Here is a 113,822-nt window from a genome sequence, read left to right on the forward strand (position 1 = left end):
GAAGAAGTTGATCGCCGCGGAGAACCCCGCGAAGCCACTGAGTGACAGTAAGTTAACCACCATGCTGTCCGACCAGGGTATTATGGTGGCACGTCGTACTGTTGCGAAGTATCGAGAGTCTTTATCCATTCCGCCGTCTAACCAGCGTAAACAACTGGTTTGACACAACCGATAAGGAAGACACTATGCAGCTCAACATCACAGGACACAACGTCGAGATTACTGAGGCCTTACGCGAGTTTCTGAACACCAAATTTGCGAAGCTCGAACAGTATTTCGAAAGGATCAATCAGGTCTATATTGTGTTGAAAGTGGAGAAAGTGACTCATATCTCGGATGCAACCCTGCACGTTAACGGGGGTGAACTCCATGCCAGTGCGGAAGGGCAAGACATGTACGCGGCTATCGACGGCTTGATTGATAAGCTTGCGCGACAGCTCAATAAACATAAAGATAAACTGAAACAACACTAATTGTCCGGGCAGTTAACGGGTGCAGGACGGCCTGTTGTGCGACACAACAGGCCATTTGTACAGTTAGCGCTTAGGTGAAATTATGATGAACAACGATTCGGCTCTTCAACTGAGCAATGTCCTTAACCAGGAATGTACCCGCAGTGGTGTTCACTGCCAGAGCAAAAAACGTGCGCTGGAGATCATCAGTGAACTGGCCGCAAAACAGCTGGGCCTGCCGCCACAGGTGGTGTTCGAAGCTATCCTGACCCGTGAAAAAATGGGCAGTACCGGCATCGGCAACGGCATCGCGATCCCGCATGGCAAACTCGAAGAAGACACCTTGCGTGCCGTCGGCGTGTTTGTGCAGCTTGAAACACCCATCGCCTTTGATGCCATTGATAACCAGCCCGTCGATCTCCTCTTCGCGCTGCTGGTGCCAGCAGACCAGACAAAGACCCATCTGCATACGTTGTCGCTGGTCGCTAAACGCCTGGCCGATAAAACCATTTGCCGTCGACTGCGTTCAGCGCAAAGTGATGAAGAGCTCTTCCAGATTATCACTGAAGCAGAAGGCAATCAGGATGATGCGTAACCGGGAGATGGCCTTCACATCTGTTGTCCTGAGGAGAAACGGAACATGGTGCTGATGATCGTCAGCGGTCGCTCGGGGTCGGGGAAATCCGTCGCCCTGCGCGCGCTGGAAGATATGGGGTTTTACTGCGTAGATAACCTGCCGGTGGTGCTGTTGCCCGATCTGGCGCGGACGCTAGCGGACAGACAAATTTCTGCCGCCGTCAGCATCGATGTCCGTAACATGCCAGAATCACCTGAGGTCTTTGAACAGGCCATGAGCAATCTGCCAGAGTGCTTCTCGCCTCAGCTGTTGTTCCTCGATGCCGATCGTAACACCCTGATCCGTCGCTACAGCGATACCCGTCGTTTGCACCCGCTTTCCAGTAAAAACCTTTCGCTGGAAAGTGCCATCGACGAAGAGAGCGATCTGCTGGAACCGCTGCGCTCCCGGGCCGACCTGATTGTTGACACCTCCGAAATGTCCGTGCACGAACTGGCGGAAATGCTGCGAACCCGTCTGCTGGGTAAACGCGAGCGTGAATTGACGATGGTGTTTGAATCCTTCGGCTTTAAGCACGGTATTCCTATCGATGCGGATTATGTTTTCGACGTGCGCTTCCTGCCGAACCCGCACTGGGATCCCAAACTGCGTCCAATGACCGGTCTGGATAAGCCCGTGGCGGCCTTCCTCGACAGACACACAGAAGTTCACAATTTTATCTACCAGACGCGAAGCTACCTTGAGCTATGGTTACCTATGCTGGAGACAAACAATCGTAGCTATCTGACGGTAGCGATTGGCTGTACCGGCGGTAAACATCGTTCGGTTTATATCGCCGAACAGCTGGCCGACTACTTCCGCTCACGCGGAAAGAACGTTCAGTCCCGTCATCGCACGCTGGAAAAACGTAAAACATGACCGTAAAACAAACCGTTGAGATCACCAACAAGCTGGGCATGCATGCACGCCCGGCAATGAAATTGTTTGAACTGATGCAAGGTTTTGATGCGGAGGTTCTGCTGCGTAACGATGAAGGCACAGAGGCAGAGGCCAACAGCGTGATCGCACTGCTGATGCTGGACTCAGCGAAAGGTCGCCAGATTGAAGTCGAGGCCACCGGCCCCCAGGAAGAGGAAGCGCTGGCGGCGGTGATTGCGCTGTTCAACGCAGGGTTCGACGAAGATTAAGGTCTGCCAGTCAGGCGGGTGGCGCTGCGCTTACCCGCCCTACATAAGATTATTTCGCTGCATAAACCCTTCCCCACCTAGCTGACGCATCTGGCGCATGATCCACGCCTGACGGCTTCGCACGTACCCTGACGGCGCACTGGCTTTAAAACGGATGGGATTCGGTAAAACAGCGGCCAATAGCGCCGCTTCTGACATACTCAGACGACTGGCTGGCTTATTGAAATAACGCTGCGCGGCAGCTTCCACGCCGAATATGCCGTCGCCAAACTCAGCGACGTTGAGATAGACGGTCAGAATGCGCTTTTTGCTCCAGACCGTTTCCATCCCCAGGGTTAACCCCGCTTCCAGCCCTTTTCGCACCCAGCTTCGACCATCCCATAAAAACAGGTTTTTGGCCGTCTGCTGCGACAGCGTCGACGCACCGCGCACGCGATTTTCGTGACGCTCGTTGTGGGCGAGCGCCTTCTCGATGGCCGCCATGTCAAAACCCCAGTGCTCCGGGAATTTCTGATCTTCTGCCGCAATCACGGCCAGCCCCATGAACGGTGAGATCTCATCCATGCTTACCCAGTCCGAATGGGCGACATAGCCGAAATCACCGGTCAACCACGCGCTGAGCTGGCGCTCAACCATCACGGCGGAAAAGGGTACCGGCAGAACGCTGAATAAGGCGATCCCGCCGCCCCAGAAGACGGCCAGTACAAGCACAACGCGTAACAGGGTACGTTTTATCCACGTACCCGCAGCAAATTTACGGCTCATTGCGAGAGAACCAGCACTCTGTCCACCAGCTTATCAATGCCCGTGGCTGCTTCAGCGATGGATTGCGCCAGCATATAGGCGGGCGTGGTGACGATCTTGTTGTCTTCATCGACCACAATATCATCCACCGGACAAGGAACATGCTCGCCGCCCATATCTTCGACGATCTCTGCGGTATCAATATCGGTCCCGATGGTCAGGCGCAGCGGGAAGTCAAAGATCCGGGGCAGCATGGCCGGGGCAATACAGATGAAACCCAGCGGCTTGCCTGCTGCATGCAGCGCCTGGGCGAGCCGTTTTAAATCGGGGTCGACATGGCACTCTGCCCCTTCTGAAGCAAAGGTGCTGAGATTCTTGGCTGCGCCAAAGCCACCCGGCACGATCAACGCATCCAGCGTTGAGACATCAGCCTGCGCCAGGGGTTGGACAGCGCCCCGGGCGATACGCGCGGCTTCAATCAGGACGTTACGCGTTTCCGCCATCGGCTCGCCGGTAAGATGGTTGAGCACATCCGCCTGGCTTTTATCCGGCGCGAAGCAGATCGCTTCAGCACCCTGACGAGATAATGCCAGCAGCGTTAATACGGCTTCATGTATCTCTGAACCGTCGTAAACACCACAACCGCTCAGCACGACACCAATCTTTTTCATTATGACGTTCCTTCTTTGCAACCTGCTGAAGCACATTAAAAATTCTGATTAAACCGCTATGCTTCACACATTTCACTGATTCATGTAACAAACCATTTAAGATTTGCTATCTTATCTGCGTGCGGCCTCAATATTCAGGCGGCGTCCAAGCGAAAACAACACGAAAAATCAGGCGCAGCCACGATTTCCCTGGTGTTGGCGCAGTATTCGCGCACCCCGGTTAAGCCGGGGTCATTTTTTTCTGGCATCCACCCAGGCTTTCAGTACCGCCACATCGTTTTGCCACTCTTGTTTCATCTCTTCAACCCATTCACCAACATTATCTTCCCACGCAGGTAAATCAGGCGATTGAATCTGTTGCCCCAGCTGCTGAAGATGGCGTAGCCCCACCGAGCCGGCCGCACCTTTGATTTTGTGCCCCTCTTCAACGATACCTTTCCGATCGCGCGCCGTCAGGTTGGACTCAAGCACGCTTAAGTAGCCCGGCATCATTTTTTCGAAAACTGCCAGACCATCGGTAATCAGTTTTGGCCCCACCAGATCGATATACTGCTCCAGCATCGCGGTATCGAGTAGGGTATGTGCTTTCGCGCTATCAACAGACGTCATGGTGCTCTCCTCTTCATCACGGGTATCCCAGAACTTCTTGATCATGGCGGTCAGGGCAGGCACCGCCAGCGGCTTGCTGAGCACATCATCCATACCGGCATCGAGGTACTCTTTTTTGTCTTTCAGTACGTTCGCCGTCAGCGCCACCAGCGGCGGCAGCTCATCGGCAGCATATTTGCGCGTAAGCTCACGGGAGATATCCAGCCCGGTCATGTCCGGAAGCTGAATATCCAGCAGGACCAGGTCATACTCGCCAGGCGTAAACATCTCCAGCGCCGCTTTACCGGTCATCGCCACATCGACGCTGTTACCGAGTTTTTCCAGTACGGAACGCGCCACAATCACGTTCAGTTCGATGTCCTCCACCAACAGAACATGCAGAGCGGGCAGCGGCATATCGTCGTTCTCAAAGGTATCTTCCACCTCTTCAGCCACCGCGGGCGCATGCACCGTCAGGGTAAAGGTTGAACCTTTGCCCGGATGGCTGGCAACCGTGATATCACCGCCCATGCTTTTCGCCAGACGTTTCGACACCGCCAGACCAATACCGGTCCCGGTCGCCGGTTTACCGCCGTTACTGTCTTTTACCTGGTAGTACATGGCAAAGATCTTATCCTGCTCTTCCTGCGGAATGCCGATACCCGAGTCCTCAATCTCGAAGTGCAGCATATCCCCTTCGTCATAGCGAATACGCACCGCAACCCGCCCCTTCTGGGTAAACTTCACGGCATTGCTGATAAGGTTCCACAGGATCTGGCGCAGGCGCGTGCCGTCCGTGACCACTTTATGCGGCAGCGGCAGGGTTGGCTCCATCACAAAGCTCAGCCCTTTTTGCTGGGCCTGCAGGCCGGAGAGGTTCTCCAGGTCTGCCAGGAAACCGGTGAAATCCACCGGCTGGTTATCAAGCTGCACCTTACGGCGCTCCATTTTATCCATGTCGATAATATCGTTAAAGATATTGCCCAGCGTGACAGCGGAGACATGGATCGTTTTGAGGTATTTTTCCTGCTCGCCGGTCAGGTCGGTGTCGAGAAGAATACGGCTCAGCCCAACGATGCCGTTCAGCGGCGTACGCAGTTCGTGGCTGATGGTGGAAATGAAGGTGGTCTTGTCGCGGCTGGCGCGTTCCAGCGCATCCTGATAGCGCTTACGCTCGGTGATATCGCGGCCAAATCCCATCAGGCCGTGGCGTTTCCCCACGCGGTCGTAATACGGCACTTTGCGGATCTCAAAGCAGGCTTTACGACCGTCGGGATAATCCAGCCACTGTTCATAGGTGAGCGACACGTTGTGGCGGAAGACTTTTTCATCCGTCTCCATCACTTTGGCAGCCGCTTCTTCGGAATAGACATCCTGCGGTTTGAGGTTAACCAGCTGTTTTTCACTTTTGCCGGTCAGCAGCTCCATTGCGCGGTTACAGCCGGAGAATTCTTTATCTTCGTTACGATAGAAAACCAGATCCGGCGAGGCGTCCAGGAAGGAGCGCAGGAAAGAGGATTGCTGTTCGAGCTGGATCTGCGTCACTTCGCGCTCTTTCATCTCGATTTTCAGTTGCTCCAGCGTAGCCTGACGTTCAGCTTCAGCCTTCTCGCGGTCCGAAATCTCCTGATTCAACTGCGCAATATTATCCTTGAGCTGGACGTTAAGCTTGAGATCGCGCTCGCGCATCTCTTCCAGCTTATCCACCAGTTTTGATAAACGCTGACGGGACTCCTCCAGTTGCTCCACTACCACCGACAGGAAATAGACCGCCCACGGCGTGATCAACAGGCCGAAGAAAATAGAGCGAATCACGTCGATGCTTTCAACCTGACCATGCAGAACCATAGTCACGGCCATTTGCACGACAATCGCCAGAACGACCAGCGCCAGTGCCAGCAGTAAGGAGAAACGCACCAGCCCGAGCTTCATCATCAGGTCGACGTAATACTGGGCCAGCATTCGAATTTGCTTCATAGGGGATCCCTTCACGACGTTATCGCTCAATAATACTCAAATTCGCGGCGAGGCGTTGAAGGTTGTGAGAAAAAGTGCGGGGTGAAACAGGAGATTAGCCTCGCTTCCGGCAAACCGGAAGCGAGGAGAGAACAATCAGGAACGTTTTAGCAGCAGCCAGAGGCTGATCAGGAAGAAGCTGGCGCTTGGCAGCAGCGCGCCGATAATCGGCGGGATACCGTAAACCAGCGTCAACGGACCGAAGATCTGGTCCAGGACGTAGAACACAAAGCCGAAGCTGATACCGGTCACGACGCGCACGCCCATCGGCACGCTACGCAATGGACCGAAGATAAACGACAGCGCCATCAGCATCATTACCGCGACAGACATCGGCTGGAAAATTTTACTCCACATATTGAGCTGATAACGCCCGGCGTCTTGTCCACTCGACTTCAGATACTTCACGTAGTTATGCAGGCCGCTGATAGAGAGCGCATCAGGGTCCAGCGCAACCACGCCCAGCTTGTCCGGCGTCAGGTTGGTCTTCCAGGTACCGGAAACCGTCTGCGTCCCGGTGATCTGCTTCGGATCGTTCAGGTCAGATTCATCCACCTGAGAGAGACGCCACTGTTTGTGTTCAGCATCAAATTTTGCAGAGGAGGCGTGACGCACAGACTTCAAACGACGTTCATCGTTAAAGGTGTAAATACTCACACCGCCCAGTTCGTCATCACCTTTCACGCGCTCGATATAGACGAAGCTATTACCGTCTTTCGCCCACAGACCTTGCTGCGTTGAGAGCAGTGAGCCGCCGTACATGGCCTGAGCGCGGTAGTTACGCGCCATCTGTTCACCCTGCGGCGCCACCCACTCGCCAATCGCCATGGTCAACAGCACCAGTGGGATCGCGGTTTTCATGACGGACAGCGCAACCTGCATACGGGTAAAGCCGGAAGCCTGCATCACCACCAGTTCGCTACGCTGCGCCAGCATCCCCAGCCCCAGCAGCGCGCCCAGCAAGGCCGCCATCGGGAAGAAGATTTGCACGTCTTTTGGCACGCTGAGCAAGGTATACATCCCCGCGCCCAGCGCGTCATAGCTCCCCTGCCCGGCTTTTTTCAGCTGGTCGACAAACTTGATAATGCCGGAGAGCGACACCAGCATGAACAGGGTCATCATGATGGTGGTAAAAATCGTTTTACCGATATAGCGGTCAAGAACGCCAAATGCCTGCATTAGATGGCTCCTTTACGCGTAAACCGGGCACGGATTCGACGCATTGGCACCGTATCCCACAAGTTGAGGCCCACCGCCAGCAGCAGATACAGACCATTCACTACCCAGGTCCAGACAACCGGGTCAATTTTCCCTTTGCCACCGTTGGACTTAATTGACGTCTGGAGCAGGAAGAACACCAGATACAACAGCATGGCCGGAAGCATCGACAGCACGCGTCCCTGACGCGGGTTCACCACGCTCAGCGGAACAACCATCAATGCCATCATAAACACGGTGAATACCAGCGTGATGCGCCAGTGCAGTTCAGCACGCGCACGATCGGTATCGGTGTTGATCAGGGTACGCATATCCATCTGTTCGGTGTCAGTCGGATCGAGCGCGACGGCCTGATGACCAATAATCGCCTGGTAGTTCTGGAAATCGGTGATACGGAAATCGCGCAGCATCGCTGTGCCTTCAAAGCGCGTCCCTTTGTTCAGGGTCACAACCTGGGAACCATCTTTACGCTGTGCCAGTTGACCAGAATCGGCGACCACCACGGAAGGACGGGCGTTACCTTTAGTACGCAACTGAGCAAGAAACACATCGTTAAAGCGGCTGCCGTCAACGCTTTCGATAAAGAGAACAGAATTACCGTCGGTGGCCTGCTGGAACTGACCCTGTGCCAGCGCGGCCAGCCCCGGGTTAGCTTTTGCTTCCGCCAGCACTTCGTCCTGGTGACGAGATGACGCGGGGCCTGCCCACATGACGTTCACGGCAGCAACGATCCCAGTGAACAACGCCAGCACCATAGCCGCTTTCACCAACACGGCTTTGCTTAAGCCGCAGGCATGCATCACCGTGATTTCACTTTCGGTATACAGCTTACCGAGCGTCATCAGTAAACCGAGGAAAAGGCTTAACGGCAGAATGAGCTGCGCCATTTCAGGCACGCCTAATCCGAGCAGAGAAAGCACCAGATTTGTTGGGATTTCACCGTCAACCGCCGCGCCGAGGATCTTGACCAGCTTCTGACAGAAAAAGATCAGAAGAAGGATAAAGAGGATCGCCAGTTGGCTCTTCAGCGTCTCCCGCACCAGATATCTTATGATTATCACTTTAAATACGCCCGTTAAAACTCGTCTTTTGCAGGAATTTAGCTTGTTTCATGGCTTAAACGTCATTTATTCTCTTGAGTCGTCGAAATCATCGCTAAGATTAAAAAACCCGGCGGATTCGCGCTTCAGAACATTTAATGACGTGCCGAAACCGTAGTAACGTAAGATTAACACGAAGTCACCACAACCGCGGACATGAGTTACGAAAGGTTTCAATTCTATCCGTAGCTGCCGCCGTTGTCTTTAAGATTCAGGAGCGTAGTGCATGGAGTTCAGTGTAAAAAGCGGTAGCCCGGAGAAACAGCGGAGTGCCTGCATCGTTGTGGGCGTGTTTGAACCGCGCCGACTCTCCCCGATCGCCGAACAACTCGATAAAATCAGTGACGGCTACATCAGCGCCCTGCTGCGCCGTGGCGAACTGGAAGGTAAACCTGGGCAGACGCTGTTACTGCACCATGTTCCGAACGTCCTGTCCGAACGCATTCTGCTGATTGGCTGCGGCAAAGAGCGTGAGCTGGATGAGCGTCAGTATAAGCAGGTGATTCAGAAAACGATTAATACCCTGAATGATACCGGCTCAATGGAAGCCGTCTGCTTCCTGACTGAACTGCACGTCAAAGGCCGTAACACCTACTGGAAAGTGCGCCAGGCCGTCGAAACCGCAAAAGAGAGCCTGTACAGCTTCGACCAGCTCAAGACCAATAAAAGCGAGCCGCGCCGCCCGCTGCGTAAAATGGTCTTCAACGTGCCTACCCGCCGTGAGCTGACCAGCGGCGAGCGCGCTATTCAGCACGGTCTGGCGATTGCCGCCGGTATTAAAGCCGCTAAAGATCTCGGCAACATGCCGCCAAACATCTGTAACGCCGCGTACCTGGCCTCTCAGGCGCGTCAGCTGGCGGATTCCTACAGCAAGAATGTCATCACTCGCGTCATCGGCGAACAGCAGATGAAAGAGCTGGGAATGCACTCTTATCTGGCAGTCGGCAACGGCTCGCAGAACGAATCCCTGATGTCGGTGATTGAGTACAAGGGCAACCCGTCTGAAGACGCGCGTCCGATCGTACTGGTCGGTAAAGGCCTGACTTTCGACTCCGGCGGTATCTCCATCAAACCTGCCGAAGGCATGGACGAGATGAAGTACGACATGTGCGGTGCGGCGGCGGTTTACGGCGTCATGCGCATGGTCGCTGAGCTTCAGTTGCCGATTAACGTCATCGGCGTGCTGGCGGGCTGTGAAAACATGCCTGGCGGTCGCGCTTACCGTCCTGGAGACGTGCTGACCACCATGTCCGGCCAGACTGTTGAAGTGCTGAATACCGACGCCGAAGGCCGTCTGGTACTGTGCGATGTGCTGACCTACGTTGAGCGCTTCGAACCTGAAGCGGTAATCGACGTGGCAACGCTGACCGGCGCCTGCGTGATTGCGCTGGGCCACCACATCACCGGCCTGATGTCGAACCACAACCCGCTGGCACACGAGCTTATCGGCGCGTCCGAACAGGCCGGTGACCGCGCGTGGCGTCTGCCGCTGGGCGATGAGTTCCAGGAGCAGCTGGAGTCCAACTTTGCGGATATGGCGAACATCGGCGGTCGTCCTGGCGGTGCGATCACCGCGGGCTGCTTCCTGGCGCGCTTCACCCGCAAGTACAACTGGGCGCACCTGGATATCGCGGGCACCGCATGGCGCTCCGGTAAAGCCAAGGGCGCAACCGGTCGTCCGGTCGCGCTGCTGTCGCAGTTCCTGCTTAATCGTGCGGGTTTTAACGGCGACGAGTGATGAAAAACGCCGGGTGGCGGCTTCGCCTTACCCGGCCTACAACGTCACTCAACCGTAGGCCGGGTAAGCGTAGCCCCACCCGGCTTTGCATTTAAATCCACGACAAGAAGCCCCATATATGAAGAATGCAACGTTCTACCTTCTGGACAACGACACGCATCAGGATGGCCTCAGCGCCGTCGAACAGCTGGTGTGTGACATTGCCGCAGAACGTTGGCGCGCAGGTAAACGCGTGTTGATTGCCTGTGAAGATGAGCAGCAGGCGATTCGCCTTGATGAAGCGCTGTGGGCCCGCCCGCCGGAGAGTTTTGTGCCGCATAACCTGTCGGGCGAAGGTCCGCGCGGTGGAGCGCCGGTTGAAATTGCCTGGCCGCAGAAGCGCAACAGCAGCGCGCGCGATATTCTCATTAGCCTGCGGGTAGACTTTGCAGATTTTGCCACCGCTTTCACAGAAGTGGTAGACTTTGTCCCTTACGAAGAATCTTTGAAACAACTGGCGCGCGAACGCTATAAAGCGTACCGCCTGGCTGGTTTTAACCTGAATACGGCAACCTGGAAATAATGGAAAAGACATATAACCCACGCGATATCGAACAGCCGCTTTACGAGCACTGGGAACAGCAGGGCTATTTCAAGCCTAACGGCGACGAAAGCAAAGAGTCCTTCTGCATCATGATCCCGCCGCCGAACGTCACCGGCAGTTTGCATATGGGACATGCTTTCCAGCAGACCATCATGGACACCATGATCCGCTACCAGCGCATGCAGGGTAAAAACACCCTGTGGCAGGCGGGGACTGACCACGCGGGTATCGCAACCCAGATGGTGGTTGAGCGTAAAATTGCCGCTGAAGAAGGTAAAACCCGCCACGACTACGGTCGCGACGCGTTCATCGACAAAATCTGGCAGTGGAAGGCAGAATCCGGCGGTACCATTACCCGCCAGATGCGTCGTCTCGGCAACTCCGTGGACTGGGAGCGCGAGCGCTTCACCATGGACGAAGGCCTGTCCAACGCCGTGAAAGAAGTCTTCGTGCGCCTGTATAAAGAAGACCTGATTTACCGCGGCAAGCGCCTGGTAAACTGGGATCCGAAACTGCGCACCGCAATTTCTGACCTGGAAGTGGAAAACCGCGAGTCTAAAGGCTCCATGTGGCACATCCGCTATCCGCTGGCTGACGGCGCGAAAACCGCCGACGGCAAAGATTACCTGGTGGTCGCAACGACTCGTCCGGAAACTCTGCTGGGCGATACCGGCGTAGCCGTTAACCCGGAAGATCCACGTTATAAAGATCTGATCGGCAAATTCGTGGTGCTGCCGCTGGTAAACCGCCGTATTCCGATTGTGGGCGACGAACACGCCGACATGGAAAAAGGCACCGGCTGCGTAAAAATCACCCCGGCACACGACTTCAACGACTACGAAGTCGGCCGTCGTCACGCCCTGCCGATGATCAACATTCTGACCTTCGACGGCGATATCCGCGAAAGCGCAGAAGTGTACGACACCAAAGGCGAAGAGTCTGACGTTTACTCCAGCGACATCCCGGCTGAGTTCCAGAGGCTGGAACGTTTTGCCGCGCGTAAAGCGATTGTGGCTGCCGTCGACGCGCTCGGCCTGCTGGAAGAGATAAAACCTCACGATCTGACCGTGCCTTACGGCGACCGTGGTGGCGTGGTTATCGAGCCAATGCTGACCGACCAGTGGTACGTGCGTGCCGACGTGCTGGCGAAACCGGCTGTGGAAGCGGTTGAGAACGGCAGCATCCAGTTCGTGCCGAAGCAGTATGAAAACATGTACTTCTCCTGGATGCGCGATATTCAGGACTGGTGTATCTCCCGTCAGCTGTGGTGGGGTCACCGCATCCCGGCATGGTACGACAACGAAGGCAATGTCTACGTTGGCCGCACCGAAGACGAAGTGCGTCAGGAAAACAACCTGAGCGCGGATGTTGCCCTGCGTCAGGACGAAGACGTGCTGGACACCTGGTTCTCCTCCGCGCTGTGGACCTTCTCCACGCTCGGCTGGCCGGAAAACACCGACGCGCTGCGTCAGTTCCACCCAACCAGCGTGATGGTGTCCGGTTTCGACATCATCTTCTTCTGGATTGCCCGCATGATCATGATGACCATGCACTTCATCAAAGACGAAGACGGCAAGCCGCAGGTTCCGTTCCACACCGTCTACATGACCGGTCTGATCCGCGACGACGAAGGGCAGAAAATGTCCAAGTCCAAGGGCAACGTTATTGACCCGCTGGACATGGTTGACGGTATCTCTCTGGAAGACCTGCTGGAAAAACGTACCGGCAACATGATGCAGCCGCAGCTGGCTGAGAAAATCCGCAAGCGCACCGAGAAGCAGTTCCCAAACGGGATCGAGTCTCACGGTACCGACGCCCTGCGCTTCACCCTGGCGGCGCTGGCCTCTACCGGCCGTGACATCAATTGGGACATGAAGCGTCTGGAAGGTTACCGTAACTTCTGTAACAAGCTTTGGAACGCCAGCCGCTTCGTGCTGATGAACACCGAAGATCAGGATTGCGGCTTCAACGGCGGCGAAATGACCCTGTCGCTGGCGGACCGCTGGATCCTGGCGGAATTCAACCAGACGGTGAAAGCGTTCCGCGACGCGCTGGATAGCTACCGCTTCGATATCGCCGCGGGCATCCTGTACGAATTCACCTGGAACCAGTTCTGTGACTGGTATCTGGAGCTGGCGAAGCCGGTGATGAACGGCGGTTCTGAGGCGGAGCTGCGCGGCACGCGCAACACGCTGATTACCGTTCTGGAAGGTCTGCTGCGCCTGGCGCATCCGGTCATTCCATTCATCACCGAAACCATCTGGCAGCGCGTGAAGGTGATTGCAGGCATCAACGCTGACACCATCATGCTGCAGCCGTTCCCGGAATTCGATGCGGCGAAGGTTGATGAAGCGGCGTCTGCGGACACCGAGTGGCTGAAACAGGCGATCGTTGCGGTACGTAACATCCGTGCTGAAATGAACATTGCCCCGGGCAAACCACTGGAGCTGCTGCTGCGTGGCTGCAGCGAGGCTGCTGTGCGTCGCGTCAGCGAGAACAACACCTTCCTCAAGACCATGGCGCGTCTGGAAAGCATCACCGTGCTGCCTGCTGATGAAAAAGGTCCGGTTTCCGTGACCAAAATCATCGACGGTGCCGAGCTGCTGATCCCGATGGCGGGCCTGATCGACAAAGACGCCGAACTGGCGCGTCTGGCGAAAGAAGTGGCGAAAGTCGACGTGGAAATTGGCAAAATCGAAAGCAAACTGGCGAACGAAGGCTTTGTGGCCCGCGCGCCGGAAGCGGTCATCGCCAAAGAGCGTGAACGTCTGGTTGCTTTCGCCGATGCGAAGACCAAACTGATTGAGCAGCAGGCGGTTATTGCCGCTCTGTAATGCTTTTACCCCTTACGCTTCAGGGCGTAAGGGGTAACCTTCCTGAAAACTCCTCGCTTGCACTCCCCTTTCTGCGGTGCTATTAACAGCAGTTGTGTGTCAATTTTTGTCATGAGTAATGCTATGAGCGTGATTACCCCCGTCGCGACGACAATGCGTCGGATCACTGAGCAGGACAACCCGGCCATTGCCGCTGTTATCCGCACGGTTTCCGCCGAATATGGGCTGACAGCCGATAAAGGCTACACCGTGGCCGATCCTAATCTCGATGAGCTTTTCCATCTGTACAACCAGCCGGGCCATGCCTACTGGGTTATCGAGCAGAATGGCAAGGTCGTGGGCGGCGGCGGCGTGGCACCACTAAGCTGCAGCGAGCCGGATATTTGTGAGCTGCAGAAAATGTATTTTCTGCCGTCGGTTCGCGGGCAGGGTCTGGCGAAAAAGCTGGCGCTGGTCGCCCTGGAGCACGCGCGCACCCAGGGTTTCAAACGCTGTTACCTCGAAACCACAGCCTTCCTCAAAGAGGCCATCGGCCTGTATGAGCATCTCGGCTTTGAGCATATTGATGCGCCGCTGGGCTGTACCGGCCACGTTGATTGCGAAGTCAGAATGCTGAAAAGTCTGTAACTTCCGTTCCTGCCCTCTTCTGTTAAGCGGCTGTAAACCGGATGCTCTACACTCACAGTTCACACCATAACAGGGGAAACACGATGTCGAAGATAAAAAGCTACGCCGCACCGCAGGCGGGTGCAGAACTTGAGCTGTACGAGTACGATGCGGGCGAACTAAAAGCAGAAGACGTCGAAGTACAGGTTGATTACTGCGGGATCTGCCACTCGGATCTCTCGATGATCGACAACGAATGGGGCTTCTCCAGCTACCCGCTGGTTGCCGGGCACGAAGTCATTGGCCGTGTCGTGGCGCTTGGTAGCGCCGCGCAGGACAAAGGGCTGAAGGTAGGCCAGCGCGTGGGCATTGGCTGGACGGCACGCAGCTGTGGTCACTGCGACGCCTGTATCAGCGGCAACCAGATTAACTGCCTCGAAGGCGCCGTTCCCACCATCCTGAATAAAGGCGGTTTTGCCGATAAGCTGCGCGCCGACTGGCAATGGGTCATCCCGCTGCCGGACAGCATTGATATCGAATCCGCCGGTCCGCTGCTGTGTGGCGGTATCACCGTCTTCAAACCGCTGCTGATGCACCATATCACCGCCACCAGTCGTGTGGGCGTGATCGGTATTGGCGGCCTGGGCCATATCGCCATCAAGCTGCTGCACGCGATGGGCTGCGAAGTGACGGCATTCAGTTCTAACCCGGCGAAAGAGAAAGAAGTGCTGGCGATGGGTGCGGATAAAGTGGTGAACAGCCGCGATCCGGAAGCACTGAACGCACTGGCGGGTCAGTTTGATCTGATCATCAACACCGTGAATGTCGATCTCGACTGGCAGCCGTACTTTGAAGCGCTGGCCTACGGCGGTAACTTCCACACCGTGGGTGCGGTAATGAAGCCGCTGCCGGTGCCGGCGTTTACCCTGATCGGCGGGGATCGCAGCGTGTCAGGCTCCGCGACCGGTACGCCGTTTGAGTTGCGCAAGCTGATGAAGTTTGCCGGACGCACCAAAGTGGCCCCGACCACCGAACTGTATCCGATGTCGAAAATCAACGAAGCGATCCAGCACGTGCGTGACGGCAAAGCCCGCTACCGCGTAGTGTTGAAAGCGGATTTTTGATGTGACATTGCCGGGAAATGTGAGGCCTGATGCCCTCACCCCAACCCTCTCCCACGGGGAGAGGGCGCAAACACTAAAAACGGTAACGGCTGTTACCGTTTTGCTTCTACCATGGCTTTAAACACCTCTGCCACCGCGACCGCTCCCGGATCCATCACCCCGTCCAGATTCTCTTTATTCACATACGACGAGCGCCCCGCTCCGGCTTTCTCCATTTTCGCCGTTGCCTCTGCCCCCTGCTGTGCCGCCTGCGCCGCTGACTGAAGATCTTTTTTCTGCAAGGCCTCCAGCGCCGGTTGTAGCGCGTCGATCAGCGTGCGATCGCCAAGATCTGCGCCGCCATACTGCTTCATCTGCGCCAGTCCGCTGAGCAATGCCTCCGGTAGAGGCTGTCCATCGTGAAGCTTTTGTCCGGCCGCCGTGAAGAAGATCGACATCAGCACCCCGCTCGATCCGCCCATCACCGTCGCCAGCCGCTCGCCCACCAGCAGCAGCAGCGTCGACACGTCGTTCAGCGGAAGTTTGTGCTCCTCCATACGTTGCGCAATATCCCGCGCACCTTGCGCAAAGGTGGAGCCCGTATCCCCGTCGCCCACTTTCGCATCCAGCGCGTTCAGGCGATTTTCAAGTTCGATCAGCGTCCCGGTTACCGAGGAGACATACTCACTCACCCGCGGGTTTTCCGACGGGGTGTATTCCACGCGATCGTGAAGGGCGCTATGCGCAACGGTACGTAAAGGTGCGAACGGCACGGGCTTCTGCCAGCCCAGCGTCTCGACCTCGGCGTGAATCGCCTTTTCGAAGAAATCGTTGAGCTTCAGCAGCGTCAGAGAAAAGCCTTTCATGTCCAGCGCGCTCACCAGCGGCGCCGGACCAATCAGGTACGCAATGTTCTCTTTCAGCGCCGAATGCGCCAGCTCTTTGGTCAGTAACGCCATTTCGAGCGCCGAGACGCCGCCGAGGTTGTTAATCAGCACGGCAAAGCGCCCTTCGCCCGCCTGCGTTTTGAGCGGCGTCACCAGCGTGTCGATAATCGCTTTGCTGTTTTGCGTATCCACCACGGACGCCCCCGGCTCACCGTGAATGCCCAGACCCAGCTCGACGTGGCCTTGCTTTATCCGCCCCTCTTCCTCGTCGCTGCCGGGCAGGTTACAGGTTTGCATCGCAACGCCCAGGCTCCAGAGGTTGTCGCAGGCCTGTTGCGCAATATCCCGCACCTCACTCAACGATTTCCCGTGCTCCGCCGCATAGCCCGCAATCTTATGCACCAGCGCCGTACCGGCAATACCGCGCGGCTGCTTGTTGTCCGGCAGCGCGATATCGTCCGCCACAATCACCATCTCCACCTTCAGGCCGTAGCGTTTGGCCTTTTCTGCCGCCAGACCAAAATTCAGGCGGTCACCGGTGTAATTTTTGACGATCAGCAGGCAGCCGCGATCGCCCGTGACCGCCACAATGGCATTCAACACCGCATCCACACTCGGCGAGGCAAACAGGTCGCCACATACCGCCGCCGTGAGCATCCCTTTTCCGACAAACCCAGCGTGCGCCGGTTCGTGGCCGGAACCCCCACCGGAGATCACCGCTACGCGGCTTTTATCCCAGTCGCCGCGCGCAACAATTCGAATGGCAGGATCAACATCAAGCTTGACGAGGTTTCCGTGCGGAGCAGAAATCAGAATGCCTTCAATAGCATCGTTAACCAGTTGTTTGCGATCATTAAAAAAGAATCTGGACATACATTCCCAAAATGTTGTGAACCGTATGCAAAAGCATAGTCCGCGCTGGATAATGCGCCGCAAAGTCAGGAATTTACTCAACCAAATTGCGACCAGTTTGCCTATACTCCACCCAGGACAAAGAGAGGAAGCGCATCATGAGTACACCATTGTTAATTGCCCGGACGCCGGAAAAAGAGCTGTATTTACTGCCCGCGATGGCGAACCGCCATGGTCTGATCACCGGAGCGACCGGGACGGGGAAAACCGTCACCCTGCAAAAGCTGGCGGAGTCGCTTTCGGAGATTGGCGTACCGGTCTTTATGGCTGACGTGAAAGGCGATTTAACCGGTGTGGCTCAGGAAGGGACGGCCTCTGAAAAACTGCTCGAACGGCTGAAGAATATTGGCATCACGGACTGGACGCCGCATAGCAATCCGGTGGTGGTGTGGGATATCTTTGGTGAGAAAGGCCACCCGGTGCGCGCCACCGTCTCCGATCTCGGTCCTCTTCTCCTGGCGAGGCTCCTTAACCTCAACGACATACAGTCCGGCGTGCTGAACATTATCTTCCGTATTGCCGACGATCAGGGACTGCTTCTGCTTGATTTCAAAGATCTGCGCGCCATTACCCAGTACATCGGCGATAACGCCAAATCCTTCCAGAACCAGTACGGCAACATCAGCAGCGCCTCGGTAGGGGCCATTCAGCGTGGGTTGCTGACCCTGGAGCAACAGGGTGCAGAGCACTTCTTCGGCGAGCCGATGCTGGATATCAAAGACTGGATGCGCACCGACAGCAGCGGCAAAGGCATCATCAACATTCTGAGTTCAGAAAAGCTCTACCAGACGCCAAAGCTCTACGCCGCCAGCCTGCTGTGGATGCTCTCCGAACTGTACGAACAGTTACCCGAAGCGGGCGATCTGGAAAAACCGAAGCTGGTCTTCTTCTTTGACGAAGCGCACCTGCTGTTTAACGACGCGCCGCAGGTATTGCTGGATAAAATTGAACAGGTCATTCGCCTGATCCGCTCCAAAGGCGTTGGCGTCTGGTTTGTGTCGCAAAACCCGTCGGATATCCCGGATAACGTGCTCGGTCAGCTTGGTAACCGCGTGCAGCACGCCCTGCGCGCCTTTACGCCAAAAGATCAGAAAGCAGTAAAAGCCGCCGCGCAAACCATGCGCGCCAATCCGGCCTTTGATACCGAAGCGGCGATTCAGGCGTTAGGCACCGGTGAAGCGCTGATCTCGTTCCTGGATGCGAAGGGCAGCCCATCCGTGGTGGAACGCGCTATGGTGATCGCGCCCCGCTCGCGCATGGGGCCGGTTACCGACGATGAACGCAACGGCCTGATTAACCACTCTCCGGTTTACGGAAAGTACGAAGACGAAGTGGACCGGGAGTCCGCGTTCGAGATGCTGCAAAAAGGGGTTCAGGCGACAACGGAATCGCAGGATGCGCCTGCCGCAAAAGGGCAGTCTGTCGCCGTGGATGACGGTATTCTCGGGGGGCTCAAAGACATCCTCTTCGGCAGCACCGGGCCGCGCGGCGGCAAGCGCGACGGCGTGGTACAAACCATGGCGAAAAGTGCCGCACGACAGGTCACTAATCAGATAGTGCGCGGTATGCTGGGAAGCCTGTTAGGCGGCCGTCGCCGGTAGACGGGGAACCCACGGGCGGCCAAGCGCCGACCCCTGTACACCGTTCTCTTGTAGATAGCGGTCGATTTCCACCATCCCCGTCCAGCGGTTCTCACACCATAGCGGTGCCAGAAGCGTTGGACGGCGGGCGCTGGCGGAGATGCGGTGGTAGACAATTTCTGGCGGTGTGTGGCGAATCATCTCCCCTGCCGTCACCGTATAGTCGTCGAGCTCAATACCGCTTAACCGCCCTGCTTCCCAGGCTTTCGCCATAATGCTTCCCGTAACGATATGCAGCGGATGCAGCTTAATGCCGTCCACGCCGGTCTCAACCACCTTTTCCAGCGTTTCAAGACCATGCTGTTGACCTTCGCCGGGTAACCCAACAATCAGATGCGAACAGACTTTCAGCCCACGCTCACGGGCCAGCCGCGTGGTGCGCTGGTAGCAGGCGAAATCATGACCGCGATTGATGCGGTGCAGGGTTTTGTCGTGCGCGGTTTGCAAGCCCAGCTCCAGCCAGATCTCGTAGCCTTGTTCTTGGTACTCGCTGAGCAGGTCCAGCACCGCGTCCGGTACGCAGTCCGGGCGCGTCCCCACGCATAGCCCTACGATGCTAGCCTGGCTGACCGCCTGCTGATACATCGAGCGCAGCACCTGCACCTCCCCCCACGTGCTGGTGTAGGCCTGGAAATAGGCCAGATACTGCTTCGCGCGGTTCACCAGGCTCGCCTGGTGCGCGAGCTGTTCCGCGATAGAGTGATGCTGCTGAGCTTCGTCAGCAAAGGACGCAACGTTACAGAAGGTGCAGCCGCCGCGCCCGATGGTGCCATCGCGATTCGGGCAGCTAAACCCGCCGTGCAGCGTCAGCTTATGAACCTTTTGTCCGTATCGCTGCAAAAGATCCCCACCAAACATATTGACTAATTTCTGTAACTGCATAATCTGATAGACCGTCCCGGAGAAAGGGGACAAGCCTGCCATTTTTAGCCTCTGTCGGCGATGACCTGGATCAATCGCCCTGGACGGCCTTTATCCATATGAATAAATACTCAAGATTACTGCAGTTTCATTCACACCACTCGTAATTACTTTTCCTTATGTTCTGATTGTTTTTTTCATTTATAGCGCCACCACTGAAAAACAGTGGGTTTATGCGGGTTTGCAGTCAATGCCAGATTATTATTCTGCTATAAAACGGCTATTCAGCACGCTACATTGATAATACCGCTTTCATATAGTGAGTCAGATCACACTCCGCTGCGTCCTGCCAGGGCTTACAATCAATGTAAAAATAGTTAAATATCCTTTAATTACAACCAGATAATCCCTCTTTAGCACATTTTTGTATAAATAAGATTGCCATTTGACCTGTGTACCAATTCCCGATAAGTTGGAAATCCGCTGGAAGCTTTCTGGATGAGCGGCCTGCTCATCATATTTATGCAGTAATTGAGATTCCCTCTGAAGCAAGTCCTCAAACTTGTTTACCTGCGCGAAAGGATGAAAAAGAGGGCGAATGCGAGGTCCGCGTACGAAACGCAAACCCCGTCGCCATGCTCTTTCTGTGCCTGTGCGCCACGGTAAAGTTCAGTGGGAAGCCCGACGAGCCTGGGGAGGTTCACTGATATGTTGTACGATAAATCCCTTGAGAAGGATAACTGTGGTTTCGGCCTGATCGCCCACATAGAAGGCGAACCTAGCCACAAGGTAGTGCGTACTGCTATTCACGCACTGGCCCGAATGCAGCACCGTGGCGCCATCCTTGCCGATGGTAAAACCGGCGACGGTTGCGGCCTGCTGCTGCAAAAACCGGATCGTTTCTTCCGCATCGTAGCGGAAGAGCGCGGCTGGCGTTTAGCCAAAAACTACGCTGTCGGCATGCTGTTCCTGAACCAGGATCCTGAAAAGGCTGCCGCCTCACGCCGCATCGTCGAAGAAGAACTTCAGCGTGAAACCCTGTCTATTGTCGGCTGGCGCAATGTGCCAACCAACGAAGGGGTGCTCGGTGAAATCGCCCTCTCCTCGCTGCCTCGTATTGAACAGATTTTCGTTAACGCGCCTGCGGGCTGGCGTCCACGTGATATGGAACGCCGTCTGTTTATCGCCCGCCGCCGCATTGAAAAACGTCTCCAGGACGATAAAGAGTTCTACGTCTGTAGCCTCTCTAACCTGGTGAACATCTATAAAGGTCTGTGTATGCCGGCTGACCTGCCGCGCTTCTACCTGGACCTGGCGGATCTGCGTCTGGAATCGGCCATTTGCCTGTTCCACCAGCGCTTCTCCACCAACACCGTTCCACGCTGGCCGCTGGCTCAGCCGTTCCGCTACCTGGCGCATAACGGCGAAATCAACACCATCACCGGTAACCGCCAGTGGGCCCGCGCCCGTACCTATAAGTTCCAGACGCCACTGATCCCTGACCTGCACGATGCCGCGCCGTTCGTGAACGAAACCGGCTCTGACTCCAGCTCCATGGATAACATGCTGGAACTGCTGCTGGCAGGCGGGATGGACATCGTGCGCGCCATGCGTCTGCTCGTGCCACCGGCGTGGCAGAACAACCCGGATATGGACCCTGAGCTGCGCGCGTTCTTCGACTTTAACTCCATGCACATGGAGCCGTGGGACGGCCCGGCGGGCATCGTGATGTCCGACGGCCGTTTTGCCGCCTGTAACCTGGACCGTAACGGTCTGCGTCCGGCGCGCTACGTCATCACCAAAGATAAGCTCATCACCTGCGCGTCTGAGGTCGGGATCTGGGATTACCAGCCTGACGAAGTGGTCGAGAAGGGCCGCGTCGGTCCGGGCGAGCTGATGGTTATCGACACCCGCGGTGGGCGTATCCTGCACTCCGCCGAAACCGACAACGATCTGAAAAGCCGCCATCCGTACAAAGAGTGGATGGAGAAAAACGTCCGTCGTCTGGTGCCGTTCGAAGATCTGCCGGACGAAGAAGTGGGCAGCCGCGAGCTGGACGACGATACCCTCGCAAGCTTCCAGAAGCAGTTTAACTACAGCGCGGAAGAGCTTGACTCCGTCATCCGCGTACTGGGTGAAAACGGTCAGGAAGCGGTCGGCTCCATGGGTGACGATACCCCGTTTGCCGTGCTCTCCAGCCAGCCGCGCATTATTTACGACTACTTCCGTCAGCAGTTCGCGCAGGTCACCAACCCGCCGATCGATCCGCTGCGTGAAGCGCACGTGATGTCACTGGCAACCAGCATCGGCCGCGAGATGAACGTCTTCTGCGAAGCCGAAGGCCAGGCGCACCGTCTGACCTTTAAATCGCCGATCCTGCTGTACTCCGATTTCAAACAGCTCACCACGCTGAAAGAGGATCACTACCGCGCTGACACGCTCGATATTACGTTCGACGTGACCGAGGCGACCCTCGAAGAGACGGTGAATGCGCTGTGTGATAAAGCTGAACAGATGGTGCGTAACGGTACCGTTCTGCTGGTGCTGTCTGACCGCAATATCGCGAAAAACCGTCTGCCGGTCCCTGCGCCAATGGCGGTAGGTGCTATCCAGACGCGTCTGGTCGATAAGAGCCTGCGCTGCGACGCCAACATCATTGTTGAAACCGCCAGCGCCCGCGACCCGCACCACTTTGCCGTGCTGTTAGGCTTTGGCGCGACGGCGATCTACCCGTATCTGGCCTACGAAACGCTGGCTCGTCTGGTCGATACCCGCGCGATCGACAAAGATTACCGCGCGGTAATGCTGAACTACCGCAACGGCATCAATAAAGGCCTGTACAAGATCATGTCCAAAATGGGCATCTCGACTATCGCCTCTTACCGCTGTTCGAAGCTGTTTGAAGCGGTCGGCCTGCATGACGATGTCGCAAATCTCTGCTTCCAGGGCGTGATCAGCCGTATCGGCGGCGCCGGTTTTGCTGACTTCCAGCAGGATCTGGTGAACTTGTCAAAACGCGCCTGGCTGGCACGTAAGCCGCTGGATCAGGGCGGTCTGCTGAAATACGTTCACGGCGGCGAATACCACGCCTATAACCCGGACGTGGTGCGCACGCTGCAACAGGCGGTTCAGAGCGGTGAATACAGCGATTATCAGCAGTACGCTGAGCTGGTAAACAACCGTCCGGCGGCAACGCTGCGCGACCTCATTGCCCTGAACCCGGGTGACGAAGCCGTCAGCATCGACGACGTAGAGCCTGCAACCGAGCTGTTCAAACGCTTCGATACCGCGGCGATGTCCATCGGCGCGCTGAGCCCGGAAGCCCACGAAGCGCTGGCGGAAGCCATGAACAGCATCGGCGGCAACTCTAACTCCGGCGAAGGCGGTGAAGACCCAGCGCGTTACGGCACTAACAAGGTCTCCCGTATCAAGCAGGTGGCATCCGGTCGCTTTGGCGTGACGCCTGCGTACCTGGTCAATGCCGACGTGATTCAGATTAAAGTCGCTCAGGGTGCTAAACCGGGCGAAGGCGGTCAGTTGCCGGGTGATAAAGTTACCCCATACATCGCCAAACTGCGCTATTCCGTACCGGGCGTGACGCTGATCTCCCCGCCGCCACACCACGATATCTACTCTATCGAGGATTTAGCGCAGCTGATTTTCGACCTGAAACAGGTCAACCCGAAAGCGATGATCTCCGTGAAGCTGGTTTCCGAACCGGGCGTCGGCACCATCGCCACCGGTGTGGCGAAAGCCTATGCGGATCTCATCACCATCGCCGGTTACGACGGCGGCACCGGTGCAAGCCCGCTCTCCTCCGTGAAATACGCGGGTTGCCCGTGGGAGCTTGGCCTGGTGGAAACCCAGCAGGCGCTGGTGGCGAACGGCCTGCGTCACAAGATCCGTCTGCAGGTGGACGGTGGTCTGAAAACTGGCCTCGACATTATCAAGGCGGCAATCCTCGGTGCGGAAAGCTTCGGCTTCGGTACCGGCCCGATGGTTGCGCTGGGCTGTAAATACCTGCGTATTTGCCACCTGAACAACTGCGCAACCGGTGTTGCTACCCAGGACGAGAAGCTGCGTAAGAACCACTATCACGGCCTGCCGTTCAAAGTGACCAACTACTTTGACTTCATCGCCCGTGAAACCCGCGAGCTGATGGCGCAGCTGGGCGTGAAGCGCCTGGTCGACCTGATTGGCCGTACCGACCTGCTGAAAGAACTGGAAGGCTTCACCGCGAAGCAGCAGAAGCTGGAGCTGTCTAAGCTGCTGGAAACCGCGCAGCCGCATCCTGGCAAAGCGGTTTACTGCACCGAGAACAACCCGCCGTTCGATAACGGCGTGCTGAACGCGCAGCTGCTGCAGCAGGCGAAACCGTACGTGGACGACAAGCAGAGCAAAACGTTCTGGTTTGATATCCGCAACACCGACCGCTCCGTGGGTGCCTCCCTCTCCGGTTATATCGCGCAAACGCACGGTGACCAGGGGCTGGCGGCGGATCCGATTACTGCGCACTTCAGCGGTACCGCGGGCCAGAGCTTCGGCGTGTGGAACGCAGGCGGCGTTGAGCTGTACCTGACTGGTGATGCCAACGACTACGTCGGTAAAGGCATGGCGGGCGGTCTGCTGGCGGTGCGTCCTCCGGTCGGCTCAGCCTTCCGCAGCCATGAAGCGAGCATCATCGGTAACACCTGCCTGTACGGCGCGACCGGCGGTCGTCTGTTCGCAGCAGGTCGTGCGGGCGAGCGTTTTGCGGTGCGTAACTCTGGTGCTATCACCGTGGTGGAAGGCATTGGCGATAACGGTTGTGAATATATGACGGGCGGTATTGTTTGCGTAATGGGTAAAACCGGCGTGAACTTTGGCGCGGGCATGACGGGCGGTTTTGCGTACGTCCTGGACGAAGACGGTGAGTTCCGCAAACGCGTGAACCCGGAGCTGGTGGAAGTGCTGGACGTTGAAACGCTGGCCATCCACGAAGAACACCTGCGCGGCTTGATTACCGAGCATGTGCAGCATACCGGTTCTTCGCGCGGTGAAGAGATCCTGGCGAACTGGCCTGCGTTCTCAGCGAAATTCGCGCTGGTTAAGCCGAAGTCCAGCGATGTTAAAGCCCTGTTGGGTCACCGTAGTCGTAGCGCAGCAGAGCTGCGCGTGCAGGCGCAGTAAGGAATTCAGATGAGCCAGAACGTATACCAGTTTATCGACCTGCAGCGTGTTGATCCGCCAAAGAAACCGCTGAAGATCCGCAAAATTGAATTTGTAGAAATCTACGAGCCGTTTTCAGAAGGCCAGGCCAAAGCACAGGCAGACCGCTGCCTGTCCTGCGGTAACCCTTACTGCGAATGGAAATGTCCGGTACACAACTACATCCCGAACTGGCTGAAGCTGGCCAACGAAGGGCGTATTTTTGAAGCCGCCGAGCTGTCTCACCAGACCAACACCCTGCCGGAAGTGTGCGGCCGCGTGTGCCCTCAGGATCGCCTGTGTGAAGGCTCCTGTACGCTGAACGACGAGTTCGGCGCGGTGACCATCGGTAACATTGAGCGCTATATCAACGATAAAGCGTTCGAGATGGGCTGGCGCCCGGACATGACCGGCGTGCGTCAAACTGACAAGCGCGTGGCCATCATCGGCGCGGGCCCGGCGGGCCTGGCCTGTGCGGACGTGCTGACCCGCAACGGCGTGAAGGCGGTGGTCTTTGACCGTCATCCGGAAATCGGCGGTCTGCTGACCTTCGGCATCCCGGCCTTCAAGCTGGAAAAAGAGGTCATGACCCGTCGCCGTGAAATCTTCACCGGCATGGGCATTGAGTTCAAACTGAATGTGGAAGTGGGCCGCGACGTGCAGCTCGACGACCTGCTGAAGGATTACGACGCCGTGTTCCTCGGCGTGGGCACCTACCAGTCCATGCGCGGCGGTCTGGAGAACGAAGATGCACCAGGCGTTTATGATGCCCTGCCGTTCCTGATTGCCAACACCAAGCAGATCATGGGCTACGGCGAAACCGCCGATGAGCCGTTCGTCAGCATGGAAGGCAAACGCGTGGTGGTGCTGGGCGGCGGTGATACCGCGATGGACTGCGTGCGTACGTCTATTCGTCAGAACGCGGCGCATGTGATCTGCGCCTATCGTCGTGACGAAGAGAACATGCCGGGCTCTAAACGCGAAGTGAAAAACGCGCGTGAAGAGGGCGTAGAGTTCCAGTTCAACATCCAGCCTCTGGGCATTGAAGTGAATGCCAACGGTAAAGTGAGCGGCGTGAAGATGGCGCGCACCGAGATGGGTGCACCAGATGCCAAGGGTCGTCGTCGCGCTGAGATCGTGGCAGGCTCCGAACATGTGATCCCGGCCGATGCGGTCGTCATGGCGTTTGGTTTCCGTCCTCACAGCATGGAATGGCTTGCGAAGCACAGCGTTGAGCTGGATTCACAGGGCCGCGTGATTGCACCTGAAGGCAGCGACAACGCATTCCAGACCAGCAACCCGAAAATCTTCGCCGGTGGCGATATTGTTCGCGGTTCTGACCTGGTTGTCACGGCGATTGCCGAAGGGCGTAAAGCCGCTGACGGTATACTGAACTACCTGGAAGTGTAAAAGATCGAGCCGGATGGAAAACCATCCGGCTTTTTTATGCGGTTAACAGGCTGGCGCGAACCTTCACCACGGCCTTTTTAATCTCTCCCGCCGAGTCGGTGATGCACCCTGGCTTATGCGGCTCCCCCGGCATAAACACCACGAACATCCCCGGTCTTAACGCTACCGACTGCTCCCCTTCGATGCGGCTGCAAAGCTGATAATCCTCGGCGCTATGCATTTCCTCGCACCCGCGCGCGGACTCCGTAACGCCAAACAGAATCCGCTCTTCACCGGCTAACAGGAGCTGGATATCAATATACTCCGCGTGCAGCTCTGCCTTTTTCAGCTCCGGGGCTTGTGTAGCAAACTGCATAACATTCATAAAGATAGTATCACCCTGCAGTTCGTAGTGACCCGGCGCTTTCTCCTTTGGCCGGGCGGTAACCGCCAGCGTGAGAGCATTCACCAGTGCGGCGGGCAGGCCCGACGATGCCAGTGACTGCAGCTCTCCCATCATCATAACGCATCTCCTGTAGCTAACAGCGCCGCGCCCAATAGCCCGGCGTCGTGACGATAATGCGCCGCCCGAAGGGGCACCTGATACACTTCTGGCTCCTGCGATAAATAGGCTTTCACCAGAGGGAGATACCCTTCCGCCAGCCCCACGCTGCCGCCGACCACGATAACCTGACAGTCGGTAACGGCTTTAACGTCGGCGATCAGTCGCGCCAGCGCGTGTGCCGAATTTTCCACCAGCCTGCGAGCCTGCGGTGTATCCCGGCTGAATATCGCCTTTGCATCTAGCCCTGCCAGTTCGCCCTGCGCCTGAGCAGCAATGCCCCGGCCTGAGGCAATGGCTTCAACGCATCCTCTTCGTCCACAGCCACAAAGCGGCCCGGCGGGATCGGCCAGCGTATGCCCAAGATGCCCGGCCAGCCCCCCGCTGCCCGTCTGAAGTTTTCCGTTGAGTACAACGCCGCCGCCCACGCCGGTTGAAACCGTCAGGAACACCATATCGTCCCTCCCGGGCAGCGCGCAAAACTCTGCCCATGCGGCGGACTGTGCGTCGTTAACCGCCGTGACCGGTAATTGCGTGGCAGCTTCCAGAAAGGCGACCAGCGGAAAGTGCTCCAGGCCACCCAGGTTGGCCGGATTGATGGAGGTGAGCACGCCGTTATGAATAATCCCTGTCGATGCCACCGCCACGCGCCCGGCATGCCTAACCAGAGGTAAAACCAGGGCACGTAGCGCCTCCTCAAGCGCGCCCGGCGTCTGGCTGCCGGGGGTCGGGCACGCCCTGCGCATCGACAGAACGTCCCCTTCAACCAGGGCGGCAGCGAGCTTCGTGCCGCCAATATCAATTGCCAGCGTCATCATTTCATCACCTGCTCGCGTTTGACCGCGCCCGCAGGAAAGGCTCCGCTCAGCGGTTTACCATCGATGGCGTCGTGAGTGCGCAGCGCTTCCGGCCTGATCCAGCGCTGAACGCGGGACGGCATATCGAGGCCGATCAACAGGATCACGACAAATGTCAGGCCAAAGGAGAGCGATCCCAGCGCGGTTCCCAGCTCCATCCGCTGGGACAGCAGAGCGCCGATCACCGGTGCAAGCGCCCCGCCCAGCGCGCCGACGTTATAGGTAAATCCAAGCCCGGCCGCCCGCTGGTCGGTATCGAAATAGCCGCCGATGAGCTTAGGTAAGATCCCGGAAATGCCCTGACCCAGCATCTGTTGGAAAAAGAGCAATAGCCCGAGCACCCAGATATTCGCGCCGCCGATCGCAAACACCGGAATAATAAGCAGCTGCGAGGCCAGCAGGCTGCAGACGTAAGCTTTACGCGTGCCCAGCCAGTCGCCAAGAAAACCGCCTACGCAGCAGCCCACCGCCGCGCCAAATCCGCTGAAGAACAGCACGCGGGCCACCGTAGCCGGATCGTAGGCCAGCTCCGTTTTCAAATAGGTTGGCAGCAGCGCCTGAATCGGCCACGAATAGAGAAAGGCAAACAACACCACAACCATCAGCGTTACGCCAGTGGGCCAGCGTTTACCGCTGCTTTGCACCATAAAGCTGATAAAAACGACGGCGCACAGCAGCCCCAGAATGACCACCATCCCAACGTTGTTTAGCTCTCCGGCAAAGCAGAGCCACAGCGCCGCACCGGCAAACAGCGTCATGGCAATATTGATTACGCGGTACTTACCGCGATAAAGAATATCGACCATCGTGCGCACCGGCGCTTTGCCAGCGTGCTTCGCCTTCCAGTCCTCGGCTTCCGGGATGTTTTTGCGCAGCCACAGGGCAAAGACGATAGGCAAGATGCCGATTAAGAACAACGCGCGCCAGCCCCAGACGGGGACCACGAGGCTGTAGACCTGGGCCGCAATCACCGCGCCAACGGAGAAGCCGGAAATCAAAAAGCCGCTCGCCTTGTTGCGCAGCTGCTTTGGCCAGCTTTCGATCACGTAGGTTGCGCTGGAGCCGTATTCGCCCGCCATCCCCATGCCGATCACCATTCTGGCGATAAACATGGTGACGTAGCCCGGCGCAAACCCGCAGGCAAGGGTGCCGCAGGAGAAAAGAACAATGCTGGTAATCATCGCCAGCTTGCGGCCATAGCGATCGCCCATCGCCCCCAGCAGCAGGCCACCGAACCAGCGTGAGATAAAGGCCGCCGAAATCAGGCTCGCGGCTTCCACCGTCGTCAGGCCGAACTCGCTTTTCACTTCCGTCAGAACTAAGGCAATCAGTACAAAATCGAAGCCATCAAGCAAATATCCCAGCCAGGCAGCGGAGAAGGCGCGCCACTGCGGGCGGCTAAGATGGCGGTACCACGGGATGCTTTGGGTAGATATACTCATTTCACTCTCCCGACGATTTCTCTGTCGTTTTGCCGGACAGCGGCTGTGCCTTGCCCGGCCTACGTAATGCGTTAGCGTTTTTCCGCCATTAGCTGCTCTGCCAGGGCTTTTAGCGCGGGCACGAATTTTTCGTCCACGGGTGAAAACGGCTTGCGGCACAGCGGTACCGAGACCACGTCCATATAGTGCAGCACCGTTTTCAGACCACGGAAGACGCCAGCGCCAATCAGCAGGTCGATAACCTTGTTGCACTCGCCTTGCAGACGCTGCGCGGTGGCGTTATCCCCTTCCCGAACCGCTTTAGCGATCGCCTGATAGCGCCAGCCCATAATGTTGTACGTACTGCCGATCCCTCCGTCAGCGCCTGCCAGCAGGCCGGAAGCGAAGATCTCATCGTAGCCGTTGTAGAGCACCAGATCCGGATGCGCGCGGCGGATCTGCTCCATCTGGAAGAGATCGCCAGAGGTTTGCTTCAGCGCGCCAACACCCGGCAGCGTCACCAGCGTGTTGATTTGGTCAAGGGTCAGTTTGACGCCGCTCAGCGCCGGGATGTTATAGACCACCATTGGCAAACCATCCGCGGAATCAATAATTGCACGGTAGTGGTCGCAGTGTTCTTCAAAGCTGAAGGGATAGTAGAACGGTGTGACGGCGGACACGGCATCAAACCCAAAGCGGGCGGCAGCCGTTGCCAGCTGCTGGCTTTCTGCGGTGCTGACACAGCCAACATGGGCAATGAGGGTGATTTTCCCCTTCGCCTCATCCGCCACGATCTCCATTACCTGCTCGCGTTCTGAAAGGCTTTGCACAAAAGCCTCTCCCGTTGAGCCACCCACATAAAGCCCGTCGATGCCCTGCTCAATATTGAACTGCACCAGACGGCGCAGGCTCTCTTTATCCAGCATTTGCTGCTGAGTAAACGGGGTCAGGAGTGCGGCCATTACGCCGCGTAATTGCGTTGCCATAGTTACCTCAATCGATCGTGTGTTTGTTATAACGACATACCTTTATACCTGTTATACCAGATCAATTAAGCAGCAGTGGAATACAGAACGCTTATATTGCGATCTGCTTCACTAAAGGATCGTTATTTTTTGGCTTTTGTATGTTGGCCGAAAGCGTGCCAGGTGGCAGAAACGCTGTTGAGGTGGGTCTGGAGCGCGCGATCGGCCTCATCCGGATCGCGGCGACGGATCGCATCGACGATCGCAATATGCTGGCGATAGCTGACTTTATTATGCTTATACAGCTCGGCATCCGGCACTTTTGGACGCGCGGCGATCAGCCAGTCGAGCAGCGCAACGTGGATCGCGTTAAAGATCGGATTGCCGGGGATCTCCGCCAGCACGCGGTGGAAATCGACGTCGGATCGAATAAACAGGGCATTATCATCCAGAGACTGGCTGTTGATCTCAAGCGCTTTTGTCAGCTGAGCGATTTGATCGTCAGTGGCAAACTCAGCGGCAAATCGAACGAGGCTGGATTCAAAGAACAGGCGTAGCTGCTCAAAATGGGCAATGCCGCCGGGCTGTGTCAGGAAATCTTTCGCCATGCCAGAAAGTTCGCTGATGATGGTATCGGCTGAAGGCATGGAGACGCGGGCACGTTCACCGTTGTTGATCTGCACCAGCCCTTTGCGCTTTAGCGCCGCCAGCGCCTCACGCACCGAAGGGCGGCCCACGTTGAAGAACTCCATCAGCTCGCGTTCGGAGGGCAGTTGTTCTCCCTGGGCGAACTCCTTGCGGCGGATCATCTGCTCCAGCTCTTCTTCCACCATATCAGACAGCTTTTTGCGCGCCAGCGGACGACGATGCAGGCTGCGGCCAATAGTTTCATCAGAGTTTTCAGCTTTAAGATCGGTCGGTTTCATTGCAGTCCGGTGCCATAGAAGGAAAACGGCTCATCATAACACAGGAAATTAGAGGGGGCGAAAAGGGGCAGAAAGCAAAACAGGCCCGGAGGGCCTGTTGGATTATTTCACAACGCGCAGCGCCGGACGGCCACCGCGCGGAGGCGGATTGTCATCAGGATCGTTGTCGTCGTGATGATCGGGTTTATCGCCATCAATAATTGACATCACCGTGTCGCTTTCGCGCTCATCGGTAGCGTCATCATCGTTCAGGCTGGCAACATCTTCGTCATACGCCGCTTCCGGCTCAAACATGGTACCCGCACCGTTTTCACGCGCGTAGATAGCCAGTACGGCAGCCAGCGGCACAGAAACCTGACGCGGCACGCCGCCGAAACGCGCGTTAAAGCGCACTTCGTCGTTTGCCAGTTCCAGGTTACCCACCGCGCGCGGCGCAATGTTCAACACGATCTGTCCGTCACGTGCATATTCCATAGGAACCTGCACGTCCGGCAACGTCACATCCACAACCAGGTGCGGCGTGAGCTGGTTATCCAGCAGCCATTCATAGAAGGCGCGCAGCAGATACGGACGGCGTGGGGAAAGTTGTGACATTTCCACAGTCATTAGCCTCGGCCGAGACGCATTTCACGTTCCGGCTCAGTCAGAGAAGCCAGGAAAGAGTCGCGTTCAAATACGCGCGTCATGTAGCCTTTCAGCTCTTTCGCACCAGGACCGCTGAACTCAACACCCAGCGTAGGCAGACGCCACAGCAGCGGTGCAAGGTAGCAATCGACCAGGCTGAACTCATCGCTCAGGAAGAAAGGCTTCTGACCAAAGACTGGCGCGATTGCCAGCAGCTCTTCACGCAGTTGTTTACGTGCAGCATCCGCTTCAGACGACGTACCGTTAACGATAACGTTCATCAGCGTATACCAGTCTTTTTCGATACGCTGCATGTACAGGCGGCTTTCACCACGCGCAACAGGGTAAACAGGCATCAGTGGCGGATGCGGGAAACGCTCATCCAGGTATTCCATAATGATACGGGATTCCCACAGGGTCAGCTCGCGATCCACCAGCGTTGGTACGCTCTGGCTCGGGTTGAGATCGATCAGATCCTGAGGAGGGTTATCCTTTTCCACATGCTCGATCTCAAAACTGACACCCTTCTCGGCCAGCACGATACGAACCTGATGGCTATAAATGTCAGTAGGACCAGAAAACAGCGTCATTACCGAACGTTTGTTGGCAGCGACAGCCATGAAAACCTCCAGGTATATTCAGAATTTTACTGCTACCGGCCCACCAGGGCCAGCCAGATGATGTATTGCCCATCCCAGAGAAAACACATTGTTCAAGAATCGAACAAAAATCGAGTATTCACCGATATTTGGGCAGAAAATTGGATGATAGTTTACCAGATTTTGATGGCTTTGTGGTGAGGGGATTCTGGAAATGTGGAAAAAGAGGAGATATATCAACTCATGTTGTGGATAACCTACGCATTATCCATAAAAAAACCCGCCGAAGCGGGTTTTTCGCCAATCGTTCTGCGTAAGCAGAATGGATTAACGTTTGGAGAACTGTGGACGACGACGTGCTTTACGCAGACCCACTTTCTTACGTTCAACCTGACGCGCGTCACGAGTAACGAAGCCAGCTTTACGCAGTTCAGAACGCAGGGATTCGTCGTACTCCATCAGAGCGCGGGTGATACCGTGACGGATCGCACCTGCCTGACCGGAGATACCACCACCTTTAACGGTGATGTACAGATCCAGTTTTTCTACCATATCAACCAGTTCCAGCGGCTGGCGAACTACCATGCGGGCAGTTTCACGACCGAAGTACTGTTCCAGAGAACGTTGGTTGATTACGATTTTACCGCTGCCCGGTTTGATGAACACGCGAGCTGCGGAACTTTTGCGGCGACCAGTGCCGTAGTATTGATTTTCAGCCATTGCCTATAATCCCGATTAGATGTCAAGAACTTGCGGTTGCTGTGCCGCGTGGTTGTGCTCGTTGCCTGCGTAAACTTTCAGTTTACGGAACATAGCACGACCCAGCGGGCCTTTTGGCAGCATGCCTTTAACCGCGATTTCAATCACACGCTCAGGACGGCGAGCAATCATCTCTTCAAAGGTCGCTTCTTTGATACCACCGATGTGGCCAGTGTGGTGATAGTACACTTTGTCAGTACGCTTGTTGCCGGTTACAGCAACTTTATCAGCGTTCAGAACGATGATGTAATCACCGGTATCAACGTGCGGAGTGTATTCCGCTTTATGCTTACCGCGCAGGCGACGAGCCAGTTCAGTAGCCAGACGGCCCAGAGTTTTACCGGTCGCGTCAACAACATACCAGTCGCGCTGTACGGTTTCTGGTTTAGCTGTAAAAGTTTTCATTAAAAGCTTACCCAAATAATAAGTTACACGTTGGTGAACACCCAAACGTTTAGTCAGTTGAGGCTCACACGACAAAGTCCGGCAAACCTACCCCTTCGAATAGCACATGCCGACACATAGAAAGTTTCGGGAAAAAAACCTTCTCGTAACGTGGGGTCGCAAGATTATAGAGAAGTTGAGGTCAAAGATCGACCCTTAAATGCGATTCAAATTGGGTTTTTCGAGGGTGTGGCAAATGCCGGGTGGCGGCTTCGCCTTACCCGGCCTACAAGGTTCCCTTCTCAGGGAGAGGGTGGCATTTTTTACGGCATATGCTCCAGCTTGAGGTATTCCTCGCTCTGCATCTCCTGCAGGCGCGACAGGCAGCGCTGGAACTCAAACTTCAGCCGCTCGCCCTGGTAAATCTCATATAAAGGTACCTCGGCGCTGACCACCAGCTTAACGTGGCGCTCGTAAAACTCGTCCACCAGCGCAATGAAGCGTCGCGCTTCGCTTTCCATCAGGCGCGTCATCACCGGCACATCCAGCATCATCACGGTGTGGAACAGGCGCGAAAGCGCGATGTAATCATGCTGGCTGCGGGCATCGACGCAGAGTGTCGCAAAGGAGACGGCCAGGGTTTGATTTTCTACGCCCTGAGTTTGTAAGGGACGGTGGTTAATCTCGAGTTCCGGGGCGCGCTCACGTTTTGCCCCCGCCAGCGCCAGCCACAGTTTATCCATCTGGTTTGTGGTTTCTGTGTTCAACGGCGAAAGCCACAAATGGGCCTGAGTCAGCGTGCGCAGGCGGTAATCCACGCCCGCGTCGACGTTCATGATGTCGCAATGCTGTTTTATCGCATCGATAGCGGGCAGGAAGCGCGCGCGCTGCAAACCATTGCGGTACAGCTCGTCCGGCGGAATGTTCGAGGTCGCCACGAGCGTAATCCCACGCGCAAACAGCGCTTTCATCAACCCGCCCAGCAGCATCGCATCCGTAATATCGGAAACAAAAAATTCGTCAAAGCAGAGTACGTCCGTTTCCGCCTTAAAGCGGTCGGCCACGATCTCCAGCGGATCGCTTTTGCCCTGCAATGCCGTCAGCTCTTCGTGAACCCGCAGCATGAAGCGGTGAAAATGCAGGCGCTGTTTACGCGTGCCCGGCAGGCTCTGGTAGAACATGTCCATCAGCCAGGTTTTACCGCGCCCGACGCCCCCCCACATATATAAGCCACGTACCGACGCGTTAACCTGAAGTTCTTTTTTCCCCAACAACCGACCGAATGCCGCCTTCAGCCCACCGCTTTGCACCGCCTCTGCGGGTTTCGCTGTGAGTTCCTGATAAATCGTATCCAGGCGATTAACCGCTTCACGCTGGACGTCATCCGGCTGATGTGAGCCCTCGTTCAGGGCCAGTTGGTAACGCGATGAGGGGGACAGGCTTTGCATAATCTTATTGTTAATCCTTCGGTTATGACTCATCAGCAGGCGCGACTGATGAAAAAAAGGCCGTTCTACACTACGCGATGATACGTCAGGATTCCACTTCTGAAGAAATAGCGGTTATAGTGGCAATATCAGGCACAGGCAGGAGCCGAGCCAACACCCTACGGAACAACAAGACAACGGGAGAAGTTCATGACCTGGGAATATGCGCTAATCGGTTTAGTCGTCGGCATCGTCATCGGTGCTGTGGCCATGCGTTTCGGTAATCGCAAATTGCGTCAGCAGCAGTCACTGCAGTACGAACTGGAAAAGAACAAAGCCGAACTGGAAGAGTATCGTGAAGAGCTGGTCAGCCACTTTGCCCGTAGCGCCGAGCTGCTGGACAACATGGCGACCGACTATCGCCAGCTGTATCAACACATGGCGAAAAGCTCCAGCAGCCTGCTGCCGGAAATGACCGCAGAAACGAACCCGTTCCGCAACCGTCTGGCAGACTCTGAAGCAGGTAACGATCAGGCTCCGGTTCAGATGCCACGTGACTATTCGGACGGCGCGTCCGGCCTGCTGCGCGGTGGCGCAAAACGCGATTAATCGCAAAACATGAATAAATTTTACGGGCGCATCTCTTGCGCCCGTCCTTTCTTCCCGTCCCCAGCTATTATTTAGTCAAACACCTCATTGTTCAGCGGTTGAAAATTCAATAACATCAAGATGTTTTTGGGCCGTTCTTCTTTCATTCCAGGATACGAGAGTCAGCATCAATGAAGAAAAAAAACCAGCTGTTGAGCGCTTTAGCGTTAAGTGTCGGGTTATCTCTCTCGGCGTCCTTCCCTGCCCACGCGGCACTGCCTTCGCAGGTGCCGGGACAGGCAGCCATTCCTAGCCTCGCGCCGATGCTGGAAAAAGTGCTGCCCGCCGTGGTCAGCGTCCAGGTCGAAGGCACCGCGCGGCAAAGCCAGCGCGTGCCGGAAGAACTGAAGAAATACTTCGGTGATGAATCTCCCGACCAGCAGGCGCAGCCATTTGAAGGACTGGGCTCTGGGGTGATCATTGATGCGGCCAAGGGCTATATCCTGACCAACAACCACGTGATCAGTCAGGCGGATAAGATCAGCGTCCAGCTCAATGATGGCCGCGAATTTGACGCCAAACTGATCGGCGGCGATGACCAGAGCGATATTGCGCTGCTGCAGATCCTCAAACCCAGCAACCTGACGCAGATTACCATTGCGGACTCCGACACGCTGCGCGTGGGCGATTTTGCCGTCGCCGTCGGTAACCCCTTCGGCCTGGGCCAGACTGCCACCTCCGGGATCGTCTCCGCACTTGGGCGCAGCGGCCTGAACCTGGAAGGGCTGGAAAACTTTATTCAAACCGACGCGTCTATTAACCGCGGTAACTCGGGTGGTGCCCTGCTCAACCTGAACGGTGAGCTTATTGGTATCAACACGGCGATCCTCGCACCCGGCGGCGGCAGTATCGGGATTGGCTTTGCCATTCCGAGCAATATGGCCAAAACCCTGTCTCAACAGCTCATTCAGTTTGGTGAAGTCAAACGTGGACTGCTGGGCATCAAAGGGATGGAGATGAGCGCGGATATCGCCAAAGCCTTTAACGTCAACGTCCAGCGCGGCGCGTTTGTCAGCGAAGTGCTGCCAAATTCCGGGTCGGCGAAAGCAGGCGTGAAATCCGGCGACGTCATCGTCAGCCTGAACGATAAACCGCTGAACAGCTTCGCAGAACTGCGTTCTCGCATTGCCACCACCGAGCCTGGCGCCAAAGTGAAACTCGGTTTGATTCGCGACGGCAAACCGCTGGACGTTGAAGTCACGCTGGATAAGAGCACCTCCTCTTCCGCCAGCGCGGAGCTGATCGCCCCGGCCCTGCAAGGCGCGACGTTAAGCGACGGTCAGCTTAAAGACGGCACGAAAGGCATTACTATTGATACCGTCGAGAAGAGCAGCCCTGCCGCACAGGCGGGATTGCATCAGGATGATGTCATCATCGGCGTGAACCGCACTCGCGTGCAATCTATTGCAGAAATGCGCAAGGTGCTGGAAAGTAAGCCAACGGTCATTGCCCTGCAGGTTATGCGTGGCAAAGAGACTATCTATATTTTATTGCGCTAAGCATTTGCGACCCCGGACATCACCGCTGCATGTGATGTCCGGATAACTCATGTTATGCTGCAAACCGTTCATTTTTTAACGACACGCGCATCATGCTTTTAAAGCTCTTTCGTTCCATTGCTATCGGTTTGATCGTTGCTGGCCTGCTGTTGGTGGCTATGCCGTCTTTGCGTCAGTTCAACAAACTGACGGCCCCCCAGTTTGACAGTACGGATGAAACGCCTGCCACTTACAATCAGGCTGTTCGCCGTGCCGCACCCGCCGTGGTCAACGTTTATAACCGAGGACTGAATACCTCGGCCCATAACCAGCTGGAGATCCGCACGCTCGGCTCCGGCGTAATTATGGATGAACGTGGCTACATCATTACCAACAAGCACGTGATTAACGATGCCGACCAGATTATCGTCGCCTTGCAGGATGGTCGCGTATTTGAAGCGTTACTCGTGGGCTCGGACAGCCTGACCGACCTGGCGGTTCTTAAGATCAACGCCACGGGCGGCCTGCCCACCATTCCGATCAACCGTAAACGCACGCCACATATTGGCGACGTCGTGTTGGCGATAGGTAACCCGTACAACCTGGGCCAGACCATTACCCAGGGGATTATCAGCGCCACCGGTCGAATCGGCCTGAACCCGTCAGGGCGGCAGAATTTCCTTCAGACCGATGCCTCTATCAACCACGGTAACTCCGGCGGCGCGCTGGTGAACTCACTGGGTGAGCTCATGGGCATCAACACCCTCTCGTTCGATAAGAGTAACGATGGCGAGACGCCGGAAGGGATTGGTTTTGCAATTCCATTCCAGCTGGCAACCAAGATCATGGACAAGCTCATTCGCGACGGGCGCGTGATCCGTGGCTACATTGGTATTGGTGGACGTGAAATTGCGCCGATGCATACCCAGGGCGGTGGAATCGACCAGATTCAGGGGATTGTGGTGAATGAAGTGTCGCCAGGTGGCCCGGCCGCGAATGCGGGTATTCAGGTTAATGATGTCATTGTGTCGGTTAATGGCACGCCAGCCGTTTCTGCTCTCGAAACGATGGATCAGGTGGCGGAAATCCGACCGGGCTCAATCATCCCTGTTGAAGTCATGCGGAATGATAAGAAGCTGACGATTCAGGTGACGATTCAGGAATACCCGGCGACAAACTGATGTGTATAAAAAAACCGAAGCACAGGCTTCGGTTTTTTTTGCCGGGTAGCGCTTACGCTTACCCGTACTACAAAGGGAGAGAACGTTTTACTTGTTAACGAACTCTTCGCCCAGAGTGATATCTTTCTTCAGCGTATCCAGCATGCCTTCCATCGCGTTTTGTTCAAACGCGCTCAGCGTACCAATGGATTTACGCTCTTCAATACCGTTTTTGCCCAGCAGCAGCGGCTGAGAGAAGAAGCGAGCGTGTTCGCCGTCGCCTTCAACGTAAGCGCATTCAACTACATTTTTCTCGCCCTGCAGAGCACGAACCAGAGACAGACCGAAACGCGCCGCCGCCTGACCCATAGACAGGGTTGCGGATCCGCCACCCGCCTTCGCTTCCACCACTTCGGTGCCCGCGTTCTGGATGCGTTTAGTCAGGTCAGCCACTTCCTGCTCGGTGAAGCTCACGCCTGGGATCTGCGACAGCAGAGGCAGGATCGTCACGCCAGAGTGACCACCGATAACCGGCACTTCTACTTCCGTTGGCTGCTTGCCTTTCAGCTCAGCGACGAAGGTGTTGGAACGGATGATATCCAGCGTGGTCACGCCGAACAGTTTGTTCTTGTCGTAAACACCCGCTTTCTTCAGCACTTCTGCTGCGATAGCAACGGTGGTGTTCACCGGGTTAGTGATGATACCGATACAGGCTTTCGGGCAGATTTCAGCGATCTGCTGAACCAGGTTTTTCACGATGCCCGCGTTGACGTTAAACAGGTCAGAACGATCCATACCAGGTTTACGTGCCACACCCGCAGAGATCAGTACGACGTCAGCACCCTGCAGCGCAGGACGCGCATCTTCACCGGAGAAGCCTTTGATTTTCACAGCGGTCGGGATGTGGCTCAGGTCAACCGCCACACCTGGGGTTACCGGAGCAATATCGTACAGGGAGAGTTCTGAGCCTGAAGGCAGTTGGGTTTTCAGTAGTAGGGCAAGCGCCTGGCCGATACCACCAGCAGCGCCGAGGACTGCAACTTTCATCCTAAACTCCTTATTATGGTTAACTTTAAGTATCTGTAACTCCGTTGCGGCGACCATAATTCAGCGAGTAAATAATTACAATTTTCGTAGCTAAAGAATTTGAGGTCGCGCGTCTTTCACCTTCGCCTGAATGCTATCGGGCAGCGGGCAGCAACGAAATAAGAGGTGGTTACAATACACCTTGCCACGCCACCAAAACAACATCATTTTGATAACATTTAATTTACTTTTAAGCTTATTTGCGCGGCGTGACCCAGGCATGTTTTCCGATAACGAAATCTGATAAAATCGCTCCCTTTCATAACATTATTTCAGCCTGGCACCAGGTAGATAGTTTGCATAAAAATTCATCCACATGCATAATAATGTTGTTTCTATCGTCATATTCCGGGTGACTTATGCGAAGCTCGTCTAAGCAAGAAGAATTAGTGAAGGCGTTTAAAGCGCTACTCAAAGAAGAGAAATTCAGTTCTCAGGGAGAAATTGTTCAGGCGTTGCAGGAACAAGGCTTCGAAAACATCAATCAGTCGAAAGTCTCCCGTATGTTAACCAAGTTTGGCGCAGTGCGTACCCGCAATGCCAAAATGGAAATGGTCTATTGCCTGCCTGCTGAACTTGGCGTGCCGACTACCTCCAGCCCGCTGAAGAACCTGGTCCTCGACATCGACTATAACGATGCCGTGGTGGTTATCCACACCAGTCCGGGCGCGGCGCAGCTGATTGCTCGCCTGCTGGACTCATTAGGTAAAGCGGAAGGTATCCTCGGCACCATCGCCGGTGATGACACCATCTTTACCACTCCGGCAAACGGTTTTTCGGTTAAAGATCTCTACGAAGCGATTCTGGTCCTGTTCGAACAGGAACTGTAATCCTCCTCCCCGCGGCCTGCTGCGGGGATTGTTCTGCCCCCGTTACGTTATCCCCTCTTTTCTACTGCCTCTTACTTTGACAAATAGTGCTTTTTACCAACCATTAACATTCATCCGGTGAATACTCAGGCGCAAAACCGCACAAAATATCAAAGTACTATACCCCTATGATTTTATTGGCTTTAACATCATGAGCTGATGATAAAGTAACCATTTTTATGCATTTTGGTTATATAAATCTTATCCGTTAACACGTAATAACATATGAAACAATTAGTCTGGTATTAATTTATCACGTTATTAGTGTATACTTGATTTTGTGATGAGGGTCACAAAGCAAGACCCCACTAAAAAATTCGACGAGGTAAAGAATCATGAAAATCAAAACTACTGTAGCGGCTCTGAGTATCCTGTCTGTCCTGTCATTCGGCGCTTTTGCGGCTGATTCCATCAACGCAGATCAGGCGCAATCCCGTGAGGCAATCGGCACGGTGTCTATTGGCGCGGTCGGTACGTCTCCGATGGATATGCATGAGATGCTGAACAAGAAAGCGGAAGAAAAAGGTGCATCCTCTTATCGCATCATTGAGGCGCGTAGCGGTGACACCTGGCACGCAACTGCTGAACTGTATAAATAAACCCTCGTCGTATCTGCGCATACGACTTGCCCCTGGCCTCACGGTCAGGGGCTTTTTTTTAATGTCGCGCATTAAAACGCAACTGCCCTTCCAGCTCTTCTTCAGCTTCATCAAACAGCAGGATCAGCGCGCCAAAGCGTCTGCGCAGCTTGTCGGGCAAATGAATGAACTCGATCTCCAGCGGTAAGGGCAACTGACTGCCGGTAACCACATCCCACAGCGTATCCAGATTGGTGACGCTTTCCCGCTCCAGGTTGAATACCCGGGTAAATTCTCGATAAAAGTCGTCCTGACTGTCGATTTCGTCAAAATCAAAGGTATACGTTTTCATTGCCAGCCACCCGGTACAGGCGGGCGGAATATGCCGCCCTGTCTATTATAATCCCCCGATATGCAGGGTTTTGACTTCCAGAAACTCTTCCAGCCCCAGCACGGATCCTTCGCGCCCCAGCCCGGACTCTTTTACGCCGCCAAACGGTCCCAGTTCGGTGGAGACGGCACACTCGTTAATCCCAATCATCCCGCTTTCAATCGCCTGTGAGACGCGGAACACGCGCGACAGGTTCTGAGTATAGAAATAGGCCGCCAGCCCGTAAGGCGTGTTATTGGCGCGCATAATCACTTCGTCTTCTGACGTAAACCGGAAGCAGGCTGCCACTGGGCCAAACGTCTCCTCTTCCGCCAGCTTCATTCCTTCATGACAATCACCGAGTACCGTGGGCACCCAGAAGTTGCCGCCGAGGGAATGCGCTTTGCCGCCTGCCAGCACCGTGGCGCCTTTTGCAACGGCATCTTCCACATGTTCGCGTACTTTATCGACGGCGGAACCGTCAATCAGCGGGCCAACAACGACGCCCTCTTCCAGACCGTTGCCGACTTTCAAAGCGTTTACCGCATCGGCGAGCTGGTTCACAAACTTGTCATAGACCGTTTCCTGAATATAAAAACGGTTTACGCTGACGCAGACCTGCCCGGCATTGCGAAACTTATTCGCAATCGCGCCCTTAACGGCTGCATCAATATCTGCATCCTCAAAAACGATATAGGGCGCATTGCCCCCCAACTCCATTGACACTTTCTTCATCGTCTCGGCAGCGTTGCGCACCAGGGTTTTCCCCACAGAGGTTGACCCGGTGAACGAGATTTTGCGCACATCATGGCTGGCCATGATCGCGTCGCTGATTTCATGCGTATTGCCCGCCACCGCATTGAGTACGCCGTCTGGCACACCGGCCTGCTTCGCCAGTGTGAGCAGTGCAAAAGCGCTCAGCGGAGTATTATTGGCGGGTTTAATCACGCCGGTACAACCTGCGGCCAACGCCGGACCGAGCTTGCGGGTGAGCATCGCCATTGGGAAGTTCCACGGCGTAATGGCGGCAACCACGCCGATAGGTTCGCGGGTCGCCAGAATGCGGGAGCCGGGTTTAACCGGAGGGATAATTTCACCGTTCGCGCGCTTGGCCTGCTCAGCAAACCACTGGATAAAGCTGGCGGCATACTCCACTTCGCCCTCGGCTTCTTTCAGGGGCTTGCCCTGTTCGGTGGTCATTAGCCGTCCAAGCCAGCTTTTGTTTTCGATAATCAGCTCATACCAGCGGTAGAGGATCGTCGAACGCTCCTTCGCGGTTTTGGCGCGCCACGCGGGGAAGGCTTTGGTCGCGGCGGCAATCGCTTCTTCGGTTTCCGCTTTACCGGCTTTCGCCACTTTGGCGATCACCTCACCTGTCGCCGGGTTCAGCACGTCAAACGTGGTGTCGAGTGTTTTCCAGATGCCGTTAACAAGATATCCGTTTTGAAAAAGAATGTTGTCCTGGAGAGCCTGGGTAGTCATGTGTCCTCCCTTCCTGAATGTAAGAGCCTGCAGAACTAAGTATAGCCACAAAAAAACCGACGCTTTTGGCGTCGGTTTTTAAGCTCACTTAATTGTCAGTCAGGACATTCTGGTAGCGATGCAGCATGAAGACCAATCGCCCAACCGGCTCGGTTACCTGAGGCGGCGCGTTCCAGACCTTAAGCTTCTCCTGGTAGATGTCTAACTCTTCAAGCAGCTGTTTAAAATAGCGACGTCGTTTGTCATCGCTGGACGCCGCGATCACATGGTCGGCCGTGTGGCGCAACTGGCGGTGAAAGGCAGACAGATCGTCGTTAACCGGCACAGGCGCATTCCGCAGGCGCTGGTGCGCGATGATCATGGTTAACGCCAGACGGAACCTGGCAACGTCCCCCGGAAATTTATTGAGCAGCAGGAACAGCTGCTGATAAAGCGCCGGAAGGTGGTTCTCTTTACGGCGTGCGGCGTTGGTTGTCATGGATGATACGGCAGCCGAAACAAACTGATTCAACAGCACACGACCGGTCCGCGCCTGAGAGTTATCCCGCACCAGCAGAATCACCATCATCGCCAGGAAACAGCCCACCAGCTGACCTAACGCGCTGTCGAGGAACTGGCTGAAATGGAAGGTCATCGGGTTATCCAGCACAATAATGTTAATGGTACTGGCTAGCGCACCCAGCGATCCCAGGCGGCGCTTCTGCACTTCTATCCCAATAAAGAATGCCATTACCGCCAGGCTAATACAGAGCAGAAGCATGCTTTGCTGCGTCGACGGGATAATCACCAGGAAGTAGAGCGCACCGATGGGCAGTGCGGCAATGGTGCCGTAGAGAAAATCGATAGCGACCATGCGCGGGTTGGGCAGACGCATCGCCAGCGCGGTAACGACGGCAATCATGACCATCGCACCGCTACCGGACGTCCAGCCGGTCCACAGCCAGAACAGCGTGCCGAGCATGCAGGCCAGCGTGGTACGCCAGAAGTTGACCATAGCGTGATGGCGCTCGGCGGATTCCGGCTTGATCACCACTTCGCCCTGCAGCACCTCTTCTTCCGCCGCGCTGATTTTGGTATTACCCGTCACACCGCGCTTAAGCAGCAGGTAGCGCGTCGCAGCCCCAACCCAGGTATAAATCGTCACCGGCGTATCGCGCTCCCCCGTCCAGGCGATAACGCGACGCATGCGTTTGAGCTGTCGGTGCACGTCCTGCACCGTTTCGACCGGCTCGTCAAAGAGCTCACGGAACGTGTCCGTTACCACCTCCGGGCGGGTATTCTGAATCAGATAGGTTTCGCACGCCTGGGTGATCAGCGTTAAGGAAACGGTATTGATCGCTTTCAGGCGACGGTTGGCGCGTTCCCAGCGCGAAGATTCCATATTGAGGTTGCTGCGCATCCCCTCCAGCGCCTGCGTGCGGCGCACCAGGCCGCTCCACGCTTTATCGACCTCTTCGCTGTCACCGTGCTTGATGCACAACTGCATTAACTGGTACTGGGCAACAATCAGCGCGTCGAGCTCACGGTCCACTTCCTGCTTGATGGAACGCGGGGAGAAAAGCAGGTCCGCAACGATCGCGCAGACGATACCAATGACAATCTCGCTGCAGCGTTCAACCGCAAACTGCGGCGCAAGCAGCGGTTCGGACTGGATGGTGATGACAATGATCAGCGCGGTATAGCCCGCCAGCCCCCATGCGTAGGAGTTTTCAACTTTGACCAGCGACGAGACCCAGGTGCAGAACCCTGCCCAGATACAGCACACCATGATCATCAGCAGAGGGGTGCGGATCATCAAAATAATGATGGTGAGCGCGGCGAAACAGCCGATAAACGTCCCGACGATACGCAGCATACCGCGGTAGCGGATGGCGCCAGAGTAGGGTTCACCGCCCGCGGCAAAGGCGGGGCCAGCCGCAACGATAGCTGCCGTCAGCACCGCCCAACGGGGCGTTTCCAGCTGGAAGTGAAAGCCGACAAACAGCGCCAGCACGATGGCACATGCCAGCTTCACGGCGAAGCGAATGTGCTGGCTGGCGATGGAAAAGAGTCCCATAACGATTAACCAAACTCGCGCAGGCGGTGGGCGATTTTACGGAAAATAGAGTCCTGGCTGGCATCGCGGTCTTTTTCCCCGGTGATGACCACCGTTGCCGTGGTGCCCGCAGGCCACAGGTTCCCCTGCTGCTCATCAAGATGGATACGTACCGGCACGCGCTGCGCCAGACGGACCCATTCTAGGTTAGAATCCACCGTCGCCATCCCTTTGGTATCGTTAGAGCTACTAGAGTTGGTGACCCCTGCCGCGACGCTGTCGACGGTACCTTTAAACACACGGTTGCTGCCGAGCGGCGTGATCTCCGCGCGATACCCTGGACGTACCCCTTCCAGCTTGGTCTCTTCCATATAGGCGAGCACGTAGAAAGAGTGCTGTTTAACCAGCGCTACGGCGGTGGAGCCACGGGTAATGAATTCCCCGGCATAGACGTTCAGGTTGGTGACCCAGCCATCGGACGGCGCGCGGATCACGGTGCGTTCGAGATCGAGCTTCGCCAGATCGCGCGTTGCTTGCGCTTTCGCCAGCTGGTGCAGCACGGTTTGCAGCACGTTGTTGGACTGGTCAATCTCTTCGCGGGACATTGCCTGAACGCCCAGCTGGTTACGGCGGCCTGCCTCGCGGCGTTTCTCCGCGGCCAGCGCCTGGTAATAGGCCACGTCCGCTTCCGCTTCTTCTAACGCTTTTTGATAGCGGGGCTGGTCAATGGTGAACAGAACCTGATCTTTTTTCACCAGTTGGTTATCGTGGACGTTAACCGCGGTGATAAGACCGGCCACGTCGGGGGCAATCGCCACCACATCGGCGCTGAAACGCGCATCACGCGTCCACGGTGATTCCGTGTAATAAACCCAGGCGCGGAAAATGGCGATAAACGCCAGAACGACCAGCGCCATGGTGATGGCAGTGCGGGAGACTTTTCTTATTAGCGTTTTCACATCAACCTCAGACAAACATGCGCGATATCAGATAGAACAGGCAGCAATACAGCGCGGTATTGAACAATGCAGGGTGCCAGACGAAATCGTAGATCCCGGTAGGGACCAGCACCTTGCGCACCAGCCAGAAGATCGCCAGTGATAAAAGAAGCTCGAAAAATATCGGTGGGAACGACAGACCGAACACCACGATTACAGGAAACAGACTCATGTTGACCTTGATAAGAGAGAGTGCAGGCTTCAGATTTTTTTTAGCGCACGCCATCGCAGGAGAGCAAGAAACGCCGGGCGAGAATGGCGCAGCCGTTATGTAATTAATAATATATTAACGTAACTGTTATGCTGTTATCTATAATATGTGATCTAAATCACTTTTAAGCCAGAGTGAACAATGGAACGTTTAAAACGCATGTCCGTCTTCGCCAAAGTGGTGGAGCTCGGCTCATTTACCGCCGCTGCGCGTCAATTGCAGATGAGTGTCTCTTCCATCAGCCAGACGGTGTCAAAACTGGAAGATGAGCTGCAGGTGAAGCTGCTCAACCGCAGTACCCGCAGCATTGGCCTGACAGAAGCCGGTAAAATTTATTACCAGGGCTGCCGCCGAATGATGCACGAAGTGCAGGATGTGCACGAACAGCTCTACGCCTTCAATAACACCCCCATCGGCACGCTGCGCATTGGGTGTTCTTCAACTATGGCACAAAATGTTCTCGCTGCCATGACGGCGGAAATGCTGAAAGAGTATCCGGGTTTAACGGTGAATCTGGTGACGGGCATCCCTGCGCCGGACCTGATCGCCGACGGATTAGATGTGGTGATCCGCGTCGGGGCGTTACAAGATTCAAGTCTCTTTTCACGTCGGCTGGGGAGCATGCCGATGGTGGTCTGCGCTTCAAAAAGCTATCTGGCACAGTACGGCGTTCCGGAGAAGCCTGCCGATCTCAGCAACCACTCGTGGCTGGAATACAGCGTGCGCCCGGACAACGAATTCGAACTGATTGCCCCGGAGGGGCTCTCCACCAAACTGCTGCCGGAAGGCCGCTTCGTCACCAACGATCCGATGACGATCTCCCGCTGGCTGGTCGCCGGGGCCGGGATCGCTTACGTGCCGCTGATGTGGGTGATCAATGAGATCAACAGCGGCGTACTGGAGATCCTCTTCCCGCGTTACCAGTCCGATCCACGTCCGGTCTACGCTCTGTATACCGAGAAGGACAAACTGCCTCTCAAAGTACAGGTGTGTATTAACTACCTGACCGAGTATTTTGTCGAAGTGGCGGAGCTGTTTCAGGGGATGCGCGGCAGAAGAAAGGAGTAATAAAGTAATCGCTATAATCATATCTGGCATGAATATTCCCCGGATGGTACCCACATTCCTCCAGGAATATTTCCGCCCTCCTCTCAGGAATGGCTAATTGACACTCCCGCCACCCGACATTTACCTTATAAGCAGTCTGAGCATCAGACTGTTATATATTTGTTACCAACATGAATAATAAAATGTATTTCGCAGGATGACGTTAAACAAGGAAAAGAGATGAATATATTCGAACAAACACCGCCTTCGCGCAGGCGCTATGGACTCGCCGCGTTCATTGGTTTGATTGCAGGGATTGTCTCCGCGTTTGTCAAATGGGGAGCCGAGGTGCCGCTTCCGCCACGCAGTCCGACAGATTTATTTACCGGCGCATGCGGGCCAGAGCAATTATTACGGGCAGCAAGTCAGATTGACTGTTCCCGCAATTTTTTAAACCCACCTTATGTTTTTTTACGCGATTGGCTGGGCGTCGTCGATCCTAACGCGGCGGTTTATACATTTGCAGGACATATATTTAACTGGGTCGGCGTAACACATATTATTTTCTCAATCGTGTTCGCCGTAGGTTATTGCGTAGTTGCTGAAGTCTTCCCGAAAATTAAACTCTGGCAGGGTTTACTGGCGGGTGCGTTAGCTCAGCTTTTTGTTCATATGATCTCCTTCCCGCTGATGGGGCTGACGCCACCGCTGTTTGAGCTGCCGTGGTATGAACACGTGTCAGAGATCGTGGGCCATTTGGTCTGGTTCTGGTCGATCGAAATCATTCGCCGTGATTTGCGTAATCGCATCACTCACGAGCCGGATCCGGAGATACCGCTGGGTAACTTACGTTAAAAAAAAGGCGCTACATCAGTAGCGCCTTTTTTTATGCATGGTCAGGTCAGGCTGTGCCGCCTACCGTCAGGTTGTCCACTTTCAGCGTTGGCTGGCCCACGCCAACCGGCAGGCTCTGGCCCTCTTTACCGCAGACGCCCACGCCGTTATCCAGCTTCAGATCGTTGCCGACCATGGAGATCTGCTGCATGGCTTCAATACCGGAGCCAATCAGCGTCGCGCCTTTCACCGCTTTGGTCACTTTGCCTTTCTCGATCAGATACGCTTCTGACGTGGAGAAAACAAACTTACCGGAGGTGATGTCCACCTGGCCGCCGCCAAAGTTTGGCGCGAAGATCCCGTAATCGACGGATTCGATAATCTCCTGCGGCGTGGACTGGCCCGGCAGCATATAGGTGTTGGTCATGCGCGGCATCGGCAGGTGCGCGTAAGATTCACGACGGCCGTTGCCCGTCGGCGCAACGCCCATCAGGCGCGCGTTGAGTTTGTCCTGCATGTAGCCTTTCAGCACGCCGTTTTCAATCAGCACGTTGTACTGGCCTGGCGTACCTTCGTCGTCGATAGAAATCGAGCCGCGACGATCGAGCATGGTGCCATCATCCACGACGGTACACAGTTCAGAAGAGACGAGCTGCCCAATCTGACCGCTGAATACGGACGTTCCGCGACGGTTAAAGTCGCCTTCCAGACCGTGGCCCACCGCCTCGTGCAACAGCACGCCCGGCCAGCCAGCGCCCAGAACAACCGGGAATGATCCCGCGGGTGCCGCGACAGCATTAAGATTCACCAGAGCCATGCGCACGGCTTCTTTTGCCCACGCGTCAGCGCGTGCTTCACCGTCAACATCGCCCAGGAACCAGTCATAGCCGAAACGACCGCCGCCACCGCTTGAGCCGCGCTCACGCTTGCCGTCATCATCGACCTGCACGCTGATCGACAAACGCACCAGCGGACGCACATCAGCGGCCAGGGTTCCGTCAGTCGCTGCTACCAGAATAAGTTCATAGACGCCGCTCAGGCTGGCAGACACTTCCTGCACGCGTTTATCCGCAGCGCGCGCCACTTTGTCCACGCGACGCAGGATATCCAGCTTCTCTTCGCGGCTCATGCTCTGCAGCGGATCGATGCTGGTGTACAGCGCAGCGTGCTGCACTTCGCCCAGGGTTTTCACGCGGCCATCACCCGTATCACGCACGATAGTACGGGCGGCCTGCGCGCTCTGCTCCAGAGCAGCCAGGCTAATCTGATCGGCATAGGCAAAACCGGTTTTTTCGCCGCTGACGGCACGCACGCCGACGCCCTGATCGATGTTATAAGAACCATCTTTAATGATGCTGTCTTCTAAAACCCAGGATTCGTGATAGCTCGACTGGAAATAGAGATCGCCGTAGTCGAGACGGCGTTCGGTCAGTTGACCAAGAATGGAGAACAGGTCCTGATGGCTCAGGCCGTTCGCTGCGAGCAAATGTTCACTTACCAGGTTCAGACTCATCGTATTGCTACTCGTTCGTTGCCGCCCGTGGCGGTAAAAAGATCGTATTTATTGAGAGTGAGGCAATTACCTGCCCACGTCAAATCATTGCTGTGCATCTTTGCGCGGCTGGCGCAGCACCTCGTTAATCTGCGGTTTATCGATCGGACCGGTGATGCGGTAGCGCAGAATCGAGACCTTGCTCCACAGTGGCCCCAGCACTTTACTGGCGGCAAACACCGCCGCACCGACAATCGGGTTCACCACAAAGGCCGCCGCAACGCCCACGCTTGCGGAAATTTCCGGCGCCACCACGGCTTCCATATCCAGCTCGCGACGCACGAGGTTCACCGAGCCTTTCATGGCGATATCCGCTTCCAGGCCATCGACCAGCGTGTCGTCAGTGTGCAGAACGCCGTCCTTGATCCACGCCGTACTGCGAATGGAGTCATAGTAGAAACCTTCGCTAAAGGTGTCGCTAAAATCGAAGCGCAGCTTGCGCAGCAGGGCATCAAAACTCAGCAAGCGCAGGATCTGCCCGGCGCGCCCGGTACTCACATCGGCAATTTCACCTTTGCCGAACTGGGTTTTCAGTATCCCGTTGAGCGAAGCCTCATCCGGCTTCCACGGCGCCGCGCGCCAGTGCAGATCGTAATTGACGTCAAATGACGAGCCGCGAAGCGGTGTGCTGATGCCAAAGAAGTTAGCCGCTGCGTCCAGCTTGTTGCCCTTGATGTCGCCTTTCAGCGAGGTGCGCTGCTCGCCTGGGTTATTGACCCATTCGCCCGCAGCCGTCAGGCGGCCAAAGCCGGTATCGACCAGCCCACCGGTCAGGCTCAACGTATTGCCTTTGATGGCAACATCTCCGTCAATGCGTCCGTACTTTTGCCCCCACAGCCAGCATTCCGCGCAGCGTAGCTGCAGATCGGGCCAGCCGCTGAAATCAATGCGGGAAGCGTTACTGAACGGCGACGGGCCTGCGGCCTGGTCTTGACTGCTCGCGACTGTCGGGTTGTAGTAGAGGTAGCGGATCGCGGCCAGCCACGGCGCGTTATCGCGCATATTTAACGTGGCGTTAATTTCCCTGCCCTGAGCCTCTACCTTTGTCCCGTTGCTCGTCGGCTGAGAGACAATGCTCAGGTTGTTCCACCGCTGTCCGCCCAGCGTCAGCGCAGGCGTGCGCAGGGTAATGGTCTGCGGGAACTGAGCGGTCTCGTCTACGTTCTGCCCCACGCCTTTCTGGAACAGCGCCAGCCATTCAGCACCGTCCATCGCCGGAAGGTTAAGTTCAATGCCTGCCTGTTCAGGCAGCGGCGGCGTGGTGCGGCTGTCAGTCGTCCAGATGGCCCTGTCGAGCGTAAGCTTGCGGTTAAGCAGCCAGCGGCTGTTGAAGTGGTTTGTCTCGCCTGCGCTGCCGGTCAGCGCGAAGCTATTGAGGTTGCCATCAACGTTGAGCTTCACTGGCAGCGCCTGCCCGGCGTGTTTATCCAGCGGCGCGGGAAGCTGGCTGCTGATGTTTTTCAGGTCGCCAGTGATATCGACCTTATAGCGGGCGCCGGCGTGATAAGGCAGATCGATAGCGACCTTACCGTTCCAGGAAACGGCGCCCTCCACCGATTGCGCGATTGGCTTCGGCAAAACATCCATTCTGGCAGGCTGCCAGTTAGCATCCAGATTAACCGCCACCTGATAGGCCTTTTCCCCTTCGGTGGTTGAGAAATCAATATTGACGGGCTGATTGAACCAGTTCGCTTTAAGTGGCTCACTCTTCAGGTTGCCGTTCACGAAGCTGAACTGCCCCGTGAGGTTTTTCAGCGTGCTGTCGAGCGGTTTGATGTACAGGCTATTGTTGTTCAGACGAACATCGCCTTTCGCGGTGGTCATCTCACCGTCCAGCGGGATATCCAGATGTAAGCGAGCACTTACATCGCCATCCAACTGTAGCTCCTGAAGGGTGGCTCCCAGGGAATCATCCAACGGCGTATCCTCAAAATACGGCCCAACCGCCTTGCCCGGGCCATTGATATCCGCATCAATAAGCAGCTTCTCTTTGGAATAGTCCGGGATATTTGCCGTCAGATTGCTGGCCGTCACACCACCCAGCGCAACGCTGTCTGACTTCATCCACAATCCGTCATTGAGGAAGTTGAGTTCAATATCCAGATTTTTCAGCGCAGGCCAACCCGGCTGGAAGGCGAAAGTGGCGTTGTGCAGCGGCACCAGCACCTGGAACTGGCCTTCATTATGCTTGTAAGGGAACAGATGCGGATTACCGCCATAGGCCAGCGTGGCGTTATCCGCCTGCCCGCCCTGGATCGCGCCGCTCAGGTAATCCACCAGCGCTTTGCCCATCAGGTTCTCCGGGAAGTAGCGCCAGGCCTGCGAGCCGTCGCTAGTGCTGATCCCTGCAAGAATACCCAGCCACGGCTCATCGCCTTCGGGCTTCAGATAGCGGAAATCCCCGCGTGCATGTACGGCTTTTGCTTTGACATCAATATCGCGGCCATCAAGCTGAAAACCTTTGTCATTCTTAAGCCAGCTCAGCGTAGCGTTGCCATGCTCGATTTCCAGCGGGGCGCGGAAGACGGTTTCATACGGCATTTTGGCGTCGTGCATATCGACCGTCAGCCTGCCGTTTTCCACGCTACCTTCCAGTTTGCCGCTGAAGTGTTCTGCGCCTGGCAGCAGTTTCCACTGCTTCCAGGCAAGGTCTTTCCATGTGGCCTGGAAGCGCGTTTTCTCCGTCGCCTGAAGCGGGATGTCCAGCCCCAGGGCGTCGATCGTCCCGCTCGGCTGCGTGGCCAGCCAGATCTCACCAAGGTCAGGCGAGAGTTTTGCGGCCATCGAGCGCAGCCCTTCGATGGCGGTCAGATCCAGATTGCTGGCTCGAATACGTAGCTCGTCACTGCGTTTGCTGCTTGCTCCGCCGACATCCTGTTCCGGCATCCAGGCCAGCGTCAGCGCACCGCGTGGCCACGGCTTGTTGTCCATGGTGATGCGCGTATCGGGAATAGCAAACTGCCAGCCTTCTTTCTCCTGAGTCACGTGCGCAGTGAGATTATCCACGGAAAGCTGATGCTGCTGGTTCTCCGCTTTCCAGCTCGCGCCCCCCTGCTTCAGCCAGATGTCGCCGCTGGCGAATTCCCCGTTTGTCAGCGTCATCCAGCCTTCAAGGCTGAAACGAGCGGTTTCCAGCTGCATGTTTTGCTGCAGCCAGTCACCCAGCCAGGGTTTCACATCGACGTCATCGGCCTGCAGCCAAACCTTACCGTTGTTCAGTAACCCATTGTCGTCACGCAGATCCATACGCACCTGCATCACGCCATGCTGCCCATTCAGGCTGGAGAGATTCACCTGTCCCTCGGCACGATGACGGTCTTTACCGTTCAGCCAGGTCAGCTGTGGGATCGCCAGCTCGGCACGCTGCCCCGAAAGGGTAATAAAGCTCACCTCGCTGTCGCGGAGATCAAAGTGATCGAACTGACGCAGGAAGAGATCGCTGATGCGGTTGGTTTCCAATCCCTGATCGCCATCACCACTGCGCAGCGGCGTATTGGTCAGGAACTGGAGTTGCCAGAAGGTGAGATCGCGAAACTGCCAGCGCAGATGCAGCAGGCTTTGCCAGACATCCAGCGCCAGCGTTACGCGTTTAATTTTCAGATGGCCGCCGTCTTTCAGGCTGGCATTGATATCCCGCGCATCGAGCGTTGGACCGAAGTTCTGCCAGCTCGCACTGATCTGGCTTACGTCCACCGGCACGCCGGTGGCGGATTCGATTTTCGCCAGCACCTGCGGGCGCCAGCTATCCAGATGCGGCAGAACGAGGCGTAGCCCGCTCACGAGCAACGCGACAATCACGACCAGCGTTGCCCCTGTAAGCAGTAAAATCCCCGGCAATCGCCTCACGCATCTCTCCTTGTCAGCTTTGGTCTCGCAGCGAACTGCGGTTTACATCATCACGACGTCAAACTGCTCCTGGTTATAGAGCGGTTCGATTTGTACTTTTACCTGCTTGCCGACAAAGATTTCCACTTCCGCCAGCGCGTGCGACTCTTCGCCTTTCAGGGCTTCCGCCACCGCAGGGGAAGCATAGACCAGAAAACGGTCTGAGTCGTAGGCATGATGGACACGCACGATTTCCCGCATGATTTCATAACAGACGGTCTCAACCGTCTTTACCGTACCGCGTCCGTGGCAGGTTGGACACTCGTTACACAGCACATGTTCCACGCTTTCGCGGGTCCGTTTCCGGGTCATTTCCACCAGACCCAGCTGAGAGAAGCCGTTGATGCTGGTTTTCACGCGATCTTTACTTAGCGCCTGCTCAAGCGAGTGCAGCACGCGACGGCGATGGTCTTCATTACTCATATCGATAAAGTCGATGATGATAATGCCGCCCAGATTGCGCAGACGAAGCTGGCGAGCAATGGCCTGCGTGGCTTCGATATTGGTGTTGAAGATGGTGTCATCCAGATTGCGATGGCCGACAAACGCCCCGGTGTTGATATCCACGGTCGTCATCGCTTCGGTCTGATCGATGATCAGATAGCCACCGGATTTCAGCTCGACCTTACGCTCCAGCGCGCGCTGGATTTCGTTTTCGACATCATAGAGATCGAAAATCGGCTGGCGGCCAGAGTAATGCTCCAGCAGGCCTGGCATTTCCGGGATGTACTCGGCGGTAAATTCCAACAGCGCTTCATAGGTCAGGCGGGAATCCACGCGAATGCGGTCAAGCTGCGCGTCGGCGAAATCACGCAGTACACGCTGCGCGAGCGCCAGCTCACCGTACAGCTGATAGCGGGTCTGGTTGCGTTTTTTACGCTCCATCACTTTGGTCCAGACGCGCTTGAGGTAGGCCGCATCGGATGCCAGGTCTTCTTCGCTGATCCCTTCCGCGGCGGTACGGATGATAAACCCGCCCTGTTCGTCGCAGTAGGCGCTGACGACTTTTTTCAGACGTTCACGTTCGGTTTCGCTCTCAATACGTTGGGAAACCCCCACGTGCGAAGCACCCGGCATAAAGACCAGGTAACGGGAAGGTAACGTGATGTCGGTGGTCAGGCGGGCACCTTTAGTACCCAGCGGATCTTTCACCACCTGCACCATCAGATCCTGGCCTTGACGCACCAGCTCGGAGATGTCGCGGACGGCAAACTGTTTTTGCTCTTCACCTGCCACACACTCGGTGTGCGGCATGATATCGGAAGCATGAAGAAATGCCGCCTTATCGAGCCCAATATCTACAAAAGCCGCCTGCATACCCGGTAGTACACGACTGACACGACCTTTGTAGATATTGCCTACGATTCCGCGTCGCGCTTCACGCTCAATATGAATTTCCTGAAGAATGCCACCATCAATGTAGGCCACACGGGTTTCCGAGGGCGTTACGTTTACCAACAATTCAGCCGTCATAATTATCCCTTCCCTCACGCAGTGAGTTAAAATTGCTCAGCAACTCATACGTTTCCACCAGCGGTAAGCCGACTACGGCGTGATAGCTGCCATTAATCTTCCTGACAAAACAGCCACCCAACCCTTGAATACCGTATGCACCTGCTTTATCCATCGGTTCACCGCTGGCAATGTAAGCGGCGATCTCGTCGTCGGTAAGCACTCTGAACGTCACGTCCGTCACGACCAGGCAATCCAGAACGATTTGACTGTCCGCCAGCGCAACGGCCGTCATCACCTGATGCGTTTGCCCGGACATTTTACGTAGCATTCGCGCTGCATGGTCAGCGTCATGCGGTTTCTCCAGCACTTCACCGTTAAGGATAACGATGGTATCCGCCCCCAGAACCGGAAGGTCACGTGGCGTTTGCACCACGCCAGCCTGCGCTTTTTCACGTGCCAGACGGGAAACATACTGCTGAGCACTTTCACCCTCAGCACGTTTCTCTTCAATACCCGTAACGATACGTTCAAAGGAGACGCCCAACTGAGTGAGCAACTCCTGACGACGCGGAGAACCAGAGGCAAGATAGATAGACGTCATAGAAACCTTTTACTGCACGGCAAACTGCTGGCGAATTTTACGCATCAGCAGGAACAGCCATGGCCAGAGCACACCGTTTACTACACTACTCCAGAACACTTCCGGTCGGAAAGAGACGTTGATCACTAAAAACTCTGCCCAGAAAACAACGATATCCGCAGCAAGTGACAACAACATCACCACCAGCGCCTGTTGCCAGAGCGCGAGGTTACGAAAGAGCTGGAATTTGAGTGCGACGAGGTACGCAATTATGCTCATGGATAACGCGCGTACGCCAAGCGTAGAGCCGCTAATGAGATCCAGTATGGCACCCATCACAAAACCTGTGCCCACATTTACGCGGTGCGGCAGGGCGAGGATCCAGTAGAGCAAAATGAGCAATACCCAGTTTGGCCGGAAAACGAGGATGTCGTCCGGCCAGGGCATGATTTGCAGCAACAATGCGATAAGAAATGAGAGCCAGATAACCCAGCGTCCCTGGCTACGATAACTTGCCACTACTGCCCTCCACCCGACACTTGAGGTGGCGGTGGCGGCTGCGTTAATCCCGTAGCAGGAGCCGGTACAGGCGCAGGCGGCCCCATCGCGTCTGGCGCAGGAAGAACCTGAGGCATCATCTGCATCAGACGCTCATTTGCCACGCGATGCACATCTTCAGGCGTCATCGGATTGGCGCCGTTACGATCGGCCCCCCACAGCAGCAGCAGGTAGCGCAGACGCTGTAAACCGGCGGTCGGACGCGCCTGGATGACGGTATACGCACGTTGCGTATCCAGCTTCACGGAAGAGACAACCGCAACGGGATAGCCTTCAGGGAAGCGTCCGCCCAGACCTGACGTCACCAGTACGTCACCCACACGGATGTCCGTGTTGGCAGGCAGATGTTCGAGTTGCAGATCGTCCGTACAGCCGTTACCGGCCGCAATCACGCGAATGTCGTTACGCAGAACCTGAATCGGCAGCGCATGGGTGGCATCACAAATCAGCAGCACGCGGCTGGTCAGTTTGGCAACCGCCACGACCTGACCCACAACGCCTTTATCACTGATAACAGGCTGGCCTTCGTATACACCGTTGACGCTGCCTTTGTCGATCACCACCTGATCGCTGTAAGGATCGTTGACGGTAGAGATCACTTGCGTGACCATTTTCTGCTCATCCTGACGCAGCGGCGAGCCAAGCAGCTCGCGCAGACGCGCGTTTTCCTGCTTGTACTGTCCCAGCATCAGCAGTTCGCTGTTTTTCAGCAGCAGTTCCTGACGTAATGCCCGGTTTTCGAGTTCGAGTTGGTCGCGTGAAGACAGCGTTTGAGAAACGGAGTCGAGCAGTTCACGGGGACCATTTGATACAAAGTAGAAAGGACTGACGGCGGTATCCATGTACGTTCTGATCTGGCTGAACGTACCGAGGCGGCTATCGGCAATAATGACCCCAAGCGCAACCAGAACCGCCAGGATAAGGCGAAACTGTAGCGATGGGCCACGGCTAAAAATTGGCTTCATAGGCTATGCGTATTCTCGCGTCAGAGAGAAAGGGTAGCAATGCGCTACCCTTTCACAATGACTACTCTTCGCTGAACAAGTCGCCGCCGTGCATGTCGATCATTTCCAGCGCCTTGCCACCACCACGGGCTACGCAAGTCAGTGGATCTTCTGCAACTACGACAGGAATTCCTGTCTCTTCCATTAACAGGCGGTCGAGGTTACGCAGCAGCGCACCACCACCGGTCAGAACCATACCGCGCTCGGAGATATCGGACGCCAGTTCTGGCGGGCACTGTTCCAGCGCAACCATTACCGCGCTCACAATACCGGTCAGCGGCTCTTGCAACGCTTCCAGGATTTCGTTGGAGTTCAGGGTAAAGCCGCGTGGAACGCCTTCAGCCAGGTTACGACCGCGAACTTCGATTTCGCGAACTTCATCGCCTGGGTAAGCAGAACCGATTTCGTGCTTAATACGCTCTGCGGTGGCTTCACCAATCAGAGAGCCGTAGTTACGGCGCACGTAATTAATGATGGCTTCGTCGAAACGGTCACCACCGATACGCACGGAAGAGGAATACACCACGCCGTTCAGGGAGATAACGGCCACTTCAGTGGTACCACCACCGATATCCACCACCATAGAACCGGTCGCTTCGGAAACAGGCAGACCCGCACCGATTGCCGCAGCCATTGGTTCTTCAATCAGGAACACTTCACGTGCACCGGCACCCTGTGCGGATTCACGGATTGCGCGACGTTCAACCTGAGTCGCGCCAACGGGCACACACACCAGCACACGCGGGCTTGGACGCATGAAGCTATTGCTGTGAACCTGCTTAATGAAGTGCTGAAGCATTTTTTCAGTCACGAAGAAGTCAGCGATAACGCCGTCTTTCATTGGGCGGATTGCGGCAATGTTGCCAGGGGTACGACCCAGCATCTGCTTCGCGTCATGACCCACTGCGGCCACGCTTTTTGGCGAGCCAGCACGATCCTGACGAATGGCCACAACAGAAGGCTCATTCAATACGATGCCTTGTCCTTTTACATAAATAAGGGTATTCGCGGTACCCAGGTCAATGGACAGGTCATTGGAAAACATGCCACGAAATTTTTTCAACATACTAAGGGATAATCCTGAAAGCTGGGGCGGAAAACAAAATCCGCTTACTTTACCAACCACACGCAGCAGCGACAAGGCGCAAAAATCATCTGCAGCGGTGAAAATTTGTGCAGTACGTTTCCTTTGTTACAAATGCATCCCCGGATTCCCTCAGGGCTGAGTAAACAGCAGCGTCCCTCATGTTCATTTGTAACCCGTTAAAGGTCGTTCACTGGCGTTTTGCTCGTCATACTCAAAGCTACAGGCGCGATATTCTACGTGAAAACAAATTAAACGGCAGGTCAAACAGAGTATCTTTGCAAATATTTTTTCACATTGGTGTCAAGCGGCTGAGAGGCGGCAAAAAAATCCCCCTGACCTCCTGTTACACCGCGCTCTGTCAACATCTGCCATTCACTTCGCGAACGCACGCCTGCGGCAAATACTTGCGTTTGCGTTCCTTTGCATGCTTCCACCAGACTCTGTACCAGCAGCTGGTTTTCCGTGCGCTTTTCGATATTCCTTACCAGACCTGGATGTAACTTTAATAACTCAACATCCAGCTCCTTGATCCAACGGGTACTGACCAGCGTTAAACCGGCCTGCGTGACCGCTACTCGCGCACCCAACGCATTGATCAAACGCACCACCGGACGCAACCGGCTGATGTGTTGACCTACATCCGCCTCAGCAAGTTCAAAAATAATGCGTTTGCGTTGCGATTTTTCGCATTGCATTAAAGTATCGCGCAGCCAGCGTTGAAAACGAGGGCGTATTAACGACTCTACGGTAACCTGTAATGCCAGGTTTTCTTCCGGCCAAAACGATAAAAACGGAATCACCCGGGTTATCTGCTGGCGGTCATACTCTTCGGATAATCCAAATTGCAGCACCATCGGCAGGTATTCAGCAGAAATAACCTCTTCCGAGCCGTCAAAAATACGGCACATCAACTCGCGGTGGTGCACATTTCCATTTTTCAGGACCGCCGGTTTTTGATAGATCCGTGGCCCGCCACGACTGAGCATTTGCTCAATCAAAGTACGCCAGCGCACGTTTCCGCGTCCTTTTTCCGGCAGCGAATCGTCGTAAACCGCCCATCCGTTTGCGCCCTGCAATACGGCGTTGCGGGTAGCGGCTTCCGCATGCTCCATCACCTGCTCAGTCGATTGCCCACCGCGCCAGGCACAGATCCCCATATGAACCATATCGTCTCTGTCGAGCATTTTGCTTTGCGGCAGCGAATCGACGGCTTTCAGCAGCTGGCTGGCGATACTTTCCGCCTCTTTCAACGTGCGGTGCGGCAATAACACGGCAAAGTCGCTCCGGTGATAACGTGCCAGCAGCGCCCCGGGGTAGCGCATGATAAAAGTAGACAGGAGATTGATCAGCGTAAAGAGGTTCTCTTCCGCCACACGCTGTCCCCAGGTGTCGCGCAGCAGATCGAAATCAGGCAAGCGGACCATCATGACTACGCCGTGGGTACCCACCTTTTCGGAGTCATCCAACAACGTCGCCAGCTGATTATCAAAAAAGAGACGGTTATTCAGACCGGTTTTATTATCCTGTGCCGCGTAAGAGCGGATTAGCGTGTCCATGCGGCTACGCTGGTCGCTGGCGAACTGGATTTCTGAGAGCAACACATCCAATGCGCTACTGGTGCGCGTCGGCCATTCATAGACCGAACCCCGCACCTGCGGGCCACGCTCGCCGTTCAGGATCCTTACTGAGCGTGTTTCAAGCAATTCTTGTCCGGCAAGCTGACGGCGCAACCAACGAACCGCCAGAAAAATAAGCAGCACGATAAAAGCAACAGCAATGGTGAGAGGCGCAGTGGTCATCAACGAGTGAAAATAGTTGGCCATCGGATCCTGATAGACCATGCGAATGGTCATACCCGGATGTTTAAGCGAATCGACCGTGACGACCCGATACTGACTGACCGTACCGGCTGGACGGTAGCTCCCCCGCCGGGTGTGACTGAACACTGTCTGCTTTCCCTGGACGATATCGACCCGAACAATATCAACAGGCACCATCAGCTCATCCAGCTCTGGCGACAGTGCCGGGAATGAAGTTGTAATCAAACGCGTATCAATAACCGATGCAACCGACTCTACCCGATTAACCAGCTTGTCCTGGATGGCATTATAAAAACTTAAGGAGCAGCCAATCAGGGTGACAAAAATCGTTAACCCCGTTAGCAGGGTGATAAAAGCCGAGAACTTCGTCGTTAATCGCATCCTTGAGATTACTCCGTGGGTTGATGGGGTAGCGAGTAAGCGCTAACTTGCATTTGAGATGCGGCATACTACCAAATCGGGTGTATCTGGCAATTTATTGCGTTAAATCGGCATAGCGTTGCACTGAGCGAGTATAGTCTTCGGACGTTATTTTCCAATCATCTTAATCGTAATGGGGACCCTGTATGCAGGCTTTGATCTTAGAACAGCAGGACGGCAAAACGCTTGCCTCGGTGCAAGCCATTGAAGAGAGTCGACTGCCCGAAGGCGAAGTAACCGTCGATATCGACTGGTCCAGTTTAAATTACAAAGATGCCCTGGCAATTACCGGTAAGGGTAAAATCATCCGAAATTTCCCGATGGTGCCAGGGATCGATTTTGCGGGACGCGTGCATACCAGCGAAGATCCTCGCTTCCATGCGGGTCAGCAAGTACTGCTCACGGGCTGGGGCGTGGGGGAAAATCACTGGGGCGGGCTGGCCTCACAAGCCCGCGTGAAAGGTGACTGGCTGGTACCGCTGCCAAAAGGTATGGATGGTCGCAAAGCGATGATCATCGGTACCGCAGGGTTTACCGCCATGCTGTGCGTGATGGCGCTGGAAGATGCCGGTATTCGTCCAGAGTCCGGTGAGATTGTCGTGACCGGTGCCAGCGGTGGCGTGGGTAGCACGGCGGTGACGCTGCTGCACAAGTTGGGTTATCAGGTTGCTGCCGTGTCTGGCCGCGAAAGCACCCATGACTATCTGCGTCAACTCGGTGCCAACCAAATTCTGGGCCGTGAAGAGTTTGCCGAAACTCGCCCGCTGGAAAAACAGATCTGGGCGGGAGCAGTGGATACCGTCGGTGACAAAGTCCTGGCGAAAGTGCTGGCGCAGATGAACTACGGCGGCTGCGTGGCGGCCTGTGGCCTGGCGGGCGGTTTTGCCCTGCCAACCACCGTGATGCCATTCATTCTGCGTAACGTTCGCCTGCAGGGTGTAGATTCCGTGATGACGCCGTCTGCGCGTCGTGCAGAAGCCTGGGAACGTCTGGCGCGCGACCTCCCTGAATCATTCTATACCCAGAGCGCCACTGAGATTACGCTCAGCCAGGCACCTGAATATGCCAGTAAAATCATGGATAACCAGTTCCACGGTCGTGCACTGGTAAAAATTGCCTAATCTTCAATTTTTCGTGACATATTCGCGCTAACGCTTCTCCTCCGTCATGCTTAGAAAAACGCATGACGGAGGATGCCATGAAAAACCGAAAACTGACGGAAGCCGACGTAACGTCAGAATCTGTCTTTATGTTACAGCGCCGCCAGATCCTGAAAATGCTTGGCATCAGCGCCACTGCGCTGACCCTTACTCCTGCGGCTCATGCCGATCTGCTCGACTGGTTTAAAGGCAACGATCGTCCGAAAGCCCCTTCCGGTGCCCCGCTCACCTTTACGAAACCGGCCGAATGGCAAAACAAACTGACGCTCACACCGGAAGATAAAGTTACCGGCTATAACAACTTCTACGAATTTGGTCTGGATAAGGCCGATCCTGCCGCCAATGCAGGCAGCATGAAAACCGATCCGTGGACCCTGAAAATCGACGGTGAGGTAGCAAAGCCCCTCACGCTGGATCATCACGACCTCACCACACGTTTCCCGCTCGAAGAACGTATCTATCGCATGCGCTGCGTGGAGGCCTGGTCGATGGTGGTGCCCTGGGTCGGCTTCCCGCTGCACAAGCTGCTGGCGCTGGTTGAACCCACCAGCAATGCAAAATACGTCTCCTTCCAGACGCGCTACGCCCCGGACGAGATGCCGGGCCAGAAGGATCGGTTCATCGGCGGCGGGCTTGAGTATCCTTATGTGGAGGGGTTACGCCTCGACGAAGCCATGCATCCGCTCACCCTGCTGACCGTTGGGGTTTACGGCAAAGCGCTTCCACCGCAAAACGGTGCGCCTGTTCGCCTGACCGTACCGTGGAAATACGGTTTTAAGGGGATTAAATCTATCGTCAGCATTAAGCTTACCCGCGAACGTCCGCCGACCACCTGGAACCTGGCGGCCCCCGGCGAGTACGGTTTTTTTGCTAACGTGAACCCCCATGTTGACCATCCGCGCTGGTCGCAGGCCACCGAGCGGTTTATCGGCTCTGGCGGCGCATTGGATGTGAAGCGTCAGCCTACGCTGCTGTTTAACGGCTACGCGGATGAAGTGGCGTCACTCTATCGCGGGCTGAATTTACGGGAGAACTTCTGAGTGCGTTTAACCGTTAAGCATATCACCTGGCTCAAAGTGTTATTGCACCTGGCCGGGCTGCTTCCTTTTATCTGGCTGTTCTGGGCGGTCAGTCACGGCGCATTCAGCGCCGATCCAGCGAAAGATATTCAACATTTTACCGGTAGGATGGCTCTGAAATTTTTACTGGCAACCTTGCTGATATCGCCGCTGGCACGCTACGCTAAACAGCCACTTTTGATACGCACCCGTCGGCTGCTGGGGTTATGGTGTTTTGCCTGGGCGACGCTGCACCTCACCAGCTACGCGCTTCTGGAGTTGGGCATTAATAATCTGGCACTGTTAGGCCGCGAGCTGGTTACGCGCCCGTATTTGACGCTGGGTATCGTCAGCTGGCTGGTGTTGCTGGCATTAGCGCTGACCTCCACGCAATATGCCCAGCGAAAACTGGGCAGGCGCTGGCAGCTCTTGCATAACTTCGTCTATCTTGTCGCGATCCTCGCGCCCATCCACTACCTGTGGTCAGTGAAGATTTTATCACCGCAGCCGGTCATCTATGCCCTGCTGGCACTGGCGCTTTTAGCGTGGCGTTACAAGAAGTTCCGCCAGTGGTTGCGATAGTTCGCGAAACTGTGCGTTTTCCCGCAGATTACTTATCGACCGTGAATCTTTTTCCGATAGCGGTTGATAATCTTCCCTGATAAGACCAGTATTTAGCTGCCAAATGCTACGAAATCGTTATAATGTGCGACTTTGGTTTTCCTGATGGAGTTTTCAGACTCTGATTAGGTGACAATCGCGCATCGAAGGTATATTTTGTTTTTTACCGGAAATTCGCAGGAGATAGCGGCACAATGGCGGATAAATTCCAGATCTTAGTTTTGAACGGACCGAACCTGAACATGCTCGGCACCCGTGAGCCAGAGAAGTACGGCACGCTAACATTGAGTGAAATTGTTAACCGTCTGATGACGGAAGCAGCTTCGCTGAATGTCGATTTGGACCATTTTCAGTCAAATGCGGAGTACGCAATCATCGACCGTATTCATCAGGCTAAAGACAATGTGGACTATATCCTGATCAATCCGGCCGCGTTTACGCACACCAGTGTAGCTATTCGCGACGCACTGCTCGCGGTGAGTATCCCGTTTATCGAGATCCACCTGAGTAACGTGCACGCCCGAGAGCCGTTCCGCCACCATTCCTATCTGTCAGATATCGCTGCTGGCGTGATCTGTGGTCTGGGTGCAGACGGTTATTCATACGCTTTACAGACAGCGGTAAAACGCTTGTCACAATCAAACTAAACAAGAGTACGGAACCCACTCATGGATATTCGTAAGATTAAAAAACTGATCGAGCTGGTTGAAGAATCAGGCATCTCCGAACTGGAAATTTCTGAAGGCGAAGAGTCTGTACGCATCAGCCGTGCAGCCCCAGCCGCTAGCTTCCCGGTAATGCAGCAAGCTTATGCTGCGCCAGTGCAGCAGCCTGCGCTTTCCGCAGCCGTTGCGCCAGCCGCAGAAGCCGCACCTGCAGCAGCTGCAGAAATCAGTGGTCACATCGTACGTTCCCCAATGGTTGGTACTTTCTACCGCACCCCGAGCCCGGACGCGAAGGCGTTCATCGAAGTGGGTCAGAAAGTCAACGTAGGCGATACCCTGTGCATCGTTGAAGCGATGAAAATGATGAACCAGATCGAAGCTGACAAGTCAGGTACTGTGAAAGCGATTCTGGTCGAAAGTGGTCAGCCGGTAGAATTTGACGAGCCGCTGGTCGTCATCGAGTAACGAGGCGAACATGCTGGATAAAATTGTTATCGCCAACCGTGGCGAGATTGCACTGCGTATTCTTCGTGCCTGTAAAGAACTGGGCATCAAGACCGTGGCCGTGCACTCAAGCGCGGATCGCGATTTAAAACACGTATTGCTGGCGGATGAGACGGTCTGTATTGGCCCGGCTCCGTCCGTAAAAAGCTATCTGAACATCCCGGCTATCATCAGCGCCGCTGAAATCACCGGCGCGGTGGCAATTCATCCGGGTTACGGCTTCCTCTCTGAGAACGCCAACTTTGCTGAGCAGGTTGAACGCTCTGGCTTTATCTTCATCGGCCCGAAAGCCGACACCATTCGCCTGATGGGCGACAAAGTGTCTGCAATCACCGCCATGAAAAAAGCCGGTGTTCCAACCGTACCCGGCTCTGACGGCCCTCTGACCGACGACATGGATGCTAACCGTGCTCATGCTAAACGCATTGGCTACCCGGTTATCATCAAGGCGTCCGGCGGCGGCGGCGGTCGCGGTATGCGCGTTGTGCGCAGCGATGCTGAACTGGCTCAGTCCATCTCCATGACCAAAGCTGAAGCGAAAGCCGCTTTCAGCAATGACATGGTGTACATGGAAAAATACCTGGAAAACCCACGTCACATCGAAATTCAGGTGCTGGCTGACGGTCAGGGTAACGCCATCTATCTGGCAGAACGTGACTGCTCCATGCAGCGTCGTCACCAGAAAGTGGTCGAAGAAGCGCCAGCACCGGGCATTACCCCGGAACTGCGTCGCTACATCGGCGAGCGTTGCTCCAAAGCGTGTGTCGATATCGGCTATCGCGGTGCAGGTACCTTTGAGTTCCTGTTCGAAAACGGCGAGTTCTATTTCATCGAAATGAACACCCGTATTCAGGTTGAACACCCGGTTACCGAAATGATCACCGGCGTTGACCTGATCAAAGAACAGCTGCGTATCGCTGCAGGCCAGCCGCTGTCCATCAAACAGGAAGAAGTTGTGGTGAAAGGCCATGCGGTGGAATGCCGTATCAACGCCGAAGACCCGAATACCTTCCTGCCAAGCCCGGGTAAAATCACGCGCTTCCACGCGCCGGGTGGCTTTGGTGTGCGTTGGGAGTCTCATATCTACGCCGGCTACACCGTACCGCCGTACTATGACTCAATGATCGGTAAGCTTATCTGCTACGGCGAAAACCGTGACGTGGCGATTGCCCGCATGAAGAACGCCCTGCAGGAGCTGATCATCGACGGTATCAAAACCAACGTCGATCTGCAGATGCGCATCATGAGCGACGAGCACTTCCAGAATGGTGGGACTAACATCCACTATCTGGAGAAAAAACTCGGTCTGCACGAGAAGTAAGACTGCAGCAACGCGAAAAGGCCGGATTATCCGGCCTTTTTTATTTCTGGGGCCTGGAAAGCCTCATCATGTACAATCCCCGCTTTCTTCATCCACAAGGGACAAAAAATGGACAAACGTTTTGTTCAGGCCCATAAAGAAGCGCGCTGGGCGCTGTGGCTGACCCTTCTCTATCTTGCCGCATGGTTAGTAACTGCTTACTTACCAGACTCCGCTATTGGCATCACCGGCCTGCCGCACTGGTTCGAAATGGCCTGCCTGCTGGTGCCTGTGGTGTTTATCCTGCTGTGCTGGGCAATGGTCAAATTCATCTACCGCGATATTCCGCTGGAGGACGATGATGCAGCTTGAAGTCATTCTGCCGCTTATCGCGTACTTGTTAGTGGTGTTTGGTTTATCCGTTTACGCCATGCGGAAACGCACGACAGGTAGCTTCCTGAACGAGTATTTCCTCGGTAGCCGCTCGATGGGCGGCGTGGTGCTGGCCATGACGCTGACCGCGACCTACATCAGCGCCAGTTCATTTATCGGTGGACCCGGTGCCGCCTATAAGTACGGGTTAGGCTGGGTGCTGCTGGCAATGATCCAGCTGCCTGCCGTCTGGCTTTCGCTCGGCATACTGGGCAAAAAATTTGCCATTCTGGCGCGCCGTTACAATGCCGTGACGCTCAACGATATGCTGTTTGCACGTTACCAGAGCCGTTTACTGGTGTGGCTGGCCAGCTTAAGCCTGCTGGTGGCCTTTATTGGCGCGATGACGGTACAGTTTATCGGTGGGGCGCGCCTGCTGGAAACGGCTGCCGGGATCCCCTACGAGACAGGCCTGATCATCTTCGGGGTCAGCATTGCGCTGTATACCGCGTTTGGTGGATTCCGCGCCAGCGTGCTGAACGACACGATGCAGGGCATGGTTATGCTTATCGGCACTATCGTCCTGCTGGTCGGCATCGTCCACGCCGCGGGCGGCCTGAGCCATGCGGTTGAAACGCTCGAGGCGATAGATCCAAAACTGGTTTCGCCGCAGGGCGCCGATGACATCCTTTCTCCAGCATTTATGACCTCGTTCTGGGTATTAGTGTGCTTTGGGGTTATCGGTCTGCCGCATACGGCTGTGCGCTGTATCTCTTATAAAGACAGCAAAGCCGTGCACCGGGGTATCATTATCGGCACTATCGTTGTCGCGATCCTGATGTTTGGTATGCACCTGGCGGGCGCATTAGGGCGCGCGGTGATCCCCGATCTCACCGTGCCGGATCTGGTGATCCCAACGCTAATGGTCAAAGTGCTTCCGCCGTTCGCTGCCGGGATTTTCCTTGCCGCACCGATGGCCGCCATCATGTCGACAATCAACGCTCAACTGCTGCAAAGTTCCGCTACGATCATTAAAGATCTTTATCTGAACCTGCGCCCGGAACAGGTCGAAAATGAGCGACGCCTGAAGCGCATGTCGGCCGTTATTACGCTGGTGTTAGGCGCATTGCTGCTGCTAGCCGCATGGCGCCCACCGGAGATGATCATCTGGCTGAACCTGCTCGCGTTTGGCGGCCTTGAAGCCGTCTTCCTGTGGCCGCTGGTATTGGGACTCTACTGGGAGCGCGCGAATGCTGCAGGCGCGCTGAGCGCCATGATTGTCGGCGGGGTGCTTTACGCCGTGCTCGCAACATTTAAAATTCAGTATCTGGGCTTCCATCCGATTGTGCCTTCGTTACTGCTAAGTTTACTGGCGTTTGTGGTGGGGAACCGTTTCGGTCAGCCCGTTCCACAACCCGCTATGATTTCTACTGATAAATAAAGAGTTTTGCCATGCCGTGGATCCAACTAAAACTGAACACAACCGGCGCGAATGCCGAAGAGCTGAGCGATGCGCTGATGGAGGCCGGTTCGGTCTCAATCACCTTCCAGGACACGCATGACACGCCGGTCTTTGAGCCGCTGCCGGGCGAAACCCGCCTGTGGGGTGATACCGACGTCATCGGCCTGTTCGATGCGGAAACCGATATGAAAGAGGTGGTTGCCCTTCTGGAAAACCATCCGCTGCTGGGCGCAGGCTTTGTGCATAAAATCGAACAGCTGGAAGACAAAGACTGGGAACGCGAGTGGATGGATAACTTCCACCCGATGCAGTTCGGCAAGCGTCTATGGATTTGCCCAAGCTGGCGCGACGTACCGGACGCGAATGCGGTCAACGTGATGCTCGATCCGGGTCTGGCGTTTGGGACCGGCACCCATCCAACAACCTCACTCTGTTTGCAGTGGCTGGACGGACTGGATCTGGAAGGCAAGACAGTGATCGACTTCGGCTGCGGTTCCGGGATCCTTGCGATTGCTGCCCTGAAACTGGGCGCGGCAAAAGCCATCGGGATCGATATCGATCCGCAGGCGATTCAGGCCAGCCGCGATAATGCCGAGCGTAACGGCGTTTCCGACCGTCTGGAGCTGTATCTGCCTGATGCTCAACCTGAGGCCATGAAAGCCGACGTGGTAGTGGCAAACATCCTGGCTGGCCCATTACGTGAACTGGCACCGTTAATCAGCGTGCTGCCCGTTGAGGGCGGTCTGCTGGGGCTTTCTGGTATTCTGGCAAGCCAGGCTGACAGCGTCTGTGAAGCCTATGCCGATCTCTTCGCGCTCGACCCGGTGGTTGAGAAAGAAGAGTGGTGCCGCATTACCGGTCGTAAAAAATAAGCCTTTGGCGTGGTCCTCTGACCACGCCTTTTTCCCTCTGATATTTCTCCCGCCTTTCACCTGTCTCCGCTAAAATAACCACACAAATCATGTGTTTTAATTTTGATTTGAATAATAAAATCCACAGGAAGAATGTAATGAAACACGTTTATGGCAAGGCAGCACTGCTGGCGCTGAGCATGGTCTCGGCTTCCGCTATCGCATCACACTGGAGCTATCAAGGAGAAGGCGCACCGGAGCACTGGGGCGAACTGGACGAGGCGTACAAGACCTGTAAAAGCGGGATGAACCAGTCTCCCATTAACATCGATTCCACCGCGAAAGCACATCTCTCCCCGCTGGAAACACACTATATTGACGGCCCCGTTACGCTGACAAACAACGGACATACTATTCAGGCCGTTGAAAAGGCGGACACCCGCGACAGCATTACCCTCGATAACCAAACCTGGACCTTACAGCAGTTCCACTTCCACGCGCCGAGTGAAAACACGGTGCACGGTAAGGCGTTCGCAATGGAAATGCATCTGGTGCATAAGAACGAGAAGGGTGAGCTGGTGGTGGTTGCCGTGATGTTTAATCAAGGTGCCGCTAACGCTGAGCTGGATAAACTCTGGGGCGTGATGCCGGGCCAGGTTGACCAGAACGTCAGCATCAAGCCAAACCTCGACATGAACCAGCTGCTGCCAAAAGATAAGACGTACTGGCGCTTTAGCGGGTCACTCACCACCCCACCGTGCTCCGAGGGCGTCACCTGGATTGTGCTCAAGCATCCGCTGACCGTCTCAACAGAACAGTTGGACAAATTCACCCACACGATGCATCACGATAATAACCGTCCGGTACAGTCACTTCATGGCCGCGTCGTCGTTGAATAATGTGCATTTTTCGCGCTGAGATGATGTTCTAAAATGCGACGCAGATCGCAAAGAAGCGGGATAATCTGCTGTTAAAAACAGCAGATTATCCCGCTGAAGTGATTCATTTATTCAGAAATGATGAGAAGTTACGGGAAATTGTAAGCGCCCATAAAATAACCATTAATGCATAACACAATGATTTAAATAGTGAATAATTTTCCCCGAATAGTCTTAGCGGCGATTCCTTGATCTACAGCAGTGGATTGTTCAAAGTTTGGCCTTTCATCTCGTGCAAAAAATGCGTAATATACGCCGCCTTGCAGTCACAGTATGGTCATTTCTTAACTCATGCGCATCGGACACCACCAGCTCAGAAATCGCCTGATCGCAGCGCCAATGGCAGGTATTACCGACCGGCCGTTCAGGACGTTGTGCTACGAGATGGGAGCAGGATTAACCGTTTCCGAGATGATGTCGTCTAACCCACAAGTGTGGGAAAGCGATAAGTCCCGTTTGCGGATGGTGCATGTGGATGAGCCAGGTATTCGCACCGTGCAAATTGCCGGAAGCGTGCCTGAAGAGATGGCAGACGCCGCGCGTATCAACGTGGAAAGTGGTGCCCAAATTATTGATATCAATATGGGTTGCCCGGCCAAGAAAGTGAATCGCAAGCTTGCAGGTTCAGCCCTTCTGCAATACCCCGACCAGGTGAAGTCAATCCTGACGGCGGTTGTCAGCGCAGTGGACGTTCCTGTTACGTTAAAGATTCGCACGGGTTGGTCGCCGGAACACCGTAACTGTGTAGAGATTGCCCAACTGGCCGAAGACTGTGGCATTCAGGCCCTGACCATTCATGGACGCACACGCGCCTGTTTGTTCAACGGTGAAGCTGAATACGACAGCATTCGGGCAGTTAAGCAGAAAGTTTCCATTCCGATTATCGCGAATGGTGACATTACTGACCCGCTTAAAGCCAGAGCTGTGCTCGACTATACGGGAGCTGATGCTCTGATGATAGGACGTGCCGCTCAGGGAAGACCCTGGATCTTTCGGGAAATCCAGCATTATCTGGACACTGGAGAGCTGCTTGCTCCGCTGCCTCTGGCAGAGGTTAAGCGCTTGCTTTGTTCGCATGTTCGGGAATTGCATGACCACTACGGTCAGGCAAAAGGGTACCGAATTGCGCGTAAACACGTCTCCTGGTATCTCCAGGAGCACGCTCCAAATGACCAGTTTCGGCGCACATTCAACGCCATAGAGGATGCCAGCGTACAGCTGGAGGCGTTGGAGGCATACTTCGAAAATCTTGCGTAATGAAATAAAGAGCTGACAGAACTATGTTCGAACAACGCGTAAATTCTGACGTACTGACCGTATCTACCGTTAACTCCCAGGACCAGGTAACTCAAAAGCCCCTGCGTGACTCGGTTAAACAGGCACTGAAGAACTATTTTGCTCAACTGAACGGTCAGGATGTTAATGACCTGTATGAGCTGGTACTGGCTGAAGTTGAACAGCCACTGTTGGACATGGTGATGCAATACACCCGCGGTAACCAGACCCGCGCTGCGCTGATGATGGGTATCAACCGTGGTACTCTGCGTAAGAAATTGAAAAAATACGGCATGAACTGATACTAATCAGTTAAATGCTTGTTTAAAAAGGCGCTCTTCGGCATGGGGAAGCGCCTTTTTTATTGCCCATAATGGCAACCGTCAACGCTTTGTAAACCTTCACCTCTCCCGCTTTTAAAGCGCGACTTTTCGTGTATATTTCCAGCACCTTACTGGTTCTTTCCTGCGGAATGGCACAATGATTCGTAAATACTGGTGGCTGGTTGTTTTTGCTGTCTCTGTTTTCATTTTCGATGCGCTGCTGATGCAGTGGATTGAACTGATGAGCACCGAAACCGATAAGTGCCGCAATATGAATTCCGTGAATCCTCTAAAACTGGTCAATTGCTCTGAGCTCGACTAGCCTGCGAACATCGCCAAAAACACGATAATCACACAGTAAAAACGGGGATTTAAATCCCTTTGAGTCATTACCTTACGGTGATAATGTCTCGCCCTTCCCAACCGCTCTTGCGTAACCTCACACTCGAGTAGAACCGTCCATGCTGGTCAGCCAATACAATCATATCCTGGTAGTCCTCTCCTTTGTTGTTGCCATCCTTGCTGCGTATACCGCGCTGAACATGGCTGCACGCGTTGCCGGGAGCCAGGGCGTCGCTGCCCGCGTCTGGCTGGCTGGCGGCGGTATTGCAATGGGTATTGGCGTGTGGGCCATGCATTTTATCGGCATGCTGGCGATGGACCTCTCCATGAGTATGAGCTACAACGCCACCCTGACGGTGTTATCCATGCTTATCGCCGTGGGCTCTTCGCTTTTTGCGCTATGGCTCGTGAGCTGCGAGCAATTACGCTTGCGCCGACTGTTGCCCGGCGCGCTGGTGATGGGAAGCGGTATTGTTGCCATGCATTACACCGGCATGGCGGCGCTGGAAGTGATGCCCGGGATTATCTGGGACAAGGTCTGGGTGGCCATTTCGGTCGCGATTGCGCTTGCCGCTTCACTCGCAGCATTATGGCTGACCTTCCGCCTGCGTCACGAAGCCGCGCAGGTCGTGCTGATGCGCATGGGGGCCGCCATCACGATGGGAATTGCGATTGCCGGGATGCACTATGCAGGCATGAAAGCGGCGCAGTTTCCGATGTCCACAATGGTTCACCATGAAGGTATCAACGGGAGCTGGCTGGCGGTGCTGGTCAGCGTCGTCGCACTCTCTATTCTCGGGATCACCCTGCTGGTGTCGATGCTGGATGCCCGCCTTCAGGCACGTACTGCCCTTCTGGCCTCGTCGCTTGCAGAAGCGAACCGGGAACTCGCGCAACTGGCGCTGCACGATACCCTGACGCGTTTGCCCAACCGCATCCTGCTGGAAGACAGACTCGATCAGGCTATCAGTAAAGCAGACCGCGAGGGTACGCACTTTGCGCTGATGTTCATGGATCTCGACGGGTTTAAAACCATCAATGACGCCTACGGGCATGATGTCGGCGATAAGCTCCTGGTTGCCGTGACGGAGCGGTTGTTGCTGCCACTGAAGGGCCAGTTCACTCTCGCCCGTATCGGTGGCGATGAATTTGTTCTGCTGGCGGAGAGTGAAGGCCCGGATGATGCGGCCTCGCTGGCCAATTCGCTGGTTCGCGCTATAGATAACCCATTTAACCTGGAACCTTATGAACTGGTGGTGACCCTCAGCATTGGGATCGCGCTTTACCCGCATGACGGCAAAACCGATCGCGAGCTGATGTTCAATGCCGATGCGGCGATGTACCACACAAAACATATGGGCCGGAACGGGTATCATTTTTTCCAGCCCTCCATGAATACGCTGGCGCAGACCCATCTGCAGTTGATGAACGATCTGTGGCTGGCCATCGATCGCGATGAACTTCGTTTGCTCTATCAGCCTAAATTCCATGCACCTGCAGGCCCCCTCCTCGGTTTTGAAGCACTACTACGCTGGCAGCATCCGAAGCAGGGATTATTGACGCCCGAACTCTTCCTGCCGCTGGCAGAAAAAACGGGTCTGATTATTCCCATCGGTAACTGGGTTATCAATGAAGCCTGTCGCCAGTTGCGTGAATGGCACCTACAGGGGCACCGTAACTGGTCGATGGCAGTGAACCTGTCGACGCTGCAGTTTGAACAACCTTCACTGGTAAAAACGGTGCTCGACTGCCTGACCCGTCACGACGTCCCTCCGGAAATGCTGATCCTTGAAGTGACCGAAACCACAGCGATGAGCAACCCTGACGAAAGCGTGCGGGTACTGACAGAACTGACCAATGCCGGGGTGAAAGCCTCCATTGATGACTTCGGAACCGGGTATTCAAGCCTGCTATACCTTAAGCGCCTCCCCGCCAGTGAACTGAAAATTGATCGTGCTTTTGTGCAGGAATTGAGTGGGGAAAGTGAAGATGCCACCATTGTCTCAGCCATCGTGGCGCTGGCAAAAACGCTCAATCTAAAAGTGGTGGCGGAGGGTGTGGAAACCGAAGCACAGCAAACGTTTCTGACCGAGCTGGGCTGTCACACACTCCAGGGTTACCTGTTAGGTAAGCCGGTCAGTGCTCAGACCATTGAGGCACTTTGTGAACATGGGGAGATGCTGCCCGGCGCGGAAGTATAAACGTCATCCTGCGGCGACACGCGTATCACAGGGAGTGTCCCCAGGATGTTGTCGACCAGAGCGGGTGCCTGCTGATAAAGATTAAAACTGTCGCTATTCATTAACCAGTTTTTAATTATCCCGCTAAAAAAGCCATGGAGAACGATCAGCGTCAAATCAACATTAACCTGCGGTGAAATCACTTTCCGTGAAATGCAATTCTCCAGCGTCGCCCGCAGATAATCATTGTTAAAACCAATACGTTTACGAATTTCATATTCTGAAATCATATCATTTTTAAATTCACATTTATGATACAGGATTTGTAAAAGCGCACACTGCCGTGGTTCACGCGCGATATATTGCAACGCTGTGATAAATTGCTCACGGAGCATTAACAATGGGTCATCATTTTCGGTGAGCGATAGCCTGTCACGAATAATTTCACGCAGGGGGATCTGCTGCTCCCAAATGGCATTAAATATTTCGGCTTTACTGGAAAAATGCCAGTAGACTGCGCCGCGCGTAACCTTTGCGGCATCAGCGATGTCCGTAAGCGTCGTGTTGGCTACGCCACGGGTAGCAAACTCACCGATTGCCGCCTCGATCAGCAATTGCCGGGTTTTCTGGGCATCTTCTTTCTTTTTACGCGCCATAGACAGTTACTCGTTATTCACACGTTGAAGACTTAATTTTGGAGTCAGGTAACAAAGTATTCCCTAAAATCGGTTTTAATTTTGCACAAAAAAAGTCAATCCTCTTAATTTATAATTAAGATGAATGAATGAAAGCAATTAAATTCACCCTAGATATGAATGAGACCATTAAATCCCATTTACTTGATTATTCATGCGTAAGTATATCGTCTAATGGACCCGGTCTGATTCTGATTTTTGTCTTCCCCCCCTCTTCATTCGCACTTATAAATTAAAAAACATTAAATACCCTCATTATTATATGCAGCTACATTTTTGTATTTGTACCCTGCCCCTGTCACCGATTTACGGCAAATATCGGTTAATGGGTAGTTAAAGGAACAGTAATGACGAATCATTTCAGACTCTTACCCTTAGCCGGTTTTATTGTCTGCGCCGCACTGCTCACCGGATGCGATGGGCAGGAAAACCAGCAACAACATCCACAAGCCCCTCAGGTGAGTGTACACATTGTCAAAAGCGCTCCACTGGCAGTCACAACGGAACTTCCTGGCAGGACAGATGCGTATCGCGTTGCGGAGGTTCGTCCTCAGGTTAGCGGCATCATTCTGCGCCGTAACTTCACAGAAGGCAGTGATGTGAAGGCAGGCGACTCCCTTTATCAAATCGATCCTGCAACGTATCAGGCGGCCTATGACAGTGCGAAAGGCGAACTGGCGAAAGCGCAGGCGGCAGCGAATATTGCGCATCTGACGGTGAAACGCTATGTCCCGCTGGTCGGCACCCAGTATGTCAGCAAGCAGGAATACGATCAGGCAGTGGCGACGGCGCAACAGGCCGATGCCAGCGTCGTTGCCGCGAAGGCCGGTGTTGAAAGCGCCCGCATCAATCTTGCCTATACCAAAGTGACATCACCCATCAACGGACGTATCGGCAAATCCAGCGTCACTGAAGGGGCTCTCGTCACTAACGGGCAGGCTACCGCCCTGGCAACGGTACAGCAGCTTGATCCCATCTACGTCGATGTGACTCAGTCCAGCAATGATTTTATGCGCCTGAAACAGACCAGCCTGGAAAAAGGGGACGCCACCAGCACCGTTGAGCTATTGATGGAAAACGGTCAGCCATACCCGCAGAAGGGTACGCTGCAGTTCTCCGATGTGACGGTCGACGAAAGCACCGGTTCGATTACCCTGCGCGCGATCTTCCCAAATCCTCAGCATCAACTCTTACCCGGTATGTTTGTCCGCGCGCGCATTGATGAAGGCACACAGCCGAATGCCATTCTGGTTCCGCAGCAGGGCGTGACCCGCACACCGCGCGGTGACGCAACGGTGATGGTGGTTAACGATAAAAACCAGGTTGAATCGCGGACCGTCGTTGCACCTCAGGCGATTGGCGACCGCTGGCTGGTGACGGAAGGGCTGAAAAATGGCGACCGCGTGATTGTCAGCGGCCTGCAAAAAGTCCGTCCTGGCGTCACCGTCGTGGCGACACCTGACACCGCTGCAACGCCTGCCAGTTAAGGACAACGACATGGCTAATTTCTTTATTCAAAGGCCGGTTTTCGCCTGGGTACTCGCTATTATTTTGATGATTGCGGGCGGGCTGGCTATTCTGAAACTGCCCGTTGCGCAGTATCCGACCATCGCCCCTCCTGCTGTTGCCATCACAGCAACCTACCCTGGCGCTGACGCCCAGACGGTGCAGGATACCGTGACGCAGGTTATCGAGCAGAACATGAACGGCATCGATAATCTGATGTATATGTCGTCCACCAGCGATTCTGCGGGTAACGTCACCATCACTCTGACCTTCGAGTCGGGTACAGATCCGGACATCGCGCAGGTTCAGGTTCAAAACAAACTTCAGCTCGCCATGCCGCTGCTGCCACAAGAAGTACAGCAGCAAGGGATTGGCGTTGAAAAATCCAGCAGTAGCTTCCTGCTGGTTGCGGGCTTTGTATCGGACAATAAAAACCTGACACAGGATGATATCTCTGACTACGTCGCGTCGAATGTGAAAGATGCGATTAGTCGCACAACGGGTGTTGGTGATGTGCAGCTGTTCGGTGCGCAATATGCGATGCGTATCTGGCTTGACAGCAATGCGATGAATAAATACCAGCTGACGCCTTTGGATATTATCAATCAGCTGAAAACGCAGAATGACCAGATTGCGGCCGGTCAGCTAGGTGGAACGCCATCTGTTCCGGGCCAGCAATTGAACGCCTCTATCATCGCGCAAACCCGCCTAAAATCGCCGGAAGAGTTTGGCCGCGTGACGCTGAAGGTAAACCAAGACGGCTCCATGGTGCACCTGAAGGATGTGGCTCGCATTGAGCTGGGCGGCGAAAACTACAACATGGTCACCAAGATCAACGGGCAGGCGGCTACGGGTCTCGGGATCAAGCTGGCAACCGGGGCAAACGCGCTGGATACGGCGGCAGCAATTAAGAGTAAGCTGGCGCAGCTGCAGCAATTCTTCCCGCAAGGATTGAAGGTTGTCTATCCCTATGACACCACGCCGTTCGTGAAAATCTCCATCCACGAAGTGGTGAAAACCCTGTTCGAGGCGATCATTCTCGTCTTCCTGGTCATGTACCTGTTCCTGCAAAACCTGCGTGCGACGCTCATCCCGACTATCGCGGTGCCGGTCGTTCTGCTGGGTACCTTCGCGGTTCTGGCGGCGTTTGGTTTCTCCATCAATACCCTGACGATGTTTGGGATGGTGCTGGCGATAGGCCTGTTGGTCGATGATGCTATCGTGGTCGTTGAGAACGTTGAACGTGTCATGGTCGAGGACAAGCTGCCACCGAAAGAGGCCACGCAGAAGTCGATGGAGCAGATCCAGGGCGCACTGGTGGGGATCGCCATGGTGCTCTCGGCGGTCTTTATTCCGATGGCCTTTTTTGGCGGCTCGACGGGGGCAATCTATCGCCAGTTCTCGCTGACTATCGTTTCCGCTATGGCCTTGTCCGTACTGGTTGCGCTAATCCTGACGCCCGCCCTTTGTGCAACGTTGCTTAAGCCCGTATCCGGCGACCATCATGAGAAAAAAGGTGGTTTCTTCGGCTGGTTTAATGCGCTCTTTGATAAAAGCGTGGAGCACTACAGCAACAGCGTGAGTGGTATTTTGCTTAAGACAGGGCGCTATCTGGTGGTGTACGTCATTATTGTCGGTGGGATGGCGGTGCTTTTCCTGCGCTTACCTACCTCCTTCCTGCCCGAAGAGGATCAGGGGGTATTTATGACGATGGTTCAACTCCCGGCAGGTGCAACCCAGACGCGTACGCAGCAGGTCCTCGACCAGGTTCAGGATTACTACCTGACCAAAGAGAAAGCGAATGTTGAGTCCGTCTTTACCGTTAATGGTTTTAGCTTTAGCGGCCAGGGGCAAAACTCCGGTATCGCCTTCGTCAGCCTGAAACCCTGGGAAGAACGCCCGGGTGAGAAGAATAGCGTTGAAGCCATTGTAGGTCGCGCGACGAAAGCGTTCAGCCAGATCAAAGATGGCCTCGTGTTTCCCTTTAACCTGCCCGCAATTATCGAGTTAGGGACTGCAACAGGGTTCGATTTCGAACTGATCGATCAGGCCAACCTGGGACATACGCAGTTAACTCAGGCGCGTAACAAACTGCTCGGCATGGTAAAGGAGCACCCCGACCTGCTGGTTCGAGTGCGTCCTAACGGTCTGGAAGATACCCCTCAGTTCAAACTGGATGTCGATCAGGAGAAAGCACAGGCACTGGGTATCAGCCTCTCTGATGTCAACCAGACGATCTCGACGGCATTAGGGGGCACTTACGTAAATGACTTTATCGATCATGGCCGCGTGAAAAAAGTGTACGTTCAGGCCGATGCCCGCTTCCGCATGTTGCCGGGAGACATCAACAACCTTTACGTGCGTAGCGCAAATGGTGAAATGGTACCGTTCTCGGCCTTTAGCAACGCCCACTGGGTGTATGGTTCTCCTCGCCTTGAACGCTACAACGGCATGCCATCAATGGAGATCCTCGGTGAATCCGCACCAGGCAAAAGTACCGGTGAAGCAATGGTCATGATGGAAAGCCTCGCCTCAAAACTGCCTTCTGGAATCGGCTACGACTGGACAGGTATGTCATATCAGGAACGACTTTCAGGCAACCAGGCACCAGCGTTGTATGCTATCTCACTGATAGTGGTGTTCTTATGCCTGGCTGCGCTGTATGAGAGTTGGTCTATTCCATTCTCCGTCATGCTGGTTGTGCCATTGGGGGTGATAGGCGCGCTTCTCGCAGCATCATTGCGAGGACTGAACAATGACGTCTATTTCCAGGTCGGCCTTCTGACAACAATTGGATTATCGGCCAAAAATGCCATCCTGATTGTAGAGTTTGCCAAAGATCTGATGGAGAAGGAGGGCAAAGGGATAATTGAAGCGACGCTGGAAGCGTCCCGGATGCGCCTTCGTCCTATCCTGATGACTTCGCTGGCCTTTATTCTGGGCGTCATGCCGTTGGTAATAAGCACCGGTGCCGGGAGCGGCGCGCAAAACGCCGTCGGTACGGGCGTTATGGGGGGAATGCTATCCGCAACGCTTTTGGCTATCTTCTTCGTACCCGTATTCTTCGTGGTTGTCCGTCGGCGATTCACAAGCCATAAAGAATAACCCATCCCTAAAAGGCACCTCTGGTGCCTTTTTATTTAAGGTAAACAACAGTTTTAAATTTCTTCAGCTTCATATTTTCTCCATTAATTCTTTTTGCCGCTCATTTTTCTCCATGATTTTTACAATTCACATAATTTGAGATTATTCCCCCTGCAACGCGAACTTCTACCGGTGGTAAAATAGCCACTAATTCGTTAATTGCCGTTTTGGCTTTATGGCGAATGTGAGAAAACACTGAGGTAACATCATGAAAAGATTCATTTCCGTTGCACTTCTCGCTGCGCTGCTTGCTGGTTGCGCGCACGATTCTCCATGTGTACCGGTATACGACGATCAAGGCCGACTGGTTCATACCAACACCTGCATGAAAGGCACCACCCAGGATAACTGGGAAACAGCCGGTGCTATCGCTGGCGGTGCTGCCGCAATAGCGGGTCTGACGCTGGGTATCGTGGCTCTGACCAAATAACCACTGGGGCATGACTCATTCCTGAAAGCGCGGCTCTGTCCGCGCTTTTGCTTTTAAATAGTGCACTAATTTCATATAAGTAAAAAAAGAGCCCTCTTTTATTCACGCCTGGTATTTTTTATAAGATTTACGTCACATCTTTATTGCTTATCTTGACGAATTACCAATTCCATCGTGATGATATTCACATATTAAATCCATTTAATACCCTGCCAATATTCACGGCTGAAACTACCTCTGGCTTTAACCTTATCCTTCAGCCAACTTTTGCTCTAATTTGTGGCGCAGGTTGGAATTTCGCACCGTTTCGGGGCATTCGATTTATTTTAGCCTGTCTACACTCAGCATTATGCGTTCACTTGTCCATATTTAATCGAGCGCAAAACCTGGCATTACGTTTGCTTTATAAACGTTGGCCAAAGCCACAGACAGGTAAAAGCGTTTTAAAACGCCTCTATAACGATAAATTTCGCCACACAGGATCCGTTATGAAAAAGACGATGATAGCCAGCCTGGCCGCCGCGAGCGTGTTGTTTGCTGTAGCCGGACAGGCGCAGGCGGGCACGACGCTGGATGCCGTTAAAAAGAAAGGTTTTGTACAATGTGGTATCAGTGACGGTTTGCCAGGCTTTTCCTATGCCGACGCGAACGGCAAGTTTACCGGTATTGACGTTGATGTCTGCCGTGGCGTTGCCGCAGCGGTTTTCGGTGATGACAGCAAAGTAAAATATACCCCACTGACGGCGAAAGAACGTTTCACTGCGCTACAGTCTGGCGAAGTTGATATGCTCTCCCGCAATACGACCTGGACCTCCTCGCGCGACGCGGGAATGGGAATGTCATTTACCGGCGTCACCTATTACGACGGCATCGGCTTCCTTACTCACAATAAAGCCGGTCTGAAAAGCGCTAAAGAGCTGGATGGTGCGACTGTGTGCATCCAGGCGGGTACTGACACAGAGCTTAACGTCGCGGACTACTTCAAATCCAATAAAATGAAGTACACCCCAGTCACCTTTGATCGCTCCGATGAGTCGGCTAAGGCGCTGGAGTCAGGCCGTTGCGATACCCTGGCGTCTGACCAGTCACAGCTCTACGCATTACGCATCAAATTGAGCAACCCTGCCGAGTGGATTGTCCTGCCTGAAGTGATCTCCAAAGAGCCTCTTGGCCCCGTCGTTCGCCGCGGCGATGAGGACTGGTTCTCCATTGTTCGCTGGACATTGTTTGCCATGCTGAATGCCGAAGAGATGGGCATCAGCTCGAAAAACGTCGATGAGAAAACCGCTAATCCGTCCACGCCGGATATGGCACATCTTCTGGGCAAAGAGGGTGATTTCGGCAAGGACCTGAAGCTGGATAACAAGTGGGCTTATAACATCATTAAACAGGTCGGTAACTATGCCGAGATCTTTGAGCGCAACGTGGGTTCGGAAAGCCCGCTGAAGATCAAACGCGGCCAGAACAATCTCTGGAATAACGGCGGTATTCAGTACGCGCCGCCTGTACGTTAAGTCTTTGCTGTAACGGGCACTGCAAGCGCAGTGCCCAGTCCAGAGTCATGGTTACCGAGGTTTTTTATGTCCCATCGCCGCTTAGCCGTAAAAGGATCGCTGTCCTTTTCTCATCCCGCGGTCCGCGCCTGGCTTTTCCAGATTATTGCTGTTGTCGTGGTTGTGGTTATCGCCATTTATTTAATCCACAACACCGTTACCAACCTGAATAACCGAGGCATCACCTCGGGTTTTGCCTTTCTGGATCGCAGCGCGGGTTTTGGCATTGTTCAGCATCTTGTTGATTATCAGGAAGGCGATACGTATGGACGCGTATTCATCGTAGGTCTGCTGAATACGCTGCTGGTGTCAGCGCTCTGTATTGTGTTCGCTTCCGTACTCGGCTTTTTCCTTGGTCTGGCCCGACTTTCTGAAAACTGGCTGCTGCGGAAACTGTCGACCATTTATATCGAAACCTTTCGTAATATCCCGCCACTGCTGCAGATTTTCTTCTGGTATTTCGCTGTCCTGCGTAACCTTCCGGGTCCTCGCCAGGCCGTGGATGCTTTCGATCTTCTTTTTCTGAGCAACCGCGGGTTATACATACCCTCTCCGCAGGTCGCTGAAGGGCTTTATGCCTTCATCATCGCAATAATTATTGCACTCGCGATTTCTGTCGGCGTGTTCCGCTATAACCGTAAGCATCAGATCAAAACCGGACAGTTGCGTAAAACATGGCCGGTTGGCGCCGCACTGATTGTTGGCCTGCCGTCAGTCGCCCACTGGCTATTTGGCGCAGCCTTACACTGGGATATTCCGCATCTGCGTGGTTTTAACTTCCAGGGCGGGATGGTGTTAATTCCGGAACTGGCCGCACTGACGCTGGCGCTCTCGATTTATACCTCCGCATTTATTGCGGAGATCATCCGCTCCGGGATCCAGGCTGTTCCTTACGGGCAGCACGAGGCGGCGCGCTCGCTGGGCTTGCCAAATACCGTGACGCTTCGCCAGGTCATTATTCCGCAGGCTTTACGGGTCATCATCCCGCCACTGACCAGCCAGTACCTCAATATTGTCAAAAACTCATCACTGGCCGCAGCCATCGGCTACCCCGATATGGTGTCACTGTTCGCTGGGACCGTGCTTAACCAGACCGGGCAAGCGATTGAAACTATTGCCATTACCATGTCTGTTTATCTGATCATCAGTCTGATGATTTCATTGTTGATGAACCTTTATAACCGCCGTATAGCACTGGTTGAGCGCTAAGGATCCATGATGACAAAAGCGATATTGTCGCACTCCTCGCGTCCTGCCAGCACAACAGGTGGGCGCTTCATTATCTGGGCACGTAAGAACCTGTTCTCCAGCTGGAGTAACAGCCTGCTGACGATTGTGTGCCTGTGGTTAATCTGGGAACTGATCCCGCCGCTGCTTAACTGGGCTTTCCTGCAGGCGAACTGGGTGGGCTCCACACGCGCGGATTGTACGAAAGCGGGTGCATGCTGGGTCTTTATCCACGAACGTTTTGGTCAGTTCATGTATGGATTGTACCCACATGAACAGCGCTGGCGGATTAATCTGGCGCTGGTTATCGGTCTGCTCTCCATCGCCGTAATGTTCTGGAAAAAGCTTCCTCACCGTGGCCGATACATTGCGAGCTGGGCTGTTGTTTATCCGATTATTGTTTGGGTATTGTTGTATGGCGGTTTTCTGGGGCTCGAGCGTGTTGAAACCCGTCAGTGGGGCGGACTGACGCTGACGCTCATTATTGCCTCTGTGGGGATCGCTGGCGCTCTGCCGTGGGGGATTTTACTGGCTCTGGGACGGCGTTCAAAAATGCCGGTCGTACGCGTCCTCTCCGTTATTTTCATAGAGTTCTGGCGTGGCGTACCGCTTATCACCGTTCTGTTTATGTCGTCGGTCATGCTGCCGCTGTTTATGGCAGAAGGCACAACGATAGACAAACTGATCCGCGCCCTGGTCGGGGTGATTCTGTTTCAGTCAGCCTACGTTGCTGAGGTTGTGCGTGGTGGTCTGCAGGCATTGCCTAAAGGCCAGTACGAAGCCGCTGAATCTTTGGCACTCGGTTACTGGAAAACGCAGGGTCTGGTCATTCTCCCGCAAGCACTCAAGCTGGTCATTCCGGGTCTGGTCAACACGATCATTGCCCTCTTCAAAGATACCAGTCTGGTGATCATCATCGGATTGTTCGATCTCTTTAGCAGCGTGCAGCAGGCTACCGTTGACCCTGTCTGGCTGGGTATGTCCACCGAGGGATATGTCTTCGCTGCCCTGATCTACTGGATCTTCTGTTTTAGCATGTCGCGCTATAGCCAGCATCTGGAAAAGCGCTTTAACACCGGGCGTACACCGCACTGAGGAAATTATGAGCCAGATTACTATGACACCTGCCGACGCGATGATTACGCTGGAAAACGTCAATAAATGGTACGGACAATTTCATGTCCTGAAGGATATCAATCTCAAGGTGAAGCAGGGCGAACGTATCGTACTTTGTGGTCCTTCCGGTTCAGGCAAATCCACAACTATTCGCTGTATTAACCATCTTGAAGAACATCAGCAGGGGCGTATTGTGGTTGATGGTATCGAGTTGAATGAAGATATTCGCAATATCGACCGTGTACGACAGGAAGTGGGGATGGTGTTCCAGCACTTCAATCTGTTCCCGCATCTGACCGTTCTGCAAAACTGCACGCTGGCCCCCATTTGGGTTCAAAAGATGCCGAAAAAAGAGGCCGAAGCGTTGGCAATGCATTATCTGGAGCGTGTGCGTATTGCTGAACATGCCAATAAATTCCCTGGGCAGATATCCGGCGGTCAGCAGCAGCGTGTGGCCATCGCCCGTTCCCTATGCATGAAACCTAAGATAATGTTGTTTGATGAGCCGACATCAGCGCTGGATCCAGAAATGGTGAAAGAGGTGCTGGATACCATGATTGGGCTGGCGCAATCCGGGATGACGATGCTGTGCGTGACGCATGAGATGGGGTTTGCCAGAACTGTCGCTGACAGGGTGATCTTTATGGATCGTGGAGAGATTGTCGAACAGGCACCACCGGATGAGTTCTTTGCGCATCCGAAGTCAGAACGCACGCGGGCATTTTTATCGCAGGTGATTCATTAATCCTTTGTTATGCCGGGTGGCGGCTTCGCCTTACCCGGCCTACAGTTTGTGTAGCGTAGAAACGCAAAAAGGCCATCCTTTCGGATGGCCTTCTCACTTATTTGATGTCTGGCAGTTCCCTACTCTCACATGGGGAGACCCCACACTACCATCGGCGCTACGGCGTTTCACTTCTGAGTTCGGCATGGGGTCAGGTGGGACCACCGCGCTAAAGCCGCCAGACAAATTCTTTTACTTCTTGCCGAACTTTAACCTAAGTATAAAGTGGTGCTGATACCCAGAGTCGAACTGGGGACCTCACCCTTACCAAGGGTGCGCTCTACCAACTGAGCCATATCAGCACGCTAAATTTGATGCCTGGCAGTTCCCTACTCTCACATGGGGAGACCCCACACTACCATCGGCGCTACGGCGTTTCACTTCTGAGTTCGGCATGGGGTCAGGTGGGACCACCGCGCTAAAGCCGCCAGGCAAATTCTGTTAATCTGTATCAGGCTGAAAATATCGTGTCTGTCTCTTCGCCGAAACAGCTTCGGCGTTGTAAGGTTAAGCCTCACGGTTCATTAGTATCGGTTAGCTCAACGCATCGCTGCGCTTACACACCCGACCTATCAACGTCGTAGTCTTCAACGTTCCTTCAGGACTCTCAAGGAGTCAGGGAGAACTCATCTCGGGGCAAGTTTCGTGCTTAGATGCTTTCAGCACTTATCTCTTCCGCATTTAGCTACCGGGCAATGCCATTGGCATGACAACCCGAACACCAGTGATGCGTCCACTCCGGTCCTCTCGTACTAGGAGCAGCCCCCCTCAATTCTCCAGCGCCCACGGCAGATAGGGACCGAACTGTCTCACGACGTTCTAAACCCAGCTCGCGTACCACTTTAAATGGCGAACAGCCATACCCTTGGGACCTACTTCAGCCCCAGGATGTGATGAGCCGACATCGAGGTGCCAAACACCGCCGTCGATATGAACTCTTGGGCGGTATCAGCCTGTTATCCCCGGAGTACCTTTTATCCGTTGAGCGATGGCCCTTCCATTCAGAACCACCGGATCACTATGACCTGCTTTCGCACCTGCTCGAGCCGTCACTCTCGCAGTCAAGCTAGCTTATGCCATTGCACTAACCTCCTGATGTCCGACCAGGATTAGCTAACCTTCGTGCTCCTCCGTTACTCTTTGGGAGGAGACCGCCCCAGTCAAACTACCCACCAGACACTGTCCGCAACCCGGATTACGGGTCTACGTTAGAACACCAGCCATTAAAGGGTGGTATTTCAAGGGCGGCTCCACGCAGACTGGCGTCCACGCTTCAAAGCCTCCCACCTATCCTACACATCAAGGACCAGTGTTCAGTGTCAAGCTATAGTAAAGGTTCACGGGGTCTTTCCGTCTTGCCGCGGGTACACTGCATCTTCACAGCGAGTTCAATTTCACTGAGTCTCGGGTGGAGACAGCCTGGCCATCATTACGCCATTCGTGCAGGTCGGAACTTACCCGACAAGGAATTTCGCTACCTTAGGACCGTTATAGTTACGGCCGCCGTTTACCGGGGCTTCGATCAAGAGCTTCGCGTTGCCGCTAACCCCATCAATTAACCTTCCGGCACCGGGCAGGCGTCACACCGTATACGTCCACTTTCGTGTTTGCACAGTGCTGTGTTTTTAATAAACAGTTGCAGCCAGCTGGTATCTTCGACTGATTTCAGCTCCACCCGCAGGGGCTTCACCTACACATCAGCGTGCCTTCTCCCGAAGTTACGGCACCATTTTGCCTAGTTCCTTCACCCGAGTTCTCTCAAGCGCCTTGGTATTCTCTACCTGACCACCTGTGTCGGTTTGGGGTACGATTTGATGTTACCTGATGCTTAGAGGCTTTTCCTGGAAGCAGGGCATTTGTTACTTCAGCACCGTAGTGCCTCGTCATCACACCTCAGCGTTAAAAGAGTTCCGGATTTACCTAAAACTCCCGCCTACATGCTTAAACCGGGACAACCGTCGCCCGGCTAACATAGCCTTCTCCGTCCCCCCTTCGCAGTAACACCAAGTACAGGAATATTAACCTGTTTCCCATCGACTACGCCTTTCGGCCTCGCCTTAGGGGTCGACTCACCCTGCCCCGATTAACGTTGGACAGGAACCCTTGGTCTTCCGGCGTGCGGGCTTTTCACCCGCATTATCGTTACTTATGTCAGCATTCGCACTTCTGATACCTCCAGCAACCCTCACAGGCCACCTTCAACGGCTTACAGAACGCTCCCCTACCCAACAACGCATAAGCGTCGCTGCCGCAGCTTCGGTGCATGGTTTAGCCCCGTTACATCTTCCGCGCAGGCCGACTCGACCAGTGAGCTATTACGCTTTCTTTAAATGATGGCTGCTTCTAAGCCAACATCCTGGCTGTCTGTGCCTTCCCACATCGTTTCCCACTTAACCATGACTTTGGGACCTTAGCTGGCGGTCTGGGTTGTTTCCCTCTTCACGACGGACGTTAGCACCCGCCGTGTGTCTCCCGTGATAACATTCTTCGGTATTCGTAGTTTGCATCGGGTTGGTAAGCCGGGATGGCCCCCTAGCCGAAACAGTGCTCTACCCCCGAAGATGAGTTCACGAGGCGCTACCTAAATAGCTTTCGGGGAGAACCAGCTATCTCCCGGTTTGATTGGCCTTTCACCCCCAGCCACAAGTCATCCGCTAATTTTTCAACATTAGTCGGTTCGGTCCTCCAGTTAGTGTTACCCAACCTTCAACCTGCCCATGGCTAGATCACCGGGTTTCGGGTCTATACCCTGCAACTTAACGCCCAGTTAAGACTCGGTTTCCCTTCGGCTCCCCTATACGGTTAACCTTGCTACAGAATATAAGTCGCTGACCCATTATACAAAAGGTACGCAGTCACCTAACAAGTAGGCTCCCACTGCTTGTACGTACACGGTTTCAGGTTCTTTTTCACTCCCCTCGCCGGGGTTCTTTTCGCCTTTCCCTCACGGTACTGGTTCACTATCGGTCAGTCAGGAGTATTTAGCCTTGGAGGATGGTCCCCCCATATTCAGACAGGATACCACGTGTCCCGCCCTACTCTTCGAGTTCACAGCAAGTGTGCTTTCGTGTACGGGACTATCACCCTGTACCGTGCGACTTTCCAGACGCTTCCACTAACACACAAGCTGATTCAGACTCTGGGCTGCTCCCCGTTCGCTCGCCGCTACTGGGGGAATCTCGGTTGATTTCTTTTCCTCGGGGTACTTAGATGTTTCAGTTCCCCCGGTTCGCCTCGTTAACCTATGTATTCAGTTAACGATAGTGTGTCGGAACACACTGGGTTTCCCCATTCGGACATCGCCGGGTCAAAGGTTCATATCACCTCGCCGGCGCTTTTCGCAGATTAGCACGTCCTTCATCGCCTCTGACTGCCAGGGCATCCACCGTGTACGCTTAGTCGCTTAACCTCACAACCCGAAGATGTTTCTTTCGATTCATCATCAAATTGCGAAAATTTGAGAGACTCGAACACACATAACATGTGTGTCGTTTCAATTTTCAGCTTGATCCAGATTTTTAAAGAGCAAAACTTCGCAGTGCACCTTTTCAGGTTCACTCTGAAGTTTTCTTGTGTTCGCAGTAAAAGGATGGTGGAGCTATGCGGGATCGAACCGCAGACCTCCTGCGTGCAAGGCAGGCGCTCTCCCAGCTGAGCTATAGCCCCATCGTTTGCAATCTCTGTACCGCTCATCCTTTAAAAGGAGTTTGGTAGGCCTGAGTGGACTTGAACCACCGACCTCACCCTTATCAGGGGTGCGCTCTAACCACCTGAGCTACAAGCCTGCAGAGATTTTTACTGCTATTTTCATCAGACAATCTGTGTGAGCACTACAAAGGCAGGTTCTTTAAGGTAAGGAGGTGATCCAACCGCAGGTTCCCCTACGGTTACCTTGTTACGACTTCACCCCAGTCATGAATCACAAAGTGGTAAGCGCCCTCCCGAAGGTTAAGCTACCTACTTCTTTTGCAACCCACTCCCATGGTGTGACGGGCGGTGTGTACAAGGCCCGGGAACGTATTCACCGTAGCATTCTGATCTACGATTACTAGCGATTCCGACTTCATGGAGTCGAGTTGCAGACTCCAATCCGGACTACGACGCACTTTATGAGGTCCGCTTGCTCTCGCGAGGTCGCTTCTCTTTGTATGCGCCATTGTAGCACGTGTGTAGCCCTACTCGTAAGGGCCATGATGACTTGACGTCATCCCCACCTTCCTCCAGTTTATCACTGGCAGTCTCCTTTGAGTTCCCGGCCGGACCGCTGGCAACAAAGGATAAGGGTTGCGCTCGTTGCGGGACTTAACCCAACATTTCACAACACGAGCTGACGACAGCCATGCAGCACCTGTCTCAGAGTTCCCGAAGGCACCAATCCATCTCTGGAAAGTTCTCTGGATGTCAAGAGTAGGTAAGGTTCTTCGCGTTGCATCGAATTAAACCACATGCTCCACCGCTTGTGCGGGCCCCCGTCAATTCATTTGAGTTTTAACCTTGCGGCCGTACTCCCCAGGCGGTCGACTTAACGCGTTAGCTCCGGAAGCCACGCCTCAAGGGCACAACCTCCAAGTCGACATCGTTTACGGCGTGGACTACCAGGGTATCTAATCCTGTTTGCTCCCCACGCTTTCGCACCTGAGCGTCAGTCTTTGTCCAGGGGGCCGCCTTCGCCACCGGTATTCCTCCAGATCTCTACGCATTTCACCGCTACACCTGGAATTCTACCCCCCTCTACAAGACTCTAGCCTGCCAGTTTCGAATGCAGTTCCCAGGTTGAGCCCGGGGATTTCACATCCGACTTGACAGACCGCCTGCGTGCGCTTTACGCCCAGTAATTCCGATTAACGCTTGCACCCTCCGTATTACCGCGGCTGCTGGCACGGAGTTAGCCGGTGCTTCTTCTGCGGGTAACGTCAATTGCTGAGGTTATTAACCTCAACACCTTCCTCCCCGCTGAAAGTACTTTACAACCCGAAGGCCTTCTTCATACACGCGGCATGGCTGCATCAGGCTTGCGCCCATTGTGCAATATTCCCCACTGCTGCCTCCCGTAGGAGTCTGGACCGTGTCTCAGTTCCAGTGTGGCTGGTCATCCTCTCAGACCAGCTAGGGATCGTCGCCTAGGTGAGCCGTTACCCCACCTACTAGCTAATCCCATCTGGGCACATCTGATGGCAAGAGGCCCGAAGGTCCCCCTCTTTGGTCTTGCGACGTTATGCGGTATTAGCTACCGTTTCCAGTAGTTATCCCCCTCCATCAGGCAGTTTCCCAGACATTACTCACCCGTCCGCCGCTCGTCACCCGAGAGCAAGCTCTCTGTGTTACCGCTCGACTTGCATGTGTTAGGCCTGCCGCCAGCGTTCAATCTGAGCCATGATCAAACTCTTCAATTTAAGTTTGATGCTCGTGAATTAAACTTCGTAATGAATTACGTATGTTCACTCAGAGACTTGGTATTCATTTATTGTCCGAAGACATTAAGAATCCATGTCACTTTGAGTGCCCACACAGATTGTCTGATAAATTGTTAAAGAGCAGTGCAACGCGGCTTTCGCTCACCGTTGCGAGGTGGCGTATATTACGCTTTCCTCTTTCAGAGTCAACCCGTTATTTCAGGATTTTTTCTCTTCAACCGACCCGGTTGTTTGTGAAGTGATTCACATGTTCCGTGTCGATGGAGGCGCATTATAGGGATCCCATTTTTTAGCACAAGTGTTTTTTAGATCTTTTTTTCCGACTGCTGATTTTCCGCGCTTTTCGCTGAAATCCCGCCCGATCTGCTTAAATATTGACGTATTTTGCCTTGCCACGATCCCAAAATATGATCAAAGTCTTCTGTATAGCGTCCATCTGTTGAGGTAGATATGTCTGCAGTACTACGTCCTTATAAAGATCTGTTCCCCCAAAAAGGCGATCGCGTGATGATCGATGCCAGTAGCGTCGTGATTGGCGATGTCCGAATGGCCGATGATGTGAGTATCTGGCCACTGGTTGCGATCAGGGGAGATGTTAACTTTGTGTCTATCGGCGCACGCACCAACATTCAGGACGGCAGCGTTCTTCATGTGACGCATAAATCTTCTTATAACCCGGAAGGTAATCCTTTAATTGTCGGGGAAGACGTTACCGTCGGCCACAAAGTGATGCTCCACGGCTGCACGATAGGTAACAGGGTACTTGTTGGTATGGGTTCAATTTTACTGGATGGCGTAACAGTAGAAGATGACGTGATGATTGGAGCCGGTAGCCTGGTCCCGCAAAACAAACGTCTGGAAAGCGGCTATCTCTATTTAGGCAGCCCGGTAAAACAGATCCGCCCCTTAAAAGAGGCGGAGATCGAAGGATTAAAATACTCTGCAAATAACTACGTCAAATGGAAGAATGAATATCTGGATCAAAACAACCAGACCCAGCCTTGATCGTCTTCCTGCTGATCGCGGATTAAATCGCTGGCTTCCTCTTCAAGATCCCAGCGATTTTCGCAAAATACTGCTAACGGGTCTGAACCGCCAAAACGACGCAGTAGCGTTTCCCCAGTAATTGCACAGGTCAGCTGCATTCCATGCACCAGCACCGGGAAACAAACCGCTTGCTGATTTTCATCCCAGATTTCTCTGTCAGGAAAGTGGATCGCCTGATTCACGCCATCAGTTCCTGTTTCAGTTTTTCGATCACGGGTTCCACTGCAGGCAACACACCGTGCCAGAGCAGTACTGCATGAGCTGCCTGGCCCACCAGCATGCCCAGACCATCAGCCAGATGCTTCGCGCCGTGTTGTTCACACCAGATTAGAAAAGGTGTTTTGCCTTTCTGATAGAACATGTCGTAGCAATAAACGTGGGCACTTACCAACGAAGCAGGGATCGCGGGCACTTCACCGCCAATACCGCTGGAGGTCGCATTAATGACAAGGTCGAACTCATTGTCGGCAAGGTCATCAAGCGCAACGGCACTGACGCTGCCGGTATGGGCGAACAGCGCAGCCAGCTCTTCTGCACGGGAGAATGTTCGGTTGGTAATCGTTACCGAACAATCCATTGAAAGAAGAGGAAGCAGCACGCCACGTGATGCCCCGCCCGCGCCAATCAGCAGGATCCGGAAACCACGCTTAATAAATGAGAGTCTTTCTAAATCGCTGAGTAAACCAATCCCATCAGTGTTGTCACCCAGAAGTCGGCCGTCCTCAAGCTGTTTTAGCGTATTTACCGCACCAGCAAGCGCCGCGCGTTCGGTCAATTCATCCGCGCGTTCAAAAGCGTCTTCCTTAAAGGGAACTGTTACATTCGCACCTTTACCACCCGCCTCGAAAAAAGCATTCAGCGTCGTCACAAATGCATCGACAGGGGCCAGCACGCGACCATACGGATGATCTATCTGCAGTTGTTCAGCAAACAGCTGATGGATCAATGGCGATTTGCTGTGAGCGATCGGGTTACCAAAAACAGCATAGGTTTCCATGAGATTACCCCTGGCGAAAACGTTCGCCGGTCAAAGCGTCGCGAATTTCAGACGGATTCAGGCGCCCTCCCGTTTCACCGACAGCGACAGGAAAGTCATTCCCGAACTGCGCCAGTACTTCTTCGGTTGTCCGGCAAGGTGGCAATCCGGTCAGGTTGGCGCTGGTTGAGACCAGCGGTTTACCAAATGCCAGACAAAGCTCAACCACCAGCGGATGGTCAGTTACGCGAACGGCGAGGGAATCAAAGCGTCCGGTTAACCAGCGCGGCGTTGTCGGCTGCGCTGGGAAAACGAAAGTCACCGGTCCAGGCCACGCGGAGAAGATACTCTCGCGCTGCGCTGGCGTCAGCATGGAATCATCGATGTAGGGTTTAAGCTGCTCGTAATTAGCAGCGATCAAAATTAGCCCTTTCTCGACGGGTCTTTGCTTTAGGGCGAGCAATCGGCTCACAGCGGTCTCACTGTCAGGATCGCAACCGACCCCAAAAACAGCTTCTGTTGGATAGGCGATGACTTCTTCATTTTTCAGTACGTCCACGGCATGGGCAATGGAGCCTGATGGCAGGTTATTATTCACTGTTTTGATCCGCCGAAACCGGCTTTCCACATTGTTTACTGGCGCAGAAGCGTTTCATGCCTTGCGCGGTTTTCTTTTCTATAAGTAGCGGATAATTGCAATGAGGGCAGGTTCCCGCTACCGGTTTAAAATTGATAACGAACTGGCATTCAGGGTAGCGATCGCACGAATGGAAGTTCTTACCATAACGGGAGCGGCGTTGTACCAGCTGACCGCGCTGACACTGAGGGCACGCAATCGCCGTTTCATCTGGCTTATCAATTTGTTCCGTATGCTCACATTCGGGGTAGCGGCTACATCCAATAAACATGCCGAAACGTCCCTGCCGCAGAGCTAATTCGCCACCGCAGAGTGGGCAATGCTGACCCTCCAGAATTTTCACGATATGTCCATCCGCCTGGCTCTTCAGGGGACGGACATAATCACATTCCGGATACTGTGAACAACCGAGAAACGGGCCGTGTTTCCCGGACCGAATGACAAGCTCAGCCCCGCACTGCGGGCAGGGCTCGTTTTTATGCACCGTGAATAGTGCTGATTTGGCCATAACAACTCTTGGTCCCGCACATTGAATTAGTGCAGCATACCTTCATTCACTTCAAAGAGTAATTCTTCCATTTGCTGATAGGCATTTTCACAGCCTGGGATATTGAACAGAACCATCAGGATCACCCACTTGAGGTCTTCCAGTTCGAATTCTGCCGTATCCAGCGCCATGACGCGCTCTATCACCATTTCTCGCGTTTCGAGGTTTAGCACCTGAATCTGCTCAAGGAATAAGATGAATCCCCGGCAGCTGGCATCCAGCCTTTCACACTCTTCAGCGGTGTAAATGCGTACAGATAAGGGATCGGAAGCAAGCTGCATCGGTTCGGCGAGGCCGTCCTGATAATCAGCCAGTTTATCCAACCACATCAACGCATTGTAAATATCTTCCCGCTCAAATCCTGCTTCGGTAAGATCCCGTGTCAATTTGTCCTGATCCACGCGCATTTCTGCTTCGTTGTGGATGTAAGTCTCAAACAAATACATCAGTACGTCGAACATGGCATGCCCTCCTTAATCGGACATAGCCGCCGGGTACAGCTGCGATCCACCCTGCTAACTCCAGTTCAAGTAGCTGTGCTACCGTTACTGGCACAGGTTGGCCGGCACGTTCAGCGACAACGTCAACAGGTGTTACCTCATCTCCTACGTTAGCCAGGAGCTTGGGAAATGGCAATGCCACCTTCTCCTGATCTGACGAATAATGTTGCTTTTTAGGTTCATCTGTTAACCAGTGCAAGCCATACCGTAAATTTTCCAGGATATCCTCTATGCAAGTCACAGGCGTTGCGCCTTGCTTTATTAGCCAGTGCGGCCCCTCACATCCTGGATTTCCTATCGGACCGGGTAAAGCAAAGACCTCTCGCCCCTGTTCAAGCGCACATCTTGCCGTAACCAACGAACCGCTTCGCAAAGCAGCCTCAACGACCAGCACGCCCTGACTTAACCCACTAATAATCCTGTTACGTCGAGGGAAATTAGCCGGTCTGGGGGGCGTAGAAAGTGAGAATTCAGACACGAGCGCCCCCTCCGAATGAATAAGCCGCCTGGCCAGGGTCTGATGGCGGCGGGGATAGATGCTAAAGAGTCCATTACCCAACACCGCCACGCTTGTGCCTTGTACTGACAATGCAGCGTTGTGGGCCACGCCGTCAATGCCACAGGCCAGGCCGCTGGTAATCGTGAAACCACATTGTGAGAGCTGTTCACTCAGGATCCTTCCCCATCGCTCACCATACCAGGAGGGCGCGCGACTTCCGACAACAGCAAGTTGAACGGCATTAAGGGCCTCAAGGTTCCCCGTCACGAATAATGCCCCGGGATAATCAGGAAAAGTGCGAAGCAAAGGAGGATAAAGGGGATGGTCGGCAGTTAAGAGATAGTTCCCCGGCTGTTCCAGCCACACCAGGCTACGCTCAAGCTCACCTTCACTGAGAGCAAGAAATCGACCAGCCTGCGTTGCTGACAATCCGGCTTCTCGAAGCGTCACGCCATCGATCGTTGTCTGTTTACTGAGCTGTGATGCGATTTCCAGCATTGCATCACCACATAGAGAACCTATGTGAATTAACCGTAACCATATCTCTGTCGACGTCATCCTTTCCCCTGCCACAAGCAGCCTCCGCAATCATTGCGATTGGTCACTGATGCTGTCAATCGATGAGGGATTTGTCTAGAATAGAGGTAGTATTCTTATCAACTCCTGAACACGACTCTGGAAATTTATGGCAGTTTTGCAAGTGTTACACATTCCGGACGAGCGCCTTCGCATCGTCGCTGAACCGGTTAAAGAAGTGAATGCAGAAATTCAGCGTATCGTCGATGATATGTTCGATACCATGTACGCCGAAGAAGGTATTGGCCTGGCGGCGACTCAGGTAGACATTCACAAGCGTATTATCGTGATCGATGTCTCTGAGAATCGCGATGGTCGCCTGGTGCTGATCAACCCGGAACTGCTTGAAAAGAGCGGTGAAACGGGTATTGAAGAAGGCTGCCTCTCCATTCCGGAACAGCGCGCTTTAGTACCGCGTGCAGAAAAAGTGAAGATTCGCGCTCTGGATCGTGACGGTAATCCGTTCGAGCTGGAAGCAGACGACCTGCTGGCAATTTGTATTCAGCATGAGATGGATCACCTGGTCGGTAAACTGTTTATCGATTACCTCTCGCCACTCAAGCAGCAGCGTATTCGTCAGAAAGTAGAGAAACTGGATCGCTTGCGTTCTCGCGCCTAAGATCCCCCCGGATACAAGGATCAACGTGTCTAAAACACTACGTATTATCTTCGCGGGTACCCCTGATTTTGCAGCGCGCCATCTCGACGCGCTGTTATCTTCTGGTCACAAGGTTGTTGGCGTCTTTACCCAACCGGACCGTCCGGCTGGCCGTGGGAAAAAGCTCATGCCGAGCCCGGTTAAAGTGCTGGGCGAAGAACATGGATTACCCATTTTCCAGCCCGCATCCTTGCGCCCTCAGGAAAATCAGCAGTTAGTGGCAGACCTGAACGCAGATGTCATGGTGGTAGTGGCTTACGGTTTAATCTTGCCAAAAGCCGTGCTGGATATGCCACGCCTGGGCTGTGTCAACGTGCATGGTTCTCTTCTTCCACGCTGGCGCGGGGCGGCACCTATTCAACGCTCTCTGTGGGCTGGCGATGCTGAAACTGGCGTCACCATCATGAAGATGGACGTAGGTTTAGACACCGGTGACATGCTGTTTAAGCTGGCCTGTCCAATTACTAACGAAGATACCAGTGCCACACTTTACGACAAGCTGGCAGATTTGGGCCCGCAGGGTCTCATTGAGACGCTGCAACAGCTTGCTGATAATACGGCGACACCTGAAGTTCAGGACGAAGCGCTGGTAACCTATGCCGAGAAACTCAGCAAAGAAGAAGCTCAGCTCGACTGGTCACTGTCTGCCGCTCAGCTTGAACGCTGCATCCGCGCTTTTAATCCGTGGCCAATGAGCTGGATGATGATTGACGATCAGCCGGTGAAAGTCTGGAAAGCCTCGGTTATTGATGGCGATACCTCTGAAGAACCCGGCACGATTATTGAAGTCAGCAAGCAAGGTATTCAGGTCGCAACCGCGAAAGGCATTCTAAATCTTGAGTCTCTGCAACCTGCGGGTAAGAAAGCAATGAGCGCCCAGGATTTGTTAAATTCCCGTCGCGAATGGTTTATTCCTGGCAACCGCCTTGCCTGACCCCTTTCATTTTTAAGGCCCGGTGTTTCCGGGCATTTTTATTTTTACGGCTATGAAAAAACAAAATCTACGCAGTATGGCGGCACAGGCCGTTGAGCAAGTTGTCGAACAGGGGCAGTCACTCAGTAATGTCCTGCCCTCACTGCAGCAGAAAGTGTCCGATAAAGACAAAGCACTGCTTCAGGAGCTGTGCTTTGGCGTTCTACGCACCCTTTCTCAGCTTGAGTGGTTAATTAGTAAGCTGATGTCACGCCCTATGACCGGCAAGCAACGCACCATTCATTATTTGATCATGGTGGGCTTCTACCAGCTGCTTCATACACGCATTCCTCCTCATGCCGCGCTGGCTGAAACGGTGGAAGGTGCCGTTGCGGTTAAACGCCCTCAACTTAAGGGTTTGATCAACGGCGTACTGCGTCAATTCCAGCGACAGCAGGAGGAGCTTCTGGCTGAATTTTCCCACAGCGAAGCACGTTTCCTGCACCCGGAATGGCTGTTGAAGCGCCTGAAAAAAGCCTGGCCACAGCAGTGGCAGGATATTGCTGACGCCAATAACCAGCGCCCGCCGATGTGGTTACGCGTCAACCGTAATCACCATACTCGGGACGCATGGCTGGCTATGCTGGAAGAAGCCGGAATGAATGGATTCACACATGAATCCTACCCGGATGCCGTACGTTTAGCCTCTCCGGTAGCGGTACACGTGCTTCCCGGGTTTGAAGATGGCTGGGTCACCGTCCAGGATGCTTCAGCTCAAGGGTGTATGACCTGGCTTGAGCCACAAAATGGTGAGCAGATCCTCGATCTCTGCGCAGCCCCTGGTGGTAAAACGACACATATTCTGGAAGTTGCTCCACAGGCGAGCGTAATGGCAGTTGATGTTGATGAACAGCGTCTTTCTCGCGTCTACGATAACCTGAAGCGTCTTGGAATGAAGGCTCAGGTCAAGCAAGGCGACGGACGTAAACCTGCAGAATGGTGTGGCGAAGCGCAGTTTGATCGCATTTTACTGGATGCTCCCTGCTCGGCGACGGGCGTGATTCGTCGTCATCCAGACATCAAATGGCTACGCCGCGATCGCGATATTACGGAGCTGGCGCAACTGCAATCCGACATTCTCGATGCTATCTGGCCACATCTTAAACCCGGCGGAACGCTGGTCTATGCAACCTGCTCCGTACTTCCGGAAGAAAACAGCCAGCAAATTGCGGCCTTCCTTAAGCGAACCCCTGATGCAACATTACGCGATACAGGCACGCCGGAACGACCTGGCCAGCAGAATCTCCCTGGCGCCGAAGAGGGCGATGGTTTCTTTTACGCTAAGCTAATCAAAGAGTGATGTAGAGAACAGGTCACGAGATATGAAAATTATCATTCTGGGCGCAGGACAGGTTGGCGGTACGTTAGCTGAAAATCTTGTTGGCGAAAACAATGACATCACGATTGTTGATACCAATGGCGATCGGCTGCGCGTTTTGCAGGACAAGTTTGACCTTCGCGTCGTGCAGGGTCATGGTTCACATCCTCGCGTTCTGCGTGAGGCAGGCGCTGACGATGCCGATATGCTGGTTGCCGTCACCAGCTCTGATGAAACCAATATGGTGGCATGCCAGGTTGCCTACTCGCTTTTCAACACCCCGAACAGAATTGCCCGTATCCGTTCTCCGGACTATGTTCGAGATGCAGAAAAACTGTTTAATTCTGAAGCGGTACCGATTGATCACCTGATCGCGCCAGAACAACTCGTTATCGACAATATCTATCGCCTGATTGAATATCCGGGCGCTTTGCAGGTAGTGAATTTTGCGGAAGGTAAAGTAAGCCTGGCAGTGGTGAAAGCCTATTACGGCGGGCCACTCATTGGTAATGCCTTGTCTACGATGCGTGAGCACATGCCACATATCGATACTCGCGTCGCTGCCATTTTCCGCCACGACAGGCCTATTCGGCCGCAAGGCTCAACGATTGTTGAAGCCGGTGATGAGGTTTTCTTTATTGCCGCATCTCAGCATATCCGTGCGGTGATGAGCGAGCTTCAGCGTCTTGAAAAGCCTTATAAACGCATCATGCTGGTCGGCGGTGGGAATATTGGCGCAGGCCTGGCGAGACGACTGGAAAAAGACTATAGCGTGAAGTTGATCGAACGCGATCAACAGCGCGCTTCTGAACTCGCTGAAAAGCTGCAGAATACGATCGTATTTTATGGTGATGCGTCCGATCAAGAATTGCTGGCCGAAGAGCATATCGATCAAGTTGATCTGTTTATTGCCGTCACCAACGACGACGAAGCGAATATTATGTCTGCGATGCTCGCCAAACGAATGGGAGCAAAAAAGGTGATGGTACTTATCCAGCGCCGCGCCTATGTTGACCTCGTTCAGGGAAGCGTCATTGATATCGCCATTTCGCCACAGCAAGCGACAATTTCAGCCCTGCTAAGTCATGTCCGTAAAGCGGATATCGTCGGTGTTTCTTCACTTCGTCGCGGTGTTGCCGAAGCCATTGAGGCCGTGGCGCACGGTGATGAAACCACATCACGCGTTGTGGGTCGTTCAATTGATGAAATCAAATTACCCCCGGGCACAATCATTGGGGCTGTGGTGCGCGGGAACGATGTCATGATCGCCAATGATAATTTACGCATCGAGCAAGGGGACCACGTTATTATGTTCCTTACCGATAAAAAGTTTATTACAGACGTCGAACGCTTATTCCAGCCAAGTCCATTCTTCCTGTAATGATTCAGGTGCTCGGGTTAGAGCACCTGATTATTAACCTTTAAATTTCTAAGACTTTTATTTTTCATAACCTTTATTTATCCTCGATGGCAATTAGCTAATCATTTGTTAAACTTATAGTCGTCAGCTGGCACAAGGAGAACATAATGAGTTTCATGAAAGAATTTCGCGAATTTGCGATGCGCGGGAATGTAGTAGATTTAGCTGTGGGTGTCATTATTGGTGCTGCGTTCGGTAAGATCGTTTCATCACTGGTTGCCGACATTATTATGCCGCCGTTGGGGCTATTAATTGGGGGCATTGACTTCAAACAGTTTGCCGTCACGCTCAGAGATGCACAGGGAGATATCCCGGCAGTCGTTATGCACTATGGCGTATTTATTCAGAATATTTTTGATTTCGTGATCGTGGCGTTTGCGATTTTTATGGCTATCAAGCTCATCAACAAGCTTAACCGTAAAAAAGAAGAACCGGCAGCAGCACCGCCAGCCCCTTCTAAAGAAGAAGTTTTACTGACTGAAATTCGCGATCTGTTAAAAGAGCAGAATAACCGCTCCTGACAGAACACTAAAAGCAGGAAGGCCAGTGGTAAATAAGCGATTCGCTTTTTTGCCACTGGCCTCCCAGTTACCCCGATTCCCATGTTTCCCTTTACGCAGATAACTCCCTTTCCCTTTTTTATTCTTCTCAACGCGCTGTCTGAAAAGCGGGTCGTGAAGTAATGCCTCAATGGCGTTATCCTTAATTTGTCCCTTCGTATGCTGATAGCGGCTCATAATTTCTCCTGAGCATGGTTTATGTTGACGCGAGTGTAGGCCCGGGCTGAGGGAAAATCAACACCCCTGTGTTTCCGTTTCGCCACTGGCGCCCTGTTCAAGGGCTTCAAGAATAGAGCAATAAATGCTGCTGTGCGCAGTACCACAGCATGCGTCATTCAATCTTTGCAGGGAACGCTGCATCGTCTGCAATTCCTGAATTCGGGCCTCAACTTCATCCAGTCGGGCCTGGACGATGCTTTTTGATTCCTGGCAAGTGTGGTGCGCCGGATCGATGCGGATCGACAGTAACTCGCGGATCGACTCCAGCGTGAAACCAAGCTGCCGTGCATAGCGGATAAACCGAAGACGCTGGAGATCGTTGTCGGTATAAAGACGGAATCCACCTTCCGTTCTCACCTCATGATCTATCATTTGCTGTTTCTCGTAGTAACGGATGGTATCTGGCGTTACGTTAGCGAGCTTTGCAAGTTCACCAATACGATACATAGTTATTCCTCATCGATTCTCTGCATTAACCTTTCACAATATTCACCGCGTAAAAAGTCAGTGCTCACACCAGCCTGGCGGAGTTTAAGCTCAATCAGCGTCAGTCGGCGGCTGAGATCAATATGTTGTGGGTCGTCTTTGCGAACACTTTTAAGTAGATCAACAAGTTCAATTGCCTCTCTTCGCTGTTCAAGTTCCGGAGGCAAACAGCCCGCATTTTTAAGTAAGCGGTATCCCGCACGTAATTCAGGTGCAATGTGCGAATCATCCTCCAACACGAGCGGTTCGCCGCTTCCTGGAAGATTATCGAATTCACCTTTGCGTTGGGCATCGCTGATATGGCGCTCTACCCATTCATCGAGTAACCACATGATGACCTCCGCGAATGAACAGAAAAGATACAGATAGTGTAGAGAGGTGGTGATACTGAGGATATAAAAAAACCCGCCGGAGCGGGTTTTTTTACGTTACTACAGATTACTCTGCAGCAGCTTCTGCTTTCTCTGAACGATCAACCAGCTCGATGTAAGCCATCGGCGCGTTGTCGCCTGCACGGAAGCCACACTTCAGAATACGAGTGTAACCACCGGCACGGCTCGCGAAACGCGGGCCCAGTTCGTTAAACAGTTTTGCCACGATCTCGTTATCACGAGTACGGGCGAATGCCAGACGACGATTAGCAACGCTGTCAGTCTTGGCAAGAGTAATCAGCGGCTCAACTACGCGACGCAGCTCTTTCGCTTTAGGCAGGGTTGTCTTGATGATCTCATGACGAACCAGTGAACCTGCCATGTTGCGGAACATAGCCTGGCGATGGCTGCTGTTGCGGTTCAGTTGACGACCACTCTTACGATGGCGCATGACCTTATCCTTCTCAGTAAAACCTTAACCTGTGATCCGGTTACTCGTCAGCAATGCTTGCTGGTGGCCAATTTTCCAGGCGCATGCCCAGAGACAGACCACGTGAAGCCAGCACGTCTTTAATCTCAGTAAGAGATTTTTTACCCAGGTTCGGCGTTTTCAGCAACTCAACCTCGGTACGCTGTACCAGATCACCGATATAGTGGATAGCTTCTGCCTTAAGGCAGTTAGCAGAGCGGACAGTCAATTCCAGATCGTCAACAGGGCGCAGCAGGATCGGATCGAATTCTGGTTTCTCTTCTTTCACTTCCGGCTGACGTACATCACGTAAGTCAACGAAAGCTTCCAGTTGTTCTGCCAGGATGGTTGCCGCACGACGAATCGCCTCTTCAGGATCGATTGTGCCGTTGGTTTCCATTTCGATGACCAGCTTGTCCAGGTCGGTACGCTGTTCTACACGCGCTGCTTCAACATTGTAGGCAATACGCTCTACAGGGCTGTAGCATGCGTCGACCAGCAGACGGCCGATTGGGCGCTCATCTTCTTCCGAATGAATTCGGGCAGAAGCCGGCACATAACCACGACCGCGCTGAACTTTGATACGCATGCTAATAGCTGCGTTCTCATCGGTCAGGTGGCAGATCACGTGCTGCGGCTTGACGATTTCAACATCACCGTCGTGGGTGATGTCGGCTGCAGTCACAGGGCCAATGCCAGATTTATTCAGAGTAAGAATAACTTCATCTTTACCCTGAACTCTCACCGCCAGCCCTTTCAGGTTGAGCAGGATTTCAAGGATATCTTCCTGAACGCCTTCTTTGGTGCTGTACTCATGAAGTACACCATCAATCTCAACCTCGGTCACCGCGCAACCCGGCATCGATGAGAGCAGAATACGGCGCAGTGCGTTACCCAGAGTATGGCCAAAGCCACGCTCTAAAGGCTCAAGGGTCACCTTGGCGTGCGTCGAACTCACTTGCTCGATATCTACCAGGCGCGGTTTTAGAAACTCTGTCACAGAACCCTGCATTGTGTCCTCTCTTTGGTACTAAGCTTTACTTGGAGTAAAGCTCGACGATCAGGTGTTCGTTAATGTCCGCAGACAGATCAGAACGTTCTGGCTGACGCTTGAACGTACCTTCCATCTTGCCAGCATCAACTTCCAGCCAGGTTGGCTTTTCACGCTGCTCAGCCAGCTCCAGAGCGGCCTTCACGCGAGATTGCTTTTTCGCTTTCTCACGAATGCTAACAACGTCATTCGCTTTAACCTGATAAGAAGCGATGTTAACAACACGACCGTTTACCATGATTGCTTTGTGGCTAACCAGCTGACGTGATTCAGCACGAGTAGCGCCGAAGCCCATACGGTATACAACGTTGTCCAGACGACCTTCCAGCAGAGCCAGCAGGTTTTCACCTGTGTTGCCTTTCAGACGTGCTGCTTCTTTATAGTAGTTACGGAACTGACGCTCCAGCACACCGTAGGTACGGCGAACTTTTTGCTTTTCACGCAACTGCACACCATAGTCAGACAGACGCGGTTTACGCGCACCGTGCTGGCCAGGAGCTTGTTCAATTTTACACTTGGTATCGATCGCGCGAACGCCAGACTTAAGGAATAAGTCGGTGCCCTCACGACGGCTCAGCTTGAGCTTAGGACCCAAATATCTTGCCATTTTCTATCTCCAACTAACCTAAAAAACGGAGCGTTATACGCGACGTTTTTTCGGCGGACGACAACCGTTATGAGGGATCGGAGTCACATCAGTAATATTAGTGATGCGGAAACCAGCGGCGTTCAGAGCGCGAACAGTAGATTCACGACCCGGACCCGGACCTTTAACCATAACTTCCAGATTCTTGATGCCGTATTCTTTTACGGCTTCAGCGCAACGCTCTGCTGCAACCTGAGCTGCGAACGGAGTGGATTTGCGAGAACCACGGAAACCGGAACCACCGGCTGTTGCCCAACCCAATGCGTTACCCTGACGATCAGTAATAGTAACGATGGTGTTGTTGAAAGAAGCATGGATATGAGCCACGCCGTCAGAGACTTGTTTTCTTACACGTTTACGTGCACGAACTGGTGCCTTTGCCATTATTCAATCACCCCGATTATTTCTTGATCGGTTTGCGCGGACCCTTACGGGTACGTGCGTTGGTCTTAGTACGCTGACCGCGCACTGGCAGACCACGACGATGACGCAAACCGCGATAGCAACCAAGATCCATCAGGCGCTTGATGCTCATGCTGATTTCACGGCGCAGATCACCTTCAACGACAAATTTGGCAACTTCGTCACGCAGCGTGTCGATTTGTTCTTCAGACAGCTCACTGATCTTAACATCTTCAGCGATACCCGCTGCAGCCAGAATGGCTTTAGAACGGGTCTTGCCGACGCCGTAGATCGAAGTTAATGCGATCACAGCATGTTTCTGATCAGGAATGTTAATGCCTGCTATACGGGCCACTATGCACTCCTACTATTTAATATGTACGCACCATGCTGAAAAGCCCGTTTTCAGGATACTCAAATGGAAACGTACAGACATACAAAAGATTGGCTGGCTAATCTAGCCAGCTCAACCCAACTTTGCAAGAAAAATATGCGAAATAATCAGCCTTGGCGCTGTTTATGCTTCGGCTCGGCACTGCAAATCACACGGATGACACCATCACGCTTAACGATTTTGCAGTTACGGCATAATTTCTTGACGGAAGCACGAACTTTCATTTTTACTCTCCGTAACTTCTCAGGCGACCATTTAGCGGCCGTAGCCTTTCAGGTTCGCCTTCTTCAATGCAGACTCATACTGACTGGACATCATCAGAGTTTGCACTTGAGCCATAAAGTCCATAATCACGACAACAACGATAAGCAGTGAGGTCCCACCGAAGTAGAACGGTACTTTCATTGCATCACGCATGAACTCCGGGATCAGGCAGATAAAAGTAATATAAAGCGCACCAACCAAAGTCAGGCGAGTCATTACTTTATCGATATACTTCGCCGTTTGCTCTCCCGGACGAATTCCTGGTACAAATGCACCGGACTTCTTCAGGTTATCTGCTGTTTCACGCGGGTTGAAAACCAACGCCGTGTAGAAGAAACAGAAGAAGATGATCGCAGACGCATAGAGTAACACATAAAGTGGTTGCCCAGGCTGCAAATACAGCGAAATTGTTGTCAGCCAGTTCCAACCAGTACCGCCCCCGAACCATGACGCGATGGTTGCCGGGAACAGAATAATACTGGAAGCGAAGATAGCCGGGATAACCCCCGCCATATTCACTTTCAGCGGTAAATGTGTGCTCTGTGCAGCATAGACACGACGACCCTGCTGACGTTTAGCGTAGTTCACCACAATGCGGCGCTGACCACGTTCAACGAAGACAACAAAGAACGTCACTGCAAATACTAATACTGCAACCAACAGCAACAGGAGGAAGTGCAGGTCGCCTTGACGCGCTTGCTCGATAGTATGGGCGATGGCTGGCGGGAGACCCGCAACAATACCGGCGAAGATAATGATTGAGATACCGTTACCGATACCACGCTCAGTAATCTGTTCGCCGAGCCACATCAGGAACATCGTCCCTGTGACCAGACTTACAACAGCGGTGAAATAGAATGCAAAGCCCGGGTTTAACACCAGGCCCTGCATACCAGGCATATTCGGAAGACCGGTAGCAATACCGATCGACTGGAATATTGCCAGCACCAGAGTGCCGTAACGGGTGTACTGGCTAATCTTACGACGTCCAGACTCCCCTTCTTTCTTCAGCTCTGCCAGGGCCGGATGAACGACCGTCAGCAGTTGGATAATAATTGATGCCGAAATGTACGGCATAATACCCAGTGCAAAGATAGAAGCACGGCTGAGAGCACCACCAGAGAACATGTTGAACATTTCAATGATGGTGCCTCGCTGTTGCTCAAGCAGTTTGGCAAGTACAGCGGCATCGATACCAGGGATCGGAATAAAAGAGCCAATACGGAACACAATCAGCGCGCCGATAACAAACAGCAGTCTGCGTTTCAGCTCGCCAAATCCACCTTTGGCACTTTGAAAATCTAATCCCGGTTGCTTAGCCATCTGCTACTTATTCCTCAATTTTACCGCCAGCAGCTTCGATAGCAGCACGAGCACCTTTAGTAACACGCAGGCCACGAACAGTTACCGGAGTAGAAACTTCACCAGCCAGGATCACTTTCGCGAACTCGATCTGGATACCGATAATGTTTGCTGCTTTCAGCGTGTTCAGGTCTACAACGCCGCCTTCAACTTTCGCCAGGTCAGACAGACGGATTTCCGCTGTGATCGCTGCTTTGCGAGAGGTGAAGCCGAACTTCGGCAGACGACGGTACAGTGGCATCTGGCCACCCTCGAAACCGCGACGTACGCCACCGCCAGAACGAGAGTTCTGACCTTTGTGACCACGACCACCGGTTTTGCCGAGGCCAGAACCGATACCACGGCCCAGGCGTTTACCCGCCTTTTTAGAGCCTTCGGCCGGAGACAGAGTATTTAAACGCATCTCTTACTCCTCAACTTTAACCATGAAGTAAACCGCGTTGACCATACCACGAACAGCAGGAGTATCCTCGCGCTCAACGGTATGACCAATACGACGCAGACCCAGGCCAAGCAGCGTTGCCTTGTGTTTCGGCAGACGACCGATTGCACTGCGGGTTTGAGTGATTTTAATAGTCTTTGCCATGGTCAATTACCCCAGAATTTCTTCAACGGATTTACCACGCTTGGCAGCGACCATTTCTGGAGAATTCATATTTTCCAGGCCATCAATAGTTGCACGAACCACGTTGATCGGGTTGGTAGAACCATATGCTTTAGCCAGAACGTTATGAACTCCAGCAACTTCCAGAACGGCGCGCATTGCACCACCGGCGATGATACCGGTACCTTCTGAAGCTGGCTGCATGAATACACGAGAACCCGTGTGAACACCTTTAACTGGGTGTTGCAGGGTGCCGTTGTTCAGCGCGACGTTAATCATATTGCGACGGGCTTTTTCCATCGCTTTCTGGATCGCTGCTGGAACTTCACGCGCTTTACCGTAACCAAAACCAACGCGACCGTTACCATCACCAACTACAGTCAGAGCTGTGAAGGAGAAAATACGACCACCTTTTACGGTTTTAGATACGCGGTTAACCGCGATCAGCTTTTCCTGCAGTTCGCCAGCCTGTTTTTCGATGTGAGCCATCTTACACCTCTACCTTAGAACTGAAGGCCAGCTTCACGGGCAGCATCTGCCAGTGCCTGGACACGACCATGATATTGGAACCCGGAACGGTCAAAGGAAACATTGCTGATGCCTTTTTCCAGAGCGCGTTCAGCAACAGCTTTACCTACAGCTGCAGCGGCGTCTTTGTTACCGGTGTACTTCAATTGTTCTGAGATAGCTTTTTCTACAGTAGAAGCAGCTACCAGAACTTCAGAACCGTTCGGTGCAATTACCTGTGCGTAAATATGACGCGGGGTACGATGTACCACCAGGCGAGTTGCACCCAGCTCTTTGAGCTTGCGGCGTGCGCGGGTCGCACGACGGATACGAGCAGATTTCTTATCCATAGTGTTACCTTACTTCTTCTTAGCCTCTTTGGTACGCACGACTTCGTCGGCGTAACGAACACCCTTACCTTTATAAGGCTCAGGACGACGGTAGGCGCGCAGATCTGCTGCAACCTGACCGATCAGCTGTTTATCAGCGCCTTTCAGCACGATTTCAGTTTGAGTCGGACATTCTGCAGTGATACCGGCCGGCAGCGGATGCTCAACAGGGTGTGAGAAGCCCAGAGACAGGCCTACTGCATTCCCTTTGATAGCTGCACGATAACCTACACCAACCAGCTGAAGCTTTTTAGTGAAGCCTTCGGTAACACCAACAACCATTGAGTTCAGCAGGGCACGCGCGGTACCAGCCTGAGCCCATCCATCCACGAAACCATCACGTGGACCGAAGGTCAGAGCGTTATCTGCATGTTTAACTTCAACAGCTTTGTTGAGGGTACGAGTCAGCTCGCCGTTTTTACCTTTGATCGTAATAACCTGACCGTCGATTTTTACATCAACGCCGGCAGGAATAACGACCGGTGCTTTAGCAACACGAGACATTCTTTCCTCCGATTAGGCTACGTAGCAGATAATTTCGCCACCAAGACCAGCCTGGCGCGCTGCACGATCAGTCATAACACCTTTTGAGGTAGAAACAACTGCGATACCAAGGCCAGCCATAACTTTCGGCAGCTCATCTTTTTTCTTATAGATGCGCAGACCTGGGCGGCTGACACGCTGAATGCTTTCTACAACAGCTTTACCCTGGAAATACTTGAGAGTAAGTTCCAGTTCCGGCTTGGTGTCGCCTTCAACTTTAAAATCTTCGATAAAACCTTCTTCCTTCAGCACGTTGGCAATTGCCACTTTCAGCTTGGCGGAAGGCATGGTGACCGCAACTTTGTTCGCGGCCTGACCGTTACGGATACGGGTCAGCATATCCGCGATCGGATCTTGCATGCTCATCTGTCTTTACTCCCGTGATTCAATTGGTAATTACCAGCTAGCCTTTTTCAAGCCTGGTACTTCACCGCGCATGGCGGCTTCACGCAGTTTGATACGGCTCAACCCAAACTTGCCCACATAACCATGTGGACGACCTGTTTGACGACAGCGGTTACGCTGACGAGACGGGCTGGAATCACGCGGCAGAGACTGCAGCTTGAGAACCGCATTCCAACGATCTTCGTCGGAAGCGTTCACATCAGAAATGATCGCTTTCAGTTCAGCGCGTTTAGCGAAGAATTTATCAGCTAAAGCTACGCGCTTTACTTCGCGTGCTTTCATTGATTGCTTAGCCATTCAGTAACCCTACCTTACTTGCGGAACGGGAAGTCAAAGGCAGCCAGCAGAGCACGGCCTTCTTCGTCAGATTTCGCAGTAGTGGTAATGGTAATATCCAAACCACGCACGCGGTCGACTTTATCGTAGTCGATTTCTGGGAAGATGATCTGCTCACGGACACCCATGCTGTAGTTACCACGACCGTCGAAAGACTTAGCGGACAAGCCACGGAAGTCACGGATACGTGGAACAGCAATAGTGATCAGGCGCTCAAAGAACTCCCACATGCGTTCGCCACGCAGAGTTACTTTACAGCCGATCGGATAGCCCTGACGGATTTTGAAGCCTGCAACAGATTTGCGTGCTTTGGTGATCAGCGGTTTTTGACCGGAGATTGCTGTCAGGTCAGCTGCTGCGTTATCCAGCAGTTTCTTGTCAGCGATCGCTTCACCAACACCCATGTTCAGGGTGATCTTCTCGACCCGAGGGACTTGCATGACAGAATTGTAGTTAAACTCAGTCATGAGTTTGTTAACTACTTCGTCTTTGTAGTAATCATGCAGTTTCGCCATCGTACTACTCCAAATTACTTGATAGTTTCGCTGTTAGACTTGAAGAAACGGACTTTTTTGCCGTCTTCGAATCTAAAGCCTACACGGTCAGCCTTGCCGGTAGCCGCATTGAAGATTGCAACGTTAGAAACCTGAATAGCAGCTTCTTTTTCAACGATGCCACCTGGTTGGTTCAGGGCCGGAACCGGCTTCTGATGTTTCTTAACCAGGTTGATACCTTCAACGACAAGTTTGCCGGAAGACAGAACATTTTTTACTTTACCGCGTTTACCTTTATCTTTACCGGTTAACACGATAACTTCGTCATCACGACGGATTTTCGCTGCCATGATTCGCTCCTTAGAGTACTTCTGGTGCCAGAGAGATAATTTTCATGAACTTTTCAGTACGAAGTTCACGAGTTACCGGCCCAAAGATACGCGTGCCGATAGGCTGCTCGCTGTTATTGTTTAAAATAACGCATGCATTACCATCGAAGCGAATGACAGAACCGTCAGGGCGACGAACACCCTTCCTGGTGCGCACCACTACCGCTTTCAGCACATCACCTTTTTTGACCTTACCACGTGGAATTGCTTCCTTGATGGTGATCTTGATGATGTCGCCTACGCCTGCGTAGCGACGGTGCGAGCCACCCAGAACCTTGATACACATTACGCGACGTGCACCGGAGTTGTCGGCGACGTTCAGCATAGTCTGTTCTTGGATCATTTCAGTGCTCCGCTAATGTCAACTACTACCTGAGACTCTAAAATCAGAGCCGTTAAAAAGCCCCATATCGAGGGCGCGGCATTATAACACCGCTTCTACAATATGGGTAGAAAAAATAAACGGCTCATCGCTGAGCCGTTTATTCGTATTGAGAATGCGTACTGTATTACAGAACCGCTTTCTCTACAACGCGAACCAGCGTCCAGGACTTAGTCTTGGACAGTGGACGGCATTCACGGATTTCAACCTTGTCGCCGATACCACATTCGTTGTTCTCGTCATGTACGTGCAGTTTGGTCGTACGTTTGATGAATTTACCGTAGATCGGGTGTTTCACAATACGTTCGATAGCTACAACAATGGATTTCTCCATTTTGTCGCTAACAACACGACCTTGCAGAGTACGGATTTTATCGGTCATTACGCACCCGCCTTCTGAGTCAGTAAAGTCTTAACGCGTGCAACATTGCGACGCACTTGCTTCAGCAGGTGAGTCTGTTGCAGCTGGCCACTTGCAGCCTGCATACGCAGGTTGAACTGCTCACGCAGCAGGTTCAGCAGCTCAGCGTTCAGCTCTTCAACGCTTTTTTCACGCAGCTCTTTTGCTTTCATTACATCACCGTCTTAGTTACAAAGGTGGTTTTGATAGGCAGTTTCGCTGCTGCCAGGCCGAAGGCTTCACGGGCCAGCTCTTCCGGAACACCGTCCATTTCATAAAGGACTTTGCCCGGTTGGATCAAGGCAACCCAGTACTCCACGTTACCTTTACCTTTACCCATACGAACTTCCAGTGGCTTCTCGGTGATCGGTTTGTCCGGGAATACACGGATCCAGATCTTACCTTGACGCTTAACTGCACGGGTCATTGCACGACGTGCTGCTTCGATCTGACGTGCAGTCAGACGACCACGGCCAACAGCTTTCAGACCGAAAGTGCCGAAGCTAACATCCGTACCCTGCGCCAGACCACGGTTGCGGCCTTTGTGCACTTTACGGAATTTTGTACGCTTTGGTTGTAACATCAGCGACGCTCCTTATTTACGGCCTTTACGCTGCTGCTTTTTAGGTTGAGCAGCCGGTTTTTCCGGTTGTTCAACAGCAGCCATACCACCCAGGATCTCACCTTTGAAGATCCATACCTTAACGCCGATTACACCGTAAGTGGTGTGCGCTTCAGAGGTGTTGTAGTCAATGTCAGCACGCAGAGTGTGCAGCGGTACGCGACCTTCGCGGTACCATTCGGTACGTGCGATTTCCGCGCCGCCCAGACGGCCGCTAACTTCAACTTTGATACCTTTAGCGCCCAGACGCATTGCGTTCTGTACAGCACGCTTCATAGCACGACGGAACATAACGCGACGTTCCAGCTGTGAAGTGATGCTGTCAGCAACCAATTTAGCGTCCAGTTCAGGCTTACGAACTTCAGCGATATTGATCTGTGCAGGAACGCCAGCGATATCCGCTACGACCTTGCGCAGTTTTTCTACGTCTTCGCCTTTCTTACCGATAACGATGCCAGGACGAGCAGTGTGAATAGTCACACGGATGCTCTTAGCTGGACGCTCGATAACGATACGAGATACAGACGCTTTAGCCAGTTCCTTAGTCAGGTACTGACGTACTTTAAAATCGCTGTCCAGGTTGTCAGCGAATTCTTTGGTGTTCGCAAACCAGGTAGAGTTCCATGGTTTTACAATACCCAGGCGAATACCATTAGGATGTACTTTCTGACCCATTGCTAGTCTCCAGAGTCTCAGCGATCGGACACAACCACAGTAATGTGGCTGGTGCGCTTCAGGATGCGATCTGCACGACCTTTCGCACGCGGCATAATGCGCTTCATGCTTGGGCCTTCATCTACGAAAATTTTCGCGACTTTCAGATCGTCGATGTCAGCGCCATCGTTGTGTTCAGCGTTAGCAATGGCAGATTCCAGTACTTTCTTGACCAATACCGCAGCTTTCTTGTTGGTATAGGTCAGGATGTCCAGGGCCTGCGACACTTTCTTACCGCGAATCAGGTCAGCAACAAGGCGAACCTTCTGTGCAGAAGAACGAGCATGGCGATGTTGAGCTAAAGTTTCCATCTCTTCCTCCTACCTTATTTCTTCTTCGCTTTTTTATCAGCAGCGTGGCCGCGATAAGTACGAGTCGGTGCGAATTCACCCAGTTTGTGACCAACCATTTCGTCGGTAACAAAGACTGGAACGTGCTGACGACCATTATGGACAGCGATGGTCAAACCGATCATGTTAGGAAAGATCGTTGAACGACGGGACCAAGTGCGCAGGGGCTTCTTGTCTCCGCTTTCCACCGCTTTCTCTACCTTCTTCAGCAAGTGCAGGTCAATAAAAGGACCTTTCTTGAGAGAACGTGGCATGGCTTATCCTCTAAAATTATTTGCTACGGCGACGTACGATAAATTTATCAGTACGCTTGTTGCTGCGGGTCTTCTTACCTTTGGTCTGAACGCCCCACGGAGATACCGGGTGCTTACCAAAGTTACGACCTTCACCACCACCATGTGGGTGGTCGACTGGGTTCATCGCAGTACCGCGAACGGTAGGACGAACACCACGCCAGCGTGCAGCACCTGCTTTACCCAGAACGCGCAGCATATGCTCAGCATTGCCAACTTCGCCCAGAGTAGCGCGGCAGTCTGCTTCGACTTTACGCATTTCACCAGAACGCAGACGCAGGGTGACATAAGCACCGTCGCGCGCAACGATCTGAACGTAAGTACCAGCGGAACGTGCCAGCTGACCGCCTTTACCTGGTTTCATTTCTACGTTATGAACGGTAGAACCAACCGGGATATTGCGCATCGGCAGGGTGTTACCTGCTTTGATTGCAGCATCAACGCCAGACTGAATCTGGTCACCAGCTTTCAGGCCTTTAGGGGCCAGGATGTAACGGCGTTCGCCATCTTTGTACAGAACCAGCGCGATGTTCGCGGAACGGTTCGGATCGTACTCAAGACGCTCAACAACTGCTGGGATACCGTCTTTGTTGCGTTTGAAGTCAACAATACGATAAGCCTGCTTGTGGCCACCACCGATGTGACGAGTGGTGATACGGCCATTGTTGTTACGACCACCGGATTTGCTGTTTTTTTCCAGCAACGGAGCAAAAGGTTTGCCCTTGTGCAGCTCAGGGTTAACCACTTTAACTACGTGGCGACGACCCGGAGATGTCGGTTTACATTTAACAACTGCCATTGTATTACTCCTCCGACTTACTCAGCGCCGCCAACGAAGTCCAGATTCTGGCCTTCTTTCAGGGTGACGTAAGCTTTTTTCCAGTCGCTACGACGACCGATACGCTGTCCGTGACGTTTAACTTTCCCTTTAACAACCAGGGTGTTAACGACTTCGACTTCGACTTCAAACAGTTTCTGCACAGCAGCTTTGATTTCTGCTTTGGTCGCGTCTTTAGCAACTTTGAGAACGATGGTGTTTGTTTTTTCCATCGCAGTAGACGCTTTTTCAGAAACGTGCGGTGCGCGAAGCACCTTCAGCAGACGTTCTTCACGAATCATGCCAGCATCTCCTCAACTTGCTTAACAGCATCAGCAGTCATTACGACTTTGTCGAAGGCGATCAGGCTAACCGGGTCGATACCAGTCGCATCGCGTACGTCAACCTTGTGCAGGTTACGTGCGGCCAGGAACAGGTTCTCGTCCAGCTCACCGGTGATGATCAGCACATCTTCCAGAGCCATGTCTTTCAGTTTCTGTGCCAGCAGCTTAGTTTTAGGCGCTTCTACAGAGAATGATTCGACAACGATCAGACGATCCTGACGTACCAGTTCGGACAGGATGCTTTTCAGCGCGCCGCGGTACATCTTTTTGTTAACTTTTTGACTGTGGTCCTGTGGACGCGCAGCGAAGGTCACGCCACCTGAACGCCAGATCGGGCTCTTGATAGAACCTGAACGCGCACGGCCGGTACCTTTCTGGCGCCATGGCTTTTTGCCAGAACCAGTTACTTCAGCACGAGTCTTCTGAGCACGAGTACCCTGACGAGCACCAGCTGCATAAGCAACAACAACCTGGTGAACCAGCGCTTCGTTGAAATCACGACCGAAGGTAGTTTCGGAAACAGTCAGCGCGCTCTGCGCGTCTTTCAATACTAATTCCATTGCTATCCCCTTACGCCTTCACAGCTGGTTTAACGATCAGGTCGCTACCGGTTGCACCCGGAACTGCACCTTTAACCAGCAGCAGGTTGCGCTCAGCGTCAACACGTACTACGTCCAGGCTCTGAACGGTTACACGTTCGTTACCCAGCTGACCTGCCATTTTCTTGCCTTTGAACACTTTGCCCGGAGTCTGGTTCTGACCGATAGAACCCGGAACGCGGTGAGACAAGGAGTTACCGTGAGTAGCGTCCTGGGTACGGAAGTTCCAGCGCTTAACGGTACCAGCAAAACCTTTACCTTTAGAGGTACCGGTTACGTCAACTTTTTTAACGTCAGCAAACAGCTCAACGCTAATGTCTTGACCTACGGTGAACTCTTCGCCTTCAGCAAGACGGAATTCCCACAGACCACGGCCAGCTTCAACGCCAGCTTTAGCGAAGTGACCCGCTTCTGGTTTGGTTACACGGTTAGCTTTTTTAGCACCAGTGGTCACCTGAACAGCGCGGTAGCCATCGTTAGCCAGATCTTTGATCTGAGTAACGCGGTTTGCTTCAACTTCGATTACGGTTACTGGGATAGAAACGCCATCTTCTGTGAAGATGCGGGTCATACCCACTTTTTTACCGACTAAACCAATCATTGTATCAACCTCTCAATCGCTCGATGACCTGATCAACCCAGGCTGATCTGCACGTCTACACCGGCAGCCAGATCCAGACGCATCAGAGCATCAACGGTTTTCTCAGTTGGCTCAACGATGTCAACCAGACGCTTGTGAGTGCGGATTTCGTACTGATCACGCGCGTCTTTGTTGACGTGCGGGGAGATCAGAACGGTGAAGCGCTCTTTGCGGGTCGGCAGCGGGATCGGACCACGGACTTGCGCACCAGTGCGCTTAGCAGTCTCGACGATTTCCGCGGTTGATTGATCGATCAGACGATGATCAAACGCTTTAAGGCGGATACGGATTCTTTGGTTCTGCATGAGACCAGAGCTCCAATTATTTTATAAACGAAAATGATTACTCCTCAAACCCATTACGATTGATGGGAGAGTGTAACCGTTCTTACGTAGCTCCCCAATTGGGAGCATTGTTGAGTAACAAAATGAGTTACTCCGGTTCAGTTCGAACCAGCCGTCAATTACGACAAGCCCGCGCATTATACGTAAATCAGAGAAAGACGCAAGTGCCGTTTAGAAATTAAGCGCTAAAGGCGCGGTATGCGTAAGGACTCGCAACTTTTTAAGCAATGTATCCCTTCTCGAATCTTTGTCTGGAGCCCCTACGCAATTGTGGTTTTTGTAGATTGTCGGACAGGCCGATTATAACGAGGATGCGCTCAAACCCTGTTGAGGCCTTTTCCATGTTAACTACCCTCCCCTTTCTGCTGTTCTATTTTTCGC

At 53.9% G+C, this 113,822-nt stretch carries 117 protein-coding genes, 3 tRNA genes and 4 rRNA genes (2 of these 124 running past the window's edge); 48 read left to right on the forward strand and 76 right to left on the reverse strand.

The genetic code is table 11. The features are described 5' to 3' along the window. From rpoN to npr, 5 genes are all read left to right on the forward strand, one after another. On the forward strand, positions 1-163 hold the final stretch of the coding sequence (gene rpoN, locus HV355_RS08625; protein WP_042717706.1) for an RNA polymerase factor sigma-54. Its footprint begins 1,271 nt before the window's first position; the window shows 163 of its 1,434 coding nt (coding positions 1,272-1,434); the start codon falls outside the window, past its left edge; its stop codon occupies positions 161-163. Between the two features lie 22 nt (positions 164-185). Next, positions 186-473 carry a ribosome hibernation promoting factor gene (hpf, locus tag HV355_RS08630; RefSeq protein WP_010436063.1) on the forward strand — a complete coding sequence of 96 codons (288 nt, stop codon included), beginning with the start codon at positions 186-188 and terminating at the stop codon, positions 471-473. Positions 474-555: 82 nt separating this feature from the next. After that, entirely contained in the window at positions 556-1,047 is a 492-nt protein-coding gene (gene ptsN / locus HV355_RS08635) for a PTS IIA-like nitrogen regulatory protein PtsN (RefSeq protein WP_010436064.1), read from the forward strand. Between the two features lie 45 nt (positions 1,048-1,092). Continuing rightward, complete coding sequence (gene rapZ, locus HV355_RS08640) at positions 1,093-1,947, forward strand: RNase adapter RapZ (RefSeq protein ID WP_010436066.1); 855 nt, start codon at positions 1,093-1,095, stop codon at positions 1,945-1,947. Next, positions 1,944-2,216 (forward strand): PTS phosphocarrier protein NPr, encoded by a 273-nt coding sequence (gene npr / locus HV355_RS08645; protein WP_003861872.1) that lies wholly within the window; start codon positions 1,944-1,946, stop codon positions 2,214-2,216. The genes rapZ and npr overlap by 4 nt, the downstream gene beginning before the upstream one ends. A gap of 39 nt (positions 2,217-2,255) precedes the next feature. On the opposite strand, the gene mtgA is transcribed toward npr, so the two are convergent. The 5 genes from mtgA to lptF form a co-directional block, all read right to left on the reverse strand. Beyond that, complete coding sequence (gene mtgA, locus HV355_RS08650; protein WP_126545330.1) at positions 2,256-2,981, reverse strand: monofunctional biosynthetic peptidoglycan transglycosylase; 726 nt, start codon at positions 2,979-2,981, stop codon at positions 2,256-2,258. Beyond that, on the reverse strand, positions 2,978-3,631 hold the full coding sequence (gene elbB, locus HV355_RS08655; protein WP_182401624.1) for an isoprenoid biosynthesis glyoxalase ElbB: 654 nt from the start codon (positions 3,629-3,631) through the stop codon (positions 2,978-2,980). Before elbB ends, mtgA begins: the two co-directional genes overlap by 4 nt. Before the next feature lie 231 nt (positions 3,632-3,862). After that, a complete protein-coding gene (gene arcB / locus HV355_RS08660; protein ID WP_182401625.1) occupies positions 3,863-6,196 on the reverse strand; it encodes an aerobic respiration two-component sensor histidine kinase ArcB in 2,334 nt (777 codons plus the stop codon). A gap of 135 nt (positions 6,197-6,331) precedes the next feature. After that, complete coding sequence (gene lptG / locus HV355_RS08665) at positions 6,332-7,414, reverse strand: LPS export ABC transporter permease LptG (RefSeq protein WP_010436079.1); 1,083 nt, start codon at positions 7,412-7,414, stop codon at positions 6,332-6,334. Beyond that, on the reverse strand, positions 7,414-8,514 hold the full coding sequence (gene lptF / locus HV355_RS08670; RefSeq protein ID WP_089597752.1) for an LPS export ABC transporter permease LptF: 1,101 nt from the start codon (positions 8,512-8,514) through the stop codon (positions 7,414-7,416). The genes lptG and lptF overlap by 1 nt, the downstream gene beginning before the upstream one ends. Before the next feature lie 265 nt (positions 8,515-8,779). On the opposite strand from lptF, the gene pepA reads away from it, so the two are divergent. From pepA to HV355_RS08695, 5 genes are all read left to right on the forward strand, one after another. Beyond that, entirely contained in the window at positions 8,780-10,291 is a 1,512-nt protein-coding gene (gene pepA, locus HV355_RS08675; protein WP_010436084.1) for a leucyl aminopeptidase, read from the forward strand. A gap of 118 nt (positions 10,292-10,409) precedes the next feature. Further along, complete coding sequence (gene holC, locus HV355_RS08680) at positions 10,410-10,853, forward strand: DNA polymerase III subunit chi (protein ID WP_010436086.1); 444 nt, start codon at positions 10,410-10,412, stop codon at positions 10,851-10,853. Beyond that, on the forward strand, positions 10,853-13,708 hold the full coding sequence (locus HV355_RS08685; protein WP_182401627.1) for a valine--tRNA ligase: 2,856 nt from the start codon (positions 10,853-10,855) through the stop codon (positions 13,706-13,708). The genes holC and HV355_RS08685 overlap by 1 nt, the downstream gene beginning before the upstream one ends. A gap of 123 nt (positions 13,709-13,831) precedes the next feature. Further along, positions 13,832-14,335: a GNAT family N-acetyltransferase gene (locus HV355_RS08690; protein ID WP_010436090.1), complete on the forward strand. Its 504-nt coding sequence runs from the start codon at positions 13,832-13,834 to the stop codon at positions 14,333-14,335. 83 nt (positions 14,336-14,418) lie between these two features. Continuing rightward, on the forward strand, positions 14,419-15,438 hold the full coding sequence (locus HV355_RS08695) for an NAD(P)-dependent alcohol dehydrogenase (RefSeq protein ID WP_029739607.1): 1,020 nt from the start codon (positions 14,419-14,421) through the stop codon (positions 15,436-15,438). Between the two features lie 92 nt (positions 15,439-15,530). On the opposite strand, the gene HV355_RS08700 is transcribed toward HV355_RS08695, so the two are convergent. After that, the gene (locus tag HV355_RS08700) at positions 15,531-17,177 is read right to left on the reverse strand and encodes a dihydroxyacetone kinase subunit DhaK (protein ID WP_182401629.1); all 1,647 of its coding nucleotides are present in this window, start codon (positions 17,175-17,177) and stop codon (positions 15,531-15,533) included. Positions 17,178-17,314: 137 nt separating this feature from the next. Between HV355_RS08700 and HV355_RS08705 the strand changes: the two genes are divergently transcribed. Beyond that, complete coding sequence (locus tag HV355_RS08705; RefSeq protein ID WP_182401632.1) at positions 17,315-18,817, forward strand: helicase HerA-like C-terminal domain-containing protein; 1,503 nt, start codon at positions 17,315-17,317, stop codon at positions 18,815-18,817. Here HV355_RS08705 and HV355_RS08710 read toward each other — a convergent pair. Further along, the gene (locus HV355_RS08710) at positions 18,797-19,738 is read right to left on the reverse strand and encodes a TIGR01212 family radical SAM protein (RefSeq protein ID WP_182401796.1); all 942 of its coding nucleotides are present in this window, start codon (positions 19,736-19,738) and stop codon (positions 18,797-18,799) included. The genes HV355_RS08705 and HV355_RS08710 overlap by 21 nt on opposite strands. 687 nt (positions 19,739-20,425) lie before the next feature. Here HV355_RS08710 and gltB point away from each other — a divergent pair. Together gltB and gltD are read left to right on the forward strand one after the other, a co-directional pair. Then, entirely contained in the window at positions 20,426-24,886 is a 4,461-nt protein-coding gene (gene gltB / locus HV355_RS08715) for a glutamate synthase large subunit (RefSeq protein ID WP_108416117.1), read from the forward strand. A gap of 9 nt (positions 24,887-24,895) precedes the next feature. Beyond that, a complete protein-coding gene (gltD, locus tag HV355_RS08720) occupies positions 24,896-26,314 on the forward strand; it encodes a glutamate synthase subunit GltD (RefSeq protein WP_061716409.1) in 1,419 nt (472 codons plus the stop codon). 34 nt (positions 26,315-26,348) lie between these two features. Here gltD and nanQ read toward each other — a convergent pair whose 3' ends face one another. From nanQ to zapE, 10 genes are all read right to left on the reverse strand, one after another. Next, positions 26,349-26,816 carry an N-acetylneuraminate anomerase gene (gene nanQ / locus HV355_RS08725; RefSeq protein WP_182401634.1) on the reverse strand — a complete coding sequence of 156 codons (468 nt, stop codon included), beginning with the start codon at positions 26,814-26,816 and terminating at the stop codon, positions 26,349-26,351. After that, a complete protein-coding gene (locus HV355_RS08730) occupies positions 26,813-27,673 on the reverse strand; it encodes an N-acetylmannosamine kinase (protein ID WP_182401636.1) in 861 nt (286 codons plus the stop codon). Before HV355_RS08730 ends, nanQ begins: the two co-directional genes overlap by 4 nt. Beyond that, the gene (locus HV355_RS08735) at positions 27,670-29,154 is read right to left on the reverse strand and encodes an MFS transporter (RefSeq protein ID WP_182401638.1); all 1,485 of its coding nucleotides are present in this window, start codon (positions 29,152-29,154) and stop codon (positions 27,670-27,672) included. The genes HV355_RS08730 and HV355_RS08735 overlap by 4 nt, the downstream gene beginning before the upstream one ends. Before the next feature lie 71 nt (positions 29,155-29,225). Further along, complete coding sequence (nanA, locus tag HV355_RS08740) at positions 29,226-30,119, reverse strand: N-acetylneuraminate lyase (RefSeq protein WP_108416113.1); 894 nt, start codon at positions 30,117-30,119, stop codon at positions 29,226-29,228. 122 nt (positions 30,120-30,241) lie between these two features. Beyond that, positions 30,242-31,024 (reverse strand): transcriptional regulator NanR, encoded by a 783-nt coding sequence (nanR, locus tag HV355_RS08745; RefSeq protein ID WP_182401640.1) that lies wholly within the window; start codon positions 31,022-31,024, stop codon positions 30,242-30,244. A gap of 102 nt (positions 31,025-31,126) precedes the next feature. After that, positions 31,127-31,624 carry a ClpXP protease specificity-enhancing factor gene (gene sspB / locus HV355_RS08750; RefSeq protein WP_108416522.1) on the reverse strand — a complete coding sequence of 166 codons (498 nt, stop codon included), beginning with the start codon at positions 31,622-31,624 and terminating at the stop codon, positions 31,127-31,129. 5 nt (positions 31,625-31,629) lie between these two features. Further along, complete coding sequence (gene sspA, locus HV355_RS08755) at positions 31,630-32,268, reverse strand: stringent starvation protein SspA (protein WP_010436114.1); 639 nt, start codon at positions 32,266-32,268, stop codon at positions 31,630-31,632. Between the two features lie 306 nt (positions 32,269-32,574). Beyond that, positions 32,575-32,967, reverse strand: a complete 393-nt coding sequence (gene rpsI, locus HV355_RS08760) for a 30S ribosomal protein S9 (RefSeq protein ID WP_003860436.1) — start codon at positions 32,965-32,967, stop codon at positions 32,575-32,577. 15 nt (positions 32,968-32,982) lie between these two features. Continuing rightward, positions 32,983-33,411 carry a 50S ribosomal protein L13 gene (gene rplM / locus HV355_RS08765; RefSeq protein WP_006178824.1) on the reverse strand — a complete coding sequence of 143 codons (429 nt, stop codon included), beginning with the start codon at positions 33,409-33,411 and terminating at the stop codon, positions 32,983-32,985. Positions 33,412-33,713: 302 nt separating this feature from the next. After that, positions 33,714-34,838: a cell division protein ZapE gene (gene zapE / locus HV355_RS08770; protein WP_182401642.1), complete on the reverse strand. Its 1,125-nt coding sequence runs from the start codon at positions 34,836-34,838 to the stop codon at positions 33,714-33,716. A 189-nt stretch (positions 34,839-35,027) separates the two neighbouring features. Here zapE and zapG point away from each other — a divergent pair, with 189 nt between their 5' ends. From zapG to degS, 3 genes are all read left to right on the forward strand, one after another. Then, a complete protein-coding gene (gene zapG / locus HV355_RS08775) occupies positions 35,028-35,426 on the forward strand; it encodes a Z-ring associated protein ZapG (RefSeq protein ID WP_010436126.1) in 399 nt (132 codons plus the stop codon). Positions 35,427-35,596: 170 nt separating this feature from the next. After that, positions 35,597-36,964, forward strand: coding sequence for a serine endoprotease DegQ (gene degQ / locus HV355_RS08780; protein WP_010436128.1), 1,368 nt, complete (start codon positions 35,597-35,599; stop codon positions 36,962-36,964). A 92-nt stretch (positions 36,965-37,056) separates the two neighbouring features. After that, a complete protein-coding gene (degS, locus tag HV355_RS08785) occupies positions 37,057-38,124 on the forward strand; it encodes an outer membrane-stress sensor serine endopeptidase DegS (RefSeq protein WP_089598450.1) in 1,068 nt (355 codons plus the stop codon). An 87-nt stretch (positions 38,125-38,211) separates the two neighbouring features. Here degS and mdh read toward each other — a convergent pair whose 3' ends face one another. After that, positions 38,212-39,150 carry a malate dehydrogenase gene (gene mdh / locus HV355_RS08790; RefSeq protein ID WP_010436131.1) on the reverse strand — a complete coding sequence of 313 codons (939 nt, stop codon included), beginning with the start codon at positions 39,148-39,150 and terminating at the stop codon, positions 38,212-38,214. Between the two features lie 398 nt (positions 39,151-39,548). Here mdh and argR point away from each other — a divergent pair, with 398 nt between their 5' ends. Together argR and yhcN are read left to right on the forward strand one after the other, a co-directional pair. After that, entirely contained in the window at positions 39,549-40,019 is a 471-nt protein-coding gene (gene argR / locus HV355_RS08795; RefSeq protein WP_010436133.1) for a transcriptional regulator ArgR, read from the forward strand. A gap of 374 nt (positions 40,020-40,393) precedes the next feature. Further along, positions 40,394-40,657 carry a peroxide/acid stress response protein YhcN gene (gene yhcN / locus HV355_RS08800; protein WP_010436136.1) on the forward strand — a complete coding sequence of 88 codons (264 nt, stop codon included), beginning with the start codon at positions 40,394-40,396 and terminating at the stop codon, positions 40,655-40,657. 58 nt (positions 40,658-40,715) lie between these two features. Here yhcN and HV355_RS08805 read toward each other — a convergent pair whose 3' ends face one another. From HV355_RS08805 to aaeX, 5 genes are all read right to left on the reverse strand, one after another. Continuing rightward, positions 40,716-40,988, reverse strand: coding sequence for a barstar family protein (locus tag HV355_RS08805; RefSeq protein WP_010436138.1), 273 nt, complete (start codon positions 40,986-40,988; stop codon positions 40,716-40,718). A gap of 45 nt (positions 40,989-41,033) precedes the next feature. Then, complete coding sequence (locus HV355_RS08810; protein ID WP_042715202.1) at positions 41,034-42,488, reverse strand: NAD-dependent succinate-semialdehyde dehydrogenase; 1,455 nt, start codon at positions 42,486-42,488, stop codon at positions 41,034-41,036. Positions 42,489-42,576: 88 nt separating this feature from the next. Further along, positions 42,577-44,544, reverse strand: coding sequence for a p-hydroxybenzoic acid efflux pump subunit AaeB (aaeB, locus tag HV355_RS08815; protein WP_182401644.1), 1,968 nt, complete (start codon positions 44,542-44,544; stop codon positions 42,577-42,579). A 5-nt stretch (positions 44,545-44,549) separates the two neighbouring features. Continuing rightward, positions 44,550-45,482, reverse strand: coding sequence for a p-hydroxybenzoic acid efflux pump subunit AaeA (gene aaeA / locus HV355_RS08820; RefSeq protein WP_042715204.1), 933 nt, complete (start codon positions 45,480-45,482; stop codon positions 44,550-44,552). A 7-nt stretch (positions 45,483-45,489) separates the two neighbouring features. Further along, a complete protein-coding gene (gene aaeX / locus HV355_RS08825) occupies positions 45,490-45,693 on the reverse strand; it encodes a p-hydroxybenzoic acid efflux pump operon protein AaeX (protein ID WP_003860416.1) in 204 nt (67 codons plus the stop codon). A gap of 180 nt (positions 45,694-45,873) precedes the next feature. On the opposite strand from aaeX, the gene aaeR reads away from it, so the two are divergent. Together aaeR and HV355_RS08835 are read left to right on the forward strand one after the other, a co-directional pair. Beyond that, positions 45,874-46,800, forward strand: a complete 927-nt coding sequence (gene aaeR / locus HV355_RS08830) for an HTH-type transcriptional activator AaeR (protein ID WP_120159709.1) — start codon at positions 45,874-45,876, stop codon at positions 46,798-46,800. 219 nt (positions 46,801-47,019) lie between these two features. Next, positions 47,020-47,634, forward strand: coding sequence for a YagU family protein (locus HV355_RS08835; protein WP_010436150.1), 615 nt, complete (start codon positions 47,020-47,022; stop codon positions 47,632-47,634). A gap of 46 nt (positions 47,635-47,680) precedes the next feature. Here the strand turns inward: HV355_RS08835 and tldD are convergent, their stop codons facing one another. The 8 genes from tldD to csrD all read right to left on the reverse strand — a co-directional run bounded on the left by tldD (position 47,681) and on the right by csrD (position 59,935). Beyond that, positions 47,681-49,126 (reverse strand): metalloprotease TldD, encoded by a 1,446-nt coding sequence (tldD, locus tag HV355_RS08840; protein WP_182401646.1) that lies wholly within the window; start codon positions 49,124-49,126, stop codon positions 47,681-47,683. Between the two features lie 84 nt (positions 49,127-49,210). Further along, on the reverse strand, positions 49,211-53,011 hold the full coding sequence (gene yhdP, locus HV355_RS08845) for an AsmA2 domain-containing protein YhdP (RefSeq protein WP_126815462.1): 3,801 nt from the start codon (positions 53,009-53,011) through the stop codon (positions 49,211-49,213). A 42-nt stretch (positions 53,012-53,053) separates the two neighbouring features. After that, positions 53,054-54,523, reverse strand: coding sequence for a ribonuclease G (rng, locus tag HV355_RS08850; RefSeq protein WP_010436156.1), 1,470 nt, complete (start codon positions 54,521-54,523; stop codon positions 53,054-53,056). Then, on the reverse strand, positions 54,513-55,106 hold the full coding sequence (locus HV355_RS08855; RefSeq protein WP_182401648.1) for a Maf family protein: 594 nt from the start codon (positions 55,104-55,106) through the stop codon (positions 54,513-54,515). Before HV355_RS08855 ends, rng begins: the two co-directional genes overlap by 11 nt. 9 nt (positions 55,107-55,115) lie before the next feature. After that, positions 55,116-55,604, reverse strand: a complete 489-nt coding sequence (gene mreD, locus HV355_RS08860) for a rod shape-determining protein MreD (RefSeq protein ID WP_010436160.1) — start codon at positions 55,602-55,604, stop codon at positions 55,116-55,118. Continuing rightward, the gene (mreC, locus tag HV355_RS08865) at positions 55,604-56,608 is read right to left on the reverse strand and encodes a rod shape-determining protein MreC (protein ID WP_010436162.1); all 1,005 of its coding nucleotides are present in this window, start codon (positions 56,606-56,608) and stop codon (positions 55,604-55,606) included. Before mreC ends, mreD begins: the two co-directional genes overlap by 1 nt. 61 nt (positions 56,609-56,669) lie before the next feature. Then, on the reverse strand, positions 56,670-57,713 hold the full coding sequence (mreB, locus tag HV355_RS08870; protein WP_000913396.1) for a rod shape-determining protein MreB: 1,044 nt from the start codon (positions 57,711-57,713) through the stop codon (positions 56,670-56,672). Between the two features lie 281 nt (positions 57,714-57,994). Next, complete coding sequence (gene csrD, locus HV355_RS08875; protein WP_108416107.1) at positions 57,995-59,935, reverse strand: RNase E specificity factor CsrD; 1,941 nt, start codon at positions 59,933-59,935, stop codon at positions 57,995-57,997. Between the two features lie 185 nt (positions 59,936-60,120). Between csrD and HV355_RS08880 the strand changes: the two genes are divergently transcribed. The 14 genes from HV355_RS08880 to HV355_RS08945 all read left to right on the forward strand — a co-directional run bounded on the left by HV355_RS08880 (position 60,121) and on the right by HV355_RS08945 (position 73,046). Further along, positions 60,121-61,095 (forward strand): MDR family oxidoreductase, encoded by a 975-nt coding sequence (locus HV355_RS08880; RefSeq protein WP_182401650.1) that lies wholly within the window; start codon positions 60,121-60,123, stop codon positions 61,093-61,095. 77 nt (positions 61,096-61,172) lie between these two features. Continuing rightward, complete coding sequence (msrP, locus tag HV355_RS08885) at positions 61,173-62,174, forward strand: protein-methionine-sulfoxide reductase catalytic subunit MsrP (RefSeq protein ID WP_109492450.1); 1,002 nt, start codon at positions 61,173-61,175, stop codon at positions 62,172-62,174. After that, positions 62,175-62,774, forward strand: coding sequence for a protein-methionine-sulfoxide reductase heme-binding subunit MsrQ (gene msrQ, locus HV355_RS08890; RefSeq protein ID WP_126545360.1), 600 nt, complete (start codon positions 62,175-62,177; stop codon positions 62,772-62,774). A gap of 233 nt (positions 62,775-63,007) precedes the next feature. Next, positions 63,008-63,460 (forward strand): type II 3-dehydroquinate dehydratase, encoded by a 453-nt coding sequence (aroQ, locus tag HV355_RS08895; protein WP_108416103.1) that lies wholly within the window; start codon positions 63,008-63,010, stop codon positions 63,458-63,460. A 21-nt stretch (positions 63,461-63,481) separates the two neighbouring features. Continuing rightward, positions 63,482-63,943: an acetyl-CoA carboxylase biotin carboxyl carrier protein gene (gene accB / locus HV355_RS08900; protein ID WP_010436174.1), complete on the forward strand. Its 462-nt coding sequence runs from the start codon at positions 63,482-63,484 to the stop codon at positions 63,941-63,943. A 10-nt stretch (positions 63,944-63,953) separates the two neighbouring features. Beyond that, positions 63,954-65,303 carry an acetyl-CoA carboxylase biotin carboxylase subunit gene (gene accC / locus HV355_RS08905; protein WP_010436177.1) on the forward strand — a complete coding sequence of 450 codons (1,350 nt, stop codon included), beginning with the start codon at positions 63,954-63,956 and terminating at the stop codon, positions 65,301-65,303. Between the two features lie 108 nt (positions 65,304-65,411). Continuing rightward, complete coding sequence (locus HV355_RS08910) at positions 65,412-65,654, forward strand: YhdT family protein (RefSeq protein WP_108416102.1); 243 nt, start codon at positions 65,412-65,414, stop codon at positions 65,652-65,654. Further along, positions 65,644-67,095 carry a sodium/pantothenate symporter gene (gene panF / locus HV355_RS08915; protein WP_126815556.1) on the forward strand — a complete coding sequence of 484 codons (1,452 nt, stop codon included), beginning with the start codon at positions 65,644-65,646 and terminating at the stop codon, positions 67,093-67,095. Before HV355_RS08910 ends, panF begins: the two co-directional genes overlap by 11 nt. Positions 67,096-67,106: 11 nt before the next feature. Next, positions 67,107-67,988 (forward strand): 50S ribosomal protein L11 methyltransferase, encoded by an 882-nt coding sequence (gene prmA / locus HV355_RS08920; RefSeq protein WP_089598437.1) that lies wholly within the window; start codon positions 67,107-67,109, stop codon positions 67,986-67,988. A 137-nt stretch (positions 67,989-68,125) separates the two neighbouring features. Next, positions 68,126-68,866, forward strand: coding sequence for a carbonic anhydrase family protein (locus HV355_RS08925; RefSeq protein WP_182401652.1), 741 nt, complete (start codon positions 68,126-68,128; stop codon positions 68,864-68,866). 330 nt (positions 68,867-69,196) lie between these two features. Further along, entirely contained in the window at positions 69,197-70,162 is a 966-nt protein-coding gene (gene dusB / locus HV355_RS08930; protein ID WP_010436190.1) for a tRNA dihydrouridine synthase DusB, read from the forward strand. Between the two features lie 23 nt (positions 70,163-70,185). Further along, complete coding sequence (gene fis, locus HV355_RS08935) at positions 70,186-70,482, forward strand: DNA-binding transcriptional regulator Fis (protein ID WP_000462905.1); 297 nt, start codon at positions 70,186-70,188, stop codon at positions 70,480-70,482. Positions 70,483-70,660: 178 nt separating this feature from the next. After that, positions 70,661-70,825 carry a DUF2556 family protein gene (locus tag HV355_RS08940; RefSeq protein ID WP_003860373.1) on the forward strand — a complete coding sequence of 55 codons (165 nt, stop codon included), beginning with the start codon at positions 70,661-70,663 and terminating at the stop codon, positions 70,823-70,825. Positions 70,826-70,964: 139 nt separating this feature from the next. Next, positions 70,965-73,046, forward strand: a complete 2,082-nt coding sequence (locus HV355_RS08945) for a bifunctional diguanylate cyclase/phosphodiesterase (RefSeq protein ID WP_182401654.1) — start codon at positions 70,965-70,967, stop codon at positions 73,044-73,046. Here the strand turns inward: HV355_RS08945 and envR are convergent. Beyond that, positions 72,989-73,681 (reverse strand): acrEF/envCD operon transcriptional regulator, encoded by a 693-nt coding sequence (gene envR / locus HV355_RS08950; protein WP_182401656.1) that lies wholly within the window; start codon positions 73,679-73,681, stop codon positions 72,989-72,991. The genes HV355_RS08945 and envR overlap by 58 nt on opposite strands. Before the next feature lie 386 nt (positions 73,682-74,067). On the opposite strand from envR, the gene HV355_RS08955 reads away from it, so the two are divergent. The 7 genes from HV355_RS08955 (at position 74,068) to HV355_RS08985 (ending at position 83,441) form a co-directional block, all read left to right on the forward strand. Next, positions 74,068-75,207, forward strand: coding sequence for an efflux RND transporter periplasmic adaptor subunit (locus tag HV355_RS08955; protein WP_108416095.1), 1,140 nt, complete (start codon positions 74,068-74,070; stop codon positions 75,205-75,207). A 10-nt stretch (positions 75,208-75,217) separates the two neighbouring features. Beyond that, positions 75,218-78,331 (forward strand): efflux RND transporter permease subunit, encoded by a 3,114-nt coding sequence (locus HV355_RS08960; protein ID WP_182401657.1) that lies wholly within the window; start codon positions 75,218-75,220, stop codon positions 78,329-78,331. A gap of 247 nt (positions 78,332-78,578) precedes the next feature. Next, entirely contained in the window at positions 78,579-78,800 is a 222-nt protein-coding gene (locus HV355_RS08965) for a lipoprotein (protein ID WP_006178893.1), read from the forward strand. Positions 78,801-79,288: 488 nt separating this feature from the next. Beyond that, positions 79,289-80,314, forward strand: coding sequence for an amino acid ABC transporter substrate-binding protein (locus HV355_RS08970; protein WP_010436204.1), 1,026 nt, complete (start codon positions 79,289-79,291; stop codon positions 80,312-80,314). Between the two features lie 66 nt (positions 80,315-80,380). Further along, positions 80,381-81,562, forward strand: coding sequence for an amino acid ABC transporter permease (locus HV355_RS08975; protein ID WP_182401659.1), 1,182 nt, complete (start codon positions 80,381-80,383; stop codon positions 81,560-81,562). Positions 81,563-81,571: 9 nt separating this feature from the next. Then, positions 81,572-82,675 carry an amino acid ABC transporter permease gene (locus HV355_RS08980; protein ID WP_010436209.1) on the forward strand — a complete coding sequence of 368 codons (1,104 nt, stop codon included), beginning with the start codon at positions 81,572-81,574 and terminating at the stop codon, positions 82,673-82,675. Between the two features lie 7 nt (positions 82,676-82,682). Then, complete coding sequence (locus tag HV355_RS08985; protein ID WP_010436211.1) at positions 82,683-83,441, forward strand: amino acid ABC transporter ATP-binding protein; 759 nt, start codon at positions 82,683-82,685, stop codon at positions 83,439-83,441. Between the two features lie 106 nt (positions 83,442-83,547). Here HV355_RS08985 and rrf (HV355_RS08990) read toward each other — a convergent pair. From rrf (HV355_RS08990) to HV355_RS09020, 7 genes are all read right to left on the reverse strand, one after another. Continuing rightward, a 5S ribosomal RNA gene (gene rrf, locus HV355_RS08990) occupies positions 83,548-83,663 on the reverse strand. 43 nt (positions 83,664-83,706) lie between these two features. Further along, positions 83,707-83,782: transfer RNA gene (locus HV355_RS08995), tRNA-Thr, on the reverse strand. Between the two features lie 14 nt (positions 83,783-83,796). After that, positions 83,797-83,912, reverse strand: a 5S ribosomal RNA gene (rrf, locus tag HV355_RS09000). Positions 83,913-83,983: 71 nt separating this feature from the next. After that, a 23S ribosomal RNA gene (locus tag HV355_RS09005) occupies positions 83,984-86,889 on the reverse strand. 181 nt (positions 86,890-87,070) lie between these two features. After that, positions 87,071-87,146: transfer RNA gene (locus HV355_RS09010), tRNA-Ala, on the reverse strand. 42 nt (positions 87,147-87,188) lie between these two features. Beyond that, positions 87,189-87,265, reverse strand: a tRNA-Ile gene (locus HV355_RS09015). A gap of 68 nt (positions 87,266-87,333) precedes the next feature. Beyond that, positions 87,334-88,873 (reverse strand): 16S ribosomal RNA (locus tag HV355_RS09020). Together the 16S, 23S and 5S rRNA genes with 3 tRNA genes alongside form the textbook arrangement of a ribosomal RNA operon. A gap of 471 nt (positions 88,874-89,344) precedes the next feature. On the opposite strand from HV355_RS09020, the gene HV355_RS09025 reads away from it, so the two are divergent. Then, complete coding sequence (locus HV355_RS09025; protein ID WP_182401661.1) at positions 89,345-89,899, forward strand: gamma carbonic anhydrase family protein; 555 nt, start codon at positions 89,345-89,347, stop codon at positions 89,897-89,899. On the opposite strand, the gene HV355_RS09030 is transcribed toward HV355_RS09025, so the two are convergent. The 6 genes from HV355_RS09030 to dprA are packed head-to-tail and all read right to left on the reverse strand — an operon-like array spanning position 89,875 to position 93,658. Continuing rightward, the gene (locus HV355_RS09030; protein WP_182401663.1) at positions 89,875-90,123 is read right to left on the reverse strand and encodes a DUF1488 domain-containing protein; all 249 of its coding nucleotides are present in this window, start codon (positions 90,121-90,123) and stop codon (positions 89,875-89,877) included. The two genes, HV355_RS09025 and HV355_RS09030, sit on opposite strands and share 25 nt — an antisense overlap. Then, positions 90,120-90,938, reverse strand: a complete 819-nt coding sequence (aroE, locus tag HV355_RS09035; RefSeq protein WP_182401665.1) for a shikimate dehydrogenase — start codon at positions 90,936-90,938, stop codon at positions 90,120-90,122. Before aroE ends, HV355_RS09030 begins: the two co-directional genes overlap by 4 nt. Before the next feature lie 4 nt (positions 90,939-90,942). Next, a complete protein-coding gene (gene tsaC, locus HV355_RS09040; RefSeq protein ID WP_182401667.1) occupies positions 90,943-91,515 on the reverse strand; it encodes an L-threonylcarbamoyladenylate synthase type 1 TsaC in 573 nt (190 codons plus the stop codon). Beyond that, on the reverse strand, positions 91,508-92,062 hold the full coding sequence (locus HV355_RS09045; RefSeq protein ID WP_042717082.1) for a topoisomerase DNA-binding C4 zinc finger domain-containing protein: 555 nt from the start codon (positions 92,060-92,062) through the stop codon (positions 91,508-91,510). The genes tsaC and HV355_RS09045 overlap by 8 nt, the downstream gene beginning before the upstream one ends. A 26-nt stretch (positions 92,063-92,088) precedes the next feature. Then, a complete protein-coding gene (smg, locus tag HV355_RS09050; protein ID WP_042717081.1) occupies positions 92,089-92,562 on the reverse strand; it encodes a DUF494 family protein Smg in 474 nt (157 codons plus the stop codon). After that, positions 92,534-93,658, reverse strand: a complete 1,125-nt coding sequence (gene dprA / locus HV355_RS09055; protein ID WP_108418161.1) for a DNA-protecting protein DprA — start codon at positions 93,656-93,658, stop codon at positions 92,534-92,536. The genes smg and dprA overlap by 29 nt, the downstream gene beginning before the upstream one ends. A 127-nt stretch (positions 93,659-93,785) precedes the next feature. On the opposite strand from dprA, the gene def reads away from it, so the two are divergent. The 5 genes from def (at position 93,786) to mscL (ending at position 98,566) form a co-directional block, all read left to right on the forward strand. Then, positions 93,786-94,295: a peptide deformylase gene (gene def / locus HV355_RS09060; RefSeq protein ID WP_008503479.1), complete on the forward strand. Its 510-nt coding sequence runs from the start codon at positions 93,786-93,788 to the stop codon at positions 94,293-94,295. A 25-nt stretch (positions 94,296-94,320) separates the two neighbouring features. Continuing rightward, positions 94,321-95,268: a methionyl-tRNA formyltransferase gene (gene fmt, locus HV355_RS09065; RefSeq protein ID WP_120159473.1), complete on the forward strand. Its 948-nt coding sequence runs from the start codon at positions 94,321-94,323 to the stop codon at positions 95,266-95,268. Between the two features lie 52 nt (positions 95,269-95,320). Then, positions 95,321-96,607 (forward strand): 16S rRNA (cytosine(967)-C(5))-methyltransferase RsmB, encoded by a 1,287-nt coding sequence (rsmB, locus tag HV355_RS09070; RefSeq protein WP_182401669.1) that lies wholly within the window; start codon positions 95,321-95,323, stop codon positions 96,605-96,607. A gap of 22 nt (positions 96,608-96,629) precedes the next feature. Then, positions 96,630-98,006, forward strand: a complete 1,377-nt coding sequence (gene trkA, locus HV355_RS09075; protein WP_089600737.1) for a Trk system potassium transporter TrkA — start codon at positions 96,630-96,632, stop codon at positions 98,004-98,006. Between the two features lie 146 nt (positions 98,007-98,152). Continuing rightward, positions 98,153-98,566, forward strand: coding sequence for a large-conductance mechanosensitive channel protein MscL (gene mscL, locus HV355_RS09080; RefSeq protein WP_042717071.1), 414 nt, complete (start codon positions 98,153-98,155; stop codon positions 98,564-98,566). On the opposite strand, the gene HV355_RS09085 is transcribed toward mscL, so the two are convergent. The 31 genes from HV355_RS09085 to rpsJ form a co-directional block, all read right to left on the reverse strand. Then, positions 98,540-98,782 carry an alternative ribosome-rescue factor A gene (locus HV355_RS09085; protein ID WP_042717069.1) on the reverse strand — a complete coding sequence of 81 codons (243 nt, stop codon included), beginning with the start codon at positions 98,780-98,782 and terminating at the stop codon, positions 98,540-98,542. The genes mscL and HV355_RS09085 overlap by 27 nt on opposite strands. Before the next feature lie 57 nt (positions 98,783-98,839). Continuing rightward, positions 98,840-99,271, reverse strand: coding sequence for a Zn(2+)-responsive transcriptional regulator (zntR, locus tag HV355_RS09090; protein ID WP_042717067.1), 432 nt, complete (start codon positions 99,269-99,271; stop codon positions 98,840-98,842). A 2-nt stretch (positions 99,272-99,273) separates the two neighbouring features. After that, a complete protein-coding gene (locus tag HV355_RS09095; RefSeq protein ID WP_182401671.1) occupies positions 99,274-99,642 on the reverse strand; it encodes a DUF1992 domain-containing protein in 369 nt (122 codons plus the stop codon). Between the two features lie 106 nt (positions 99,643-99,748). After that, a complete protein-coding gene (gene rplQ, locus HV355_RS09100; RefSeq protein ID WP_001216368.1) occupies positions 99,749-100,132 on the reverse strand; it encodes a 50S ribosomal protein L17 in 384 nt (127 codons plus the stop codon). Between the two features lie 40 nt (positions 100,133-100,172). After that, positions 100,173-101,162, reverse strand: a complete 990-nt coding sequence (rpoA, locus tag HV355_RS09105) for a DNA-directed RNA polymerase subunit alpha (protein WP_002919219.1) — start codon at positions 101,160-101,162, stop codon at positions 100,173-100,175. A 25-nt stretch (positions 101,163-101,187) separates the two neighbouring features. After that, a complete protein-coding gene (gene rpsD / locus HV355_RS09110) occupies positions 101,188-101,808 on the reverse strand; it encodes a 30S ribosomal protein S4 (RefSeq protein ID WP_042717062.1) in 621 nt (206 codons plus the stop codon). A 33-nt stretch (positions 101,809-101,841) separates the two neighbouring features. Next, the gene (rpsK, locus tag HV355_RS09115; RefSeq protein ID WP_003863312.1) at positions 101,842-102,231 is read right to left on the reverse strand and encodes a 30S ribosomal protein S11; all 390 of its coding nucleotides are present in this window, start codon (positions 102,229-102,231) and stop codon (positions 101,842-101,844) included. Positions 102,232-102,247: 16 nt separating this feature from the next. Then, entirely contained in the window at positions 102,248-102,604 is a 357-nt protein-coding gene (rpsM, locus tag HV355_RS09120; RefSeq protein ID WP_003863308.1) for a 30S ribosomal protein S13, read from the reverse strand. Between the two features lie 146 nt (positions 102,605-102,750). Then, positions 102,751-102,867 carry a 50S ribosomal protein L36 gene (rpmJ, locus tag HV355_RS09125; RefSeq protein ID WP_000868187.1) on the reverse strand — a complete coding sequence of 39 codons (117 nt, stop codon included), beginning with the start codon at positions 102,865-102,867 and terminating at the stop codon, positions 102,751-102,753. 31 nt (positions 102,868-102,898) lie between these two features. Beyond that, entirely contained in the window at positions 102,899-104,230 is a 1,332-nt protein-coding gene (gene secY / locus HV355_RS09130; protein ID WP_003863305.1) for a preprotein translocase subunit SecY, read from the reverse strand. Positions 104,231-104,237: 7 nt separating this feature from the next. After that, a complete protein-coding gene (rplO, locus tag HV355_RS09135; protein WP_003863304.1) occupies positions 104,238-104,672 on the reverse strand; it encodes a 50S ribosomal protein L15 in 435 nt (144 codons plus the stop codon). A gap of 3 nt (positions 104,673-104,675) precedes the next feature. Further along, a complete protein-coding gene (gene rpmD / locus HV355_RS09140; protein WP_003863301.1) occupies positions 104,676-104,855 on the reverse strand; it encodes a 50S ribosomal protein L30 in 180 nt (59 codons plus the stop codon). A 6-nt stretch (positions 104,856-104,861) separates the two neighbouring features. Next, the gene (rpsE, locus tag HV355_RS09145) at positions 104,862-105,362 is read right to left on the reverse strand and encodes a 30S ribosomal protein S5 (RefSeq protein ID WP_003863299.1); all 501 of its coding nucleotides are present in this window, start codon (positions 105,360-105,362) and stop codon (positions 104,862-104,864) included. A gap of 14 nt (positions 105,363-105,376) precedes the next feature. After that, positions 105,377-105,730 carry a 50S ribosomal protein L18 gene (rplR, locus tag HV355_RS09150; protein WP_003863297.1) on the reverse strand — a complete coding sequence of 118 codons (354 nt, stop codon included), beginning with the start codon at positions 105,728-105,730 and terminating at the stop codon, positions 105,377-105,379. A 9-nt stretch (positions 105,731-105,739) separates the two neighbouring features. Then, positions 105,740-106,273: a 50S ribosomal protein L6 gene (gene rplF, locus HV355_RS09155; protein ID WP_003863296.1), complete on the reverse strand. Its 534-nt coding sequence runs from the start codon at positions 106,271-106,273 to the stop codon at positions 105,740-105,742. 12 nt (positions 106,274-106,285) lie between these two features. Then, positions 106,286-106,678: a 30S ribosomal protein S8 gene (gene rpsH, locus HV355_RS09160; protein WP_006178918.1), complete on the reverse strand. Its 393-nt coding sequence runs from the start codon at positions 106,676-106,678 to the stop codon at positions 106,286-106,288. A gap of 30 nt (positions 106,679-106,708) precedes the next feature. After that, the gene (gene rpsN / locus HV355_RS09165; protein WP_003863291.1) at positions 106,709-107,014 is read right to left on the reverse strand and encodes a 30S ribosomal protein S14; all 306 of its coding nucleotides are present in this window, start codon (positions 107,012-107,014) and stop codon (positions 106,709-106,711) included. 14 nt (positions 107,015-107,028) lie between these two features. Next, entirely contained in the window at positions 107,029-107,568 is a 540-nt protein-coding gene (rplE, locus tag HV355_RS09170) for a 50S ribosomal protein L5 (protein ID WP_001096206.1), read from the reverse strand. Positions 107,569-107,582: 14 nt separating this feature from the next. Further along, positions 107,583-107,897, reverse strand: a complete 315-nt coding sequence (rplX, locus tag HV355_RS09175; RefSeq protein ID WP_003863287.1) for a 50S ribosomal protein L24 — start codon at positions 107,895-107,897, stop codon at positions 107,583-107,585. Between the two features lie 10 nt (positions 107,898-107,907). After that, positions 107,908-108,279 carry a 50S ribosomal protein L14 gene (gene rplN, locus HV355_RS09180; RefSeq protein WP_004160583.1) on the reverse strand — a complete coding sequence of 124 codons (372 nt, stop codon included), beginning with the start codon at positions 108,277-108,279 and terminating at the stop codon, positions 107,908-107,910. Between the two features lie 166 nt (positions 108,280-108,445). Next, positions 108,446-108,700 carry a 30S ribosomal protein S17 gene (gene rpsQ / locus HV355_RS09185; protein WP_008503489.1) on the reverse strand — a complete coding sequence of 85 codons (255 nt, stop codon included), beginning with the start codon at positions 108,698-108,700 and terminating at the stop codon, positions 108,446-108,448. After that, a complete protein-coding gene (rpmC, locus tag HV355_RS09190) occupies positions 108,700-108,891 on the reverse strand; it encodes a 50S ribosomal protein L29 (protein ID WP_003863282.1) in 192 nt (63 codons plus the stop codon). Before rpmC ends, rpsQ begins: the two co-directional genes overlap by 1 nt. Then, positions 108,891-109,301: a 50S ribosomal protein L16 gene (rplP, locus tag HV355_RS09195; RefSeq protein ID WP_002919759.1), complete on the reverse strand. Its 411-nt coding sequence runs from the start codon at positions 109,299-109,301 to the stop codon at positions 108,891-108,893. Before rplP ends, rpmC begins: the two co-directional genes overlap by 1 nt. A gap of 12 nt (positions 109,302-109,313) precedes the next feature. Next, a complete protein-coding gene (gene rpsC / locus HV355_RS09200) occupies positions 109,314-110,015 on the reverse strand; it encodes a 30S ribosomal protein S3 (RefSeq protein WP_000529945.1) in 702 nt (233 codons plus the stop codon). 17 nt (positions 110,016-110,032) lie between these two features. Continuing rightward, positions 110,033-110,365 carry a 50S ribosomal protein L22 gene (gene rplV / locus HV355_RS09205; RefSeq protein WP_002919773.1) on the reverse strand — a complete coding sequence of 111 codons (333 nt, stop codon included), beginning with the start codon at positions 110,363-110,365 and terminating at the stop codon, positions 110,033-110,035. Between the two features lie 14 nt (positions 110,366-110,379). After that, complete coding sequence (rpsS, locus tag HV355_RS09210; protein ID WP_001138117.1) at positions 110,380-110,658, reverse strand: 30S ribosomal protein S19; 279 nt, start codon at positions 110,656-110,658, stop codon at positions 110,380-110,382. Between the two features lie 16 nt (positions 110,659-110,674). After that, the gene (rplB, locus tag HV355_RS09215; RefSeq protein WP_008457150.1) at positions 110,675-111,496 is read right to left on the reverse strand and encodes a 50S ribosomal protein L2; all 822 of its coding nucleotides are present in this window, start codon (positions 111,494-111,496) and stop codon (positions 110,675-110,677) included. Between the two features lie 17 nt (positions 111,497-111,513). Continuing rightward, the gene (gene rplW / locus HV355_RS09220; RefSeq protein ID WP_000617546.1) at positions 111,514-111,816 is read right to left on the reverse strand and encodes a 50S ribosomal protein L23; all 303 of its coding nucleotides are present in this window, start codon (positions 111,814-111,816) and stop codon (positions 111,514-111,516) included. Then, positions 111,813-112,418 (reverse strand): 50S ribosomal protein L4, encoded by a 606-nt coding sequence (gene rplD / locus HV355_RS09225; RefSeq protein WP_003031119.1) that lies wholly within the window; start codon positions 112,416-112,418, stop codon positions 111,813-111,815. The genes rplW and rplD overlap by 4 nt, the downstream gene beginning before the upstream one ends. Positions 112,419-112,428: 10 nt before the next feature. Then, complete coding sequence (rplC, locus tag HV355_RS09230) at positions 112,429-113,058, reverse strand: 50S ribosomal protein L3 (protein ID WP_042714858.1); 630 nt, start codon at positions 113,056-113,058, stop codon at positions 112,429-112,431. 32 nt (positions 113,059-113,090) lie between these two features. After that, positions 113,091-113,402, reverse strand: coding sequence for a 30S ribosomal protein S10 (gene rpsJ / locus HV355_RS09235; RefSeq protein ID WP_001181005.1), 312 nt, complete (start codon positions 113,400-113,402; stop codon positions 113,091-113,093). Between the two features lie 380 nt (positions 113,403-113,782). Between rpsJ and HV355_RS09240 the strand changes: the two genes are divergently transcribed. Beyond that, on the forward strand, positions 113,783-113,822 hold the beginning of the coding sequence (locus HV355_RS09240; RefSeq protein WP_182401673.1) for an A24 family peptidase. Its footprint extends 434 nt past the window's final position; only the first 40 of its 474 coding nucleotides appear in the window; the start codon lies at positions 113,783-113,785; the stop codon falls past the right edge of the window.

This window comes from Enterobacter sp. RHBSTW-01064, from assembly GCF_014103035.1.
Lineage (GTDB): Bacteria > Pseudomonadota > Gammaproteobacteria > Enterobacterales > Enterobacteriaceae > Enterobacter > Enterobacter mori.

Coding starts and splice junctions, on each gene's coding strand:
- secY (WP_003863305.1), bottom strand. CDS start 104,230: ATGGCTAAGCAACCGGGATTAGATTTTCAAAGTGCCAAAGGTGGATTT.
- HV355_RS08880 (WP_182401650.1), top strand. CDS start 60,121: ATGCAGGCTTTGATCTTAGAACAGCAGGACGGCAAAACGCTTGCCTCG.
- rplR (WP_003863297.1), bottom strand. CDS start 105,730: ATGGATAAGAAATCTGCTCGTATCCGTCGTGCGACCCGCGCACGCCGC.
- rplP (WP_002919759.1), bottom strand. CDS start 109,301: ATGTTACAACCAAAGCGTACAAAATTCCGTAAAGTGCACAAAGGCCGC.
- HV355_RS08835 (WP_010436150.1), top strand. CDS start 47,020: ATGAATATATTCGAACAAACACCGCCTTCGCGCAGGCGCTATGGACTC.
- arcB (WP_182401625.1), bottom strand. CDS start 6,196: ATGAAGCAAATTCGAATGCTGGCCCAGTATTACGTCGACCTGATGATG.
- HV355_RS08940 (WP_003860373.1), top strand. CDS start 70,661: ATGATTCGTAAATACTGGTGGCTGGTTGTTTTTGCTGTCTCTGTTTTC.
- pepA (WP_010436084.1), top strand. CDS start 8,780: ATGGAGTTCAGTGTAAAAAGCGGTAGCCCGGAGAAACAGCGGAGTGCC.
- rplW (WP_000617546.1), bottom strand. CDS start 111,816: ATGATTCGTGAAGAACGTCTGCTGAAGGTGCTTCGCGCACCGCACGTT.
- rplM (WP_006178824.1), bottom strand. CDS start 33,411: ATGAAAACTTTTACAGCTAAACCAGAAACCGTACAGCGCGACTGGTAT.
- mtgA (WP_126545330.1), bottom strand. CDS start 2,981: ATGAGCCGTAAATTTGCTGCGGGTACGTGGATAAAACGTACCCTGTTA.
- rsmB (WP_182401669.1), top strand. CDS start 95,321: ATGAAAAAACAAAATCTACGCAGTATGGCGGCACAGGCCGTTGAGCAA.
- HV355_RS08980 (WP_010436209.1), top strand. CDS start 81,572: ATGACAAAAGCGATATTGTCGCACTCCTCGCGTCCTGCCAGCACAACA.
- rplN (WP_004160583.1), bottom strand. CDS start 108,279: ATGATCCAAGAACAGACTATGCTGAACGTCGCCGACAACTCCGGTGCA.
- dprA (WP_108418161.1), bottom strand. CDS start 93,658: ATGACGTCGACAGAGATATGGTTACGGTTAATTCACATAGGTTCTCTA.
- rpsN (WP_003863291.1), bottom strand. CDS start 107,014: ATGGCTAAGCAATCAATGAAAGCACGCGAAGTAAAGCGCGTAGCTTTA.
- rplV (WP_002919773.1), bottom strand. CDS start 110,365: ATGGAAACTTTAGCTCAACATCGCCATGCTCGTTCTTCTGCACAGAAG.
- nanQ (WP_182401634.1), bottom strand. CDS start 26,816: ATGATGATGGGAGAGCTGCAGTCACTGGCATCGTCGGGCCTGCCCGCC.
- fis (WP_000462905.1), top strand. CDS start 70,186: ATGTTCGAACAACGCGTAAATTCTGACGTACTGACCGTATCTACCGTT.
- mreB (WP_000913396.1), bottom strand. CDS start 57,713: ATGTTGAAAAAATTTCGTGGCATGTTTTCCAATGACCTGTCCATTGAC.
- aaeB (WP_182401644.1), bottom strand. CDS start 44,544: ATGGGACTCTTTTCCATCGCCAGCCAGCACATTCGCTTCGCCGTGAAG.
- hpf (WP_010436063.1), top strand. CDS start 186: ATGCAGCTCAACATCACAGGACACAACGTCGAGATTACTGAGGCCTTA.
- HV355_RS08925 (WP_182401652.1), top strand. CDS start 68,126: ATGAAACACGTTTATGGCAAGGCAGCACTGCTGGCGCTGAGCATGGTC.
- rplD (WP_003031119.1), bottom strand. CDS start 112,418: ATGGAATTAGTATTGAAAGACGCGCAGAGCGCGCTGACTGTTTCCGAA.
- panF (WP_126815556.1), top strand. CDS start 65,644: ATGCAGCTTGAAGTCATTCTGCCGCTTATCGCGTACTTGTTAGTGGTG.
- nanA (WP_108416113.1), bottom strand. CDS start 30,119: ATGGCAACGCAATTACGCGGCGTAATGGCCGCACTCCTGACCCCGTTT.
- nanR (WP_182401640.1), bottom strand. CDS start 31,024: ATGAAACCGACCGATCTTAAAGCTGAAAACTCTGATGAAACTATTGGC.
- rpoA (WP_002919219.1), bottom strand. CDS start 101,162: ATGCAGGGTTCTGTGACAGAGTTTCTAAAACCGCGCCTGGTAGATATC.
- HV355_RS08710 (WP_182401796.1), bottom strand. CDS start 19,738: ATGCAGTTACAGAAATTAGTCAATATGTTTGGTGGGGATCTTTTGCAG.
- rpmC (WP_003863282.1), bottom strand. CDS start 108,891: ATGAAAGCAAAAGAGCTGCGTGAAAAAAGCGTTGAAGAGCTGAACGCT.
- rplX (WP_003863287.1), bottom strand. CDS start 107,897: ATGGCAGCGAAAATCCGTCGTGATGACGAAGTTATCGTGTTAACCGGT.
- rplC (WP_042714858.1), bottom strand. CDS start 113,058: ATGATTGGTTTAGTCGGTAAAAAAGTGGGTATGACCCGCATCTTCACA.
- HV355_RS08955 (WP_108416095.1), top strand. CDS start 74,068: ATGACGAATCATTTCAGACTCTTACCCTTAGCCGGTTTTATTGTCTGC.
- HV355_RS08805 (WP_010436138.1), bottom strand. CDS start 40,988: ATGAAAACGTATACCTTTGATTTTGACGAAATCGACAGTCAGGACGAC.
- HV355_RS08730 (WP_182401636.1), bottom strand. CDS start 27,673: ATGATGACGCTGGCAATTGATATTGGCGGCACGAAGCTCGCTGCCGCC.
- HV355_RS08700 (WP_182401629.1), bottom strand. CDS start 17,177: ATGTCCAGATTCTTTTTTAATGATCGCAAACAACTGGTTAACGATGCT.
- trkA (WP_089600737.1), top strand. CDS start 96,630: ATGAAAATTATCATTCTGGGCGCAGGACAGGTTGGCGGTACGTTAGCT.
- mdh (WP_010436131.1), bottom strand. CDS start 39,150: ATGAAAGTTGCAGTCCTCGGCGCTGCTGGTGGTATCGGCCAGGCGCTT.
- rpmD (WP_003863301.1), bottom strand. CDS start 104,855: ATGGCAAAGACTATTAAAATCACTCAAACCCGCAGTGCAATCGGTCGT.
- HV355_RS08975 (WP_182401659.1), top strand. CDS start 80,381: ATGTCCCATCGCCGCTTAGCCGTAAAAGGATCGCTGTCCTTTTCTCAT.
- sspA (WP_010436114.1), bottom strand. CDS start 32,268: ATGGCTGTCGCTGCCAACAAACGTTCGGTAATGACGCTGTTTTCTGGT.
- aroQ (WP_108416103.1), top strand. CDS start 63,008: ATGGCGGATAAATTCCAGATCTTAGTTTTGAACGGACCGAACCTGAAC.
- HV355_RS08810 (WP_042715202.1), bottom strand. CDS start 42,488: ATGACTACCCAGGCTCTCCAGGACAACATTCTTTTTCAAAACGGATAT.
- zapE (WP_182401642.1), bottom strand. CDS start 34,838: ATGCAAAGCCTGTCCCCCTCATCGCGTTACCAACTGGCCCTGAACGAG.
- aroE (WP_182401665.1), bottom strand. CDS start 90,938: ATGGAAACCTATGCTGTTTTTGGTAACCCGATCGCTCACAGCAAATCG.
- HV355_RS08685 (WP_182401627.1), top strand. CDS start 10,853: ATGGAAAAGACATATAACCCACGCGATATCGAACAGCCGCTTTACGAG.
- HV355_RS08945 (WP_182401654.1), top strand. CDS start 70,965: ATGCTGGTCAGCCAATACAATCATATCCTGGTAGTCCTCTCCTTTGTT.
- rpsI (WP_003860436.1), bottom strand. CDS start 32,967: ATGGCTGAAAATCAATACTACGGCACTGGTCGCCGCAAAAGTTCCGCA.
- HV355_RS08960 (WP_182401657.1), top strand. CDS start 75,218: ATGGCTAATTTCTTTATTCAAAGGCCGGTTTTCGCCTGGGTACTCGCT.
- zntR (WP_042717067.1), bottom strand. CDS start 99,271: ATGTATCGTATTGGTGAACTTGCAAAGCTCGCTAACGTAACGCCAGAT.
- rpmJ (WP_000868187.1), bottom strand. CDS start 102,867: ATGAAAGTTCGTGCTTCCGTCAAGAAATTATGCCGTAACTGCAAAATC.
- rpsC (WP_000529945.1), bottom strand. CDS start 110,015: ATGGGTCAGAAAGTACATCCTAATGGTATTCGCCTGGGTATTGTAAAA.
- tldD (WP_182401646.1), bottom strand. CDS start 49,126: ATGAGTCTGAACCTGGTAAGTGAACATTTGCTCGCAGCGAACGGCCTG.
- rpsK (WP_003863312.1), bottom strand. CDS start 102,231: ATGGCAAAGGCACCAGTTCGTGCACGTAAACGTGTAAGAAAACAAGTC.
- HV355_RS08735 (WP_182401638.1), bottom strand. CDS start 29,154: ATGAGTATATCTACCCAAAGCATCCCGTGGTACCGCCATCTTAGCCGC.
- HV355_RS09095 (WP_182401671.1), bottom strand. CDS start 99,642: ATGTGGTTACTCGATGAATGGGTAGAGCGCCATATCAGCGATGCCCAA.
- HV355_RS09045 (WP_042717082.1), bottom strand. CDS start 92,062: ATGGCCAAATCAGCACTATTCACGGTGCATAAAAACGAGCCCTGCCCG.
- holC (WP_010436086.1), top strand. CDS start 10,410: ATGAAGAATGCAACGTTCTACCTTCTGGACAACGACACGCATCAGGAT.
- lptG (WP_010436079.1), bottom strand. CDS start 7,414: ATGCAGGCATTTGGCGTTCTTGACCGCTATATCGGTAAAACGATTTTT.
- HV355_RS08910 (WP_108416102.1), top strand. CDS start 65,412: ATGGACAAACGTTTTGTTCAGGCCCATAAAGAAGCGCGCTGGGCGCTG.
- HV355_RS08965 (WP_006178893.1), top strand. CDS start 78,579: ATGAAAAGATTCATTTCCGTTGCACTTCTCGCTGCGCTGCTTGCTGGT.
- aaeX (WP_003860416.1), bottom strand. CDS start 45,693: ATGAGTCTGTTTCCTGTAATCGTGGTGTTCGGTCTGTCGTTCCCACCG.
- HV355_RS09025 (WP_182401661.1), top strand. CDS start 89,345: ATGTCTGCAGTACTACGTCCTTATAAAGATCTGTTCCCCCAAAAAGGC.
- rapZ (WP_010436066.1), top strand. CDS start 1,093: ATGGTGCTGATGATCGTCAGCGGTCGCTCGGGGTCGGGGAAATCCGTC.
- smg (WP_042717081.1), bottom strand. CDS start 92,562: ATGTTCGACGTACTGATGTATTTGTTTGAGACTTACATCCACAACGAA.
- HV355_RS08695 (WP_029739607.1), top strand. CDS start 14,419: ATGTCGAAGATAAAAAGCTACGCCGCACCGCAGGCGGGTGCAGAACTT.
- gltB (WP_108416117.1), top strand. CDS start 20,426: ATGTTGTACGATAAATCCCTTGAGAAGGATAACTGTGGTTTCGGCCTG.
- elbB (WP_182401624.1), bottom strand. CDS start 3,631: ATGAAAAAGATTGGTGTCGTGCTGAGCGGTTGTGGTGTTTACGACGGT.
- rpsJ (WP_001181005.1), bottom strand. CDS start 113,402: ATGCAGAACCAAAGAATCCGTATCCGCCTTAAAGCGTTTGATCATCGT.
- mreC (WP_010436162.1), bottom strand. CDS start 56,608: ATGAAGCCAATTTTTAGCCGTGGCCCATCGCTACAGTTTCGCCTTATC.
- HV355_RS08970 (WP_010436204.1), top strand. CDS start 79,289: ATGAAAAAGACGATGATAGCCAGCCTGGCCGCCGCGAGCGTGTTGTTT.
- HV355_RS08690 (WP_010436090.1), top strand. CDS start 13,832: ATGAGCGTGATTACCCCCGTCGCGACGACAATGCGTCGGATCACTGAG.
- envR (WP_182401656.1), bottom strand. CDS start 73,681: ATGGCGCGTAAAAAGAAAGAAGATGCCCAGAAAACCCGGCAATTGCTG.
- csrD (WP_108416107.1), bottom strand. CDS start 59,935: ATGCGATTAACGACGAAGTTCTCGGCTTTTATCACCCTGCTAACGGGG.
- rplF (WP_003863296.1), bottom strand. CDS start 106,273: ATGTCTCGTGTTGCTAAAGCACCGGTCGTTATTCCTGCCGGCGTTGAT.
- HV355_RS08705 (WP_182401632.1), top strand. CDS start 17,315: ATGAGTACACCATTGTTAATTGCCCGGACGCCGGAAAAAGAGCTGTAT.
- rplQ (WP_001216368.1), bottom strand. CDS start 100,132: ATGCGCCATCGTAAGAGTGGTCGTCAACTGAACCGCAACAGCAGCCAT.
- rpsE (WP_003863299.1), bottom strand. CDS start 105,362: ATGGCTCACATCGAAAAACAGGCTGGCGAACTGCAGGAAAAGCTGATC.
- dusB (WP_010436190.1), top strand. CDS start 69,197: ATGCGCATCGGACACCACCAGCTCAGAAATCGCCTGATCGCAGCGCCA.
- msrP (WP_109492450.1), top strand. CDS start 61,173: ATGAAAAACCGAAAACTGACGGAAGCCGACGTAACGTCAGAATCTGTC.
- HV355_RS08985 (WP_010436211.1), top strand. CDS start 82,683: ATGAGCCAGATTACTATGACACCTGCCGACGCGATGATTACGCTGGAA.
- rpsS (WP_001138117.1), bottom strand. CDS start 110,658: ATGCCACGTTCTCTCAAGAAAGGTCCTTTTATTGACCTGCACTTGCTG.
- accB (WP_010436174.1), top strand. CDS start 63,482: ATGGATATTCGTAAGATTAAAAAACTGATCGAGCTGGTTGAAGAATCA.
- rpsD (WP_042717062.1), bottom strand. CDS start 101,808: ATGGCAAGATATTTGGGTCCTAAGCTCAAGCTGAGCCGTCGTGAGGGC.
- argR (WP_010436133.1), top strand. CDS start 39,549: ATGCGAAGCTCGTCTAAGCAAGAAGAATTAGTGAAGGCGTTTAAAGCG.
- aaeR (WP_120159709.1), top strand. CDS start 45,874: ATGGAACGTTTAAAACGCATGTCCGTCTTCGCCAAAGTGGTGGAGCTC.
- prmA (WP_089598437.1), top strand. CDS start 67,107: ATGCCGTGGATCCAACTAAAACTGAACACAACCGGCGCGAATGCCGAA.
- gltD (WP_061716409.1), top strand. CDS start 24,896: ATGAGCCAGAACGTATACCAGTTTATCGACCTGCAGCGTGTTGATCCG.
- rplE (WP_001096206.1), bottom strand. CDS start 107,568: ATGGCGAAACTGCATGATTACTACAAAGACGAAGTAGTTAACAAACTC.
- rpsH (WP_006178918.1), bottom strand. CDS start 106,678: ATGAGCATGCAAGATCCGATCGCGGATATGCTGACCCGTATCCGTAAC.
- HV355_RS09085 (WP_042717069.1), bottom strand. CDS start 98,782: ATGAGCCGCTATCAGCATACGAAGGGACAAATTAAGGATAACGCCATT.
- accC (WP_010436177.1), top strand. CDS start 63,954: ATGCTGGATAAAATTGTTATCGCCAACCGTGGCGAGATTGCACTGCGT.
- npr (WP_003861872.1), top strand. CDS start 1,944: ATGACCGTAAAACAAACCGTTGAGATCACCAACAAGCTGGGCATGCAT.
- yhcN (WP_010436136.1), top strand. CDS start 40,394: ATGAAAATCAAAACTACTGTAGCGGCTCTGAGTATCCTGTCTGTCCTG.
- HV355_RS08855 (WP_182401648.1), bottom strand. CDS start 55,106: ATGACGTCTATCTATCTTGCCTCTGGTTCTCCGCGTCGTCAGGAGTTG.
- rpsQ (WP_008503489.1), bottom strand. CDS start 108,700: ATGACCGATAAAATCCGTACTCTGCAAGGTCGTGTTGTTAGCGACAAA.
- zapG (WP_010436126.1), top strand. CDS start 35,028: ATGACCTGGGAATATGCGCTAATCGGTTTAGTCGTCGGCATCGTCATC.
- mscL (WP_042717071.1), top strand. CDS start 98,153: ATGAGTTTCATGAAAGAATTTCGCGAATTTGCGATGCGCGGGAATGTA.
- degS (WP_089598450.1), top strand. CDS start 37,057: ATGCTTTTAAAGCTCTTTCGTTCCATTGCTATCGGTTTGATCGTTGCT.
- def (WP_008503479.1), top strand. CDS start 93,786: ATGGCAGTTTTGCAAGTGTTACACATTCCGGACGAGCGCCTTCGCATC.
- rplO (WP_003863304.1), bottom strand. CDS start 104,672: ATGCGTTTAAATACTCTGTCTCCGGCCGAAGGCTCTAAAAAGGCGGGT.
- degQ (WP_010436128.1), top strand. CDS start 35,597: ATGAAGAAAAAAAACCAGCTGTTGAGCGCTTTAGCGTTAAGTGTCGGG.
- rplB (WP_008457150.1), bottom strand. CDS start 111,496: ATGGCAGTTGTTAAATGTAAACCGACATCTCCGGGTCGTCGCCACGTA.
- ptsN (WP_010436064.1), top strand. CDS start 556: ATGATGAACAACGATTCGGCTCTTCAACTGAGCAATGTCCTTAACCAG.
- rng (WP_010436156.1), bottom strand. CDS start 54,523: ATGACGGCTGAATTGTTGGTAAACGTAACGCCCTCGGAAACCCGTGTG.